The following is a 114,535-nucleotide window of genomic DNA, read 5'->3' as shown; positions in this document are numbered from 1 at the left end:
ATTCTGGCCGCGCGCAACGGCATGGGGGTTACCGGAATCAGCCATGACAGCGAGCTGTACCTGTACAACAACCGCGCGCAAGACGCCCAGGGCAATTTCCAGGCGCTCAAGGATCTGCTGCGCAATGTGGAGCCTGGGGATATTGTCGGCATCAATCGCCAGACTGCAAATATCGATGTGTTGAGCACGATGCTGCCGTCCTTGCACGACAAGGCCTGGTGGACCGTCATGCTTCAGCTGAGTCAGCGCGGTGCGGTGGTGGTCAATGCCGCAGCCAATGGCAGCAGCAAGACCCTTGCGGAACGAGGTACCCAGGCGGGGCAAGGCGTAGACCTGGCCAATTGGCGTTACTTCGATGACCATGGCGATTCAGGTACCATTCTGGTGGGCGCCAGCCACTCGTATGACGGCAAGCCCCACGCCTACTCCAACCACCATTACCCTTACCGCATGCTCAATGCCTGGGGTGACAGCGTAGTCACGCTTTCCTATGGCAGCTTGCAGGACCTGTCCGGCGATGATCGGGACTACACAGACAACTACGGCGGCACGTCCAGTGCGACGCCGATGGTGTGCGGCACACTGAGCCTGATCCAGTCCTATGCCATGGAGCACCACCACATCTACCTCAATGGCAACCAGATGCACCAGTTGGTCATGGCGTCCGGGTATCACGATGCCACGTTGCCCGGCACCGACGTGTTGCCGATGGGCGCCAGGCCCAATGTGCATGGCGCGTTGGTGCTGCTGGACCGCATTCTCGGCGGGGGCAGGTTCGAGGCCTGAGCCAGGGCCGGCAGGGCCGGCCCTGATCCAGTCACACGCGGAACTGGTCCATCAGCGCCTGCTGCTGGTTGGCCAGACTGTTCAGTGACTGGCTGACCCGTGCCGACTCGTTGGCCTGCCCGGACAGCGACTCGGTGACGTCGCGGATGGTCGCCACGTTGCTGTTGATTTCCTCGGCCACCGCGCTCTGCTCCTCGGCGGCCGAGGCGATCTGCAGGTTCATGTCGGTGATCACCGTCACGGCCTGGCCGATGCGCTGCAGCGCGGTGACGGCCTGGCCAACCTGCTGCACGCCGCCCTGGGCCTGGCGGTGGCTGTTGTCCATGGCCCCGACCACTTCGCGAGTACCGTTCTGCAAAGCCTCGATCACCTGGCGGGTTTCTTCCACCGATTCCTGGGTACGCTGGGCCAGGTTGCGCACCTCGTCCGCGACCACGGCAAAGCCCCGGCCGGCTTCACCGGCGCGGGCCGCCTCGATGGCGGCGTTGAGCGCCAGCAGGTTGGTCTGTTCGGCGATCGAACGGATCACCTCCAGTACCGAACCGATCTTCTCGCTGTTCTGCGCCAGGCCCTCGACTTCGGCCATGGCGTTGCTCATGTCGGCGGCCAGGGCATCGATGCTGTGGGTGGTGCGGTCGATCACTGCCAGGCCTTCGCGGGTGGCCTGGTCGGCGTCGCGGGCGGCCTGCGCGGCCTGGGCGGCGCTGCGGGCGACGTCCTGGGCGGTGGCACTCATCTCGTGGGAGGCAGTGGCCACCTGGTCGACCTGGCGGTACTGCTGCTCCATGCCGGCGCTGGTCTGGGTGGCAATTGCCGAAGACTGGTCGGCGGTGCCACGGGCGGCTTGCACCGAGCGTTTGACCTCGGCGATGGTCGGCTGCAGCTTGTCGAGGAAGCGGTTGAACCAGCCGGCCAGTTCACCCAGTTCGTCCTGCTTCTGGTAAGTCAGGCGGCGGGTCAGGTCACCTTCGCCGCTGGCGATGTCCTTGAGCATGCTTGCCACGCCGAGGATCGGCCGGGTAACGCCGCGGGCCATCAGCCACACCATCAGCAGGCCGGCAATCGCCGCCGCCAGGCCCAGGCCAAGTTCCAGAAGGGTGCCGCTGGTGTTCAGCGCGTCCAGTTCCTGTTTAAGCGCTTCGGCCGGGCCGGTCAGGGCGTTTTCCGGCACATCCAGCAGCACGCCCCAAGGCTGGGCATCCGGAATCGGCCGGAATGCGGCCAGCACCTTCAGGCGCTGCTGGTCATGGACGATGGTCATCTTGCCGTCGGCCAGCTTGCGCACCAGTTCGGCGCCCTTGGCGGTGTCGACCTGGTCGAAGCGCTGGGCCAGCTTGCTGGCGTCGGCGCTGTAGCCGGCCAGCAGGCCGACCGGGCTGAGGATGCCGACCGTGGTGCGGCCTTCGTACAGGCCGCGGCTGGCCTCCTGGCTCAGTGCCTGCAGGCTGTTGAGGTTGATGTCGATGGACAGGGTGGCGATCACCTTGCCGTCTACCGCCAGCGGGAAGACGATGCTGGTCATCAGCACCTGCTGGCCATCGATGTCGTAGAAGTAGGGTTCCACCACGCACACTTTGCCGGACGTGCGTGGGCACACCCACCAGGTGTTGGCTGGCTGGCCGCTGGGGCCGATCTCGGTGTTGGCCATATCCTGTTCGGGCAGGGCCATGGCCGTCAGCTGGCCGACACGCGGTTGCGACCAGTACAGGGCGAAGCGCCCGGTTTCGTTGCTGCCCAGTTCCGCCTTGCCGGCGAACAGGCTGTCCTTGTTGTCCAGGGCGTTGGGCTCGAACACCAGCGACAGGCCGAGCAGCTCAGGGTTGGCCTGCAGGGCGGCGCGCACCTGGCGGGTCATGTCCTCGCGCAGGTCGAAGGCATCGAGAAAGCGCTTTTCCGCCTGCTCGCGCAGGAACAGCACCTGGCGGGCGAAACCGGCGCCGTACTGGTAGGCGTCCATGAACTGGCGGCGGATGTTCAGCGCCTGCACCTCGCCCTGCGACTCTATGCGCGACTGCGCCGACTCGGTCAGCATCTGCATGCTGCTGGCCTTGACCAGGTCCGAGCTGTGGTCCATGCGGTACAGCGACAGGCCGACGAGCAGGGTGACGATGCCGGCCAGGCAGAGACCGGCGAGCAGGGTGATCTTCCACTGGATGGAAAGTTGGCGCAAAGGCATGGGGGCGGATCCCTTGTAATAAGAGTGTGGCTGACGATTGTGTCGGCCATCGCGGGCTTTTCTTTATTCAAACGTTCAATTTAACCGCCGGGCCGCACCAGGCATTGGTAATGCGCCGCAACATGGCGTTTTTGACATCCGCCGCCCACTGCTGCACAGTGCGCGCTTTTTTTCTGTCGCAATGAGGTAAGCCAACCATGAATGCAGTGATCGCCGCGGTCGGCATCATGCTGATACTCAGCCTGTCCCGCGTGCACGTGGTCATCGCCCTGATCATCGGGGCCCTGGCCGGTGGGCTGGTGGGTGGCCTGGGTATCGAGGGTACGCTCAAGGCCTTCAACGGCGGCCTCGGCGGCGGGGCTACGGTAGCCCTGTCCTATGCACTGCTGGGCGCCTTTGCCGTGGCCATCGCCAAGTCCGGCCTGGCCCATGCCCTGGCCGACCGCGCCCTGGCCATGATCGACCGCCAGGGCCATGCCAATGGCGGCAAGGTCAAATGGCTGCTGGTGGGCCTGATGCTGGTGGTGGCGGTGTCGTCGCAGAACATCCTGCCTATCCACATTGCCTTCATCCCCTTGCTGGTGCCGCCGCTGCTGTACGTGCTGACCCGCCTGCGCATCGACCGCCGGCTGATCGCCTGTGTGATCACCTTCGGCCTGATCACCCCGTACATGTTCCTGCCGGTGGGCTTTGGCAACATCTTCCTCAACGAAATCCTGCTGGCCAACGTTGCCCGCGCGGGTGTCGACGTAAGTGGCGTGAATGTCACCCACGCCATGGCCATCCCAGCCGCCGGCATGCTGGCTGGCCTGTTGCTGGCAGTATTCATCAGCTACCGCAAGAAGCGTGACTACGACCTGGCACGCATCGAGCAGGTGGAGCAGGTGAGCGTGCAGTACAACCCGCTGACCCTGCTGGTGGCCGGGCTGGCGATTGCCTCGGCGTTCATCGTCCAGTTGTGGCTGGACTCGATGATCATCGGCGCCATGGTCGGCTTCCTGATCTTCTCGCTGTCGGGCATCGTGCGCTGGAAGGACACTGACGACCTGTTCACCGAAGGCATGAAGATGATGGCCATGATCGGCTTCATCATGATTGCCGCCTCAGGCTTCGCCGATGTGATGAAGGCCACCGGCGAAGTGCAGAGCCTGGTGGAAACCTCGGCACAGTGGATCGACCACAGCAAGGGCATTGGTGCCTTGCTGATGTTGCTGGTGGGCCTGCTGGTGACCATGGGCATCGGCTCGTCGTTCTCCACCGTGCCGATCCTGGCCGCGATCTTCGTGCCGCTGTGCGTGCAGCTGGGCTTCGACCCGCTGGCCACGGTGTGCATCGTCGGTACCGCCGGTGCCCTGGGTGATGCGGGCTCGCCTGCCTCGGACTCGACCCTGGGCCCAACCTCGGGGTTGAACGTGGATGGCCAGCACCACCATATCTGGGACACCGTGGTGCCTACCTTCATCCACTACAACCTGCCACTGCTGGCGTTCGGCTGGTTGGCGGCGATGACGCTGTAAGACGGGGAGGGCGTCAGCCCTTGTCGGGCGGCGGCGAGATGCGGTTGAGGACGGTGCTGCCGTCCTTGCTGCGGGTCAGGTAGACCGGCAGCACCTTGGGCAGGTTGTTGACCAGGCGCCCCACCTCGCGGGTGTTGTAGATGCCGCTGATGCGGATGCGGCCGGTGCTGGCGTCGGCCAGCAGCAGCGGTGCGTCGAGGTAGCGGTTGATCACCGGCAGGGCCTCTTCCAGGCTCAGGTTGTCGAGCACCAGCTTGCCGTCGCGCCAGGCCAGGCTGTTGCCGTAGTCGTCGCTCTGCTCCAGTTGCGGCTCGAAGTCGCCCTTGTGGTAGCTGGCCTGCATCCCCGGGCCCAGGCGGTAGCCGCTGGCACTGCCGTCGCTGGATACCAGTACCGAACCTTCCACCAGGGTGACCTTGACCTGGTCCTGGTACTTCCACACGTTGAACTGGGTGCCGGTGACGCGGGTCTGGCCACGACCGGCATGCACGATGAACGGGTGGCTGCTGTCGTGCTGTACCTTGAAGAACGCCTCGCCACGCTTGAGCAAGACCTGGCGCTGGTCCTTGTAGTTGAGGTAGGTGAGCTCGGTGTTGAGGTTGAGCTGCACCGTGCTGCCATCGCTCAGCTGCACGGTCTGCATGTGCTCGTCGGCTTCGAAGTGCTGGTAGTGATTGGGCAGCCAGCCTTGTTCCCAGCCCACCCAACCGGCCAGCGGCAGCACCGCCAGGGCGATCGCGGCGGCGGATGCCAGCGGCCGCCAGTTGCCCGGGCGCGCAGCCTTTTGCACGGGCGGGTTGAAGTCGATGACAGTGGCATTGCGCGGCAGCAGGTCGGCGGTTTGCCAGATTTCCAGCATTGCCTGATATTCCTCGGCGTGCCGCGGGTCGGCCGCCAGCCAGCGGGCGAACGCCTCGCGCTCGGCCACCGTGCAATCTTCGGCGTGCAGGCGCATGCACCAGTTCGCGGCGGCGTCGGTGATGGCATCGTCTGGGCTGGGATTGAGGCGGTCGTGGTTCATTGCGGCTCCGGGTTTTGCGCATTCTACCCTTGCTGGAGGGCTCCCGAGAACCGAGGTAATGGCGAATGACTATCAGTTGTGCCGGTTTTCGTCGGATTGATGATGGTTTTCCGGCGTTTGAGAACCCTTCGCGCATGTAAGAAATTGCTGAGATCCTTGGGGCTGCCTTGCAGCCCATCGCCGGCAAGCCAGGCTCCCACAGGGACTGCACAAGGCCTTGGGCTTGCGCGATCCCTGTGGGAGCCCGGCTTGCCGGCGATGAGGCCGGAGCAGGAAGATCAGAATTGTTCGGCTGTCATCCCATAAAGGCTGCCACTTCCCGCCCGAATGCTCGCTTCCAGCCCCAACCCCCGCGGCAACACCCGCTGGAAGAAGAACTCCGCACACGCAAGCTTGGCCCCATGAAACGCAGCATCCTCGTCACGCCTGGCCAACGCCACCGCCGCCATCCGCGCCCACATGTAGGCATACGCCGTCAGCCCGAACAGCTGCAGGTATTCCACCGCCACCGCGCTGACCAGGTTGGCATCTTCGCCGGCCCGCGCCTGCAGCCAGGCGCTGGTGGCCTCCAGCCGCGCCAGGCTCGCTTGCAGGGCTTCACGGTGCAGCGGCGCATCCACGCTGAAGGCCCGCACCTCGGCGGCAAAGCTGGTCAGCGCCTGGCCACCGTCGGCCAGTACCTTGCGCCCGAGCAGGTCGAGGGCCTGGATGCCGTTGGTGCCTTCGTAGATCTGCGCGATGCGCACGTCGCGCACCCGCTGCTCCTGGCCCCATTCGCGAATGTAGCCATGGCCGCCATACACCTGCTGGCCAAGCACGCAGCTTTCCAGGCCGTTGTCGGTGAAGAACGCCTTGGCCACCGGCGTCAGCAGCGCCACCAGGCGCTGCGCATGCTCGCGCTCGGCGGCGTCTTCGGCGTAGCGTGCAAGGTCCAGTTGCTGGCCGACGTAGGCGGCAAACGCCCGGCCACCTTCGGTGAGGGTACGCATGGTCAGCAGCATGCGCCGCACATCGCCGTGGTGGATGATCGGGTCGGCAGCCTTGTCCTGTGCCTGTGGGCCGCTGGCGGCGCGGCTTTGCAGGCGTTCGTTGGCGTAGCGGGCGGCGCTCTGGTAGGACGCCTCGGCACAACCGATGCCCTGGATGCCGATGGACAGGCGCTCGTAGTTCATCATGGTGAACATCGCCGCCAGGCCCTTGTTCGGCTCGCCCACCAGGTAGCCGACGGCACCATCGAAGTTCATCACGCAGGTGGCCGAGGCCTTGATGCCCATCTTGTGTTCGATCGAGCCGCAATGGGCGGCATTGCGCGCTCCCAGGCGCCCATCTGCCTCGACCAGGTACTTGGGCACCAGAAACAGCGAGATGCCCTTGGCGCCCGCTGGCGCATCCGGCAGCTTGGCCAGCACCAGGTGGACGATGTTTTCGGTCAGGTCCTGTTCGCCGCCGGTGATGAAGATCTTGCTGCCGCTGATGCGATAGCTGCCGTCGGCCTGGGGCTCGGCGCGGCTGCGGATCAGCCCCAGGTCGGTGCCGGCATGGGGTTCGGTGAGGCACATGGTGCCGGCCCAGCGGCCTTCGTACAGGGGCGGCAGGTAGGTGGCCTTGAGCGTTTCGCTGGCATGGGCATCGATGGCCAGGCAGCTGCCGGCGCTCAATGCCGAATACAGGCTGAAGCTGCAGTCGGCGGCGTAGAGCATTTCTTCGAACAGCACACCTAGCATCTTCGGCATGCCCATGCCGCCATGTTCGGGGTTGCCGCCCAGGCCGACCCAACCGCCTTCGTGGTAGGTTTGCCAGGCCTCGCGGAAGCCGTCAGGGGTGGTGACTTCGCCTGCGGCAAAGCGCACGCCTTGCTCGTCGCCGTTGCGGCTGAGCGGGGCAATCAGCTGGCTGGTGACCTTGGCTGCTTCTTCGAGGATGGCATCGGCGGTATCGGCGTCGATGCGCTCGGCCAGGGCAGGCAGGCGGGCCCACAGGGCCGGGGCGTCGAACACGTCATGCAGGACGAAGCGCATGTCGCGCAGGGGGGCTGTGTAGGTGGTCATTGGGGGCTCTTGAAAAAGTGGGAAATCTGGGCGGGCCTCTTCGCGGGTGAACCCGCTCCCACAGGTACAGTGCAGGGTTCAGGTCTGGTGCGATCCCTGTGGGAGCGGGCATGCCCGCGAAGAGGCCGCTACGGGTTCAGAGGGCTTTGGCCCGGTCGCGCAGCACGTACTTCTGGATCTTGCCGGTAGAGGTCTTGGGCAATTCGCCGAACACCACGGTCTTCGGCACCTTGAACCCGGCCAGGTGCTCGCGGCACCAGCTGGTGAGGTCGGCTTCGCGGGTGTCTTCGCGGCCCGGCTTGAGGGCGACGAAGGCACACGGGGTTTCCCCCCATTTTTCATCCGGGCGCGCCACTACTGCGGCTTCCAGCACCGCCGGGTGCTTGTACAGGGCGTTCTCGACCTCGATGGTGGAGATGTTCTCGCCACCGGAAATGATGATGTCCTTGAGCCGGTCCTTGATCTCGACATAGCCGTCGGCATGCCACACGGCCAGGTCACCGGTGTGGAACCAGCCGCCACGGAAGGCTTCGACAGTGGCCTCGGGGTTCTTCAGGTAGCCCTTCATCACCGTGTTGCCACGCATGAAGATCTCGCCCAGGGTGTTGCCGTCGCGCGGCACCGGTTCGAGGGTTTGCGGGTCGGCAACCATCAGGCCGTCGAGTGTCGGGTAGCGCACACCCTGACGGGACTTGATCCGCGCGCGTTCTTCCAGCGACAGTTCATCCCATTCGTCATGCCAGGCGCACACGGTGACCGGGCCGTAGACTTCGGTCAGGCCGTAGGTGTGGGTAACCTGGATGCCCATCTCTTCCACGGCGCCGATGACCTTGGCAGGTGGCGCGGCGCCAGCGACCATGGCCTGCACCGGGTGCTCGATGGCCGCCTTGGCTGCCTCGGGCATGTTGACCAGGGCGTTGAGCACGATCGGCGCGCCGCACAGGTGGCTGACCCGGTGCTCGCGGATCAGGGTCAGGATCTTCTGCGGGTCGACCCGGCGCAGGAACACATGGGTGCCGGCCAGCGCGGTGATGGTCCACGGGTAGCACCAGCCGTTGCAGTGGAACATCGGCAAGGTCCACAGGTACACCGGGCGGTGGCCCATCGCCCAGACCATCTGGTTGCCCAGCGCGTTCAGGTAAGCGCCACGGTGGTGGTAGACCACACCCTTGGGGTTGCCGGTAGTGCCGGAAGTGTAGTTGAGCGAGATTGCCTGCCACTCGTCATCGGGCCATTCCCAGGCAAAGTCCGGGTCGCCTTCGGCGAGGAACGCTTCATAATCCAGTTCGCTGACCGCACGGCCTTCGCCGTACTCCGGGTCATCCACATCCACCACCAAGGGCGGGTGCTCGAGCAAGGCCAGGGCCGCTTCGATGACGGTATGGAACTCGCGGTCGGTGATCAGCACCTTGGCCTCGCCATGCTGCAGCATGAAGGCGATGGCCTCGGCGTCCAGGCGTACGTTCAGGGTATTGAGCACGGCACCGGTCATGGGCACGCCAAAATGGGCTTCGAGCATGGCCGGAATGTTGGGCAACATCACCGCCACGGTGTCGCCACGGCCGATACCCCGGCCCACCAGGGCGCTGGCCAGGCGCCGGCAGCGTTGGTAGGTCTGCTGCCAGTTGCGGCGGATGGCACCGTGGATCACCGCCGGGTAATTGCCGTATACGGCAGCGGTGCGTTCGATGAAACTGAGCGGGGTGAGAGCGACGTGGTTGACGGCAGCGGGCATCAGGCCCTGGGCATAGATCGACATGCGGTGATCCTGTAAGGGAGGCAGGCACAACCTGTGCGCTTGGCCCCCGGTGGCTGATTGTTAGCTCTGTTCAGGGTGCAGGGAGGCGGATGTTGGATCGCCCCCTTGTCGCAGTTTTACGCGAGTCGCTATGGTATTAGGAATATCGACTATAGCAATATAGTAAAACTACTATAACAACGAGCCGCCTACCGTGGACAACACAGCCTATCCCTTGCTCGCCAAGGACCCGCAACCCAGCCTGATGCTGGCCAGCGACGCCAGGCCACTGGCACTCAACCCGGCGCTGCAGGCCTGGGTCGATGAAGGCCCGGCACTGACCAGCTGGCTGCCGGGCAACTGCGCCGCCCTGGTGCGCGCATGCCTGCGCCAGCGCCGGGCGATCGCCGACGTCGAAGTGCAGGTCGGTGAACGCATCGTACTGTGGAGTTTCATCCCTGACGACCAGGGCCAGCAGGTGCTGGCGCGTTGCCGAGACGCCAGCGACGAGCGCCATGGCGCACGGGAGGCCAGCCGCGCCCGGCGGCTGTACCGGCTGATCATCGAAAACACCACCGACCTGATCTCCCGGCACAGCCCCGACGGCCGTTTCCTCGATGCCTCGCCGGCGGCATTCCGCCTGCTTGGCCTGTGGCCAGAGCAACTGCGCGGCATGGCCGTGCATACCCTGTTGCACCCGCGTGAGCGCCGCCAGGTACTGCGCCAGGCAGCCGCCGCCCTGGACCAGGACGGCTACCACACCATGACCTGCCGGGTGCGCCAGGCCACAGGCGGCTACCGCTGGTTCGAAATCGCCAGCCGGGCCATCCGCGAAACGTATACCGGCGCGGTGGTGGAGGTGGTCAGCGTGTCACGCGACATCACCCTGCGCATCGAGGCCCAGGAAAGCCTGGCGCACAGTGCCCGGTTGGCCACCCTGGGCGAGCTGGCATCGGGTATTGCCCACGAAATCAACCAGCCGTTGGCCGCAGTGGTCAACTACGCCAACGCCAGCCAGCGCTACCTGCAGGGCCTGGAGCGCGACCCGCAGGCCCGCGAGCGGGTGGGGCAGGGCTTGCAGCGCATCAGCGAACAGGCCACCCATGCCGCCGAGGTGATCCGCCGCCTGCGCGCATTCCTGCGCAAGGGGCCGCGCCGTCTGCAGGCGCTGGACATGGCCGAGGTGGCCGGCGAAGCCATGCGCCTGTGCGCATGGGAGGCCGCGCGTGACCAGGTGGTGGTCGAGTTGCGCATGAGCGCGCAACTGCCCTTGGTGTATGCCGACCGGGTACTGCTGGAGCAGGTACTGGTAAACCTGCTGCGCAACGCCATCGATGCCAACCGCGAGCAGCATGGCGAGCGGCCGTCACGTATCCTGCTCGGCGCCGCGCGCGATGGCGACGGCGTGCTGGTCGAGGTGGCCGACCAGGGCCCGGGCGTTGCGCCCGAGCGCCTGGATGAAATCTTCACGCCGTTCACCACCAGCAAGGCCGACGGCCTGGGGCTGGGCCTGAGCATGAGCCGCAGCCTGATCGAAGGCTTTGGCGGCAGCCTGTGGGCGCGAGCCGGTGACAATGGCGGTCTGGTACTGTGCTGCCGCCTGGCGGTCAGCAGGGGATAAGGGGAGAGGGCGGTGCAAGCGAAAGTGTATGTGGTCGATGACGACCAGGGCATGCGGGACTCGACGGTGTGGCTGCTGCAGTCGGTAGGTTTGCAGGCCTTGCCGTTCGCCAGCGGGCAGGCGTTTCTCGACGCCTGCGTCGACGATGGCCCGGCCTGCGTGCTGCTGGATGTGCGCATGCCAGGGTTGGGCGGGTTGGCGGTGCAGCAGGCGATGCGCGAGCGTGGCCTGGGTTTGCCGGTGATCTTCGTCAGCGGCCATGCCGATGTGCCGATCGTGGTGCGGGCTTTCAAGGCCGGCGCTTGCGACTTCATCGAAAAACCCTACAACGATCAGTTGCTGCTCGACAGCGTACAGGCCGCGCTGGAAAGCGTCGGGCGGGCACGCCGGGGCGACCAGGCGCTGGCCCGGGTGCAGGCGCGCATCGATGGCCTGACCCCGCGCGAGCGTGATGTGTTCGTGCCGTTGGCCCAGGGGTTGAGCAACCGCGAGATTGCCGAGCGGCTGGGCGTCAGCGTGAAGACGGTGGACTTGTACCGGGGGCGAGTGATGAAACGGTTGCAGGCCGATAGCCTGGCGGAGCTGGTGGGCATGGCCATTGCCTGCGGGGCGGTGGAGGCACTGGGCCTGCGCACACTGTAGCAGGGGCTGGCGCAAAGCCCTGTAGGAGCGGCCTTGTGTCGCGATGGGGCGCGAAGCGGCCCCGGCAATTTATGCTGTGGCACAGAACCTGGGGCCGCTTCGCGCCCCATCGCGACACAAGGCCGCTCCTACAGGGGCCGTGCAAGGGGGTATCATGAAATATTCCATAGCAACCTAATCAAAGCTTTGACATTCACTGCCTAGGCAGTAATATTTTCACACAATTACCCGAGCAGTTGCCGATGGCCCATTTTTCCCCCGAAAACTTCCAGACCTGTGCCATCGGCATGCTGCTTGGCCGCGCAGCGATCCTGAAGGACCGCATTCTCGACTGGCACCTCGAATCCGAAGGCGTCACCGCCGCGCAGTTCAAGGTGCTGATCATCGTCACCCAGTACCAGGTCGACACCCCGGCCGAGCTGTGCCGCTACCTGGGCCTGGACAGCGGGTCGATGACCCGCATGCTCGACCGCCTCGAGCAGAAGGAACTGATCGTGCGCAACCGTTGCGCCGACGACCGTCGCCAGGTGCGCTTGGCCCTTACCGCCGACGGCCAGCGCCTGGCTGACCGCCTGCCGGAAATCGGCGCGGCAGCCATGAACGAGTTGTGCGGCGCGCTGGCAGCCGAAGAGCTCCAGGCCCTGGAAGGCCTGTTGGCCAAGGTCCTGCTTGCTGCTGGCGACCCGTTGACGATACGCCGCTTCGGCGATCGTTGATCCCTGTCACGAATTATCCAAGGTATTGTCATGGCCACTCCCGCAGACACCCCGACTCCCTCCGCCGCGCCCGAACCGTCGCGCAAGCGCAAGGCCTGGCTGCTCGGCCTGCTGTTGCTGCTGATCGTTGCCGGCGCCGGCGCCTGGGCCTGGTACAGCCTGGTCGGGCGCTGGCACGAAAGCACCGACGACGCCTACGTCAACGGCAACGTGGTGGAGATCACGCCGCTGATCACCGGCACCGTCACCAGTATCGGTGCCGATGATGGCGACCTGGTCCACGCCGGCCAGGTATTGCTGCAATTCGACCCGGCCGACAGTCAGGTGGCCCTGCAGTCTGCCGAAGCCAGGCTGGCGCGCAGCGTGCGCCAGGTGCGCGGGTTGTACAGCAACGTCGACGCGCTCAAGGCCCAGCTGGAAACCCGCCAGGCAGAGCTGCGCAAGGCCCGGCAGGACTTCAACCGGCGCAAGGTGCTGGCCGACAGCGGCGCGATTGCAGCGGAGGAATTGTCCCACGCCCGCGATGACCTGAGCGTGGCCGAGGCCGCGGTCAACAGTGCACGCCAGCAGCTCAGCACCAGCAGCGCCCTGGTCGACGACACCGTGGTGTCCTCGCACCCCGAGGTGATGGCCGCCGCCGCCGACCTGCGCCAGGCCTACCTCGACCATGCCCGCACCACCCTGGTGGCACCGGTTACCGGCTACGTCGCCAAGCGTACCGTGCAGCTGGGCCAGCGCCTGCAACCGGGTACCGCGACCATGGCAGTGATCCCGCTGGACCAAGTGTGGATCGACGCCAACTTCAAGGAAACCCAGCTGCGCGACATGCGTATCGGCCAGCCGGTGCAGATCAGCGCCGACCTGTACGGCAGCGAGGTCAGGTACAGCGGCACGGTCGACAGCCTTGGCGCCGGCACCGGCAGCGCCTTCGCCCTGTTGCCGGCGCAGAATGCCACCGGTAACTGGATCAAGATCGTCCAGCGCGTGCCGGTGCGCATCCACCTCAGCCCCGACCAGCTCAAGGACCACCCGCTGCGTATCGGCCTGTCCACCGTGGTCGAGGTCGACCTGCACGACCAGAGCGGCCCGACCCTGGCCCAGCAGCCACCGCAGCAGGCCAGCTACACCACCCAGGTGTATGACCGCCAGTTGGTCGAAGCCGACAACCTGATCGCGCGGCTGATCCACGAAAACAGCGCAACCGGCAAGACGGCGCAGCGATGAGCAACAACGCCGCTGCCCAGTTCACGCCGCCGAGCCTGCTGCTGACCACCATCGGCCTGTCGCTGGCGACGTTCATGCAGGTGCTCGACACCACCATCGCCAACGTGGCCTTGCCGACCATTTCCGGCAACCTGGGGGTGAGTTACGAGCAGGGCACCTGGGTCATCACCTCGTTCGCGGTGAGCAATGCCATCGCGCTGCCGCTGACCGGCTGGCTCAGCCGACGGTTTGGCGAGGTGAAGCTGTTCATCTGGGCCACGCTGCTGTTTGTGCTGGCCTCGTTCCTGTGCGGTATCGCCCAGTCGATGCCGGAGCTGGTCGGTTTTCGCGTGTTGCAAGGCGTGGTAGCCGGGCCGTTGTACCCGATGACCCAGACCTTGCTGATCGCCGTCTACCCGCCGGCCAAGCGCGGCATGGCCCTGGCGCTGCTGGCGATGGTCACGGTAGTGGCGCCGATTGCCGGGCCGATTCTCGGGGGCTGGATCACCGACAGCTACAGCTGGCCGTGGATCTTCTTCATCAACGTGCCCATCGGCCTGTTCGCCGCCGCCGTGGTGCGCCAGCAGATGCGCACCCGGCCAGTGGTCACCAGTCGCCAGCCGATGGACTACATCGGCCTGCTGACGCTGATCATCGGCGTCGGCGCCTTGCAGGTGGTGCTGGACAAGGGTAATGACCTGGACTGGTTCGAGTCGTCGTTCATCATTGTCGGCAGCCTGATCTCGCTGGTGTTCCTGGCGGTGTTCGTGATCTGGGAACTGACCGACCGTCACCCGGTGGTCAACCTGCGCCTGTTCGCGCACCGCAACTTCCGCGTCGGCACCATCGTGCTGGTGGGGGGCTATGCCGGGTTCTTCGGCATCAACCTGATCCTGCCGCAGTGGCTGCAGACGCAGATGGGCTACACCGCTACCTGGGCCGGCCTGGCGGTGGCGCCGATCGGCCTGTTGCCGGTGCTCATGTCGCCGTTCGTGGGCAAGTACGCGCACCGCTTCGACCTGCGTGTGCTGGCCGGGCTGGCGTTCCTGGCGATCGGCAGCAGCTGCTACATGCGTGCCGGGTTCACCAGCGAGGTGGACTTCCAGCATGTGGCGCTGGTGCAGCTGTTCATGGGCATTGGCGTGGCGCTGTTCTTCATGCCGACCTTGAGCATCCTGCTGTCCGACCTGCCACCGCAGCAAATTGCCGATGGCTCGGGCCTGGCGACCTTCCTGCGTACCTTGGGCGGCAGTTTCGCGGCGTCGCTGACCACCTGGATCTGGATTCGCCGGGCGGACCAGCACCATGCCTACCTGAGCGAGCACATCAGCCAGTTCGACCCGGCCACGCGGCATACCCTGGAGCAGTTGGGCGGGGCCAGCCCGCAGAGCCATGCGCAGCTGGAGCAGATACTCAACGGGCAGGCGTACATGATGTCGACGGTGGACTACTTCACCCTGATGACCTGGGTGTTCGCCGGGCTGATCCTGCTGGTGTGGTTTGCCAAACCGCCCTTTACCGCCAAGGCGGGGCCGGCGTCGGCAGGGCATTGAGCCGGGCCAGAACAGGGCCCAGGCTCTGGCCCTTGGCAAATGCCATGTCAGGCACTGGCTGCTGCGTACCAGGGCCGCTGCATGCGCAGCACCAACCGGTCGATTTGTGGCACCAGCAGGTTGCCGGCCAGCACTGCGAAGCAGAGGCCATCGGCATACAGCCCGAATTCGCGAATCAGCTCGGTCAGCGTGCCGACGGTCACGCCGAAGAGGATGCGACCGGCGCGGGTATTGGGGCTGGTGACCGGATCGGTGGCGATGAAGAAGGCGGTGAAGAGGTAGCCGCCGAGGCTGAGGTTGTACACGGCTTCCTGCAGGCTGTGGCCGGCGGCCATGCACAGCAATACTGTGCTGGCGAGCATCGCCAGCGGAATCTCGATGCGGATCACCCGCAGCAAAGCCAGCAGCAAACCGCCGGCAATGTAGCCAAACCCCGACAGGTTGTGGGTGACGTGGATGAAATCGTTCTGCGCCAGTTGAGTGGCGCCGGCGAACGCATCGAGATCCAGGCGTGGCACCAACTGTAGCTGTTGGAGCAGAACCGCCTTGGCGTCCAGGGTTGCGGTCCAGGGGGCATGGTTCGATGGCGCGGGGTACAACTGCTGGTAGAAGCAGATGGCAACGATCCCCAGCCCTACCATGGCCGGGTTGAGACGGTTGCGGCCAAGGCCTCCACTGGCGTGCTTGCACAGTGCGATAGCGGCAAAGCTGGCCAGGGCGATTATCCACAACGGCACCATCAGCGGCAATGCCCGAGCCAGTATCAGGCCCAGCACCAGCCAGCTGAGGTCGCTCAAACCCTCGCGTACGTCCTGCCCGCGCAGGCGCAACAGGGCGGCTTCGAAGCCCAGGGCGAACAGCACGCACCAGAACACTTGCAACCAGACCACGACGCCAAATTGCCAGGCATACAGGGCGGTGCCCGGCAGCAGGCACAACACGACCAGCAGCATCACCGTGCGCAGTCGTTGCGGGATGGGGTGGCGTATCAGGCTCATGCGCGGACCTCCGTCTTGCTCTGGCGGAAGCGTTCGCGCAGCGGGATACTGCTTGGGCAGATGCTGCTGCAGCTGCCGCATTCGATGCAGGCATCCAGGCGCAGTTCCTGCAGGCTGGCCTTGTCCAGGCGCTCGGCGGCAGCATAGAGGTCCAGCGGCCTGAGCGACATCGGGCAGACATCCACGCAGCGCGTACAGCGAATGCAATTGCCGGCGGGGCGAGCAGCCGGCAGGTAGCGCTCGGCGCCGAATATCAGGCAACTGCTGGTCTTGCTGACGAAGGCGTTGGCGTCCGGTAGCGGCAGCCCCATCATCGGGCCGCCAACCTGGGTCAACTGCCCCGTGGCGGACGCGCCAGCAATCGCGCGCAGTTCGCTGACCGGGTAACCCACCGGCACCCGCACATTGCCCGGGCGTTCGCAGTCACCGGTCAGCGTCAGCACGCGGCTGGTCAGTGGTTCGCCCTGGAACACGGCCCGGCCCAGCGCGTAGAGCGTTGCGACATTCAGCGCCAGCACGCCGATATCGGCGGGCCGGCTCCCCGGGGCCAGGTTGCGGCCACTGAGGCTCTTGATCATCAGCGGCTGCCCACCTGCCGGGTAACGCTCCGGTAGCGGACATATCTCGACCCGGGTGCGCGCCTGGCGAGCGGCGGCACGTAACGTGGCCATTGCCTCCGGTTTGTTGGTTTCGATGCCGAAACGGGTTGTCGTTATTCCCAGCAGCGCGGCGACATGATCGGCGGCCTCGATCAACGCTTCGGCATTCTCGCGCATGAGGCGGTCATCGCAGGTAAGGAAGGGCTCGCATTCGGCACCGTTGATCAGCAGCAGATCGGGCTGCCGTGCGCCGGCCAGTTTTAGGGCCGTCGGGAAGCCCGCCCCACCAAGGCCGACTATGCCCATTTGCAATGCGCGTTCGACCAGCGCCTCTGGCGTTTGTGGCAGGCCCGGCACCGGGCGTTCGATCCACTCATCCAGGCCATCTGCGTTCAGGATGACGGCCATGACTGGCTCGGCCGAGTCGGCCGCGAAGACATGATCGATCCGTTCCACGACGCCAGAAGTACTGGCGTGCACCCAGGCGGTGGTGTTGTCGCCAATACCGATCACTTCGCCCTTGCGCACATGCTGACCCGGCTGCACGCAAGGCTGGACAAACCGCCGACCCCGCCCGAGCGGAATCGCCAGCTGGATTTTTCCGACCGCGACCGGGGCAATCGGCGTGGCGTTGGACAGTTCCTTGTATCCCCTGAGCTCGATCCCTCCGTGCCAACTACGCTGAGAAAAGGAGGCGATGGCCAGCAGGCGCTGCCAGAAAGGTTTGTGTTGCGGCAGGCGCTGGGCGCGAATGCGGCTCTGCAGGCGTTCGACGCTCTGCAACGAATGGCTAGACATGTACTGTCCTCCAATTTTTGGGCAAAGAACGCCCCTATGCGCTTATGCACATGATGGTTTTATTGCGTCCGGGACGTTAAGCGGAAAGGGAGGGGGATGATTGATCACCCGCGCAGATCAGAGTGTTCAATGATGATTTTGTTCGATTTTTGACCAGGTTTGCTGATGAACGGTAGGCCAATTGCCATCTCGCAATTCTGGTGAAATAGCCTGCGCCGCGAAAGGGCGGCCAGAGTCTGCGAGGTGTCGAATGATGCGCGCAAGCCTGCTGGTGATGCTGGTGACGGTGCTGTATGGCTGCGGCGAAAGGATCGAACGCTTTGGCGGGCCGACCATGGGCAGCACGTATTCGATCCAGTACGTACCCAATGCGCAGACGCCTGATGCGCGGCAGGTAAAGGCCGAAGTCGAGTTGATACTGGAGGCGCTCGACAAGCAGTTTTCCAACTGGCGCGCTGATTCCGTGGTTTCCCGCTTCAACGCTCTGCCGGCCGGCGCCTGTCAGGCGGTGCCGGAAGAGATGCAGCACTTGCTGGTGTACGGTGTGTCTCTGTTCCGTGAGAGTGGCGGGGCTTTCGACCTGACGGTTTTGCCACTGATGAACCTGTGGGGCTTCGGCCCGCAGTCACGCGGCAGGCAGGTGCCGGACGCCAGCACGCTGGCACGGGAGCAGGCACGGGTAGGCCTGCAGCATTTGCACCTGGATGGCGAAACGCTGTGCAAGGATGTGGCGGCGCAGCTGGATTTCGACAGCATGCTCGCCGGTCATGCGGTGGATCGGGTGGGTGACCGGCTTGCGGCCCTGGGTATCCAGGCCTATCTGGTCGAGATCACCGGCGAACTCAAGGGCGTCGGCCGCAAGCCGGATGGCTCGCCCTGGCGCATCGCCCTCGAAGTACCGAGTGGCGAGGGCGAGCAGCAAGTGGAGCGCGCCATCGCCCTGGATGGCTACGGCGTTGCCACCGCCGGCGATTACCGCAACTATTTCGAGGAAGGTGGCCAGCGTTATTCGCACACCTTCGATCCGCGTGTCGGCAGGCCGGTCAAGCACGCGCTGGCGGCAGTGTCGGTGGTCGACCCTTCGGTGCTGCGTGCCGATGCCCTGGATACACTGTTGATGGTGCTCGGCCCGGAGGAAGGCTATGCCTTCGCCGAGCGGCATGAAATCGCCGCCTATTTCATCATGCACCAGGGGCTGGGTTTCGCCGCGCGGGCCACGTCGCGGTTCGAGACGTTGTTCCCCACGCAGGGCACGCCAAGGCCGTAGCTGAAGGAAGGTCATTCCCACGCGCAGGCTTTTCCCCTATTGTCGATGCTCCCTTTCCAAACGATTGGCAGATCCATGGAGAAAGTCATCGTCATCACCGGTGCCAGCCGCGGCATCGGCGCCGCCACGGCGCTGCTGGCCGCCCGTGAGGGCTACCGCATCTGCATCAACTACCACGCCGACGACCAGGCCGCCGAGACCGTCCTCGGCCAGGTCCGCGAGCTGGGCGCCAAGGCCATCGCCGTGCGCGCCGACGCCAGTGTCGAGGATGAGGTCATCCAGCTGTTCCAGCGCGTGGACGAAGAACTCGGCCCGGTGACCGCGCTGGTCAATAATGCCGGCACCATCGGCCAGCAAAGCCGGGTCGAGGACATGTCCGAATTCCGTCTGCTCAAGATCATGAAGACCAACGTCGTCGGCCCCATGCTCTGCGCCAAGCACGCCCTGCTGCGCATGGCACGCCGGCACGGAGGGCAGGGCGGGGCCATCGTCAACGTGTCGTCGGTTGCCGCACGCCTGGGGTCGCCCAACGAATACGTGGATTATGCCGCTTCCAAGGGCGCTCTCGACACCTTCACCATTGGCCTGGCAAAGGAAGTGGCAGGCGAGGGTGTGCGTGTAAACGGCGTGCGGCCAGGCTACATCCACACCGGGTTCCATGCGCTGTCGGGCGACCCCGACCGGGTCAGCAAGCTCGAACCCGGCTTGCCGATGGGGCGCGGCGGGCACCCCGAAGAAGTGGCCGAGGCCATCCTCTGGCTGCTCTCGAACAAAGCCTCGTACTCTACCGGCAGCTTCATCGACCTGGGCGGCGGGCGCTGAACGCGCCGGTCAATCCTCCAGCAGCATGCCTACCCGTTCGGCCAGCACTTGCAGCTCGAACGGCTTGGTCAGCACCCAAGTACCTTGCAACAACTGGCCGTCACTGAGCGCCGCGCTTTCGTCGTAGCCGGTGATGAACAGCACCTTCAGGTCGGGGTGGCGCTCGCGGCAGCGTTCAGCCAACTGGCGGCCGTTCAGGCCGCCGGGCAGGCCGATATCGCTCAGCAGCAGGTCTGGCCGCTCGCCAGCTTGTAGATGGGCGAGGGCGGCCGGGCCGTTTTCGAATGCATCAACCCGATAACCCAGTTCTTCCAGCACCTCGCAGACGACCACGCGCAAGGCAGCCTGGTCTTCGACCAGCAGGATACGCTGAGTGGTTGTGCTGCTTTTTTCCGGCGATGTGCGCGGTGGCATGGGTGCCGGGGCTTCGGGGTGCTCGTGGTGGCGGGGAAGCAGCAGCTCGATGCGGGTGCCTTCGCCCAGCGTCGACAATACCCGGAGCTGCCCGCCCGACTGGCGCACGAAACCGTAGGTCATCGACAAGCCCAGGCCAGTGCCCTGGCCCATCGGTTTGGTGGTGAAGAACGGGTCGACGGCGCGCTCGGCCACCTCCGTCGACATGCCGTTGCCGTTGTCGATGATGCTCAGCCGTACGTATTCGCCAGCTGGCAGTTCCAGTGCGCGGGCTTGCTCGTCGTCGAGCAGCAGGTTGTCACCGTGGATATCGATCACGCCGCCGGCAGGCATGGCATCGCGGGCATTGATGCACACGTTGAGCAGGGCGCTTTCCAGTTGTGGCGGGTCGATGAAGGTCGGCCACAGCTGGCGGGGGAAATGGCTGGCCAGGGTGATGGCGGGGCCGATGGTGCGGCGCAGCAGCTCTTCCATGCCGCACACCAGCGCGGCCACTTGCGTGGAGCAGGGCTGCAGGGTCTGCTGACGGGAGAATGCCAGCAGCCGGTGGACCAGCGAGGAGGCCCGCTGCGCCGAACCGCTGGACAGTTCCAGCAAGGGTTCCAGGCTGTCGAAACGCGACTGGGCCAGGCGCTGGCGCATCAGCTCCTGAGCTCCCAGAATACCGCCCAGCAGGTTGTTGAAGTCGTGGGCGATGCCGCCAGTGAGCTGGCCCACGGCTTCCATCTTCTGTGCCTGGCGCAGGGCCTCCTCGGCCTTGGCCCGTTCTGCCAATGCCGCATTCACCCGTTCTTCCAACTCCTCGTTCAAGCGCTGCAGGGCAAGCTCGGCCCGCCGTCGTTCGGTGACGTCCTTGAACAGTACCGCCACCTGGCGCTTTTCGGCAGGCTCTACCCGGAAGGTGGTCACCGACAACACGCGACCGGTGGCGACCAGCTCCTGCTCGAAATGCAGTGGCTCGCCCGTGCGCAGCACCGCGCCATAACGAGCGACCCAGTCGTCGGCCTCATCGGGCACCATCTCGCGCAGTCTCTGCCCCACCACGTTGGGGATGCCGGCGTGTTTGGCATAGGCCGCATTGGCCAGCACATGTACATAGTCGCTCAGCGGGCCGTGCGGGCCGTCGAAGAACTCGATGATGCAGAAGCCTTCGTCCATGGTGTCGAACAACGAGCGATAGAAGTTTTGGTCGTGTTGCTGATGGCTTGCCAGGCGGGCCTGCAGCAACGCGTTCTGCTGCTGCAGGGCTTCGACTTGTTGGCGCAGTGAAAGCAGGTCGCGGGAGGGCATGCCGAAGTCCGACAAAGATGAAGCCCAGACTTTAGCCTGTTCGGTAACTGGCGAATAGCCAGTCAACGCGGGGGGTAGCGGATCGGGCAACGATAGTCGTTCACCGGGCGCCCGCCATCAGAACGAGCGGATGATCCGCCCCAGGGTTTCTATGGCCCGTTCGGCATCCTCATGCCAGGGGCTGCCGTAGTTCAGGCGGATGCAGTTGCCGAAGCGCCGGGTGGGCGAGAAGATCGGGCCGGGTGCGATGCTGATGCCTTGGGCCAAGGCCATGTGGAACAGCTTGAGGGCGTCCATCCGTTCGGGCAGCTCCAACCACAGGAAGTAGCCGCCGGACGGTTGGCTGACTCGCGTTTGCGCCGGAAAGTGCCGGGCGATGGCGGCCAGCATGTTGGCCTGCTGGCCTTCCAGGGCATAGCGCAGCTTGCGCAGGTGGCGGTCGTAGCCGCCGTGCTGCAGGTAATCGGCGATGGCCGCCTGGGCCGGCATCGAGGCACACAGCGAGGTCATCAGCTTGAGCCGCTCGATCTTCTGCGCAAAGCGCCCGGCCGCCACCCAGCCGATGCGGTAGCCAGGCGCCAGGCTTTTGGCGAACGAGCCGCAGTGCATCACCAGCCCCTGGGTGTCGAAGGCCTTGGCCGGTTTGGGGGCCTGTTGCGCGTAGTACAGTTCGGCGTACACGTCGTCTTCGATCAATGGCACCTGATGGCGCGCCAATAGCTCTACCAGTGCCTGCTTTTTCGCTTCCGGCATGCTGGCGCCCACTGGGTTCTGGAAATTGGTCATGCACCACACGGCCTTTACCGGGTGCTTTTCCAGCGTTTGCGCCAGCACGCCCAAGTCCATGCCTTCGCGCGGGTGCACCGGGATTTCCACGGCCTTGAGCTTGAGCCGCTCCAGTACCTGCAGGCAGGCATAGAAGGCCGGGGCTTCGATGGCCACCAGGTCACCGGGCTGGGTGACGGCCTGCAGGCACAGGTTCAGGGCTTCCAGCGCGCCGTTGGTGATCAGCAGCTCCTCCATGGGCAGCATCAACCCGCCGACCATGTAGCGCAGGGCAATCTGCCGACGCAGCTGCGGGTTGCCGGGTGACAGGTCGGTCACCACCATGCGCGGGTCCATGCTGCGGCTGGCGCTGGCCAGCGAGCGCGACAGGCGTTGCAGCGGAAACAGCTCGGGGCTGGGGAAGGCCGAGCCGAACGGCACGGTGTTGGGGTCCTTGATCGAGTCGAGGATCGAGAACACCAGCGCGCTGACGTCCACGTCGGTGGACTCGCTGACCGGTTGCAATGCCTGCGGCTCGCTGAACTGGCGCGGGGCATGGGCGTTGACGAAGTAGCCCGAGCGCGGCCTTGCACGGATCAGCCCGCGCCGCTCCAGCAAGTAGTAGGCCTGGAACACGGTGGACGGGCTGACCCCGTGGGTCTGGCTGGCATAGCGCACCGAGGGCACGCGCTGGCCGGGGCCCAGCACCCCGGAGCGGATCAGTTCGGCGATGTCGTCGGCAAAGCGTTCGTAGCGTTTCATTCTGGCCTTCTGTCGAAGCCTGGCAGGCAAGGTGGAGTCAGTGTAAGGGATCACCGGTTCATCGGTGCGACGAAGCGGCTGTGGGCCACGCTGCGGATGGCGGGGTCGTCGCGCTCGCTGATCTCGAAGCTCAGCGCCTGCGAGCTGCTGGCCGGGCGCTCGGCGAGCATCGCCACCGACACCGGCAGTTCGCTCATTTCACCGGCAGGGATCATGAATGAAGTCTTGCCCTGCAGGCTGAAGCCGTCGGCGTCGAGCAGGCGCAGCTCGTAGTGCCGGGTGCTTTCGGTCTTGTTGATGACCTTGAGCAGGTAGATGTTCTCGATCTGGCCCTGAGCGTTCTCGCGGAACAGGCCGCGGTCCTTGATCACGTCCAGCGACACCATCGGACGCAGCTGCAAGGCCACCACCAGCGCCGCGATCATCACCGCCAGCGCGGCAGCGTAGCCCAGCAGGCGCGGGCGCAGCCAATGGGTGGTGCCACCTTGCATGCTGCGTTCGGACTTGTAGCCGATCAGGCCACGTGCATAGCCCATCTTGTCCATTACCCCGTCGCAGGCATCGATGCACGCCGCACAACCGATGCAGGCCATTTGCAGGCCATCGCGAATATCGATGCCGGTCGGGCACACCTGCACGCACAAGGTGCAGTCGATGCAGTCGCCCAGGCCCTGGGCTCGGAGGTCGGTGCCTTTCTTGCGCGGGCCACGGGCTTCGCCGCGACGCGGGTCATAGGCGACCGCCAGGGTGTCCTTGTCGAACATCACGCTCTGGAAGCGTGCATAGGGGCACATGTGCAGGCACACCGCTTCGCGCAGCAGGCCGGCATTGATGTAGGTGGCGGCGGTGAAGAACAGCACCCAGAACAGCGCCACGCCGCCCAGTTGCAAGGTGAACAGTTCCGCGGCCAGTGGGCGGATCGGGGTGAAGTAGCCGACGAAGGTCAGCCCGGTGAGCACACCAATGGCCAGCCACAGGCTGTGCTTCAGCGTGCGCCGGGCCAGTTTGTTCAGGCTCCAGGGCGCGGCGGCCAGCTTGATGCGCTGGTTGCGGTCGCCCTCGGTGAGCTTTTCGCACCACATGAACAGCCAGGTCCAGGTGCTCTGCGGGCAGCTGTAGCCGCACCACACGCGGCCGGCATACACGGTGATGGCGAACAGGCCGAAGGCGCAGATGATCAGCAGCGCCGACAGCAGGATGAAGTCCTGCGGCCAGAAGGTGGCGCCGAAGATGTGGAATTTACTGTTGCCCAGGTCCCACAGTACGGCCTGGCGGCCGTTCCAGTTCAGCCAGGCGGTGCCGAAGAACAGCACGAACAGGGCGCCGGCAAAGCCGATGCGCAGGTTGCGGTACAGCCCGGTGAAGCTGCGGGTATGGATGCCATTGTCGGCGCGGTGCAGCTGGGGGCTGGCTGGGGCAGTGGCGATCTCTGTGAAAGGGATTCTATCGTTCATGGCTCGGTGCTCATCAGGCCTCGATCAGGCATGAGCACTATGGCCCTGAGGCTGTTATCAGCACAGGCTCAGATTTTGCGATAAAAACCGTATCAGATTTGCGGGCAAGCCCCGCCAGGCCTCAGATTACCGAGCCTGGCGTGCTGGCCTTCAGATGCCTGCGGCTATCCACCGCACCCGCGACGGTCAGTGCATCGGCCTCTGCTTCGGTAATGGGCACGCGCTGGCCGGCGAGCAGGGCCACTGACATGCGCAGCTGTTCGTCGGTGACGATTTCGATGTCCGGGCCATCACCCTCGATGCGCAGGTCTTCACCGATGAGGGTGCAGCGGCGGGTTGATTCGTCGATTTCAACGGGCATGGGGTGGTCCTCCTGGGAGTGGTTACAGGGTGGGACCACAGGGGGAGGGCGGTTGCTGCATCAGGAAGCTGAGCGGCACTTTGCGCTGTGTTCATAGGTCAGTCTTTGTAGATGCCAGGCACGGCCTCTTCGCGGGTAAACCCGCTCCCACAGGTGTTGCGATCCCAGTGGGAGCGGGTTTACCCGCGAAGAGGCCGGGCCTGGCAACACCAATGTCAGGCACGGGAACAACCGCAATGGACCTCATCTGGCAAGCGATCCAGGCCGAATTCGCCGATATCACCGACGCTCGCGAAGTCACGCAAATCCTCGTCCGCCTGTTGATGGCAGCCCTGCTCGGCGCCGTGTTGGGCTTCGAGCGCGAGCACAAGGGCAAGGCCGCCGGGGTGCGCACGCATATGCTGGTTTCGCTGGGCGCCGCGCTGTTCGTGCTGGCGCCGAGCATGGCTGGGGCCAATGAGCAGGCGCTGAGCCGGGTGATCCAGGGCATTGTCGCCGGTATCGGTTTTCTTGGTGCGGGCACCATTCTCAAGGGGAACGGCCAGGACGCAAGCCATGTGAAGGGCCTGACCACTGCCGCCGGGTTGTGGATGACCGCCGCCATCGGTACGGCAGCCGGCATGGGCCGCGAAGCCACGGCATTGATCAGCACGATACTGGCCCTGCTGGTGCTGGGCACGATGCCGTTGCTGGTGGACAAGCTCGAAGGGCAGGACGAGGGAAAGCAGGAGGAGGAAGAGGGCAGGAAGCACTGAGGGGAGCCGAAGCTCCCCTCAAAGCGTTGTTGCCTGCTCTTTTTTTATTATTGGGACCGGCCTGTTGTTGTTTTTGTCAGCCTGTCCTGGTGTTGCGGGCGACCCCCATGCGGGGTCAAGAGCAAACGTATTTTTTTGAGCGCTGACCTGCCTTCATCATTGCTGATCCGAACCTGGCTGCCGCTACCTTGAGGTAGTTTTATTGTTCTGTGCCAGACCGCGGGGCGTACCCCTGAAAAGCGTGTCTACTCCAAAAAAATCTGCTTGCTACGCCTCTGCCGTGTTGTTCTTGTTATGTCAGAGCCGTTACCTGTTGTTTTTATTGGGTGTCACATTCTTTTTGTTGTTGTGCCAGAGATATAGCAGGGTGCGTGCCAACTTTTTCAAGCCCTTTAAAATCAAGCACTTAGCGATTTTGGTCGAGATCGATCGGCCTGAAATTTTGCCGATTTGTTTCCCTGTTACCCGATTTTTTGCTGCAAAACGTGGGGGCGGTAACACTCCACCCACACCAATGTGACACCTGTATGACCTATTGCGCGCTGCGCGCCCGCGCTACCCGCGACCCGTTGTCGCGGCCCAGCACGCTGCTGATGCGGCGGCCGGCGGCGATCAGTCGGTCCAGGTCGATACCGGTTTCAATGCCTAGCCCCTGCAGCAGGTACACCACATCTTCACTGGCGATATTGCCGGTAGCGCCTTTGGCATAGGGGCAGCCGCCCAGCCCGGCCACGGAGCTGTCGAACACGCTGATGCCTTCGAGCAGGCTGGCATACACGTTGGCCAGGGCCTGGCCATAGGTATCGTGGAAGTGCCCGGCCAGTTGCTCGCGCGGTACCTGTGCCGCGACCACCTCGAACAGGCGCCGGGTTTCGCCGGCGGTACCGGTGCCGATGGTGTCGCCCAGCGATACTTCGTAGCAGCCCATGTCGTGCAGGGCGCGGGCCACCGGGGCGACCTGCTCGGCGCTGACCTTGCCCTCATAGGGGCAGCCGAGCACGCACGACACATAGCCGCGCACGCGCACACCGTGGTTGCGCGCGGCTTCCATGATCGGCTCGAAGCGCTTGAGGCTGTCGCTGATCGAGCAGTTGATGTTGCGTTGCGAGAAGGCTTCGGAGGCGGCCGCGAACACCGCCACTTCCTTCACGCCTGCGGCCAGGGCGTCCTCGAAGCCGCGCAGGTTGGGGGCCAGCGCCGCATAGGTGACACCTGGGCGCTGGTGGATGCCGGCGAACACTTCGGCGGAGCCGGCCATCTGCGGCACCCACTTGGGCGAGACGAAGCTGCCCACTTCGATATAGGCCAGGCCCGCTTCGGTGAGGTCGTCCACCAGGCGCACCTTGTCGGCAACGCTGATGGGTTGGGCTTCGTTCTGCAGGCCGTCGCGGGGGCCAACTTCGACCAGGCGGACGTGTTTGGGCAAGGGCATGGCGGGTTTCCTGTGGCGTTCAGCGGTTGTCTTTGTTGTTCAGGGTGGCAGCCAGGGCCTGTTCGCAGCGCTCCTGGGCGGTGTCCAGCTCCAGCTGCATCTGGTGGATGTCGAGCATCTGCTGTTCCAGCTGGGCGCGGCGCTCGGCGATTTTTGCCAGCATGCTGTTGAGCTGCTTGAGGTTGCCGCTGGAGGGGTCGTACAGCTCGATCAGCTCGCGGCATTCGGCCAGCGAAAAGCCGATGCGCTTGCCGCGCAGGATGAGCTTCAGACTGACCTTGTCACGCGCCGAATAGATACGCTCCAGGCCACGGCGCTCGGGGCTCAACAGGCCCTGTTCCTCATAGAAGCGGATGGCGCGGGTGGTGATGTCCAGCTCGCGGGACAGGTCGGAAATACTGTAGGTCTGGGTGCTCATGCTGGGGCTCGGCGTGGGGTATGCGGGTATCCTGAGGGCAGGTTGACGTATACGTCAAGCAGGGGCGCGAGATGAGTGTTGCCAGTACTGGCCTCTTCGCGGGTAAACCCGCTCCCACAGGAAGTGCACAGGTCTTGAGGATGTGGGAGCGGGTTTACCCGCGAAGAGGCCAGCACAGGCGAAAAAATTACTCAGACAACCCCCGACCTGCGATACCCATTCGGTGTCTGCCCACTCAACCGCTTGAACCACCGGGCAAAATACGTCGGGTCGGTAAACCCCAGGCTATCCGACAACTGCCCGATGCTCATCCGCGTATAGATCAGGTTGCGCCGCGCCTCCAGCAGCAACCGCTGGTGCACCACCTGCAATGCGGTCTGCCCACTCAGCGCCCGGCACAGCTGGTTCAGCTGCAAACTCGGAATATTCAACTGCGCGGCAAAATCCTCCACCGACAGGTGCTCACGGTAGTGCGCCTCGACCAGGCGCAGGTACTGCCCCAACAACTGGCGGTCCCGTTCATCGCGGTTGCGCGGCGCCTGCCCCAGTTGCTGGCGGCGGCTGATCCACACCATCAGCGCCATCACCAATGCTTCGAGCAAGGCTGCCCGCGCCGGGGCGTTGCCCTGGTACTCCTGCTGCAGGGTGTCGATCAGGCTGCGCAGGCGAACCCGGTCGCGGCCCAGCGGGTAACAGGCCGCCTTTGCCAGCACTGCCAGCGGCGCACCCAGGCGCTGCTCCAGGTTGGCCACCAGTGCCGTGCCAAAGGTCAACACATGCCCCTGAATGTCGGCGCTGAAGCGAAAGCCGTGCACGGTCATTGGCGGCACCACCTGGATCGCCGCTTCGCTGATGGCGCTGCGCCCCCCCTCGATCTCCACCTCGGCCCGGCCACGCTGCACATACAGCAACTGAAACAGCTCGGCATGCTGGTGCGGCTTGATTTCCCAGTGGTGCAAACGGCTACGCGCCGGGATCGACTCGCAGTGCAGCAGATCGGTGCCGGGCCAGGCCTGGTTTTCGCCATAGAGCTTGAACAGGGGGACGCCGGGGAGGGTGAATTTCATGCGTACAGGCCTGTCCGTTAATCGAACGTTTTTTGTAAAAGTGCAGGTTATACATGGAATAGCACACTTCCATGGCTGTTTTTGCCAGTAAAAATGCAAAGGCAAACCCTAACAGCAGATGCCGCCCCACTGCCAGTCCAGGGCCGGCATCGTCCGCACAGAGACAAAAACAATGAAAACTCAGGTCGCAATTATTGGTGCAGGTCCGTCTGGCCTGCTGCTCGGCCAACTGCTGCACAAGGCCGGTATCGATACGCTCATCGTCGAACGCCAGACGCCCGAATACGTGCTCGGTCGCATCCGTGCCGGGGTACTGGAGCAAGGCACGGTCGACCTGCTGCGTGAAGCCGGGGTGGCCGAGCGCATGGACCGTGAGGGCCTGGTACACGAGGGTGTCGAGTTGCTGGTCGGCGGGCGCCGCCAACGCCTGGACCTCAAGGCCCTGACCGGTGGCAAGACGGTAATGGTGTACGGCCAGACCGAAGTCACCCGTGACCTGATGCAGGCACGTGAAGCCAGCGGCGCGCCGATCGTCTATTCGGCAAGCAACGTCCAGCCGCACGAACTGAAGGGCGAACGGCCCTACCTGACCTATGAAAAAGACGGCCAGGTGCACCGGGTGGACTGCGACTACATCGCCGGCTGTGACGGCTTCCATGGTGTCTCCCGCCAGAGCATCCCCGAGGGCATCCTCAAGCTGTACGAGCGGGTCTACCCGTTTGGCTGGCTGGGCATGCTGTCAGACACGCCGCCGGTCAACCACGAACTGATCTATGCCCACCACGAACGGGGTTTCGTGCTGTGCAGCCAGCGTTCGCACACCCGTAGCCGCTACTATCTGCAGGTGCCGCTGGAAGAGCAGGTGGAGGCATGGTCCGACGAGCGTTTCTGGCAGGAGCTCAAGGCACGCTTGCCCGAAGACGTGGCTGCACGCCTGGTCACCGGCCCGGCCCTGGAAAAGAGCATCGCGCCGCTGCGCAGCCTGGTGGTCGAGCCGATGCAGTATGGCCACCTGTTCCTGGTCGGTGACGCCGCGCACATCGTCCCGCCGACCGGTGCCAAGGGCCTGAACCTGGCGGCATCGGACGTCAACTACCTGTACCGCATCCTGCTAAAGGTGTACCGCGAAGGGCGCACCGACCTGTTGCAGCAGTATTCGCCGCTGGCCCTGCGCCGGGTTTGGAAAGGCGAGCGCTTCAGCTGGTTCATGACCCAGCTGCTGCATGACTTCGGCAGCCACAAGGACGCCTGGGACCAGAAGATGCAGGAGGCCGACCGCGAGTATTTCCTGACCTCGCCGGCGGGGCTGGTGAACATTGCCGAGAACTATGTAGGGCTGCCGTTCGAAGAAGTGGCCTGACCTGCAGGTGAAAGCCTGGCCAACGCGCAATTCCTGTAGGAGCGGCCTTGTGTCGCGAAAGGGGGGCGAAGCGCCCCCGGGATCTTCGCATTCCTGCAAAATTGCCGGGGCCGCTTTGCGGCCCTTTCGCGACACAAGGCCGCTCCTACAAGGGCATTGCCTGGCTTGAAATCAGCGGGCGAGTAAAGCCTCCATCTCCCGATACCCCCGCTGCCGCGCATGCTCCAGCACAGTCACTCCATCCTTGTCGGCAATCTGCCGATCTGCCCCGGCCGCCAGCAGCCGGCGCACGGTCTCTACATGCCGCGGCCCACCGTCGCCGAGGATCACCGCCTCCAGCAAGCTCCTCGGTGTCCTGCCCGCATCCTAGAAAAAATACGCCAGGGCTTGAAGTCAAGTTTGTGCATGACCCACAGTGCCTTGCTGAATAGGTAATGGCAGGAAGCTTAACGATGACATTCCCCACCCCCCTGATGGGCGCCTTGTGCTTGGTAGCCGCCAGTGGCTGGGCCTGCGCCGATCAGGTGCTGCCGGCGCCACCGGAACTGGCCTCCGGCTACCGCACTGGCCTGCAACCAGTGCATGCCAGCCGGCACATGGCCGCAGCTGCCAACCCGCTGGCCAGCGAAGCGGGGCGGGCGATGCTGCTTGCCGGTGGCAGTGCCATCGACGCGGCCATCGCCATGCAGATGGTGCTGACCCTCGTCGAACCGCAATCCAGCGGCATCGGCGGCGGAGCGTTCATCCTTTACTGGGATGGCCAGCGCGTGCAGGCCTTCGATGGCCGCGAGGCAGCCCCGGCGGCGGTGACGGAAAACCTGTTCCTGCAAGCCGATGGTTCACCGATGCCATTCAGGGCTGCGCAGATCGGCGGGCGTTCGGTGGGTGTACCGGGAATTCTGCGTGCCCTGAAGCTGGCCCATGAGCAGCACGGCAAGCTGCCCTGGCGCGACCTGTTCGCCCCGGCCATTGCCCTGGCACGCAACGGTTTCGCGGTTTCCGAACGCCTTCACGCCCTGGTGGCGGGCGACCCGTTCATCGCCCGGTCACCGGCCATGGCCCGCTACTTCCTGGATGAACAGGGCAAGCCGCTGGCGGTCGGGACTACCTTGCGCAACCCCGAGCTTGCGCAAACCTTCGAGCAGATTGCCGAGCAGGGCGCTGATGCGTTCTACACCGGTGAAATCGCCGAAGCCATGGTGGCCAAGGTCCGTGGCCACGCCAATGCCGGTTATCTGTCGTTACAGGACCTGCAGCAATACCAGGCCAAGGAACGCGAGCCGGTATGCGGGCCTTACAAGGCCTGGCGCATCTGCGGCATGCCGCCACCATCATCGGGTGGGGTGACGGTGCTACAGACTCTGGGAATTCTCGAAGCCGTGCAGCGCGCCTCGCCACAACGCGATCTGTCGGCGCTGCGGCCTGTAGCGACTTCGTCCCCGGCTGGCCTGGAGGCGCCGCCGTTGGCGGTGCACCTGGTTGCCGAGGCCGAACGCCTGGCCTACGCCGACCGCGCCCAATACCTGGCTGATAGCGATTACGTGCCGGTCCCGCTCAAGGCCTTGACCGACCCTGCTTATCTGGCCAGCCGCGCAGCGCTGGTTGGCGAGTACAGCATGAAGCGCGCCCGCCCGGGCCAGCCGCAGGGCGCCGACCTGGCCTTGGCGCCCGACCGCTCGCCACTGCGCATTTCCACCTCCCACCTCAGCGCGGTGGACGATAGCGGCCAGGCCCTGGCCATGACCACTTCGGTGGAAGCGGCGTTCGGCTCGCACCTGATGGTCAAGGGTTTTTTGCTCAACAACCACCTGACCGACTTCTCGTTCATCCCCCGGGAACAAGGCAAGCCCGTGGCCAACCGGGTGCAACCGGGCAAACGACCGCTCTCGGCCATGGCGCCGACCCTGGTGTTCTCGCAAGCTTCCGGCGAGCTGGTGGCCAGCCTGGGCTCGCCTGGCGGCTCGCAGATCATCGGCTACGTGAACAAGGCGCTGATCGGCCTGCTGGATTGGCAGCTCGACCCGCAGCAGGCCGCCGGCCTGCCCAACTTCGGCAGCCGCAATGCCGGCACCGAAGTGGAGGCGGGGTTGGCCAGCCCGGCGCTGATCCGGCAGTTGGCAGCCTGGGGGCATGAGGTGACGCCGATGATCATGACCAGTGGCATGCAGATCATCCAGCGCAGTGGCCAGGGCTGGTCGGGCGGTGCCGACCCTCGGCGCGAAGGGGTAGCGGTCGGCGACTAGCGGTGCGCGTTGCGGTGCAGCAGGTGGCGTGATAGAAGTCAGTCTTGCCATTCAGAAGTTGAATATCAAGATGTCAATCAGCTTGAAATCGAATAGGGCCCTGTTCGACCTCGACCTGCTGCGCGCCATTGTCGTGGTGGCCGATTGCGGCAGCTTCACCACGGCTGCTGCCCGCCTGCACTCCACCCAATCGACCATCAGCCAGAAGGTGCGCCGCCTGGAGGATATGGTTGGCCACCGCCTGCTGGTGCGCGGCAATCGCGATGTGCTGCCGACCGATGCCGGGCAGACCCTGCTCGGCTACGCCCGGCACATGCTGGCGCTCAACGACCAGATGCTCGAAGCCCTGGCCGGGGCGATGGTTGGCGTGACTGTGCGCCTTGGCGTGCCAGAGGACTTCGTGGGCGGGCGTACCACCAATGCGCTGTCGGCCTTCAGCCGGCTGCACCCGCAGGTGAAGCTGGAAGTGACCAGCGGCCTGTGCCGCGACCTCAGCCAGGCCTATGACAACGGCGAGCTCGACCTAGTGTTGCTCAAGCAGCGGCGTAACAGCCGCGAAGGCGTGGCCTGCTGGCCCGAGCGCCTGCAGTGGATCGACAGCGCGCGCACACCGGCCTTCGAACTGGACCCGATCCCGCTGGTGACTTTCCCGCCCCGCGGCCTGTACCGCGACGACATGATCACCGCCATCGAAGGCATGGGCCGGCGATGGCGCATCAGCTTCACCAGCTCCAGCCTCAGCGGCATCCAGGCCGCGGTCGCCGATGGCATGGGCATCAGCCTGCTGCCGCCACGGGCGGCGACTGGCGAGCACCGGGTGCTGGGGGCAGGGCAAGGGCTGCCGGAGGTCGACAGCTATGAAATTGTCATCGTCCACCGGCCGACGGCGGATGTGATGGTCAAGGCGTTGGCCGAAGTGATGACGCAATTGTTGGCGGGTGGCGGCATCTGAGCGCTGCAAATGCGGTAGCGGGGTTCGGTGACGCGTCGATTGCCTTGGGACTATGACTGTTGCCTCGATCGTTCCCACAAGGCAGGGGCGGGTTTCTGATTGATTTGCGGGGACTCTGGCTAAAGCCATCCAGACTGGGCCGAGCATAGGATCTGCTCCGCCCCCCCTTTGATCTCATTTCGGAGACCCTATGAAAAAGATTGCATTCATAACCTTGCTGGCCGCCGCGGGCCTGGTTCAGGTAGCCCATGGCAACGAGCCTGAAGATGCGGATACTGCTGTCAGCGAAACGACTGCAGCGTCTACCGAGCAGCCTGAAGCCCGGCGCCGGACCATCCGCAGCATTGGCGTGCCAAGCACACCCTGCCCCGACGGCACCTACCCGACTGAAGTCGGTCATTGCAACCCGTCCTTCGAGTTTGACTGAAGCCCGGGCATTCTGGCGGGCGGCTCTCCGGCAAGCATTTGCCGGGGCGCTTGACTACCGCGAAGTGGGCCTCATGGCTGACGCTCGGCTACGGCCCTCAGGGTTCTGAGGGTTACCACCGGCGCATCCACCACGAACCGATTGGCCAGCCAACCCGGCACATCCCCTGCCGGGTCGGCTTGCAACTGGTAGATCACCTCGGTCTTGCGCTTGCCCAGCGGCTTCATGATCCATTCGCCCGACAAGTGCTGCACGCGGATCAGCCCGGGCTCTTCGGGCAAACGGCCCGGATCGGCGCTGAGGTGCCGCACCAAGGTACCGTCGTCAAGCCGCTCGGTGGTCACCTTCAGTACGATGTCGCGCGGCATCGTCGGCCACGGCAGGTTGGTGGTCAGGTATATCCAGGTGTTTTCGCCCTGTACATCCAGCAAGCGCATCTCGGCGCAGGCGTACAGCCACTTGCAGGCCACCCGCAGGTTCTCCTGCAGGTCGGTGAGTGTACGAACGCTGGCATTCATGGTGCTGATGCCACGGAATTGCTGGTAGGGCGAGTCGGGGGCGGCGCTCAGATACACGCGGATGCCTTCGCGGTCGTAGGCCAGGTTCCAGTCATCGGCGGCCGGGGCGGGCGTGCACAGCAGCAGGGCGGCGAGCAGCAGGCAGCGGTTCATGGCTGGTACCGCGCGGGGATGGGTGTTTCAGTATGCGCGGCAAACAGAAAGCCCGCCAGGTTGGCGGGCTTTCGGGCATCAGCCTGGGCTTAACGCTTAGGGTTCAGCGTCAGGTGCACATGACGGTTCACGTCCTTGTACAGCAGGTAGCTGAACTTGCCTGGGCCGCCGGCGTAGCAGGCTTGCGGGCAGAAGGCGCGCAGCCACATGAAGTCGCCGGCTTCCACTTCGACCCAGTCCTGGTTCAGGCGGTACACCGCCTTGCCTTCCAGCACGTACAGGCCGTGTTCCATCACGTGGGTCTCGGCGAACGGAATCACGCCGCCCGGCTGGAAGGTGACGATGTTCACGTGCATGTCGTGGCGCATGTCGGCCATGTCGACGAAGCGGGTGGTGACCCAGCGGCCTTCGGTGCCCGGCATTTCGATGACGGTGGCGTTGTCACGGTGGGTAACGAACGACTCGGGAACGTCCAGGCCTTCGACCTTCTGGTAGTGCTTGCGCAGCCAGTGGAAGGTGACGTTGGACTTGCTGTTGTTGCGCAGGCTCCACTCGGCGCCTGGGGCCAGGAAGGCGTAGCCGCCCGGTACCAGGGTGTGGTGCTTGCCTTCGACGGTGATGTCCAGTTCGCCTTCGACGATGAACACCACGGCTTCGGCGTTCGGGTCCAGCTCAGGGCGTTCGCTACCGCCTTCCGGGGCCACTTCGACGATGTACTGGGAGAAGGTTTCGGCAAAACCGGTCAGCGGGCGAGCGATGACCCACATGCGCATCTTGTCCCAGAACGGCAGGTGGCTGGTGACGATGTCACGCATCACGCCCTTGGGGATGACGGCATAGGCTTCGGTGAACATGGCACGGTCAGTCAGCAGCTCGGTCTGAGCCGGGTGCCCACCGTGGGGGGCGAAGTAGGAATGGTTCGACATGGACGATCTCGACTTGTTGTTCTCTCCCCATGCCGTGAACCGCACCGGCCGGTGCGGCGCAGGGGATGTGGCGACAGAATAGGGTCGAGTGTGTGCCATCCACAAATTAAATGTTGGAATACCCGGTATTTGCCGGTTGAATGCGTACTTGTCGGCCTGCGTGCTCTTCCGGCAAGCGGTCGCCTTGGCCGAAAAGCTTGTGGCGCAAGGTGCCTTCGGCATAGCTCAGCGGGTAGCGGCCACGGCGTTGCAGCTCGGGCACCAGCAACTCGACCACATGGGCCAGGTCGTCCGGTTGCACTGCGTAGGTCAGGTTGAAGCCATCGATGCCGGTCTGGTCCAGCCAGCTTTCCAGCTGGTCGGCCACCTCGCTGGCAGCACCCACCAGCACCGGCCCACGGCCACCCAGGCCAATGAATTCGGCAGCCTCGCGCACGGTCCAGCGGCGGTTCGGGTCGGCGGCGGTGAAGGCGGCCAGGGCTGCGCGGCCGGCATCGTTCTCGACGTATTCGATCGGCGCATCGGGGTCGAGGCCGGCAAAGTCGATGCCGGTCCAGCCCGACAGCAGCGCCAGGGCAGCATCCAGGTCTACATGGCTGCGGTACTCGGCGAAGCGCGCCTCGGCCTCCTCACGGGTGGGGGCAACGATCAACAGCGCCTGGGCGTAGATCAGCACCTCGTCCCGGCCACGCCCGGCCACCTCGCTGGCCTGGCGGATACCGTCGGCGTAGCGGCGCAGTACCGTGGGCGTCGGCCCGCTGATGAACACGCACTCGGCGTGCCGCGCCGCGAACTGCTGGCCGCGTGCCGAAGCACCGGCCTGGAACAGTACTGGCGTGCGTTGCGGCGAAGGTTGGCACAGGTGCATGCCTGGCACCTGGAAGTGTTCACCCACATGGTTGATGGGGTGCACTCGGGCAGGTTCGATATAGCGTCCGCTGTCACGCTCCAGCAGCACCGCGTCGTCCTCCCAGCTTTTTTCCCATAGTTTGTACAGCACCTGCAGGTATTCCTCGGCAAGGTCATAGCGCTGGTCGTGGCCCAGCTGGCGCGCCAGGCCCAGGTTGCGCGCGGCGCTGTCGAGGTAGCCGGTGACGATGTTCCAGCCGACCCGGCCATTGCTCAGGTGGTCGAGCGTGGACATGCGCCGGGCGAAGGGGTAGGGGTGTTCGTAGGTGAGCGAGAAGGTGACGCCGAAGCCCAGGTGCTCGGTAACCCCGGCCATGGCCGGCACCAGCAGCAGCGGGTCGTTGACCGGCACCTGCACGCCACCGCGCAGGGCGGCTTCGGGGCCGCCCTGGTAGACGTCGTAGATGCCCAGCACATCGGCGATGAACAGGGCGTCGAACAGGCCGCGTTCAAGCAGGCGGGCCAGGTCGGTCCAGTAGTCCAGGCGGTTGAAGGCCACGCTGGTGTTACGTGGGTGGCGCCACAGGCCGGGGGACTGGTGGCTGGCGGCATTCATGCTGAAGGCGTTGAAGCGGATCGGGCGGGGCATGGTGGGCGTGCTCCGCTCAAGGCAACACGGAAGCCGGGTAGACCGCGTCGGCTACCTGCAGCTTGCGTGGAATCAGGCCTAGGCCCTGGAAGGTATCGGCCAGCTTCTGTTGCTCGGCAACGATCTGCGGGGTAATGGCCACGGCGTTGTAGTTGCGCCGCTCGCTGGCCACTTGCAGCACGCTGGCGTTGATCCCCAGTTGCGGAGCCAGCAGCGCGGCGACTTCGGCAGGCTTGGCATTGGCCCACTGGCTGACCTTTCCCAGCTCGGCGAAGAAGGTCTTCAGCAAGGCGCGATGCTGGTCGGCGAAGCCGGCGGTGGACAGGTAGAAGGTGCGGTTGTTGGACAGACCGCTGCCATCGCGCAGGTTCTTCAGGCCCGGTTGGCTTTCTGCCGCGGCAAGGAACGGGTCCCACAGGGTCACGGCCTGGACGCTGCCCGATTGCAGGGCGGCCACGGCATCGGCGGCGTTGTTGACATAGGCCGGGGTGATGTCCTGATAGCTGAGGCCGGCCTGTTGCAGGGCAACGGCCAGCAGGTACTGGGCGTTCCAGCCGCGGCCAGTGGCCACGCGCTTGCCCTTGAGGTCTTGCACGCTGGCCAGGTGGTCCTGCTCGCGTACCACCAGGCCGATGCCGCGTGGGTAGGGTTGCTCGGCGGCCAGGTACACCACTGGCTTGCCTGCGGCCTGGGCGAACACCGAGGGTGCGTCGGCGGCATGGCCGAGGTCGATGGCGCCAGTGCTCAAGGCTTCGAGCAACTGCGGGCCGGCGGCGAACTCGTGCCAGCTGACTTTCACCCCTTGTGGCGCCAGGGCCTTCTCCAGGGCGCCGCTGCCCTTGAGGATGTTGATGCTGTTGAACTTCTGGTAACCGATGCGCAGAGTGCTGGTTTCGTCAGCCAGGGCTTGGGACCAGGGCAACAGGGTACTGGCGACACTGGCCAGCAAGCCGCCGATCAACAGGCGGCGCAGGGGGGAGAAGGCACGGGCGGGCATGGGCATTGCTCCTTGAGCTGGAAGGGAAACGATGTGCCCAGACTAAGGAGGTGGCGTTTGGCTTTCAATTTTTATATTCCTGTTGGTTAGATTGTTTTGTTATTTTTATATCCTTTTGTTTTGTAACGATTGGTCCGTTTCGACATTTTTTTCACATTCGCTTGCTAGGCTCCCCGGCATTCCCGAGGAGCCCTACATGTTGCACATCCTGCGCAAGCGCAGCACTCCTATTGCCTTGGCCGCAACCGCCGGCCTGCTCACCGCCACCCTGGGCTTCTTTGCCTGGCAGAGTTTCTACCCGGTCCAGGCTGCCTCCGGCTGGGACGTCGAGGTGCTGCACCGCGATGTGACCAAGGCCGCGTCGCTGCTGCCGCAAGTCGATGGCAGCCTGCTGGTCAGCCGTGAACTGGATGATGGCCGTGGCAGCATCCTCAGGATTACCGCTGAAGGCGACCGGGTGGTAGTCATCGACAACTTGTCCAAGCCAGACGGCATGGTGGCAGCGCAGGGTGGCTGGGTGTTCAGCCAGGAAGGCGGGCTTGCCCCGGTCAGCCTGGCCCGCGATGGCCAGGTCACGCGGCTGTTCGACGGCGAGAGCGTGCAGGGCCTGTGGAACGACGGTGAGCACCTGTACGCCATCGAGGACCGCAAGGGCAATGGCCGTTTGATGCGTTATGACTGGCGCAGCGGCCAGCTCGATGTGCTGCGCTCCGGCCTGACCGAAACCGAAGGCCTGACCCGCTGCAGCGATGGGCGTTTGCTGTATACCGAAAAGGCCTACGGCAAGGTCCGCGCGCTGTCCGACGATGGCCGGGACCCGGTGGTGGTCGATGGCCTGCGCAACCCGACGTTCCTGTTCTGCGACCAGCGCGGCCTGTGGATCAGCGAAGACAACACCCACCGAGCCCGGCTGCTGCGCATCGATGCCGACGGCTCGAGACAGACCGTGCTGTCTTTCCTCAAGGCGCCCCAGTCGATCGTCGCCGATGGCAAGGGGGGCTACCTGCTGGCCGAAGGCGGGCGCAACCGCGTGCTGCACCTGACACCGCCGCTGGAGCGCAATACCGCCCAGCGCGACTGACCCGGCGCCTGGCTGGGCAGGCGCCGTTTGCAGATGGCCAGTAGCCGTGGCTGGTGGCCACCCGACCAACAGCGCGCTTCCCTGCATGGCTGCGCTCACGGATAATCCCCCCATTCCAATAAACAGCCTGTGAGTGGGTATGAGTGATTCCGTAGTCAGCCTCGGCCAGCCTGAAACCGAAGGGGGGCGCAAGACGCGCAAGAACAACCCCGAGAAAACGCGCGAGGACATCCTCCAGGCCGCCATCAACGAGTTCGTCCAGCAAGGGCTGGCCGGTGCCCGCGTCGACGCCATTGCCGAGCGCACCGCCACTTCCAAGCGCATGATCTACTACTACTTCGGCAGCAAGGAGCAGCTGTACTGCGAGTGCCTGATCAAGCTGTACGGCGATATCCGCAAGACCGAGCAAAGCCTGGACCTGGAGTCGCTGCCGGCCGAGCAGGCGATCCGCCGGCTGGTGGAGTTCACCTTCGATCACCACGACCGCAACGTCGATTTCGTGCGGATCATCTGCACCGAAAACATCCACTACGGCGAGTACGTCAAGCAGTCGCCGGCGATTCGCGAAATGAGCAGCCTGGTGCTCGAGGCCTTGGGCAATACCTTGCGCCGTGGGGTGCAGGAAGGTGTGTTCCGCGCCGGCATCGAGGTCATCGACCTGCACATGCTGATGAGCTCGTTCTGTTTCTATCGGGTTTCGAACCGCCACACCTTTGGCGAGATCTTCCAGATCGACCTGTCCGATGAGCAGGTCAAGGCGCGTCACAAAGCGATGATTTGTGATGCGGTGTTGCGGTATATCCAAATCGAGCGCCGCCCCTGAAGGTTTTCCAGTGCCTGGGCTGGCCTCTTCGCGGGTAAACCCGCTCCCACAGGATCACCGCTGTCCCAAAGATTTGCACAGTACCTGTGGGAGCGGGTTTACCCGCGAAAGGGCCGGCCCAGGCGACACATGAATGAAGCCTTGATGCTCACTCGCCCAACCGCTGCTCACGCGACGGCGGGTAGCCAAAGTAGGCCGCATAGCACTTGCTGAAGTGCGACACCGAAACAAACCCGCAGGCCACTGCCACCTCCATCACCGACAGGTCGGAATACTGCAACAGCCGGCGGCTCTTGGTGATGCGCAGCTCCATGTAGTAACGCCGTGGCGAGGTGCCCAGCTGGGCCTGGAACAGGCGGTCGATCTGCCGGCGCGAGCGCCCGCTGTAGGCGGCCAGCTGGTCGAGGCTGAGGGTTTCCTCGAGGTTGTTCTCCATCAGTTCGACGATGGTGCGCAAGTGCAGGCTCATGGACTTCTTCGCGCCCGGGCCGACCTGGCGGTAGCGGGCACCAGAGAACGACAGGATTTCCTCGACGCCTTCGGCCAGGCCGTCGCCATACAACCGGCGCACAAGGCCAAGCATCAGCTCCATGGCACCATTGGGGCTGGCAGCGCTGAGGCGGTCGCGGTCGAGGGTGAAGCTGGCCGGGGTAATCCGCGTCTGCGGGCTGCGCTCGGACAGGCTGGCACGCTGTTCGGGGTGGATACTGCAGCCATAGTCGTCCAGCACCCCGGCGCGGCCGAGGAACCACGCGCCGTTCCACAACCCGCCCAGGGCCATGCCGTGGGCCGCGCAATCGCCCAGCAGGCGGTCGAGCTCGGGGTACTTCAATGGCGTGCGCAGGCCGCCGCAGATCACCAGCAGGTCCAGCTCCTTCAGCGCCTCGGCAGACAACTCGGTGGCCACCAGCTCCAGCCCCAGGTCGCTGAGCACGCGGTCGCCATCCAGCGACAGCGGGGTGAACCGGAAGCTGTCGGCGCGCAGCAGGTTGGCTGTGACCAGCACGTCCATGGCCACCGTGAAGCTGGCCATCGAAAAGTGTTCGAGCAATACGAAATCGACCCGATAGGGGGCTTGGGCATTGGCGCTGGTGGACTTCAGCCGCAGCATGTTGCTGGTACTGGTCTTCTTGCTGAACTGGCGTGGCGTGGGCACTCTGGACTCCGCTTGCTGGCTGGCCTCGAGAGTGTGGCGGGTGGCCGGGGGAAAGACAATCTCCCGGGTGGCCGTGTCGTGTTCCAGGTCGTGTTCAGACAACCTGTCTGGCCTGGCCCGTTGCCGCTATGCTGATGCTCCCGTCACTGAGGATGCCCTTGATGAAGTACGCCACTGCCCTGTTGCTTTGCCTGATGCCATTGCTGGCCAATGCCCTGGAACCGGGCGACAGGCTCGCGCCGTGGACGCTGCTCGACCAGCACGACCAGGCCTGCAGCCTCGACGCCGGTACGCAAATCTTGCTGGTGGCGCGCGACATGGATGGTGCCAAGCTGGTGAAGGCGGCGCTGGCCGACCAGCCCGAGGGGTATCTGGAAGCGCGCAATGCGGTGTTCGTTGCCGACATCCAGCGCATGCCGGCGCTGATCAGCAAGCTGTTCGCCATCCCCGCCATGCGCGATTACAACTACCGGGTGCTGCTCGACCGCGACGGGCGGGTGGCCAGCCGTTATCCCGGGCAGGATGGCCAGGTGCAGTGGTTGCAACTGGAACAGGGCAAGCTGGTGAGCCAGCGGGCATTTGCCGACGCGCCGGCGTTGAAGGCGGCGCTGGAGACTGCACCACGGCATTGAGAGCGGTTACTGCACCCTGAGCGGCCTTGTGTCGCGATGGGCTGCGCAGCAGCCCCCTGCGGTCCTTTGTAGGGCAAAAATCCTGGGGCTGCTGCGCAGCCCATCGCGACACAAGGCCGCTCCTACAAAGGGCCGCGGTGCCATGCCGCCAGGCAAATCAATCTGAACCCTCGGCAGCCTCTGCAACCCAACCCATTACATGCCAAATGGGAGAGCGCTCATGGAAATCGGAACGATCTGGATCATCATCGCGGCCTTTGTGATTCTGCTGGAAATCTGGGCCATCTGGCACATCATCGGCAGTGACCGGCGCGCCGAGCGCAAGATGCTGTGGATCGTCTTCGTGGTCTACGCGCCATTCCCAGGCTTGCTGTTCTGGGCCTGGCGTGGCCCCCGGGCGGTGAAGGGCAGGGCGGTGCTGGAGGAAAAATGACCGTGCGCGGCATCAGGCGCGGGGGCGCCTGATGCCGGCCCTTGCGCTAGACGATGCTGAAACGGATCGCCGACCCCAGGCCGTCGACCATCAGGCAGCCATAGAATTTTACACTCGTCAGCACACGCAGGCGCTTGAGCTCCGCGTGGATTAGATCGCGGATCCACCGTTCGGCCTCGTTGGCCCGGCCAACAGGTGTGACGCTGTCTAGCTGAACCTGCCCCAAAAGGGTGGTTTCGATGTGTTCGACGGTATCCAGCCCGATGTTCTCGCGCAAATGCTGGCGTGCCTGTGCCGCATCATATTCATCCGCATCCGGATCGCGTGGCTTGATGGTGTAGGCGAGTAGAAATTGATGTTTGCTCATGGTGTTTTCCTTGTTGCATGCAGGCCTCCATGCCGGGGCCTTGCAATCTAGCGCCTGGCGGCCACTGCGCATACAGACGCGTGGTTCAAGGAAGCCAGCGCGCTGTGCGAAACGTCTTACACCTGGCGCCTGCTTCGCGGGCAAGCCTGTTCCTGAAAGCCGCGCTTGACCTCAAGTTGACTCAAGGTTCGATACTCCGTCCCTCCTCCAACTGATCGAGGGCTTATCGTGAGCCATTCAATCGCGTTCCAGCTGAGCAATCCCGAGGGCCTGTACGACCCCAGCGGCAATGCCTATTCCCATGTCGCCGAGGTTCGTGCCGACAGCCGCCTGCTGTTCATCGCCGGCCAGGGCGGGGAGGATCGCAACGGGCGGCTGTCACCGCTGTTCGCCGAGCAGGCGCGTCAGGCGCTGGCCAACCTGGAGATTGCCCTGGCGTCGAAAGGCGCCAGCCTGGCCCAGGTGTTCAAGCTGACCCTGCTGATCGTCGAGCATTCCGAAACGCGCCTGCATGAGTGGGTAGCCGAGGCTGACAAGGCCTGGGGCCCAGGCATGAAACCGACCTGTACGCTGATACCGGTACCCCGGCTGGCGCTGGACGGCATGCTGGTGGAGATCGAGGCGTTGGCAGCGATATAGGCCCGGGCGATTCGGTGCTGGCGTCAGATAAACACTATGTTGTATATCGGTGCTCGCCCTACCAGCATGGCAACCATTGATCTCAGAGGTGACCACACCATGAGCACCGGCACCACAACGCTCACCGGCCGCAAGGCCCGGGCCTGGGTCTGGCCTGCACTTTTCAGCCTGGCGGCCTTCGCTGCCAACTCGGTGTTCTGCCGGCTCGCGCTGAAGGATGGGGCCATCGACCCGGCGTCCTTCACCGTGGTGCGGCTGGCCAGTGGTGCACTGTTCCTGCTGCTGTTGATCCGCCTGCGCAAACCCGCGCTTGCCATGGGGGGCAGCTGGCGTGGCGGCCTGGCGCTGTTCCTCTATGCATTCCTGTTTTCTGCGGCGTACCTGCAGTTGGGCGCAGGCGCGGGTGCCTTGCTGCTGTTCGGCGCGGTGCAGATCACCATGTTCGGCTTCGCCTGGTACAAAGGCGAACCTGTCACCGCGCGGATGCTGCTGGGCATGCTGATCGCCTTTGCCGGCCTGCTGGTGCTGCTGCTGCCCGGTACCGCGGCGCCCCCCTTCGCCAGCGCCTTGTTGATGGCTCTGTCCGGCGTGGCCTGGGGCGTGTACACGCTGCTGGGCAAAGGCTCACCCCGGCCGCTGGCCGACACCGCTGGCAATTTCGCCCGGAGCCTGCCGTGCCTGGTATTGCTGTCGCCGATGTTGTTAATGGGTGCCGGCTGGCACCTGAGCCCGCTTGGCTTGCTGTATGCGCTGGGTTCCGGGATGCTGGCCTCGGGTGCGGGCTATGCCGTGTGGTACAGCGTGGTCAGGCAAATCAGCGCGCAGCAGGCGGCGACCATGCAGCTTGGCGTCCCGGTGATTGCAGCGTTGGGCGGGGTTGGCCTGATCGGCGAGCCATTGTCGTTGCGCTTGCTGGTGGCGTGCGTGGTGGTGTTGGGCGGTATTGCCCTGGCGCTGGCATCGCGGCGTTAAAAGAAACTGCGTTGCGCCTTGAGCGTGACCATGCTGTCGCAATAGGTGTTGATGCCCGAATACGCATCACACCCGCCACCACTGAGGTTGGAGTTGCTGTAGATCAGGTTCAGGTCGATGCCGAGCCAGGGTCGGGAGAGCTCCAGCGACCAATCGGAAAAGGCATGCACCTGGCTGCCACCATCAATGGTGAATGGCGTACCCAGGCGGTGATGGGCTAGCTTGACGCTCAGGTCGACCTCAAACAGCGGCAGTTGGCCGAAGTCGGCGAACAGCGTGCCGGTGCGGTTATCGGGGTTGTCGCGTAGCGCCCCACCGAAACGGCTGCCCAGCACCGAAACGCCACCGTACAGGGCATAGCTGTCGGGGCCAGCGATGTTTGGCTGACTATAGTGGATCAACCCCACCTCGTAGCCCAGGCTGCTGTCGAACTGGTGCTTGTAGCCCAGATAACTGTCCAGCCTCAAGGTGGAGTCGGGCGTCACGCCCATGCTCGGGGCGTACTGGCCGAGGTACCAACCGTTGGGGTGGCTGAAGTCGAGGCCGCCGTGGAACGCACCGATGGCGCTGGGAGATATCAGCCCTTGGGCCATGCTGCGTGAGGGTGTGGTGCCGAGCGTGAAGTCGAAGCCGCCCAGTTCGCGTTTGATCTGTTGGGCCAGTAGCACGGGGCTGAACAGCAGTGCAGCACTCAGCAACAGAAGGGGCCTGGTCATGGTCTCCGTCCTGGAAGGCTTGCGATTGAGCGGTAGAGCATACCTGTGCAGGTAACGGGAGGGAACCGCTGGCTGGCCCACTCAGCCTTTGGTCGAACGGTCGGCGTCGGCAGCTTCGGTCACCACAGGCAGGTTGCCGGCACGCTGGATTACCCGCCGTTGCTGCTCGTAGTCGTCAAGCGACAGGCCACGGCGTTGCAAGGATTCCAGTTGCAGTTGACGGGTTTCTTCGGCGGTGTAGGGGCGCAGTTCGGGGTGGCTGGCACAGCCGCTGATGATGGCGATGGCAATAACGGCAAGGGTGGCGGACAGCAGGCGGGCCAAGGTGTTCATCAGGTAGCTCCAAGGGGCCGGGGTGGTGGGCGGCGAGTCGATGGAGTTAGGTTATTCGGCCATGTCGTTCGGCAGAAATTGCCATTCTCGATAGTGACTATCGATGGGTTCAACACGGGTTTGAATATTGTGGAGTACCTGTGGGAGCGGGCGTGCCCGCGAAAGGACCGGTACAGTCAATTACAGATCTCAGCCCAGCCTTGTCATGGATTCAAAGGCAGCAACCACTCCCACCCTTGGAACACGAAAATTTCGCGCACTCGCATCTGGTCAAAAGCAGCGCCATTGCTACCCTTAACCCACGCGGTCTGATCTCATGGAGAGAAGCGATGCGCATCCCATTGACAGCGGTCCTGTTGGTAATCCTGTATCTGAATGCCGCGCCTGCTCCGGTGCAGGCAGAGGATGTACCCGCCCCGGACCCGGCACCACAAGCCGACACGGTCGCGGCCAAGGACCCGGTGTTCACCCAGGAGCAACTGGACCAGATGCTTGCGCCCATCGCGCTGTACCCTGATGCGCTGCTGGCACAGGTATTGATGGCCTCCACTTATCCGGGGCAAGTGAGCGAAGCGGTGACCTGGTCCAAGGCCAACCCCAAGGCCACCGGCGACGATGCCGTCAAGAAGGTGGCGAACCAGCCATGGGACCCAAGCGTACAAGCGCTGGTGGCCTTCCCGCAGGTGCTGGCAACCCTGGGGCAGGACCCGGTCTGGGTGCAGCGCCTGGGCGACGCCTTCCTCGCGCAGCCTGACGATGTCATGGGCGGCGTGCAGCGCCTGCGTCACCAGGCCCAGGCCGCCGGCAACCTGCAAAGCAACCAGTACCAGAACGTGACCGTGCAGGCCGCCCCGGCACCGGCACCGGCCTCCAGCGGTAGCAGCGCCCAGGTGGTTACAGCCAGCAGCCCGCCCACCACCATCATCATCGAGCCGGCCGACCCCCAAGTGGTGTATGTGCCCAGCTATAACCCGACCACCACTTACGGCACCTGGGCCTACCCGGCTTCGCCGCCGGCATACTACCCGCCACCACCCATGTACTACCCCGGTTCCGCGCTGGTGGCAGGCCTGGCCTTCGGTACCGGCGTGGCGATCGTTGCCTCGCTGTGGGGTGACTGTGACTGGGGCAACAACGATATCGACATCGACGTCAACCGCTACAACAACATCAACGCCAACAACCGCATCACCAACAACCAGAACAAATGGCAACACAACGCCGCCAACCGCGACGGCGTACCGTACCGCGACTCCCGCAGCCGCCAGCAGTACGGTCGCCAACTGGACGGCGCTACCCAGCGTACTGCCTTCCGCGGTGACGACGCCCAGCGCGCCCAGGCGCGGGACAAGGCCAGGGCGTCGATGGACCGGGCTGGCATCGAACGGCCAGCCACCAGCAACCGCCAGGCACGCCAGCAGATGCGCGAGGCGCAGGCGGGCAATTCTATCGGCAACCGCATGCAGCCCCGTAGCGACAACCCGAGGGCAACCGACCGCCGGCAGGAAACCCGCAACACCCAGGCTCGGCAGCAGAGCAACCAGGTGAACCAGCGCAGGCAGGGCGAAGGCCAGGGGCGGCAGCTTGCGCAAAACCGGCCTTCCAATACCGCCGGCCGGGCGCGTAACAATGCTTTTGACGGCGTGCGTTCACCCTCACGCACCAGTGCGCAGGCCAATCGTGGTCGCACCAGCCAGTCGTTCGCCCAGCGCCCGAGCGCATCGCGTGCCGCCGGGCACCAGATTTCCCGGCCCAGTGCGCCCGCACGCCGCGGGGGAGGGGGCCGCCGATGAACCGTCAATCGATAGCGGCGCTGGTGATCGCAGCCGGCCTGGCCTGGTCAACCCAGACGGCTGCGCAAGAGGCCTTCCCGACACCGGAAAAGGCCGTGGAATCCTTTGTTGCGGCGCTGGGCGAGGAGAAACCTGATGAAGCCCGCCTGGCCCGATTGCTGGGCGATGACTGGCGTACCTACATACCGCGCGGCGGTGTGCAACGCAGTGATGTTGACACCTTCCTGGCGCAGTATCGCGCGCAGCACAGCATCGACATGTCGGGGGCAAACAAGGCCATCCTCGCGGTGGGCAGTGATCACTGGACGTTGCCCATACCTTTGACCAAAGGCGGCGAGGGTTGGCGTTTCGACCTCAAGGCCGGCAGCGCCGAAATCCGTGCCCGGCGTATTGGCCGTAATGAACTGGGTGCCATGCAATCGATGCTGGCCTACCACGATGCGCAGATGGACTACGCCACCCAGGACCACAACGGCAACGGTGCGCTGGAGTACGCGCAGAAGATATTCAGCGAGCCCGGCAAGCATGACGGGCTGTACTGGGACGACGACGGCGATGGCCAGGTCAGCCCGCTGGGCCCGCTGTTCGGCCAGGACATGGTCGGCGACGCCTGGTATGGCTACCACTTCCGCATCCTCGACGCACAAGGCCCATCCGCTCCAGGCGGTGCCTATAGCTACCTGATCGGTAACCAGATGAGCCGCGGCTTCGCCATGGTTGCCTGGCCGGCCAAGTACGACGATACCGGGGTGATGAGCTTCATGATCAGCCATGACGGCGAGGTATTCGAGAAAGATCTCGGGCCGCACGGCGACAAACTGGCCAAAGAGATGAAACGCTTCGATCCGGATGACAGCTGGAAGGTGGTAGACGTGCCGACGGGGGATTGAGCCGCTCGGATTACCCCGCCACGCTTCATGGGGCTGTTCTCGATTCCAGATCCATCTCGGACGGCCAGTTTACCTTCGGTGCCAAACGCAGGGCGAACTCACACCACAGCACATCGTTGTGGTCTTTGGGTTCGCCTGGTGGCGGCAGGGCTGAGGGGCCTTCCTGCATGTAGGTGCAGATGTAGGCCCAGGCATGCTCATTGGCGCCCATCGTGACCAGAGGAAAACGGTCGATGACATTGTTTGTGCCTGGGGCAACGATGGACAGCATGACACCCCATTTGAAAATGATCCCGCCGTTTGGCAGGGCGCCGGCTTGTGACCAGCGCTCGGCACGGACTTGGGACCAGTCGTAACTGACCGGCACGACCTGGCCTTTGTCGAGGGGGTTCCACCATTGGCGTTTGAAGTTGTAGGCGTAGATTTTCTGGCGCGCACGGTTGAACCTGATGGGTAGGTCGCGAGGGGGACATATATCAACTTGGAATCCAAAAAACGTACACCAAACGCCAAGGAGCAGCACAAAAACTCCAATAATGACTAGCTCAATGCTGCCAATACTCCAGCTTTTGAAGATCATATGAGGAACCTGCAGCGTAAATATGGCCGCAGGTAGAGAGAGCGCCGAGAGGATACCTCTAGGTGAAATAGGGTGGCGAGGCACTTCAAGGTAAATCGTATCTTGATGGTTTGGTATCTGCCTGCCCAAATTCCTGTCAACGACTGGAGGAGTGGCTGGGCCAGGCAGATCCTCCTTCCAGCCCGCGCAAGGAGGGATTAGTAATGGGGAGGCCAATTGAGGTGCTCCAAAGATCTGATGCTGTTCTCTGTCATTGTTATCTGTGCACGAGCCGACTCGTCATCAGGATCAGGCCAATAAATCAGGCTCAACTCCAGAGAGGTAACGTTGTGGTGATCTGTCAAGGGGAATGCCCCTTGGATGTTCAGGATCCTGCTTTCTGTGTCGACGCTTTTGTGTAGGCTGTTTAGTATGTCGTCTGCAAAAACACCGGCAACACTCAGTGCTGAGCTTGATGGCAATACTAATCTAGTGCTGTCTCCTGATAGGGTGATGGTTCCTTTGCTTCCCCCGGTTCGATGCAAGTCCAGCTTCCATTGATAACGTGAAGTACCCACCGTGAAATTTGGCATGCTCAAATACGCGTTCAGTACAAAGCCTGCTGCCACCGTACTGCTATCACTGGTTACTGATTCACTTCCCCCCTGTTTGAAGCCAATTTTTATCGAGGCCTCTGCTCTCATGCCAAGAGCTGCGGCATTCAAAGCGCCAATAGCCAAATCAATACTTTTTGCCTCACACCAATACCGATGTTCGGGTGGTAACCCCCATCTGCTACGTCGAGCCCATAGTTCTGTCGCGGAGGATTCTTTTTGCTTCGCCCTGGTCGCCAATGCGTATGCTGTCAAGCCCAAGATTATCGCGATCCCCAGCGGCCCTAGCAATGTGCCTGGGACAAGGGCGGCATAGCCCGCCGGGAAGATCGTGGCAAAGGCAATGGCGCTTGCATAACCATAGGTTTGGGCGGACGCAACGTCCCCCTGGTCAGCTGATCTTCGCGCAGCGAAGGCATATTGTGCTGCGTCAGATACCCCCGCGAGTGCTGCTATGACGCCACCGAACTTAGCGATGCGCTCACCTAAATTCACAGTGCTAATAGCGCTTGGCCATAGCTTTTCCGGGCGAAGTAACTGTGCGGTAAGTCCCACACTCTCTACGCTTGTTCCCAGCACACCAAGGGAAGAAGACCATATTGCGGCGATCGCTTCCGAGTCTACGTTGGAAGTTTTAAGTAGCGCCTGATAATTTTTGCGCAGGCTATCTTGATGGAACCATATTCCGCCTAGCCCAAGCATCAGGCTGGCGCTTGTCGTGTTTGTTACAGCACTCCGCAAACTATTAGTCGTATCGCTTGCCAAACTACGAGCCGCCTCTGCACTTAGCCGAAAAGTGTTTGTACCGACAGTAATTGTACGCGCCAGCATAGTGGCTCTCGATACGGCACTTGCCCGCAATTGAACTAGCCGCGCCTGCAAACTCTCGGCGCTTTCCAGCGTCCAGAGCATCACCTCGATCATCTGGCTACGGTTACCCGCTGCCGCAATATTGATCGCGCCACTCAGCACCATGGCCCGCACCTTGCGGCCCAGGGGATCACGGAACTGCTTGTCTACCTGTTGCAGAAACGCATCGGTCCGCGCTTCCAGGGCTTCATTGAGCAAACTCATGTATTCGCCCACTGTCAGCGACACTCGCAGCGGCGCTACTTGCTGCCCGGCGAACAGGGCAAACGCCGAGCGATGCACATGGCCGATCAGGGTCTTGGTCCGTTCACTCAGGTGCTGGCTGAGCGCATTCCCTGCGCTGTTGGTCGCGGCCAGTAACTGGCCAACGGCATCCTGTATCGGCTTGATCATCAGCAACTGGCCATCGGCGGTGCCGGCGATGCCCTTGATGATGTCATACACCTTGCCGAAGTCGTCCCCGGCCAGCGCGCTGGTCACCTGCTGCATCAGTTTCTGGTTCTTGGCCAGCAGCGCCTGGTAAAGCAGGCTACGGTCGTCTTCCAGCAACTGCTGCCAGATATGCTGGGTGATCCCGAGCGGCTGACCCTCCTGAGGCAGGGGTTCAGTGGGCCCGCCGGCCAGGCAGGTGGCCATCATCTGGATGAAGTACTCCACCGAAACAGGGGAGGTCGCGTCATAGTCGTGGTAGCCGATTTGCTGAAACGCCCGTTTGGCATAGTGGCGCGCATACAGATCGCCAACCTGGTCGATCATCGACTGCCAGTTTGTCAGTTCGCGGTCGTAATCGGCCTGGAACGCGGCGCGGGCGCTTTCGTCGTAACGCTCTTCCAGCCGCTCGCGCGCTTCTTGCTGTTTGCGCGCGATGTTGCGTGCGGTCTGCGCGTCGATGTCCACCGGCGGCAGATACGCCTTGGCCGCGATCGGGCTGTCGTTCCACTGCTCGACCTGCCGGGCTTCCCGCTGCGCGTCCTCGGCACCCTGCGCGGCCGCCGTGGCCGCGTGCAGTTCGCGAATGCCCAGTAGTGCTTGCGAGGTGAAGTATTCAAAGTGCCGCTGTGGCTGCGCCCGCCATTCCTGCAGGGCTTGCACCCAGCCAGTGCGTTGCGCGTTGAGCTCCATGACCATGCCGACCGGGTCGGGCAGCGCCAGCGCCAGCAGGCCATTGGGCAGTTGTTCCTGCTGGATGACATTGCGTACATGGGTGCGGGTCTCATGCCAGCGGCCCAGGCGGCTGTAAAAGCCATGAGCGCTGGTGAACCTGGCGGAGGAAAAGGTAGAGAACTCCAGCACCTGCTCCAGGCCGAAGCGGAAGCTGTCGGTCATGGCGATGCCGAGGCTGGCAGGGTCGTTGCGTGCGGTGTTCAGGTCCACTTCGACGAAGCGGGCGAGGGTGCCCGGGTCACTGTCGGCGATGCCTTGCCGATAGCGGTCGAGTACCGCACGGGGCCAGGGGTCGTTGGCGAAGGCGATCCAGGCCTTGCGGTAGAGCAGGGTATCGATGTTGATGAAGGAGGCGATCACATCGTGGCCTTCGGTGGCGCATACCTTGGGTAACGACCTGGGTGGCCCCAAGGGCATCTGCGATACCGGAAAGCGCTGCAAGGTACCTTCCGCCGCTACCTCGTAGGCCTGCCAGATTTCCTGGTCGAGCAGTACGTAGACATAACCCTGGCGCAGGAGGCGCAACTGGTCGGTGTGCATCGGGTGGAAGATGATTTCGCTATCGTCTGCCAGGCGATAGGGGCGCCCTGTATCCGGGCGTGGGGCGTAGGCCTCGCGCAGCAGCAGAATCGGCAGGCCGGAGCGTTCGCAGGCATTACAGGTGCCGTAGGTATTGGGGATCTCTTCCTGCATGGCGATGTGGATGGTTTTGCTGATGCTCATCAGGAGTTCCTTTTCCAGTGATTTGACGCAACGGCCAAAACACTAGCGAGGAACACCTTCGCGGGGGAGCGATGGGCTTCCTAAAATGTTGTAGGATTTTTCGCTTTACTGCCCTGTAGGAGCGGCCTTGCGTCGCGACGGGCTGCTCAGCAGCCCCTGGATCTTGCAGGCGACAAAGGCCTATTGCCCCAGCATCTGTCGCACCAGCCACTGCCCGGCCGGCCCGAGCGCGCGACGGCTCGACCAGGCCACATCCATGTCAACCCGTCGCGGGTACCCGGCCACCTGCAGCTCCACCAGCCCACTGCCAAACCGAGCCACCAATGCCCTGGGCAGTTCGGCCCAGCCGAACCCGCGCACGGCGAATTCCAGCAGAGTGAGGTAGTCCGGTGCCGACCAGGCCTGGCCACGCCCCTGGTGCAAGCTTGGAGCATAGGTCTTTATATACAGCTGCCTTACGTTCTCCAGGTGCTGCGACTGCACCTTAGGCAAAGCCGCCAACGGATGCCCGCTGGCCACATACACTGCAAACTCTGCCTGCTCGGGCAAGCGTGCCACGGCAACGTCAGCGGGATAGCTGGGCTGGGTGGCAAGAATGCCGATATGTGCCAGGCCCTGCTGGATCAGCTCGATCACATCGGCATCTTCCGACGGGCCGCAGCGCAGCTCGGTATGCGGGTAGTGCTGAGCGAAGCGGGCCATTACCGCGCCCTGGAAGGTAACGCTGTAGCTGTCCGACATCACTACCGAGACCAGTGCCTCGACGTTTTCCGCCAGCCTTACCGCCAGGGCATCGAGCTGGGCGCTGGCATCGAGAATCGCCTCGACATGGCTCAGCACCTGCCGCCCAGCCTCGTTCAGGGTGGGATGACGGCCGCCACGCTCGAACAACGGGCAACCTACATCGACCTCGAAATTGGCGATGGCGATGCTGATGGTGGACTGGCTTTTGCGCAACTTGCGCGCCGCAGCGGAAAACGAACCCAGCGATGCAGCTTCGACAAAGGCGACCAGAGCTTCGGGTGAATAACGCATGGTATTGATAAAACCGATGGTAGCTATGTCGCGAGTATCAGTTCTATCAAAGAAGATGGGAAGCACGACTCACGCAATGGATGGATTTTGCAATGAAAAACGTGTCTTTCAGCGAACGCCTGGTTCATGCCGTCGGTTATGAAGTGTTCGCCGTGCTGCTGTGTGCGCCACTGTTGTCCTGGATCATGGGCAAGTCGCTGGCGACGGCGGGAGCGCTGGCGGTGACCCTGTCGATGATCGCCATGCTGTGGAACATGGTCTACAACGCGCTGGTCGATCGCTACGTGCAGGTCGAGCGCATCCACTGGAAGGCCAGCGTACGCTTCGTGCACGGCCTGGGCTTCGAAGCCGGGCTGGTGGTGTGGTGCCTGCCGGTGGCGGCCTGGATGCTGGAGATTTCGTTGCTGCAGGCGTTCATGGTGGAGCTGGGCTTCTTCGTGATCATCCTGCCCTACACCGTGCTGTACAACTGGGCTTTCGACAAGGCCCGGCACCTGCTGATGCAGCGTCGCCTTGCATGAGAACTACCTGCCTGCGCCGTACCTCGATTTGTGCATTGTGCGGATATCCTGGGGCCGCTTCGCAGCCCTTTCGCGACACAAGGCCGCTCCTACAGGGACGGCGCTGGTTTCAGGCATGCGCTGTACCTGTGGGAGCGGCTTTAGCCGCGAACACCGGCGCAGCCGGTGCCATCCGAAGTTGACCGGGTCAGCCGAAAAAAAACGGGGCATGCCATCGCTGGCATGCCCCGTCCTTCAAACCGCTAAAGCGCCTCAGGCGACCTTGACGATCCAGCCAGCCGGTGCTTCCACATCACCGCTCTGGATACCGGTCAGCTCGTTGTAGAGCTTCTGGGTAACCGGGCCGACCTTTTCCAGGTCGTGGAATACATGCAGCTTGCCGTTGTACTCGATGCCGCCGATCGGTGTGATCACCGCAGCGGTACCGCAGGCGCCGGCTTCGATGAAGCGGTCCAGCTTGTTGATTTCCACATCGCCTTCGATCACGGTCAGGCCCAGGCGCGATTGCGCCAGTTCCATCAGCGACAGGCGGGTGATACCTGGCAGCACCGAAGCCGATTTCGGGGTGACGAACTCGTTGTTGGCGGTGATGCCGAAGAAGTTGGCCGAACCGACTTCCTCGATCTTGGTGTGGGTCAGCGGGTCGAGGTAGATGGCGTCGGCGAAGTTGGCCTTCTTCGCTTCTGCACCCGGTTGCAGGCTGGCGGCATAGTTGCCACCGACCTTGGCCGCGCCGGTGCCTTGCGGTGCCGCGCGGTCGAAGCTGGAGATCTGGAAGTTGTGCGGCTTCATGCCGCCCTTGAAGTACGAGCCAACCGGGATGGCGAAGATCGAGAAGATGAACTCGGGGGCGGTGCGCACGCCAATGTTGTCACCGGTGCCGATCACGAACGGACGCAGATAGAGGGCGCCTTTACCGTGCGGTGGTACGAACTTCTCGTTGGCCTTGACCACTTGCTTGCACGCCTCGATGAACACATCGGTCGGCACCTGCGGCATCAGCAGGCGGGCGCAGCTGCGCTGCATGCGGGCGGCGTTCTGGTCCGGGCGGAACAGGTTGATCGAACCGTCCTTGCAACGGTAGGCCTTGAGGCCTTCGAAGCACTGCTGGCCGTAGTGCAGGGCCGTGGAGCCTTCACTGATGTGCAGTACGTTGTCTTCGGTCAGGGTGCCTTTGTCCCACTCGCCATTGCGCCATACGGACAGGTAGCGTTTGTCGGTCTTGATGTAGTCGAAACCGAGCTTGTCCCAATTAATGCTTTCGTTGCTCATGACACCCTCATTGTCTTGCAAGTGCCCGATTGCTCGGGCTGCTGTTATATGCGCACCACGCCACCATAATACATCCGTGGCAGATCGGGAACGGCCAGTCACGAATTGATAGCCTGCAATGCATTCATTGCAGCTTCTACAGGTGCAGGTACTCGTCCAGCGCCAGCTGGTCGAGCAGTACCTGGTCGTGGGACGCCACCACCAGCGCCCCGCGAAACTGCCCGAGCATGTGTTCCAGTACGGCCAGCGACGGCAGGTCCAGGTGGTTGCCGGGTTCGTCCAGCAGCAACAGGTCGAGTGGCCGTTCGCGGTACAGCGCGGCGGCCAGTGCTGCCTTCATCCGCTCACCGCCGCTTAGCAGGCCGCTGGGCAGTTCGATGCGGGCCGCATCCAGGCCCAGTTGTGCCAGGCGGCTGCGCAAGTCGCCCTGGGCCAGTGTCGGGTTTGCCTGGCGCAGGTGATCGAGCACGCTGGTGTGGCCTGGTAGTGCGCTGCAGTTCGCGCGCCTGGCGTTGCTGCTGCTGTTTCAGCCTGGCAAGTTGCTGTTGGGCCAGCGCCGTCTGGCTGGCTTTCTGGGCCGAATAGAAGCTGTAGTTGCCGCCATAGGCCTGCAAGCCCAGGCTGGTTCCACGAGTGCGCCGCGGGCCCTGTGGGAGCGGGTTCACCCGCGAAACAGGCGACGCGGTGGATGGCACGGGCTTCGCCCGTGTTCGCGGGTGAACCCGCTCCCACATTGCCGGCGGCACCCTTAAGGTGTGCGCTGGACCTGTAGGACCGCGCATGCCCCTGGTTCAGCGCCCCATCAAGCGCTTGCTCCAGTCACCCCCGTGGCTCTGCTGGCAAGCCTCTTCACTGTCAAACCGCACATGCCAGGCCGGATGATCCAGCTGAATGCCGGCCTGCTCCAGTGCAAGGCCCGTCAGCGCCAGCATGCGCACCTTCGCGTCGCCCGCCACGGCGGCGGCCTTGTCGACCTCTCGCTCGAACACCCAGGTAATACGCAGGCTGGCCGGAAAATCCTCGGGCGCGAGACGGTGGGTAAGCCAGCTGAAACCGACGATCTCGGCCTTGGCGGTTTCGCAGGCTTCGGTCAGGCAAACCACCAGTTCACGCTCCAGGCGTGCCATATCGCGCTTGTTCAGGGGTTTCACCGGTGGGCCTCGCTGCTCAAAGCCACCACTGTAACGCAGTTGCGCCACTGGTTGTCGGCCAGTCCGACAGCAATGGTTGACCACCCGCCAGCCACTGCGTAGCCTTGCCACTTCGAGGTTCTTCGGCCAGGCCGAAGCTAAGACGGGAACGCGGTACAAGCCGCGGCTGCCCCCGCAACTGTAAGCACCGACAACGGATCGACACAGCCACTGCGCTCGCGCGCGGGAAGGCGTCATCCCGCCAGCCTGCTGCACCAGCGGGCACATGGAACGGTGCGAGCCAGGAGACCTGCCTCGTCACGTTTTCGACTTTCAACCGGGCGGGGTGATCCGGTGGCGAACAAGCCCGGCCGGCATGGCCCGCGGCTGTCGTCCTGCATGCCCGCGCCAATCTGCCAAGGGCAATGCGACATGAAAACACTGGCCAAGCTCCCCGTCACCATCGTCACCGGCTTCCTCGGCTCGGGCAAGACTACCTTGCTGCGCCACATGCTCGACAACGCCCAGGGCCGCCGCATTGCGGTGATCGTCAACGAGTTCGGCGAGTTGGGCATCGATGGCGAAATCCTCAAGCAGTGCAGCATCGGTTGCACCGAAGAAGAAGCCAGCGGCCGCGTCTACGAGCTGGCCAACGGCTGCCTGTGCTGCACCGTGCAGGAAGAGTTCTTCCCGGTGATGCGCGAGCTGGTGGCACGCCGTGGCGACCTGGACCATATCCTCATCGAAACCAGCGGTCTGGCCCTGCCCAAACCGCTGGTACAAGCCTTCCAGTGGCCGGAAATCCGCAATGCCTGCACCGTCGACGCGGTGATCACCGTGGTCGACAGCCCGGCCGTGGCCGCTGGCACCTTCGCCGCCTATCCGGACCAGGTCGATGCCCAACGCAAGCTCGACCCCAACCTGGACCACGAATCACCGCTGCACGAACTGTTCGCCGACCAGCTGGCCAGCGCCGACCTGGTGGTGCTGAACAAGGCCGACCTGATCGACGCCGAAGGCCTGGCCAAGGTCCGCGCCGAGGTGGCCGAAGAGCTGCCGCCAGCGGTCAAGGTGATCGAAGCCAGCAGCGGCAAGCTGCCGCTGGAGGTGCTGCTGGGCGTGGGCGCCGAGTCTGAGGCGCACATCGATGGCCGCCGTACCCACCATGATTCGCACCATGACGGCGATGACCATGACGATCATGACCACGACGCCTTCGACTCCATCTCCATCGACCTGCCAGAAGCCGACGAAAGCCTGCTGCTCGACGCCCTGACCCAGCTGGTGGTGGAGTTCGGCATCCTGCGCGCAAAAGGCTTCGCGGCCATCCCCGGCAAGCCGATGCGCCTGCTGGTGCAAGGCGTGGGTACCCGTTTCGACAAGCATTTCGACCGCGCCTGGCGCGCCGACGAGCCGCGTATCACCCGCCTGGTGCTGATCGGCCAGGACCTCGATGCCGCCCAGCTGGAAGCGCGCCTGCGCCAGGCCCTGGGCGCCTGACCCATGCACCTGCTGCGGACCCAGCCCGGCGGCTTCGTGCCGGATGACAGCATTGCCGACCTCGGCCAGACGCCCGCCGAGCTGGTGATTCTCTGCAGCGGCGATTCGCACCTGGCATTGCTCGCCGACACCGCCGAGCAATTGCCCGACGATTACCCCAGCCTGCGCCTGGCCAACCCGATGCAGGTACAGAACCATGCCTCGGTCGACCTGTATGTCGACCAGGTACTGCGCCATGCCAAGGTCATCCTGGTGTCGCTGCACGGTGGCGTCGGCTACTGGCGCTATGGCGTCGAGCAACTGGTCGAGCTGGCCGGCCGTGGCGTGCAGCTGATCCTGGTGCCGGGCGACGACCGTCCGGACCCGGAGCTGACCAGCCTGGGCAATGTCAGCAGCGAGCAGGCCGAACGCCTCTGGCACTACCTGCGCCAGGGCGGCAAGGCCAACGCCATCAACCTGTTCAACTGCCTGGCCAGCCAGTGGCTGGGCCGCGACTATGCCTGGGACGAGCCGCAGCCTTTGCCGCGCACCGCCGTGTATCACCCGGCCAAGGGCAGCGCCACGCTGGAGGACTGGTACCCGCAGTGGCACCCCGAACAGCCGGTGGCGCCGCTGCTGTTCTACCGCTCCCATCTGCAGGCGGCCAACACCGCGTTCATCGATGTGTTCTGCCAGCGGCTGCAGGCCGCCGGCCTCAACCCGTTGCCGATCGCCGTGGCCAGCCTCAAGGAAAGCGCCTGCCTGGAGCAGGTCGAAGCCTGGCTGGACGAGGTGGGTGCCGAAGTGCTGGTCAACACCACCGGCTTTGCCCTGTCCAGCCCCGAGCGCCCCAACCTGCGCCCGTTCCGTCGCGACATCCCGGTGCTGCAGGCCATCTGCGCGCAAGACAACCAGCCCGGCTGGGAGGCCAGCGAGCAGGGCCTGGGTGCGCGTGACCTGGCCATGCACATTGCCTTGCCCGAACTGGACGGGCGCATCATCACCCGCCCGGTCAGTTTCAAGGACATGGCGTGGCGCAGCGAGCGCAGCCAGTCTGACGTGGTCTGCTACCGCGCGCACCCCGAGCGCATGGATTTTGTCGCCGAGCTGGCTCGCCGCTGGGTCGAGCTGGCGCGCCTGCCGAATGGGCAGAAGCGCGTGGCCCTGGTGCTGGCCAACTACCCGACCCGGGATGGCCGCATTGGCAACGGCGTTGGTCTGGATACGCCAGCGGCCGCGCTGAACATCCTCGAGGCCCTGCAGGCCCAAGGCTATCCGCTGGCCGATTTGCCGGGCAGTGGCACGCAACTGATCCACCAGTTGCTCGGCGGCGTGACCAACGACCTCGACCAACTGGACCTGCGCCCCTGCGCGCAGAGCCTGAGCCTGGCCGATTACCAGGCCGCCTTCGAGCGCCTGCCAGAGGCCAACCGCCAGGCCGTGCTGGAGCGCTGGGGGCCGCCGCAGCAGGACCCGATGTACCGCAGTGGCCGGTTGATGGTGGCCGGCCTGCGCTTTGGCTTGACCTTCGTCGGCATTCAGCCGGCGCGGGGCTACCAGGTAGACCCCAGCGCGGTGTACCACGACCCCGACCTGGTGCCGCCGCACGGCTACCTGGCGTTTCACTTCTGGCTGCGCCATGCCTTTGCCGCCGACGCGGTGATCCACGTCGGCAAGCACGGCAACCTTGAATGGCTGCCCGGCAAGGGCGTCGGGTTGTCGGCGCAGTGCTGGCCGGACGCCTTGCTCGGCCCGCTGCCGAACATCTACCCGTTCATCGTCAACGACCCGGGTGAGGGGGCCCAGGCCAAGCGCCGCACCCAGGCGGTGATCATCGACCACCTGATGCCACCGCTGACCCGTGCCGAAACCTATGGCCCGTTGCGCCACCTGGAGCAACTGGCCGACGAGTTCTACGAAGCACAGCTGCTCGACCCGCGGCGCGCGCGCGAGTTGCAGCGCGACATTCTGGAGCTGGTCAAGGCCAACCACATCGACCGCGAACTGCAGCTGGAAGGTCAGCTGGACGATGCCGCCGTGTGGCTGCCGCGCCTGGACACCTACCTGTGCGATCTGAAGGAATCGCAGATTCGCGATGGCCTGCATGTGTTCGGCCAGACCCCGGAAGGCCGGCTGCGCCTGGATACCCTGCTGGCGCTGGTGCGGGTCGAGCGTGGCGACGGTCGCGGCGGCAATGCCAGCCTGCTGCGGGCTTTGGCCAAGGCGCTGGTTCCGGGTTTCGACCCGCTCGATTGCGAACTCGGGCAGCCGTGGCAGGGCGCACGCCCCGAGCTGTTGCAGGCCGTGAGTAGCGAGCCCTGGCGCACCTGTGGCGATACCCGCGAACGCCTCGAACTGTTGGCGCTGCAAGTAATCGACCAGGCGCTGGGCGGAACAATACAGTTACCAGCCCAGAGCGAATGGCAGCCGGTGCACGATGTGGTGCAGGCGCTGCGCGAAGTGGTAGCCCCCAGCCTGGACGCCTGCGGCAGCGCCGAAATGAATGGCCTGCTGGCGGCGCTGGCCGGGCGTTTCGTGCCCGCGGGCCCCAGTGGCGCGCCCAGCCGCGGGCGCCTGGACGTGCTGCCCACCGGTCGCAACTTCTATACCGTGGATGTGCGCAACCTGCCCACCACCACCGCCTGGCGCCTGGGCTTCGCCTCGGCCAACCTGATCCTGGAGCGTCATCTGCAGGACCACGGCGACCACCTGCGCCAGCTCGGCCTTTCGGTGTGGGGCACGGCAACCATGCGTACTGGCGGTGACGACATCGCCCAGGCCATGGCGCTGATGGGCGTGCGGCCGGTGTGGGCCAGCGGCAGCCAGCGGGTCGACGATTTCGAGATCCTGCCGCTCAGCCTGCTCGACCGCCCGCGGGTGGACGTGACCTTGCGCGTTTCCGGCTTTTTCCGTGATGCCTTCGGCAACCTCATCCGCCTGTTCGATGCCGCAGTGCAGGCGGTGGCGGCACTGGACGAACCCGACGATCTCAACCCCCTGGCCGCCCGCGTGCGCAGCGAGCGGGCCGCGCTGCAGGGCCAGGGCGTGGACGCCGAGCAGGCCGCCCGCCAGGCCGGCTGGCGGGTGTTCGGTGCCAAACCCGGGGCCTACGGCGCCGGGGTGCAGAACGCCATCGACGGGCGCCTGTGGCACAGCCGCGATGACCTGGCCGAGGTCTACCTCAACCACGGCGGCTATGCCTATGGCGCCAGCGACGACGGTACCCCGGCCCGCACCCAGTTCGCCCAGCGCCTGGCCAAGGTGCAGGCGGTGCTGCAGAACCAGGACAACCACGAACACGACCTGCTCGATTCCAATGACTACTACCAGTTCCAGGGTGGCATGCTGGCGGCGTCGGAAACCTTGTCCGGCGCGGCAGTCGCCAGTTACCACGGTGACCATAGCCAGGCCGACCGGCCGCGCATCCGTACCCTCAAGGAAGAACTGAACCGGGTCATCCGCGCCCGGGCGCTGAACCCGAAGTGGATCGACGGGGTCAAGCGCCATGGCTACAAAGGTGCCTTCGAGATGGCGGCGACGGTCGACAACCTGTTCGCCTTCGATGCCACCACGCAGCTGATCGACGACCATCATTACCAGGCGCTGGCCGATGCCTACGTGCTCGACCCGGCGACCCGCGATTTCATGCGCGAGCACAACCCCGAGGCCCTGCGCGACCTTACCGAGCGTTTGCTGGAGGCCCAGCAGCGCGGCCTGTGGCAGGCGCCGGGCGACTACCGCGAAGCCCTCGAGGAACAACTGCTCGACGGCGAGGAACAGGCTTGAAATGAGTGAACCCGTGCAATTTCCACTGGCAGCCGTGGTCGGTGCCGACGACCTGAAACTGGCGCTGTGCCTGACCGCCATCGACCCCAAGATTGGCGGTGTGCTGATCGAGGGGCCGCGCGGCATGGCCAAGAGTACCCTGGCCCGAGGCTTGGCCGACCTGCTCGGTGAGGGCCCGTTCGTCACCCTGCCACTGGGCGCCAGCGAAGAACGCTTGGTCGGCACCCTCGACCTGGATGCCGCACTGGGGCAGGGCAAGGCGCAGTTTTCCCCGGGGGTGCTGGCCCAGGCCGATGGCGGCGTGCTGTATGTCGATGAGGTCAACCTGCTGCCCGATACCCTGGTCGACCTGTTGCTCGACGTGGCGGCCAGTGGCACCAACCGTATCGAGCGCGACGGTATCTCGCATCGGCACAATGCCCGCTTCGTACTGATCGGCACCATGAACCCGGAGGAGGGCGAACTGCGCCCGCAGTTGCTCGACCGCTTTGGCCTCAACGTGGCCCTGGAAGGCTTGCCCGAGCCTGAGGCGCGTCAGCAGATCATTCGCCGCCGCCTGGCCTTCGACAATGACCCGCAGGCCTTCTGCGCGCAATGGGCCGAGGCCCAGGCACAATTGCGCGAGCGCTGCCAGGCGGCCCGCCACGCCCTGGCGGATATTGCCCTGGACGACCAGGCGCTGGCCTGGATCACCGAACGCTGCTACGCCGCCGGGGTCGACGGCCTGCGCGCCGACCTGGTCTGGCTGCGCGCCGCACGCGCCCACTGTGCCTGGCGTGGTGGCGAGGCCATCGAAGAGGCCGATGTCGATGCAGTGGCCGAGTTCGCCTTGCGCCATCGCCGGCGCGTTACGCCCCAGGCCAACCCGCCTTCGGCGCCGCAGCAGCCTGAGCAACCACCCGGTCGCCAAGGCGCGGGCAACCCTGGCGCACAGGGCGGGCAGGGCGACTGGGGCGCAATGCCAGCGCAGCCGGTGGCCAGCGGCGCCCGCCGCGAGGTGCCGAACTGGGCAAAAAAGCCCTGAGCATCCCCCAGCCACCTGCCAAAGGGGCGGATGCCAAAGCAGGCGCAGGCAAGCAGTACGGGGCCAGCCGAGGCCGGGCGCACAGTGCTGCGGCCGGTCGGGTGGCCTGGCTGCCGACTCTGCTCAAGGGCCGGCCACGCCAGCGCCAGGACCTGTGCTGGCAGCAACGCCAGGCCAGGCCTGCAGAACTGTGGCTGGTAATCGTCGATGCGTCGGCCTCGACCCGCCGCCACCAGGCGCTGGCACAAACCAAAGGGCTGCTGGCAGCGCTGTTCGACCAGGCCTACCGCCAACGCGCGCGGCTGGCCCTGCTTACCGCCAGCGGGCGCACGCCGCAGTGGCAGCGCCACGGCCTGAAGGCCTCGACCGCTTTGCAACCCTGGCTGCAAGCCTTGGGTGCCGGTGGCGGCACGCCGTTGATCGCTGCACTGGAACAAGCTCGGCACTGGTTGCAGGCGCGGCAACGGGCACGCCCTGAAGAAGCATTGCGCTGCCTGGTGTTTACCGACGGTCGCCTGCAGCACTGGAATGCCGTGCAACCAATGCCGTGTGCCACTTTGCTGGTGGATATGGAACTGGCGCCGGTGCGCCTGGGCCGTGCGCAGCGTCTGGCGCAACAACTTCAGGCTGATTACCAGCACCTGCAACAGTTCAGGTTGGTGGATTGAAAAAGTATCGATGCGACGCTATGTCGCAGTAAGAAAAGTTGCCAGAACAGCAACCCGGAAGTTGTACAAGTGCGTGGCGGTGCACGCACTTGGTTTGCCGGCCGATATTATTTCGGCATTGACCACGGTTGCAGGTCGTAACCTTTTTCGCACAGTTCGGCACGCACTTCCTCGATCAGGCTGGCCCACTGGGCCGGGTCGGAGTAGATGCGCGAAGACACTTGCTTGCTGCCGATGCGGGTACTGGTCCGGTCGATCACTGCCAGGCTCAGTTCACCAGTACCGTTGGGTGCATCCCAGGCTACGCACTGGAAGGGTTCGAAGGCGTGGTCGGCAATCAGCAGTGCTTCGTTGACACGGAGCGGGGCATTCATGGTTCGGTCTCTCTATGGTCCCAAACATCCAGGTGAAGTCCGCGTTGCTTCATAGTCGCCTCGGTTATCGCGAAGTGCAGCGCGGGGTTATGTGTACTGATGCTCGTTGTCCGGGTGCGAGTCACACATTGGTTGTAAAAAAATTTGCCAAGGTCGAATCCGTTCTTGCCCATGCCGCCATGTGATGTCGATAAAGTGCGAAAATTCCCGTCACGTATTGTAAAAAATTGATTCGGCAGACAGACGGTACTGGGAACCGTCAACTTCGTTGCTACTGTTAATCGGGCGCCACAACTTGCTGTTTTATTTCAAAAAACCGAAAACTGGCGCCAAGGATCGGTCATGCAGCAGCCTGCCGCCCAACGCCGTTTGCTCATCGTCGACCCCTGCGATGACTGCCACCGTTTGTTGCCTGGCTTGCGCAGCGCAGGCTGGGATGTACACAGCTGCATGCTCGGTGCCGCGCTGGATCATCCTTGCGATGTGGGCCTGCTGCGCTTGCAGGCGTCGCACCTCAGGCGCCCCGACGGGGTCAAGGACTTGATCAAGCGCAGCCACACCGAATGGATTGCAGTGCTCAGCGCCGAACAGCTGCGCATGCCGGCGGTCGGCGATTTTGTTTGTGAATGGTTCTTCGATTTCCACACCTTGCCGTTCGACGTTTCCCGCGTGCAGGTTACCCTGGGCCGCGCCTTCGGCATGGCGCGCCTGCGCGGCAAAGGGGTGGCGAGGGTGGATGAAACGAGCCACGAGCTGCTCGGCGATAGCCGCCCGATCCGCGATCTGCGCAAGCTGCTGGGCAAGCTGGCGCCTACTGAGTCGCCAGTGCTGATCTGCGGTGAGAGCGGCACCGGCAAGGAACTGGTGGCCCGTACCCTGCACCGCCAGTCGCAACGCAGCGAGCAGCCGTTCGTTGCCATCAACTGCGGGGCCATTCCCGAGCACTTGATCCAGTCGGAACTGTTTGGCCATGAGAAGGGCGCCTTCACCGGTGCTCATCAGCGCAAGGCCGGGCGCATCGAAGCGGCTCATGGTGGCACGTTGTTCCTCGACGAAATTGGTGACTTGCCGCTGGAGTTGCAGGCCAATCTGCTGCGCTTTCTGCAGGAAAAGCACATCGAGCGCGTGGGTGGCAGCCAGCCGATCCCGGTGGATGTGCGCGTTCTGGCGGCTACCCACGTGGACCTGGAAAGGGCCATCGAGCAAGGGCGCTTTCGCGAAGACCTGTATTACCGCCTGAACGTGTTGCAGGTAGTGACCGCGCCTTTGCGCGACCGGCATGGCGACCTGTCGATGCTGGCCAATCATTTTGCTCATTTCTACAGCCTGGAAACCGGGCGCAGGCCGCGCTCGTTCAGCGACCATGCCTTGGCGGCGATGGGCCGGCATGACTGGCCGGGCAATGTCCGCGAGTTGGCCAACCGGGTGCGACGCGGGCTGGTGCTGGCCGAAGGCCGGCAAATCGAGGCACAGGACCTGGGGTTGCAGACCCTCGACCAGGTACAGCAACCCCTGGGCACGCTGGAGGAGTACAAGCACCGGGCCGAGCGCCAGGCGCTGAGTGATGTGCTCAGCAGGCACAGCAACAACCTGAGCGTGGCGGCGAAGGTGCTAGGTATTTCGCGGCCGACTTTCTATCGGCTGCTGCACAAGCATCAGATGCGCTGATCCCTGTGGGAGCGGGTTCACCCGCGAACCGGGCGCCGCGGTGGATGGCACCGGCTACGCCGGTGTTCGCGGGTAAACCCGCTCCCACAGGTACTGGCGCAGTTTCTGTGGGAGCGGCTTTAGCCGCGAAAGGGCCCTTGCAAGCTAATGATCAATGCGGCCCGCGCGGAATGGTCTTCAGCAGGTCTTCCGGGCTGATATGCCCAACCACCTGGGCTACCGCGCTGCCCGGGGTCGGCAGGTCGATGATGTGGCTCTTCATCTTGCCGATCACATGCATTTCGCACGGCTTGCAGTCGAACTTCAGGGTCAACACCTCATCACCCTGGATCAGCTGCATCGGTGCCACCTTGGTGCGCACGCCGGTCACGCCCTTGGCTTGCTTGGGGCACAGGTTGAAGGAGAAGCGCAGGCAGTGCTTGGTGATCATCACCGGCACTTCGCCGTGCTCTTCATGGGCCTCGTAGGCCGCGTCGATCAGCTGCACGCCGTGGCGGTGGTAGAAGTCGCGAGCCTTCTGGTTGTACACGTTGGCCAGGAACGACAGGTGCGACTCGGGGTATACCGGCGGTGGCGTGGTCTCGGCCTTGCGCCCGCCACGCGGGTGTGCCTGAACCCGTGCAGCAGTCAATGCCTCGATGGCTTCACGGCGCAGGGCCTTGAGCTGCGAGTTGGGGACGAAGTACGCCTGCGGTGCGTCCAGCTCGATGCTGTCGGCATGGTACATGGTGGTACCCAGCTGGCCGAGCAGGTCGTGCAACTGCTCCAGCGCCTGCTGCGGCTTGTTGGCCGGGCCGAACGGGCCGTCCAGTGCCACTTGCACGCTCACGCCTTCCTCGCTGGTGACGGTCAGCGCCAGGCGTTGCTCGCGCAGTACCGCCTGCCATTGCACTCCGATGCGGCGCTCGGCCGAGGTGCGTTGCAGGGCTTGCTGCCAGTTGTGGTCGAGGTTGCGCGACAGCGGGTGGTTGGGCCGCAGCTTGTGCAGGCCTTCGGGCATTTCGTTGGGCTCGACGCGGTAACGGTAGCGCTTTTCGCCGTCTTCCTCGAACTCGCCACGCGGTTCGGCGATGTTGGCGCGGAAGCCCACCACTTCGCGTTTTACCAGCACATTGAGGCCGTCGCCGTTGGTCAGCGGTACTTCGGTGACCACCTGCATGTCACGCTTGCCGACCTTTTCCACCACGCCCACCGGCAGGCCGGTGAAGGTTGGCGAGTCGAAGGCGCCGATGTCGACCTTGCGGTCGGTGACGAAGTAGTCGGTGCTGCCGCGGTGGAAGGTCTTGTCCGGGTCGGGCACGAAGAAGTGCTCGGTGCGGCCGCTGGAGGCGCGGGCCAGCTCCGGGCGGCCTTCGAGGATGGCGTCGAGTTCCTTGCGGTAGTGGGCGGTGATGTTCTTCACATAGGCCATGTCCTTGTAGCGGCCTTCGATCTTGAACGAGCGCACGCCGGCATCGACCAGGTCAGCCAGGTTGGCGGTCTGGTTGTTGTCTTTCATCGACAGCAGGTGCTTCTCGAACGCAACCACGCGGCCCTGGTCATCCTTCAGGGTGTAGGGCAGGCGGCAGGCTTGCGAGCAGTCGCCACGGTTGGCGCTGCGGCCGGTCTGCGCATGGGAGATGTTGCACTGGCCGGAGAAGGCCACGCACAGCGCACCGTGGATGAAAAACTCGATGGCAGCGTCGGTTTCGGCGGCGATGGCGCGGATCTGCTGCAGGTTCAGCTCGCGCGCCAGCACCAGCTGGGAGAAGCCGGCCTGGTCGAGGAACCTGGCCCGTTCCAGGGTGCGGATGTCGGTCTGGGTGCTGGCGTGCAGCTCGATCGGCGGAATGTCCAGCTCCATCACCCCCAGGTCCTGCACGATCAGCGCGTCGACACCGGCGTCGTACAGCTGGTGGATCAGCTTGCGCGCGGGCTCCAGCTCGTTGTCGTGGAGAATGGTGTTGATGGTGGTGAACACGCGTGCATGGTAGCGATGGGCGAACTCGACCAGTTCGGCGATATCGCTGACTTCGTTGCAGGCGTTATGGCGCGCGCCGAAGCTCGGGCCACCGATGTAGATGGCGTCTGCGCCGTGCAGGATCGCTTCGCGGGCGATGGCCACGTCACGGGCAGGGCTGAGCAGTTCCAGGTGATTCTTTGGAAGGGACATGTCGTTATAGGTTCGGGCTGTCACGGTTTAGGCGGGCATTGTAGCGGCGAAACGGGCTGGCGGCATCATCGGGGTGCTTGTAGGAGCGGCCTTGTGTCGCGAAGGGCCGCAACGCGGCCCCGGCAATACCTGCTGCGGAGCTGAGAATCTGGGGGCGCTGCGCACCCCAATCGCGACACAAGGCCGCTCCTGCAGGATTGCGTATTGCGCGAAAATCAGCGCTTGGCAGCCATTGCGGTCACTTCCACACGCATGCCTTCGAACGCCAGTGCAGCCACACCCACGGCGGCGCGTACCGGCCATGGTTTGCTGAAGAAGCGCTGGTACACCTCGTTGAATGCCGCGCGGTCGGCCATGTCGGTGAGGTAGATGGTCAGGTGCAGCACGCGGTCCATGCCGCTGCCGGCCTTCTCCAGCGCCACTTTCAACGCCTGCAGGGTGCACTCGCTCTGCTCGACGATGCCGCCCAGTTCCAGGCTGCCATCGGCGTGGGTCGGGATCTGGGTGGTGACCAGCACGCCGTTGAATTCGGCAACGTCGGAGGAAATCGACTCGGCGTCCGGGTCAGGGGTGTAGATGATGTCTGCTTGTGCCATGGTGAGTTTTGCCTTGCTACGGAAGGAAAGCGGCAAGCCTACGCGAGCCGGCCGGCCCGGTCGAGGGTGGCTGGCCCGGGGTGGCGGGGTTTGAAATGCGCGGCGTTCACCGTCAGAATCGCGGCCGATTGCAAAGCAGGGGTTTACGTTGAACGAACAGACATTGTCCAGGCGCCTGGAGCGCGTGGCTGCACAAGTACCGCAAGGCGCGCGCCTGGCCGACATTGGCTCGGACCATGGCTACCTGCCGGTAGCCCTGATGCTGCGCGGCGTGCTGGACGCGGCGGTAGCGGGCGAGGTGGCGCAGACGCCGTTCGCCTCGGCCCAGCGCAACGTGCGCAGGAACGGCCTGGAAGGCCGGGTCAGCGTGCGCCTGGCCGATGGCCTGGCGGCGGTCGAGCCGGAAGATCGAATCTCGGTGGTCAGCATCTGCGGCATGGGTGGCGACACCATGTGCGAGATCCTCGAGGCCGGCAAGCAGCGCCTGGCTGGCGTCACCCGCCTGGTGCTGCAGCCCAATGGCGCCGAGCGCGAATTGCGCCAGTGGCTGATGGGCAATGGTTACCGGATCGTCAGCGAAGAACTGCTACGGGAAAACCGCTTCGACTACGAGATCATCGTCGCCGAGCCTGGCGGGGCGGCGTACACCGCTGAACAGCTGTACTTCGGCCCGGTGCTGGTGCAGGAGAAGAGCGAGGCGTTCCTGGTCAAGTGGCGGCGCATGCTGCGACAGAAGCAGCAGACCCTGGCCAACTTCGAGCGGGCCCGCGGTGCGGTGCCTCAGGCGAAAATCGACGACTTCAGGCAACAGGTCGGCTGGATCACCGAGGTGCTGGCCTGACTCACTGCTGCGAGCAGTTGCCCATTTCCCGGTAGTCGATTTCGTGCTTCTGGCCCTGGTGGTCGACATACACCATGTGCGCGGTGCCAACCTGGCAGTCGGCGGCGTTGCTGGCCGGGGTGATGGAGATGACCTTGGCCACATCCAGCGGCATGCCGTATTCGTAGTTGCTGCTGACCGGCTGGTTGCTGGCGCTGTCGGCAAGGGCACCGAACGACGCGAGAGCAGCGGCAACGGCAAGGACAGCGATCGAACGTTTCATGGCAGGCTCCTTTTTCAATGTATGGCTAATGATCCATTCATTGGTCATCCACAATAAATGGGCTAACCCGTGATAGATTCCTGCCTGTAACGCAAGAATAAGACCAAACAAGGAGCACACCTTCATGGACATGCTGCATGCCATGCGTACCTTTGCCCGTGTGGTGGAATGTGGCAGCTTCGCTGCGGCCGCCAATGCCCTGGACATTTCCGCGGCGCAGGTTTCGCGCATCGTTGCCGAGCTGGAAAACCAGCTGCAGACTCGCCTGCTGCACCGCACCACGCGGCGTTTGCGCATGAGCGAGGCGGGCGAGCGGTTTCTCGAGCGCTCGCGGCAGATCATGTTGCTGACCGAAGAGGCGGTGGGTGAGGCCCGTGGCGCGCACCTCACGCCCCGCGGCCGCCTGCGCCTGCATTGCCCGCACGGGCTGGGCCTGTTGCTGATGCCGCTGGTGGCGGGCTACAACGCATTGTGCCCGGAGGTGTTGATCGAGCTGACCTTGTCCCAGCGCAACCCCGACCCGCTGGCCGAAGGGCATGACGTGGTGATTACCGTGGACGGGGCGTTGCCGGATTCGCAGCTGATCGCCGTGCCGCTGGGCAACATCTTCAGTATCCCCTGCGCGGCGCCGAGCTACCTGGTGGCCCACGGCGTGCCAGAGCGCCCGGAAGACCTGCACCAGCACCGTTGCCTGCGCATGGCTTATCCGGTGTACGAAGGTGACTGGGTGTTCCCGCAAGGGGTGGACCAGTGTGTGATCACGCCGAACGACAGTTTTTCCACCAACGTCGCCGATGCCATGCTGGTAGCCAGCGAGCTGGGCATGGGCATTGGACTGCTGCCGTTCTATACCGCCAGCCAGGCGATCGAGCAAGGGCGGTTGTGCCGGTTGCTGGCGCCGTATCGCCTGCGCGAAAGCGCGCTGTATGCGATCTACCCGTCACGGCATTACCTGGATGCCAAGGTGCGCACCTGGATCGACTACCTCAAGGAGCAGCTGCCGGCGCTGTTCGAGGGGCATGCCAGGGTGGTGGATGATTCGCGGTATTGGCGTTGAAGGACTGATCTGCTTTTTTGAGGCAACTTCTTGCACTGCCTTTACTGGCCCTATCGCCGGCAAGCCAGCTCCCACAGGTTCATCAAGTGCTCTGAGAGCGGCGCAGTACCTGTGGGAGCTGGCTTGCCGGCGATGGGCCGCACAGCGGCCCCAATATTCCAGCTGATTACAACGGGTAGTGCTTCAACTCCCGCGCAATCAGCATCCGCTGGATCTCGCTCGACCCTTCATAGATCTGCGTGATCCGCGCATCGCGGTAGTAGCGCTCTACCGGGTAATCCTCCAGGTAGCCATACCCACCGTGCACCTGGATTGCCATCGAGCACACCCGCTCGGCCATTTCCGAGGCGAACAGCTTGGCCTGTGAAGCCTCCGACAGGCATGGCTTGCCGGCGCTGCGCAGGCGTGCGGCATGCAGGATCAGCAGGCGAGCGGCATTGACCTGCACCTGCATGTCGGCCAGCAGGTTGGCGATGCTCTGGTGCTCGTTGATCGGCTTGCCGAACTGCACCCGATCACGCGAGTAGGCCAACGCTGCCTCGAACGCGGCGCGAGCGATACCCAGCGCCTGGGCAGCAATGCCGATACGGCCGCCCTCGAGGTTGGACAGGGCGATGGCCAGGCCCTTGCCACGCTCACCGAGGATGTTGGCGGCCGGGATGCGGCAGTTGTCGAAGGTGACCGCGCAGGTGTCGGAGGCGCGGATGCCCATCTTGTGCTCGCTGCGATCGACCTTGAAGCCCGGGTTGTCGGTGGGCACCAGGAACGCTGACAGGCCCTTTTTGCCCAGTTCCGGGTCGGTCACCGCGAAGACAATGGCCAGGCCGGCGCGGCGAGCGTTGCTGACAAACTGCTTGGCGCCGTTGATTACCCACTGACCATCCACCAGCTCGGCGCGGGTGCGCAGGTTGTGCGCCTCGGAACCGGCCTGTGGCTCGGTCAGGCAGAAGCAGCCGATCACCTCACCGGTGGCCAGGCGTGGCAGCCACTGCTGTTGCTGTTCGGCCGTGCCGTAGGCCAGCAGCGGGCCGCAGCCCACCGAGTTGTGGATGCTCATCATGGCTCCGGTGGCGCCGCAACCGGCGGCGATCTCTTCCACCGCCAGGGCGTAGGCGACGTAGTCGGTGTAGCTGCCGCCGAAGTCTTCCGGCACCACCATGCCCAGCAGGCCCAGTTCGCCCATCTTGCGCACCACGCCATCGTCGATCCAGCCGGCCTTTTCCCAGGCCTGGGCATGCGGGGCGATCTCGCCACGGGCAAAGTCCCGTGCCATGTCGCGGATCATGATCTGTTCTTCGCTCAGTTCCAGGTCTTGCATCTGTGTACTCCCGGGCTCACAGGCCTTCGAAGAATTGGTCGACCCGCTGGCGTTGCAGTGCGGCCAGGGTCGGCGGGTTCCAGCGTGGCTGCTTGTCCTTGTCGATGATCAGCGCGCGCACGCCTTCGATGATGTCGCCGTGCTGGAACCACTGGCGGTCCAGGTGCAGCTCCATGGCAAAGCAGTCGTCAAGGCCCAGCTGGCGACCACGGCGCAGCATTTCCAGAGTAACCGCCATGGCCAGCGGCGAACGGCTTTCCAGCTGGTCGGCGGTGGCCACGGCCCAGGCGTGGCTGTCGCCAATGCTTACCGCACGCAGTTGCTCGACAATGGCGGGCACGTCGGGCAGGGCGAAGTAGTGGTCGATGACCGGGCGCAGTTTTTCCAGTGGCGCATTGTCGAGCACCTGGGTGCCGAGCCTGGCCAGCAGGTTCTGCAGGTCCTTGAGTGGGTGGTCGCCAAAGCGCAGCTGGTCCAGGCCCTGGTCGAGGGCTGCCAGCTGGTCGCTGGCCAGGTACCAGTCGGCCAGGCCGCAGTACAGCGCATCGGCGGCGTGGATCTGGGTGCCGCTGACGCCCAGGTAGATGCCCAGCTCGCCAGGGATGCGCGACAGGAAGTAGCTGCCACCCACATCCGGGAAGTAGCCGATGCCCACTTCGGGCATGCCCAGGCGGCTGCGTTCGGTAACCACGCGCAGGTCGCAGCCCTGGGCCAGGCCCATGCCGCCACCGAGGGTGAAGCCATCCATCAGCACCAGTATCGGCTTGCGGTAGCGGTGGATAGCGAGGTCAAGGGCGTACTCCTCGACGAAGAAGGTTTCATGCAGCGTTTCGCCGGCCTTGAAGCTGTCGTGCAGCGAGCGGATATCACCACCGGCGCAGAAACCCTTGGGACCCTCGCCACGCAGCACCACGGCATGTACGTGGGGGTCTTCGGCCCACAGGTCGAGGTGCTGGCGCAGGCTGCGGACCATGTCCAGAGTCAGGGCATTGAGGCCGGCGGGGCGGTTCAGGGTCAGATGGCCGATCTGGTTGCGGACCTCGGCCAGCACATTGTCGGTTGCCGAGATATGAGCGTGCGCAGTCATTGCGTTCTCCCTGCTTTGTTATTGATTTTCCAAGTGAAGTCTGGAGTTCGCTGGAGGATCGCAGGATCCTGTCATGCGAATTTGCCTTGCACAATCGACAAATCTGCAGGGGGATTCTGCATTTTTGTCTTGTGTGGCGATAACGCCACTCTAGCAAGGTTTCAGGTTGGCCGGGCTGGCCCTATCGCCGGCAAGCCAGCTCCCACAGGTACCGCACAACTTTCAAGGCCTGCGCTGTACCTGTGGGAGCTGGTTTGCCGGCGATAGGGCCATGAGCGAAAGCGCATATGCTGAATCGTTACCCTGACCGTAACGATCAGTGCCTGAGCTTGATTGATGCGCAACCACCCCAGCCCTAAGGTGACTCCACGACAGCGAACCCGTGGAGTCACCATGACAACAACCAAGAATCCACCGCCGCAATGGTCGCGGCGGCGCGCCGAAAAGCAGCGTCGCCTTGACCGGGTCCGTCACCTCGCCGACGGCGTGGTGCTGCCCACCGAGCGTATCGTCGAAGCCCTGGAACTGCTGCTGGCGCCCGGCGACCGGGTAGTGCTCGAAGGCAACAACCAGAAGCAGGCCGACTTCCTCTCGCGCGCGCTGGCCAAGGTCGACCCTGAGCGCCTGCACGACCTGCACATGATCATGCCCAGCGTCAGCCGCGCCGAGCACCTGGACCTGTTCGAACGTGGTATCGCCCGCAAGCTCGACTTCTCCTTCGCCGGCCCGCAGAGCCTGCGCATTGGCCAGCTGCTGGAAGACGGCCTGCTCGAAGTCGGTGCCATCCACACCTACATCGAGCTGTACTCGCGGCTGCTGGTCGACCTGATTCCCAACGTTACCCTGGTGGCAGGCTTCATGGCCGACCGCGATGGCAACCTCTACACCGGCCCCAGCACCGAAGACACCCCGGCGCTGGTGGAGCCGGCCGCTTTCAGCGACGGCATCGTCATCGCCCAGGTCAACCAGCTGGTGGACCGCGTTGATGACTTGCCAAGGGTCGATATCCCGGCATCCTGGGTCGATTTCGTGGTGGTTGCCGACCAGCCTTTCTATATAGAGCCGCTGTTCACCCGCGACCCGCGCCATATCAAGCCGGTGCACGTGCTGATGGCGATGATGGCCATTCGCGGCATCTACGAAAAGCACCAGGTACAGTCGCTGAACCATGGCATAGGCTTCAACACCGCCGCCATCGAGCTGATCCTGCCTACCTATGGCGAGTCCCTGGGCCTGAAGGGCAAGATCTGCCGCAACTGGACACTCAACCCGCACCCGACGCTGATCCCGGCCATAGAGACTGGCTGGGTGGAAAGCGTGCACTGCTTCGGCACCGAGCTGGGCATGGAAGACTACATCGCCCAGCGCCCAGACGTGTTCTTCACCGGCCGTGACGGTTCACTGCGTTCCAACCGCATGATGTGCCAGCTGGCCGGGCAGTACGCCGTCGACCTGTTCATCGGCGCCACCCTGCAGGTGGATGGCGATGGTCATTCCTCGACCGTGACCCGCGGCCGCCTGGCTGGCTTCGGTGGAGCGCCGAACATGGGCCACGACCCCCGTGGCCGGCGCCACGCGACCCCGGCCTGGCTGGACATGACCGTGCCGGAAACCCTGCTCGAGCGCGGTCGCAAGCTGGTGGTGCAGATGGTCGAGACCTACCAGGAAGGCGGCAAGCCCACCTTCGTGGAAACCCTCGATGCCGTGGAGGTGGCCAGGAAAGCCGGCATGCCGCTGGCGCCGGTGATGATCTATGGCGACGACGTCACTCACCTGCTGACCGAGGAGGGCATTGCCTACCTGTACAAAGCCCGCAGCCTGGAAGAGCGCCAGCAGATGATCGCCGCCGTGGCCGGGGTTACCGCCATCGGCCTGCGGCACGACCCCAGGGACACCTTGCGCCTGCGCCAGCAAGGCCTGGTCGCCTTGCCCGAGGACCTCGGCATCCGCCGCACCGACGCCAGCCGCGAATTGCTGGCTGCGCGCAGCATCGCCGACCTGGTCGAATGGTCCGGCGGCCTCTACAACCCGCCTGCACGGTTCAGGAGCTGGTGATGAAAGCACTCGACTTGCAACCGCATGAGCTTCTTCGCGGGCACGCCCGCTCCCACAGGAAAAGTGATGCACTCGACATTTGCACCATCCCTGTGGGAGCGGGCATGCCCGCGAAGAGGCCTGACGCCGAGCCCAAACCAGGCGCGGTCCCTGTGGGAGCGGGTTTACCCGCGAAGAGGTCTGACGCCGAGCCCAGACCAGACGCGGTCCCTGTGGGAGCGGGTTTACCCGCGAAGAGGCCAGCACAGGCAACCGAATTACCCCTGGCCGACCACCTGGCCGACCTAGCCGTGGAAGCGTTGATCGACGAAGCCGACCTGTCCCCCAAACCCGGCCTGGTCGACCGACGTGGCAACGGCGCCCATCCCGACATGTCTCTGGCCCTGATGCACGCCTCGGCCCTGGCCTTGTGGCCATGTCTGCGGCAGATGGCCGAAGCCGCCCAGACCATCGGCGCAATCAGCCCCCTCCTGCGTGCCACACTGGGGCAGCTCGGCCGCGAAGGCGAGGCGGCGATGCTGGCCGCCACCGGCGGGGTCAACACTCACCGTGGCGCAATCTGGGCCCTCGGCCTGCTGGTAGCATCCAAGGCCCTCGACCCCCAGGCGCAAGCCCCCACCTTGGCCGCCCGCGCCGGGCGCATCGCACTGCTTGATGACCCGGCCATGCCCCCGCAAGACAGCCACGGCCTGCAAGTATGCCGCCGCTATGGCACTGGCGGTGCCCGCGAGCAGGCGCAACAAGGTTTCCCAGCGGTTATCGCTCACGGCCTGCCGCAACTGCAGCGCAGCCGCGCCGCTGGAGCCAGCGAGCCGCACGCCCGGCTCGACGCGCTGCTGGCGATCATGGCCGTGCTCAACGATACCTGCGTGCTCTGGCGCAGCGGCCCGACCGGGCTGGCTGCCGTCCAGCACGGCGCCCGTAGCGTGCTGAGCGACGGCGGCAGCGCCACGCTGGCCGGGCGCCGGCAGCTGCGCCGGCTGGATCAGCATCTGCTGCACCTGAATGCCTCACCGGGCGGCGCCGCCGATCTGCTGGCCGCCTGCCTGTTCCTCGACAAAGCCGGGAGCCTGTGACATGGAAACCCTGACCTTTCAATTCCCCGCCGCTGCACCTGGGCGTGGCCGCACGCTGGTGGGCTGTGTCAGCTCCGGCGACCTTGAGGTGCTGATCGAGCCTGGCACCGCCGGCAGCTTGCAAATCCAGGTAGTGACTTCGGTCAACGGCAGCGCTGCCCGCTGGGCGCAGCTGTTCCAGCGCCTGTTCGAGGGCCGCAGCTGGCCGGCCATGAATATCGACATTCATGATTTCGGCGCCACCCCAGGCGTGGTGCGCCTGCGTCTGGAGCAAGGCTTCGAGGAGATCGCCCATGACTGATATCGCACGCCTGCTGCACAGCCGCAGCTTTGTCGAACTGGGTGCCCGCCAGCGCGCCCGCGCCGTGCTCGACCCGGGCAGCTTCCGTGAACTGCTGGGGCCGTTCGACCGGCTGATGTCACCCTGGCTACCGCGCCAGGGCATCGTGCCCCAGGCCGATGATGGCGTGGTCATCGCCAAGGGCCTGCTGAACGGGCGCAACGCTGTGGTTGCCGCCATCGAAGGCGGCTTCCAGGGCGGCAGCATGGGCGAGGTGGGTGGTGCCAAGATCGCCGGTGCGCTGGAACTGGCGATCGAAGACAACCGCAACGGCATCCCCACCTGCGCTGTGTTGCTGCTGGAAACCGGCGGTGTACGCCTGCAGGAAGCCAACCTGGGCCTGGCGGCAATTGCCGAAATACAGGCGGCGATTGTCGAGCTGCGCGCCTGGCAGCCGGTGGTCGGCCTGGTCGCAGGTTCGGTCGGCTGTTTCGGCGGCATGTCCATCGCCGCCGGCCTGTGCAGCCACTTGCTGGTCACCCGCGAAGCCCGCCTGGGCCTCAACGGCCCGCAGGTGATCGAGCAGGAAGCGGGCATCGGTGAATACGACGCCAAGGACCGCCCCTTCATCTGGAGCTTGACCGGCGGCGAGCAGCGCCACGCCAGCGGCCTGGTCGATGCCTATGTGGCCGATGACATCGAGGCGTTGCGCGAACGCTTGCTGCAATTGCTCGACGAGCCTTCAAGGGATCGCGCCGGTCAACACGCCTGGTTCCTCGAACGCCTGGCCCGGCTGGGCGATGGCTGCCCGCAACTGGATGCCGCTGCCGTGCGTGACCTTTACCAAGGAGAAGCCAAATGAACCGTGCCTTGAACTGGCTGCCGGGCCTGGCCGGCGGGCAAGCCTTGCCCGGCTACCCCGCGTCGTTGCGGGTAATCGATGGCGAACTGGACAACCGCCTGGCGCGTTTCATCGCCGTGGTGCCGGACGCCGACAACCCGTTCCCCCGGGCGCGCTCTGGCGAAGTCGGCCTGCTGGAAGGCTGGGGCCTGGCCAAGGCCGTGAGCGAAGCGGTCGAGGCTGACCGCCACGGTCAGAAGCGCGCCATCGTCGCGGTGATCGACGTGCCCAGCCAGGCCTATGGCCGCCGTGAGGAGGCATTGGGGATTCACCAGGCTTTGGCCGCTGCGGTGCAGGCCTATGCCCAGGCGCGGCTGGCCGGGCACCCGGTGATCGGCCTGCTGGTCGGCAAGGCCATGTCTGGTGCCTTCCTGGCCCACGGTTACCAGGCCCAGCGCCTGATCGCCCTGGACGATGCCGGGGTCATGGTGCACGCCATGGGCAAGGCGGCGGCGGCACGCATCACCCTGCGCAGCGTCGAGCAACTGGAAGCCCTGGCCGCCGAGGTGCCGCCAATGGCCTACGACCTGGCCAGCTACGCCTCGCTGGGTCTGCTGTGGCGTCGCCTGACGGTGGACAACGCCGAGATGCCGAGCAGTGCCGACATCGCCCAGGTACGTGCCTGCCTGGCTGATGCGGTGCGCGACATCGGCAGCTCGAGCGACCTGTCGTCGCGGCTGGCGGGCGAAAACCGCAGCGCCTCGCGCCAGGTGCGCGAACAGCTGCGCCGCCAGTGGCAGGGCGCTTGAGATGAACGCGCCAAGGCCGCACGACCTGCTCTGGGGCATGCCCGTATCGGGCCTGCCTGCTGATGCGCCGCGTTGGGCGCAGGATGTGCTGCTGAGCGGCCAGCCGGTGGTGGTGCGCCGTGCCACCTGTGCGGACGCCTGGGTGGCGGTGGGGCTGCGTGGCCAGGGCAGGGCGCAGCGGTCGGGTGTACTGATGCGGCTGGCCGATATCCAGTGTCAGCAAGGCCCCGAAACGCTGCGCTGGCAAGCTGAAAGCCCTTGGCCTGCATTGCAGGCCCTGGCCTCGGTCACCCCGGTACTGGATGCCAGCGGGATGGCGTGGGGGCCGACAGGTGGGGTGGGGTACCAGATCGCCACTGGCATTGAGGTGGTACACGCCGACAGCGACCTGGACTTGCTGCTGCGCACCCCACAACCGCTGGCCCGGGCGCAGGCGCGTGAGCTGCTGGATATCCTCGATTGCGCGCCTTGTCGTATCGACCTGCAGCTGGAAACCCCGGCGGGTGCGGTCGCCCTGCGTGAGTGGGCCGGCTTCGCCCGCCGCGTGCTGCTCAAGTCGGCCCATGGTCCACGCCTGGTCAGCGACCCATGGGCAGCGATGGAGCGTGCAGCATGAGCAGCTTGTTCGCCTTCCCCGGCCAGGGCGCCCAGCAGGTGGGCATGCTGCAGCGCCTGCCTGAGGGTGTCGGGCAATTGCTGGAAGAGGCCAGTGACACCCTCGGCCAGCAGGCCCTGGCACTGGACAGCCAGCAGGCCCTGCAGACGACCCGTGCCGTGCAGCTGTGCCTGCTGCTGGCTGGCGTGGCCTGGGCGCGCTGGCTGATGCAGCGCAGCCCCGCGCCGGATTACGTGGCGGGCTTGTCGATTGGCGCCTACCCGGCGGCGGTCACGGCGGGCGCCCTGGGCTTTGCTGATGCCGTGCGCCTGGTTGCCCTGCGTGGCGAACTGATGCAGCGCGCCTATCCGCAAGGCTACGGCATGACCGCACTCAGCGGCCTGGACCTGGCCTGTGTCGAACGCTTGCTGAGCGATGCGGGCGGCGAGGTGTATGTCGCCAACCTCAACAGCGACAACCAGATTGTCATCGCCGGTAGCGATGGCGCGATGGCTGCGGTTGCCGCCAGGGCACGCCGCCTTGGCCAGGGCGTGGCCCGGCGCCTGGCGATCAGCGTGCCGTCGCATTGCCCGTTGCTGGATGGCCCGGCGGCCGAACTGGCCAGTGCCTTCGCCACGGTCGAGCTGCAGCGACCGCGTATCACCTACCTCAGCGGCAGCAGCGCGCGGCCGATATTCGACCCACAGCGTCTGCGCGACGACCTGGCCGGCAACATGGCGCGGGTGGTCGACTGGCGTGCCACGTTGCGCAACGCCTATGAGCGTGGCGTGCGCCTGCACCTGGAACTGCCGCCCGGCAACGTACTCAGCGGGCTGGCCCGGCCGGTGTTCGAACAGGGCAGGGTGGTTGCTGTTGAAGGCACACGTTGGGATACCCTGGATGCGCTGCTGCGCCAGGAGGTGGCCGACGAACGATGATGGCAACACCGCGGCGGATGGTGATCCCTGTGGGAGCGGCTTTAGCCGCGAAGAACTCAACGCGGTGCATGGCACCGGCTGCGCCGGTGTTCGCGGCTAAAGCCGCTCCCACAGAGTTCAGTTCCATGGGGGCGAAAGCTGCACAAAGTGTGTTTACGAAGAACAACAACAAGCAACTTCGACACTACCTGAGGACAACAACAATGATCATCTATGGTGTGGCACTGCTGGCGGTCTGCACGCTTGCCGGCGTCATCGTCGGCGACTTCCTGGGCGTGCTGTTGGGCGTCAAATCCAATGTGGGCGGGGTCGGCATCGCCATGATCCTGCTGATCTGCGCACGCCTGTACATGCACCGCAACGGCGGCATGAGCAAGGAATGCGAGTTCGGCGTGGGCTTCTGGGGCGCCATGTACATCCCGGTGGTGGTGGCCATGGCTGCCCAGCAGAACGTGGTCACCGCCCTGCACGGCGGGCCGGTGGCGTTGCTGGCGGCGGTGGGTGCGGTACTGGTGTGCGGTGCGACCATTGCCCTGATCAGCCGCAGCCACCGCGGCGAACCCTTGCCGGCAGTGGAGGCCGGCCCCGAAAGCAATGTGCAGGCTGCCCCTGCAGGAGGGCGTTGATCATGTGGCCGATCATTGACAATGCCCTGGAACATAACGGTTTGATCACCGCCTTCGCGGTGGTGGGCGCGATCATGTGGTTGTCGGTGGTGCTGTCGAAGTACCTGACCTTCGGCCGCGTGCACGGCTCGGCCATCGCCATCGTCATCGGCCTGGTGCTGGCTTGGGTCGGTGGCACCATTACCGGTGGCCAGAAAGGCCTGGCCGACATGGCGCTGTTTTCCGGCATCGGCCTGATGGGCGGGGCCATGCTGCGCGACTTCGCCATTGTCGCCACGGCCTTCGAGGTGCAGGCCACCGAGGCGCGCAGGGCCGGGATGATCGGCGCGGTGGCGCTGCTGCTCGGCACGGTGCTGCCGTTCATTGTCGGCGCTGCGGTGGCCTACGCCTTCGGTTACCGTGATGCGGTGAGCATGACCACCATCGGTGCGGGTGCGGTGACCTATATCGTCGGGCCGGTGACCGGGGCGGCGCTGGGGGCCAGCTCGGACGTGATGGCGCTGTCGATTGCCACCGGGCTGATCAAGGCGATCCTGGTAATGGTGTTCACCCCGGTATCGGCGCGCCTGCTGGCGCTGGACAACCCACGTTCGGCGATGGTGTTCGGCGGGTTGGCGGGGACGGTGTCGGGGGTGACGGCCGGGCTGGCGGCGACCGACCGGCGGCTGGTGCCGTACGGGGCGCTGACAGCCACCTTCCATACCGGGTTGGGTTGCCTGATGGGCCCGTCGATCCTGTACTTCTGCGTACGCGCCCTGGTTGGTTGACAACAATCTGCTGGACTGCGCAGGGCCCTTGCAGGAGCGGCCTTGTGTCGCGATCGGGCCGCAACGCGGCCCCAGCGATATCCGCTCCGCAGCCAAGACCCTGGGGCCGCTGCGCGCCCCATCGCGACACAAGGCCGCTCCTACAGGTACTGCGACAACCTCGAGAACAATGCTGTACCTGTGGGAGATTGCCCAGCCCTTTGGGCTGCGCTGTCGCGTAGAAAACTGAATTCGCAAGCGGCCGCGTACCCTGTGGGAGCGGCTTTAGCCGCGAAGAATCCAACGCGGTGCATGGCACCGGCTGCGCCGGTGTTCGCGGCTGAAGCCGCTCCCACAGAGTCCCTGCTAATTCGATGAGTTATGTGCAGTTCTATGAGAGCTGGCTTGCCGGCGATGAGGCCTGTCGACTGAAGGTGGCAGCCGTACGCGGGCGTGAGAAAGCCGAGAAGAAGCTAGCAAAGACCCGGCCAGGCGAAAGACCGCCCACGTACGGCCACCATAGAGGTGCTGCTAGCTTATCTGTCGGGTTCTCATGCCCGGTCACCGGAGCGACCCGAAAACGTTATCCGTGAGGTGTTTCCCCGACAACAGCGATAGTTCGGCAGCGCGCGTAGGATAATTCCCAAGCGGGTCGTTTCTGAAGTATTTGGTTTTATGTTCAGAAATGTCTTACAGGTGATGGCTTTGTTGGCTGTGGGGTGTAGGGCGAGAGGTTGGGGTCAGGGCTGCCATGTGTCCGCCACTCCATTGTCGGTGCCAGTGAGATCGAGCGCCGCCCGCGCGGCGCTTCGCGGGGCAAGCCCGCTCCCACATTTGTTGCAACGTGGCCATGTCTGTTAGGCCATGGTTGTCAGCCTTGTTGGTCTGACTCGATTTCTCGGTTGGCGCTGCTGCCGCCTCACCAGTCTCAAGACGTGCTCCAAGGCAGGCAACCATGGCCTGACAGGTTCGGCACGTTGCAACAAATGTGGGAGCGGGCTTGTCCCGCGAAGCGCCGCGCGGGCGGCGCTCGATCTCCCAGGCAATGAAAATCTCATGACAAACACCCGCAACCCACCCCCCGTTTCGGGGAAAACCGCTGGGGAATCCTCCCCAATCTGTTTCGTTTGCCGCTGCAACCAGCTGAAAATAAAAGCAATCCGCTCCTGGCATACACCTTGCTCCAGCTCCCCGCAGAGATCCTGTGTCCCGGAGGTGCGGCATGTCTACGCCACTCAAAGGCCCCATCCTGTCATCACTCGTTCTGGCCTTGCTCGGCTGGGAGTCGACCAGCGAAGCCGCCGTGCAGTGCCAGCGCACCCTGGTCGCCAACGTGGTGGCGCTGGACCAGCCTCTGATGTTCAACCGCCTTGGCGCGCAAAACGCCAACGGCATGATGTTCGCCCTGCGCGAGGATGTGGTGGACGACAAGATGGTCCCCCTCAGCAGCGGCGGGGCGGCGGTACCGGGCAAGGTCACCCTGCGCCCGGACAAGCGCCCGCGGCCCATCGTGCTGCGGGTGGCTGCCGGTGAATGCCTTACCGTCAACCTGACCAACCTGCTCGACTACAAGGCCAACCCCAACAAGCACGGCATCGAGGCTGAAGAGCCCGAGGACGAAGAGGAGGGGCCGGAGCTCGAAAATGAAGCCGCCGAAGGCTTCGTCGCCGACGAGCAGGTGGCCGAACGCATGGTCGGCTTCCAGGTCAACGGCATGCAGGCGGTCAACAGCATCGCCGACATTTCTGCCTACACCGGGCGTAACGGCAACTTCTTCGTCAGCCCCGGCAGCACCCGCAGTTATACCTTGTACGCCGAACGCGAAGGCGCTTTCGCCGCTACCAGCAAGGCCGCCACCTTCGGCGGCGAGGGTACTGCGGGCAACGTTGCCAACGGCCTGTTCGGCCAGGTAGTGGTGGTGCCCAAGCTCGGCCGCACCTACCGCAATACCCTCACCGAAGAAGAAATGCGCCTGGCCACCACCGGCCGTACCGCCACCGGCCAGCCGGTGATCGACTACGAAGCCCGCTACCCGCAAATGCAACCCTGGATCGCCGAAGGCAAGGCCGGCAAGCCGATCATTGCCATGGTCGACGGCAACCAGATCATCAACAGCGAAACCGATGCCATCGTCATGGGCCCCAACCCCGATGGCAGCTTCCCCAAATCCACCTACCCGCTGGAAAGCCTGGGCAAGCGCAACCCGGCGTTGCCCAACCGCCTGGAGGCGTTCCGTGACTTCGCCTCGCAGTTCGCCGACGAGGTGGCCGGCACCCAGGCATTTCCTGGCTATTGGGCCGACCCGGTGATGGGCCACGTGCTGGAACCCACCCGCGACTCGTTCATGATCAACTACGGTTCCGGTGGCATGGGCGCCGAAGTGGTGGCCAACCGCCTGGGCGTGGGGCCGATGCACGACTGCCTGTCGTGCGCCTATGAGGAGTTCTTCCTCAGTGCGCACACTGTCGGTGATGTCGGGACCTTGGTGGACGTGCCGGCCAACGTCGGCCTGGAGCACATCCGCCCTGGCGAGATACCACCAGCCAGCGCCGTCGGGGTCAAGGCCAGCATGGCCCTGTTCCCGGCGGAACCGGCCAACGTGCACCACAGCTACATCGGTGACTTCACCAAGTTCCGCAACACCCACAACGGCCATGAACAGCACATCTTCCACCTGCACGGCCACCAGTGGCTGTTCAACCCCAATGACGACAATTCCGACTACATCGATGCCCAGGGTATCGGCGCGGGGGTCGGCTACACCTACGAAATCGCCAATGGCGGTGCGGGCAACCGCAACCGGGTGGCGGGCGATGCCATTTACCATTGCCACTTCTACCCGCACTTCGCCCAAGGCATGTGGGCCATGTGGCGGGTGCACGACGTGTTCGAGGAAGGCACCCGCCTTGCGGTGAGCGGGCAGGGCGAGAACGGCTTCCACGACACCCCGTTCGCCCTGCGCAGCGGCAAGCCAGCAGTTGGCGCCCGGGCGCTGCCCGATGGCGAGATCGTTGCCGGCACGCCGATCCCGGCCATCGTGCCGCTGCCCGGCAAGGCCATGGCGCCGATGCCAGGCAAGGTGGTGGTGGTACCGAAGCTGTCCGAAGAGCTGGTTGCCGCCAACGATGACGACGAGCCCGAAGAAGAGGATGACGAACCAGGCGACCAGACGCCGGTACGCAAGGCCATCGGCTCGCTGGCGCTGGTCGACCGCAGCGACGCCAACCGCAACGCCGACGGCACCTTGAAGAACCCTGGTTATCCGTTCTGGATCGGCGGCATGGAAAGCAGCGTGGGCAACCGCCCACCAACCCCACCTCTGGACATGCTCGACCCGGCCATGGCACGCCAGCTCAAGGAAAGCGGCAAGGCACTGTGGGCCAACCTCGACCCGAACCAGGTCGATGGCTGGGACGGCGGCCTGGGGCGCCACGCGCTGGACGGCGTATCGGCTGGCGGCGAAGCCGAAACCACCACCACCAAGCTCGATTTCACCAAGGTGGTACACAAGGCCAAGCCGATCTACCTGCCTGAAGAGGGCACCGATGTCGAGCAAGCGGCCATGCAGTTCCACGCCCTGGCCGAACACCCAAGCTTTGCCCTGATCCCCGGCAGCCAGCCGGTGGCCAAGGCGTTCCGCACCAACGGCGCCTTGCCGACGGCAGGCGCGCCGTTCTACGAGCCGTGCATGGATGACCGGGGCAAGCGCCTGACCCAGTCTTCCGGGGCAGGCGAGTACTTCAGCGGCGAAAGCCTGTCGGGCCTGAACTTCCGTGGCGCGTCGGCCTTCACCGCCGACCGCCCACGCATCTACAAGGGCGCCAACATCCAGTTCGACGCGGTGTACAACAAGGTCGGCTATCACTTCCCGCAGGCCCGCATCATTGCCCTGTGGGAAGACGCTTGGCCGGTGATCACCAAGCAGCGCCCGCCAGAGCCGCTGGTGATGCGCATGAACACCTTCGACTGCACCATGTACCAGCACACCAACCTGATCCCGAACATCTACGAGATGGACGACTACCAGGTGCGCACCCCGACCGACGTGATCGGCCAGCACATCCACCTGCCCAAGTGGGACCTGACCGCCGCCGACGGCTCGGCCAACGGCTGGAACTACGAAGACGGTATCCTCTCGCCCGGCAGCGTGGTCGAGCGGGTGCAAGCCATTCGCGCCTACAACGGCTGCACCCAGGGCGATAGCCGCGACGGCACCGCCGCCTGCCCGCAAGCCCGGCAGCACCCGTACTTCGGCCGCTTCGGCCGGGCCGACTGGCTGGGCGCACGCACGGCCATGCAGCGCTGGTTCGCCGACCCACTGGTGAACGTGTACAACGTGGACCGTGGCCTGGGCACCATCTTCACCCACGACCACCTTGGCCCATCGACCCACCAGCAGCTTGGGCTGTATGCCACCGTATTGGCCGAACCGGCCAACTCCACCTGGTACCACGCCGAAACCGGCGAGAAACTGTACAACCCGGCCACGCGCCAGGACGGTGGCCCGACCTCGTGGCAGGCAGTGATCCAGACCGGTGACCATGATGGCGACGGCAAGAACGACAGTTATCGCGAGTTCTTCCTGGAATACAGCGACTTCCAGCACGCCTACGAGGCCGGTGTGTACGTCGGCGCCGGGCCGGACGGCATCCCCAATGGCCAGTCGTACCCGGCCACTGCAGACAGCTTCCGCTACGCCATCAACCCGCCGGTGCGCGGCAAGGCGTCGAACCTGCTGGAGGCCATCGTCGAGGAACGCGGCGGCATCAACCCGGGTTGCCCGAGCCGACCTTGCCCGCAGGCGATCTCGGTGGATGACCCGGGCATGTTCGTCGTCAACTACCGCAACGAGCCCCTGGCCCTGCGTGTATACGACCCGAACAAGGTCGGCCCGGACGGCAAGCGTGGCATGCAGGCCGACGGCCTGGCCGGCGACCTCAGCCATGCCTTGCAAACCCGCACCGACCGCGCCATTCCGGCACTGAACCTGGCGCCCTCGGCGATCACCTCGGCGGTCGGCCCCACCGGTGGCACCACGTTGTTCCCGCCGCACATCAACGCGGCCGGCAGCGAACCGGGCGACCCGTTCACCCCGATGCTCCGCACCTACTCCGGTGACAACGTACGCCTGCGCATGCACGCCGGCGGCCATGAGGAGGAGCACAACGTCACCTTGCATGGCGTGAAGTGGCTGCAGAACGGCACCGGCTACGGCAACAGCTCCAACTCGGGCTGGAAGTCATCGCAGATGATCGGTATTTCCGAACAACTGGGCTTCATGGCGCCGGTGTCGATGATCTCCAGTTCGGCTGCCACCAACGGTGACTACCTGTATTCGCTGGATGCGGCCCTGGAGGGCTACTGGAACGGCATCTGGGGCATCATGCGCAACTACACCGCGCAACGTGCCGACCTGTTCCCGCTGCCAAACAACCCGCAGCCGGTGGCCATGCGCAACACCGTGAACTTCGACGGCATCTGCCCGAAAACCACGGCCAACCCCAACGGTATCGGCAGCCGCCCCACGGTCAAGCGCAGCTACGAAATCGTCGCGGCACTGGCCAACGACATCCTCGAGAACCGCAACGGCGTCAGCATCAACGACCCGGCTGGTGTCGGCCAGCATGTCGGCGGCCCGCTCAAGGCCAACGGCGGCACCCTGGTGTTCAACAGCCGCAAGACCGCCATCCCGCTGGTCAGTGGGGTAGACCCCGAAGATGGGGAACCCTTCACCATCGGTGGCCACAGCGCGCCGCTGCACGACCCGACCGCGATCCTGTATGTGCGCAAGGCCGACCTGGACGCCACCACCGGCAAGCTCAAGGCGGGCGTGCCCGTGGAACCGCTGGTGCTGCGTGCCAACGCCGGCGAGTGCATCAGCGTTACCCTGGAAAACCGCCTGCCGCTGGTGATGCCAGACCTGCCCAGCACTGCAGTGATGCACAACGTGGTCAAACGTGACCGCTTCGACAGCGAGGGTGCCACCGCCTTTGCCAACAACCTGATGCGGCCGTCCAGCCACGTGGGCCTGCATGCCCAGCTGCTGGCCTACGACATCACCAAGTCGGACGGTGCCAACGTCGGCCTCAACCCGGTGCAGACCGTGCCCCCGCGTGCCGGCACCAGTGGCGCCTGGCCGACCCGTACCTACCAGTACTATGCGGGCCACCTGGAGCGTGAAGGCAAGCCGGTGTCGCAACTGGGCCGCACGGTGGACAACATCAACAGCACGGCCATCGAGTTCGGCGGCCTCAACCTGACCCCGTCGGACGTCATCAAGCAGCCGCAGAAAGGCCTGGTGGGTGCCATGAGCATCCTGCCGCAAACTGCCACCTGGACCGAGGACGCCGCAACACGGGCCCAGGCCACGGTCAAGGTCAGCGGCCAGCCGGACTACCGCGACTTCGTCACGGTCTGGCAGCGTGCGCTGAACATGCGCTGGGCCGACGGCCGACCGGTGGAGGGGATCAATACCGAAGGCAACGGCGCCGCCGGCGACCCGCAGGACAACGGCAACATGGCGGTCAACTACAAGACCGAACCCCTGTGGCTGCGCTTCGGCATGGCCCCCGACTCACCCTTCGGCCGCGCCGGCGGCCTGGGCTTTGGCGATGTACCCAACGCCCACATGGCCTACGCCAACGCCCTGGTCGGTGGCGACCCGCAAACCCCGGTGCTGTACGCCAAGCCCGGCCAGCCGGTGCGCAACCATATCGTGATGCCCAGTGGTGGCAGCCGCGGCATGGTCTACCAGCTGGATGGCCACTTGTGGCCACTGCACAACTACCAGGCCGAGAAGAACGACGTGGACGGCTACCCGCTGAGCCTGCCCGGCATCGGTTCGGTGCGCTTCGGCTACAACCCGATGGCCATGTACATCGGTGCCCAGGAAAGCGTCCTGCCGGCTGCGCACTTCAGCTTCATGCTGCCCAGTGCCGGCGGCGCCAACGCGGTGGCGGGTGACTACCTGTTCCGCGACTACGCCGCCTACGGCAACCTCTCGGGGCTGTGGGGGATCTTGCGGGTGACCAATGAAGCGCCACCGGCAACGGCACCGGCGCAGTGAAAGTGGATGGGGGCGCGAAAATGAACAAGAAGACCCGCCTTGGATACATGGGGGTAGCACTGGGGGCTGTGCTGATCGGCCTGGGCGTGGCCTATGAAAGCCTCTGGTGCGATCCGCGCGAGCTGTTGCAGGAATCTGCCGACCCGCAGGCCCTGCACCGGCTCAGCCGGGACGGCGTGACCGTGGAGTTCGAGGCGCGGCCGCTGGCGGGGGGCGAGCTGCAGGAGGGCAGCTTCGCCAATATCCGTTTCAAGGTCAGCGACCAGGCCAGTGGCCAGCCGCTGTCGGGCATGGCCCCGGGGGCGTGGATCGACCCGACGCAGTCGGCCCCGGAGGGGGACCGCGACCAGAGCTGCAAGGCCCGTGTCGCGTTGTTCCTCAAAAGCAGTATCGGCGCCCGTCCGTTGCTCGACCTGAATAGCTACTTCCTGTTGATGATGAACAAGGACGCCAGCCTGACGGTGATCGACCCCACCGTTTCTGTGGGCGGCGTGACCAGTACCATGGCCCGTATCGACCTGCCTGGGCGGCCCATGGACTGGGTGGCAACCGGTGATGACAAGCAGGTGTTCGTGTCCATTCCCGAGCGCGGCAAGGTCTCGGTGATCGACACCGAAACCTTCACCCGCGTGGCCGACCTGGACGCTGGCGACCAGCCGCTGCGCGTGGCCCTGCAGCCGGACCAGCACCGGCTGTGGGTAGGCGACAACAGCAGCGACCCGGCCAAGGGCGGGGTAACGGTGATCGATGTACCGGGGCGCAACACCCTGAAAACCTTCAACACCGGCGGCGGCCACCACGAAATCGCCTTCAGTTCCGACTCGCGCTACGCCTTTGTCAGCAACCGTGACAGCGGCACCTTGAGCGTCATCGACATCCCGGAGATGCGCCTGGCCAAGACCATCAAGGTCGGCCCGCACCCGCTGTCGGTCAGTTATTCGGCATTGTCCCAGGCGGTGTACGTGGTCGATGGCAAGGAGGGCAGCGTGCGCGTGTTCGATGCCCGCAACCACCAGCTGCGCCACACCGTCCAGGCCGAGCAGGGCCTGGGGCCGATGCGCTTCAGCAGCGATGGCCGCTACGGCATCGTGCTCAATACCCTGGAGAACCAGGCGCTGGTGATCGACGCCAGCACCGACAGGCTGATCCACCGCATCCCGGTGGCGGCCGAACCGTACCAGCTGACCTTCACCAAGGGCTATGCCTACGTACGCGGCCTGGCGTCGCCGAAGGTGAGCATGATCAACCTGGCCAGCCTGGGCGAAGGGCGCTCGCCGATCATCCAGGGCTTCGAGGCCGGCCCGGCGGCGCCACGCCAGGCTGGTGACCTGCCGCTGGCCCAGGGCCTGTCGGTGTCACGTGACGACAATTCGGTGTTCGTGGTCAACCCGGTGGACAACACCACCTACTTCTACGCCGAAGGCATGAACGCACCGATGTCCGGCTACAACAACCGTGGCCACCAGGCTCGCGCCGCCATTGTCGTCGACCGCAGCCTGCGCGAGCTGGCGCCGGGCGTGTACGGCTCGACGGTGAAGATGCCCGCCGCCGGCAAGTTCGATGTGGCCTTCCTGCTCAACCAGCCGCAGATCATCCACTGCTTCAGCACCGACGTGGCCGTGGCGCCGAATACCGGCAAGCGCAAGGGCGCGCACGCCGAGTTCATCGGCCTCGACCGGCCGTTGTCGCAGCACAGCGCCATTACTGCACGGGTGCGCATCGTCGGCGACGACGGCCAGCCGCGCCTGGGCCTGAGCGACCTGAGCCTGCGCTACTTCCTGGCGCCTTCGTCGATGCCGCGCAACTTGCAGCTGGAGGAGGTGGGCGAGGGCATCTACCAGGCCGCCCTGACCCTGCCCGAAGCCGGCGCCTGGTACCTGCATGTGCAATCGCCGTCGCTGGGGCGCAGGTTCGCCGAGGAAAACTACACCAGCCTGCGCGTCCTGCCGGCCGCAACGTCCACCGTTTCCGAGAATGATGTGAGGAACCTGCGATGAACGCCAAGCATCCTTGCAAACTGCTGGCCCTGAGCCTGGCTTTTGCCGGCAACCTGGCCCTGGCCCATGGCGGCCACGATCATGATGGCCACGCCGCACAGCCGCCGGCGGCGCGCCAGGAAAAGGCCAGCGTGCGCTTTGCCGATGTCTCGCTGCTGAACCAGGACGGTATGCCGGTACGCCTGGAGAAAGACCTGGTGGGCGACCATCTGGTGGTCATGGGCTTCATCTACACCAGCTGCACCACGGTGTGCCCGGTGGTGTCGTCGATCATGGGCAAGGTCCAGCAGCAGCTGGGTGGCCGGGTAGGGCAGGACATTCATCTGGTGTCGATCAGCGTCGACCCGCAACGTGACGACGCCAAGCGCCTGCAGAGCTACGCCAAGGCCTTCCAGAAGGGGCCGGGCTGGAGCTGGCTGACCGGCACGCCGTACGCCATCAGCGAAACCCTCAAGGGCCTGGGCAGCTTCAGCGCCGACCTCAGCCAGCACCCGCCGCTGATTTTGGTGGGTGACGGGCGCACCGGGCACTGGACGCGCTACTACGGCTTCACCGACCCGGCAGTGCTGATCGATGAAGTCAACCGCCTCGGCGCCCGCCGGGTGCATGCCAAGAGCACGGCGATTGCCGACCATCACGAGGTGCAACCATGAGCCAGACAAGCTCCCGGCGCGTAGGCATGCGCGGTTTTGACTGGCTGGTGCTGGGGGGCTGCCTGTGGATCCTCGCCTCGGTGGCGTTGGCCCATGACGGCCATGCCCCGCAGGCGCCAGAACCGCAGCCGGCCCCGCAGGCGGTGACCAGTGGCGGCGGCACCCGTGATGCCCAGACCTGGTTCACCGACACTGTGCTCAAGGACCAGAACGGCCGCGAGCTGCGCTTCTACAGCGATGTGCTGAAGGACAAGGTGGTGATGCTCAACGTGATCTTCACCCACTGCACCGACGCCTGCCCGCTGATTACCCGCAAGTTGCGCGAAGTCCGCGAGGCCATGGGGCCGCAGCTGGCCAGCCAGGTGACCTTCGTGTCGATCAGCAGCGACCCGCTCAACGACAGCCCTGAGGTGCTCAAGGCGTTTGCCGGGAAGCAGGGCGTGGACGGGCCCAACTGGTTGTTCCTGACCGGTGACAAAGCCAATGTCGACCTGGTGCTCGGCCGCATCGGCCAGTTCCTGCCCAGCCCCGAGCAGCATTCGACACAGCTGATTGCCGGCGATGTGGCCGGCAAGCGCTGGAGCAAGATCCGCCCGGATGCACCGCCGGCGGCGATTGCCCAGCGCATGCAGTTGCTGGCCCTGCCTTTGGCAGGGCGGTGAGCATCATGCGCAGTACTTCGCCAATGCCGGCGCCAAATTTGGCGCGAATCCCGGCGCGAATCCCTGTAGGAGCGGCCTTGTGTCGCGATCGGGCGCGCAGCGGCCGCAGGACCGGCGAATGTGTTTCATCAGGTACTCCGGGTATGCCGGTATTACGGCCGCTGCGCGCCCGATCGCGACACAAGGCCGCTCCTACAGGGATTCGCGTCTGTATTGAGGCAGTGCTGCGCTATCTGGCATTCGCAGTAGGCATTGCCATGTGCAGCGGTGCACTCGCCCTGGACCTGACCGAACATGAACAAGCCGGCAAACACCTCTACCGCCAGGGCGTCTCCAGCAGCGACGCACAGCTGCAGGCCCGGGTCGGTGCCAGCGACATGACAGTCCCCGCCAGCGTGCTGCCCTGCGCCAGCTGCCACGGCAACGATGGCCGCGGCCGCGCCGAAGGGGGGGTGCGCCCACCCAGCCTCGACTGGCAACGCCTTGCGCTAGGCCAGGGCGAACGCGAGGTCAACGGACGACGCTATCCGGCCTACACCGACAGCAGCCTGGCCCGGGCCATTCAGCGTGGCGTCGATCCGGCAGGCAATCGCCTGGATCCGGCCATGCCGCGCTTCGAGCTGACCCTGGCCGACCAGCGCAATCTCACGGCCTACCTCAAGCGCCTGGCCGAGGAGCGCGATCCCGGGGTAGAGGAGGGCGTGTTGCGCCTGGGCACCTTGCTGCCGGCCTCCGGCCCGTTGGCCGAGGCCGGGCAGGTGGTGCGTGCGGTGCTGGAAGACGGCCTGACGCAACTCAACCAGCAAGGCGGCATCCACGCGCGACGCCTGGAACTGGTGGTGCTCGACCCGGGCGGCAACCCCGCCAGCGCCGAACGGGCGCTGCAGCAATTGCTGGAGCAGGAGCGGGTGTTTGCCCTGATCGCGCCATTGGCACCGATGCTCGACCAACGCCTGGCAACCTTGCTGGCCCCCCATAATGTACCGCTGATCGGCAGCACCCCACGCAGCGGCGGCAGCCCACAGATTTTCGACCCGTTGCCCGGCTTGCCCGCGCAATTGCTGAGCCTGGCCGGCCACGCCCGAGCGACGCTGGGCCTGAAAGCGGACGACTTGCGTGTGGTGTATGCCGGCAATGAACAAGCGGCGTTGGCCGAGCAGGTGCGCGAACGCCTGCAGCAGCAGGGCTGGGCAACACCTGCGGCCCAGGCCTTTGCTGGCCAGGCCGTGGACGGGCAGGGCATTGTCTTCCTCGGCCGTGCCCAGGCCTTTGCCGAACTGGCTTCGGCGCTGCAGTCAGCCGGCCGCCAGCCATACCTGTTTGGCGCCTCCAGCCAAGTGACCGGCGCCGTGGCGCGCTTGCCCGAGTTCTGGTCGCAACGGGTGTTCCTGGCTTATCCCTACGTGCCCGAGGACTGGACCGAACAGGGCCTGGCGACGCTGGCCGGCCTGCAGCAGCGCCACGGCCTCGACCCCCGCCAGGCGTCGCTGCAGGTCAATACCTTGTGCGCCCTGCGGCTGCTGAGCGAAGCGTTGAAGCAGACTGGCCGTGACACCAGCCGCGAGCAGCTGATTGCCGCGCTGGAAGGCCTGCATGATGTGTTCACCGGCCTGACCCCGGCCTTGGGCTTCGGCCCGGGTCGCCGCCAGGGCATGGCCGGTGCCCATGTGGTGGCGGTGGCCCTGCCCGGGCCGCGCTTTACCGCAGTCACCCCGTACCGGCCGCTGCCGGACAGCCCTTGAGCGGAGGTTGCCATGCGTGTTCTGTTGTTGTGCCTGTTGCAGGTACTGGCCAAGGCAAGCTGGGCCGATATGCCGGCGGCGCGGGTCAACGGTGTGGAGATCGGGACGATGCGCCTGGAGCGCTATTTCAGCGAATACCTGGACACCCAGGGCCGCGCGGTGGCCAGTATCCGCAACCCGAACCTGTACCAGCGCCTGCGCGACCAGGCCCTGGATGAACTGATCGACAAGGAGCTGTTGTGGCAGGAGGCCCAGCACCGCGGCATAGCCATCAGCGACGAGCAGGTGTCGGCGCATGTGGGCCAGGTCGAGGCTGCGCTTGGCAGCCCGGCAATTTTCGAACGGCGGCTGGCGGAAGCGGGTTTCGATAGGGCACAGTACAATGAGTACACCCGGCGCGAGCTGGCCGCGCAGCAGGTGTATGCCCAGCTCAGCGCGATCGCCGCGCCCAGCCAGGCCGAAGTGGAAGCATTCTATGATGCCAACCGGGAAACCCTGCAAGGAGCGCAGCAACAAAGTGACGAGCCTTCGGTCATACGCGAACAGGGCCTGGTACTGGCCAGGGCCACGCTCATCGGGCAGCGGGAGGCGCAGGCGCGCCAGTCCGTGCGCCAACGTTTGCGCGCGTCCGCTACGGTGGAGATCGCCGACTGAGGTCCCTGATGGCGTTTACCCAATGATGGGGAATAACGATCTGGCAGCGTGCCAGCAGTTTCCCCGCATGTGGGGAACGGGGCCGGCGTGCCTGCCCGTCGCGTTGCCGACGCTGGACGGTGCCCTCGGAAAATCAATGACTTACAGTGGTGCAGCATGACTATTCACGCCTGGCACGAAGCCTGCTCAAGCCTGTACAGGGGCGCACTTCGCAGACCGGGTTACCGGGCAGTTCTTGGGAGTCGACCTTGGTGAACAGAGTATTGGTAGTCGATGACGAACAGACTCTTGCGCAGAACCTGCAAGCGTACCTGCAGGCGCAAGGCCTGGAAGTTCATGTTGCCCACGACGGTGCCAGTGGTATCGAGCAGGCCGCAAGCCTGGCACCGCAAGTGATCGTGCTGGATTACCGCTTGCCCGACATGGAGGGTTTTCAGGTTCTGGAGACCGTACGCAGGAACAGGCAGTGCCACTTCGTGCTGATTACCGCCCACCCCACTGTCGAGGTGCGTGAGCGGGCCGCCGAACTGGGGGTGAGCCATGTCCTGTTCAAGCCGTTCCCATTGGTGGAACTGGCCCGTGCGATCTTCGACCTGATGGGCATCGAGCGCCGGCGCAGGGCCACGGACAACCCGGCTGAAGGGTTCGTCGAGCGACGCCAGAACAGGAACGAATCGTTCCCCCTGCAGTTGTACGATGGAAGCTGGGTTTTGGCCGACCGCCGCCGTAACGGCGCCAAGCCTCCAGGGCCCGACGACGATCAACTGCTCACAGGGGAATAGCGGCGCCCGCACCCCTGGCCGAGCCAGCCTGCGACGCGCCCCTGAGCGGAGTCGCAGGCCATGCCAGAAGCACTCGATGCATCACAGGAAGCGTTACTGCCTGCACCGGCCTCTTCGCGGGTAAACCCGCTCCCACAGGGGCACTGCAATCCTGAAGATATCGAAAATCCTGTGGGGGCGGGTTTACCCGCGAAAGGGCCGGAACAGGCAAAAGCGCATTCTGCCTACCCCCGCGACCTGCTGGCCCAGGCCCGCCTGCAAACCAGCGACGAACGCCTGCTCACTCGCCTGGAACAACTGGCCTGCGACACCCCCGACACCTTCATCCAGCGCCTGGGCCTGACCCTGCATTACCCGGTGCTGGACAGCCACACCCTGCTGGCCAGCACCCCACGCTTCGACAAGGTCAGCCTGGCGATGTGCCTGAAGCGCGAATTCGTGCTGATCGAGCAGGGCGGCCAACTGCTGGGCGTTTTCGCCGACCCCTTCGACCATGCCCGCCTGGCCTGGATCGACGATGTGCTGCAAGGCGCACCGCTTTACCTGGCCCACGCTGCAGACCTGGCTACCTTCCTGGCCCGCCACGAAGAAAGCTTCCACGCCGTGGATGCTCTTGACCACGACGCCGAAGCCAGCAGCGAAAGCGACCCGCTGCAGCGCCTGTCGCTGGCCAGTATCAGCGAAGACCAGAGCCGCGTGGTCAAGCTGGTCAACTCAACCTTGTATGACGCCCTGAAGCTGCACGCCAGCGACATCCACCTGGGCATGACCGGCCAGGGCCTGACCATCAAGTACCGTATCGACGGCGTGCTCAACGGCGCCGGCAAGGCCAGCGGCAGCGCCTTCGCCGACCAGGTGATCTCGCGCATCAAGGTGATGGCCGAGTTGGACATCGGCGAAAAACGCGTGCCCCAGGACGGCCGTTTCAAGGTTGCCGTGGGCGACCGGCAAATCGACTTCCGGGTATCGATCATGCCCAGCATCTTCGGCGAAGACGCGGTGCTGCGGGTGCTCGACAAGCAGGACCTGTCCGACCGGGTCAGCGGTGTGCAGCTGCAGGCCCTGGGCTTTGCCGAGGAAACCCTGCGCGCCCTGCGCCGGTTGGCTGCCGAACCCTACGGCATGATCCTGGTCACCGGCCCCACCGGCAGCGGCAAGACCACCACCCTGTACGCCATGATCAGCGAGATCAACCACGGCGTGGACAAGATCATCACCATCGAGGACCCGGTCGAATACCAGCTGCCCGGTGTGCTGCAGATCCCGGTCAACGAGAAGAAGGGCCTGACGTTCGCCCGTGGCCTGCGCTCGATCCTGCGCCACGACCCGGACAAGATCCTGGTCGGTGAAATCCGCGATCCCGACACCGCGCAAATCGCCGTGCAGTCGGCGCTCACCGGCCACCTGGTATTCACCACCATCCACGCCAACAACGTGTTCGATGTGATCGGCCGCTTCAGCCAGATGCAGGTCGACCCCTACAGCTTCGTCTCCGCGCTCAATGCGGTGCTGGCCCAGCGCCTGATCCGCCTGGCCTGCCCGCACTGCGCCACGCCGTGCGAAGTCGACGACGACACCCTGTACGGCGCAGGCCTGACCCGCGAGGGCGTGGCCGGCTGGAAGTTCGTCCGCGCCCAGGGCTGCGGCCAATGCCGCGGCAGTGGCTACCGCGGCCGCAGTGCCATCGCCGAACTGCTGCACCTGGACGACGACCTGCGGCAAATGATTGTCGAGCGCCGCCCTCTGTCGCAGATCAAGAACCTCGCCTGCCAGCGCGGCCTGCGCCTGCTGCGGGCCTCGGCCCTGGACCTGGTCCGGGATGGCCGTACCACTCTCGAGGAGATCAACCGTGTCACATTCATCTGATCGTGGCGCTTACAGATACAGCGCCGTGCTCGGCGCCGAAGGTGCAGGCCTGGGTAGCTGGCACGCCAATCACCACCAATGGCTGGGCAGCCGCGACTTTACCTGCGATGCCGCTCAACCGGCCTGGGAGGCCGCCGTCGACGCCCTGGCCACGCTGCTGGCCGAGCATGCCGTGCGTGGTGCCCAGTTGCGGGTGCTGCTGTCGGCCCGCTACAGCCGCTTCTGCCTGGTGCCCTGGAGTGATGCCATCAGCCACCCGCGCGAGCTGGACGCCTACGCCCGGGCCTGTTTCGAAAACCTCTACGGGCAGCCGCTGGACGACTGGCGCATCGTGTTGTCGCCCGAGCCGGCCGGTGCCGCGCGCATCGCCACGGCGTTGCCCGAAGCCCTGCTGCAGCGGCTGCAGGCGCTGGGCCGGGAAAACCACCTGAGCCTGCGCTCGGTGCAGCCGTACCTGATGGCCGCCTACAACCGCTGCTCGGCACAGCTGGAACAGGGCGACTTCCTGTTCGTCCTGGCCGAACCGCGCCGCAGCGTGCTGCTGCTGGCTGCCGGCGGGGCCTGGCAGCAAGTGCTGGCGCAAGGCTGCGCCGATAGCGACCAGGCCCTGCAAGCACTGATCGAGCGCACCTGCGAGCTGTATGGCGAGCACCTGCCACGGGTCTACCTGCATGCCCCGGGCCGGGGCGAGGTGCCGCAACTGGCGGCGGTGCAACTGTGCCAGCCGGCCAGCGATGCCGACCCGCTGTGCGCCATGTGGCGGGCGGTGGCCTGACATGCGCCGCCTGGACCTGGAGTTCCAGCCCCGGCGCAACAGCCCGTTGGCCTGGTCGCTGCTGGCCGTGGCGAGCGCCATGGTCGCCGGCCTGGTGCTGCTGCAACAAAGCTTGCAGGCCGAGCAGGTCGAGCGGGAGGCCAGCGTGCACAGCCTGGAGCAACAACTGGGCCGTCGCCCGGCCACCGTCGCGCCGCTGAGCAGCGCCGCCAGCCGTGAACAGGCTGAGCGCCTGGCCCAGATGCAAAGCGTCTCGCAGCAGTTGCAACGGCCCTGGCAGCAGCTGTTCGCCATGCTCGAAGCGCAGCCCCAGGACGACGTGGCGTTGCTCAGCCTGGCCCCCTACGCGCGCAAAGGCCAACTGCGCATCACCGCCGAGGCGCGCAACCTGGAAGCGATGCTGCAGTACCACCAGCGCCTGGAAGCCAGTGCCGAGCTCAGCGATGTGTCGCTGCTCAACCACGAGGTGCTGGCCGCGCAGCCCGAGCGCCCGGTGCGCTTCACCCTCACCGCCACCTGGGAGACCGGCCATGCGCGCCCGTGAATCGCTGAACAGCCTGATCCTCCAGGAGCGCCTGCGTCGCATCGGCCCGGTCGGCCTGGCGGCGGTTGCGGTGGGCCTGCTGGCCGTAGGCGTGCTGTGCGCCGGGGTGTTGCCGCAATGGCAGAACCTGCGCGAGCTGCGCGCCACCGAAGCGGACGCTAGCGTGCAGGTCGAGCGGGTCAGGCGTGGCGAGCTGAAGATCGCCGTCAAACCCGAGCAGCAGGCGCTCGATAGCCTGCGCCAGCAACTGCCAGGGCAGCCCCAGGCCAGCGAGCTGATCGAGCGCCTGTACCACCTGGCCAGCGCCGAGCATATCAGCCTGGCGCGTGGTGAATATGCCCTGGGCATCGACCCCAGGACGCAGCTGGCGCGCTACCAGATCGTGCTGCCGGTGCGCGGCAGCTACCCGCAGATTCGCGGTTTTCTCAAGGGCCTGCTCAAGCAGTTGCCGACCCTGGTGCTGGAAGACCTGGAGCTGCAACGCAAACGCATTGGCGACAGCGAGCTCAATGCCCGCCTGCGCATGACCCTTTACCTGTCGAGGTCGTGATGAACACACAACGTGCTGTCATCTGGGTTGGCTTCCTCGGCGTCAGCGCGGCGCTGGCCTGGGCCCCGGGCCACTGGTTCGGCCAGGAAGATAGTGTCGCCCCCTTCGCGGGCGCGCCCGCTCCCACAGAGGATTCGGCTGCGTCCCCGTCCCCTGTGGGAGCGGGTTCACCCGCGAATAGGCCGGAACAGGCCTCTGGTGATCTCTTCCCAACCCAGCAATGGACCAGACCCCAGGCCCTTGCCACCGTCACCGAACAACCCGTGAACGCCGCCCCGGTCGCCCCCTCAGCCCCGACCGCCCCGGCCCTGCCATTCCAGTTCATTGGCCGCATGGGCGAGCGCGACGACCTGCAGATCTTCCTGCAGAGCGGCGAAAAACTCTACGTCGTGCGCCAGGGCGACGTGATCGAAGACACCTACCGCCTCGAGCGGGTATCGGCCAGCGAACTGCACCTGGTCTACCTGCCTTTGCATCAGTCGCAGACTTTGTCTGTAGGGAGCGCACCATGAAGTCGTCAAAGCTGTGCAAACCGGCTCCGTTCCTGCTTGTGGCGCTGTGCGTGGCCATTGCCGGCTGCGGCTCCAGCGCGGTACGCAAGGACAGCGAACAGTTGATGAAGGAGGGCCAGTACGAAGCCGGCATTGCCAGCCTGGAGGAAGCCCTGCGCGAGGACCCGCGTGACACCGAGCTGAACATCGCCCTGGCCCACAGCCGCCAGGCCGCGGTCGAGGCGCTGCTGACCCAGGCCGACGCCGACCGCATACGCCATGACTTCGCCGGCGCCCGCATGGGCTATGGCCGGGTGCTGACCCTGGAGCCGAACAACCGCCGCGCCCAGGAAGGCATTCGCCAGCTGGAGCTGATCCGCACCCTCGACGAGCGCGTGGCACTGGGCCAGGCAGCGCTGCGCCAGGGTGATTTGTTCGGTGCCGAGCGCTACATGCGCGAAGTGCTGCGCCTGGACCCGCAGAACCAGAAGGGCATTGCCCTGCGCAGCGACATCGAGAACGTCCAGGCGCGCACCGCGCAACCGTTCCCGCAGCTGCGCAGCAAACTGGAGCGACCGGTGACCCTGGAGTTTCGCGATGCCAACCTCAAGACCATCTTCGAGGTGCTGTCCCAGGTCGCCGGCATCAACTTCATCTTCGACAAGGACATGCGCCCGGACATGAAGGCCACCATCTTCGTGCGCGAGTTGCGTATCGAGGACGCCGTGGCGCTGCTGCTGGAACAGAACCAGCTGCGGCAGAAGATCGTCAATGAAAACACCCTGATGATCTACCCCGACTCGCCGCAGAAGACCAAGGACTACCAGGAACTGGTCATGCGTACCTTCTACCTGACCAGCATCGACTCCAACACCGCGCTGAACATGGTCAAGACCATGCTCAAGACCCGCGACGTGTTCGTCGACGAACGCCTCAACACCCTGACCATGCGCGACACCCCCGATGCCGTGCGCATGGCCGAGAAGCTGCTGCAGTCGCAGGACCAGTCCAACCCCGAGGTGGTGCTGGAAGTGGAGGTGATGGAAGTGGCCACTTCGCGCATCCTCGACCTCGGCCTGCAATGGCCCAACACCTTCGGCGTGCTGAGCTCCGACGGCCAGCCGGTGAGCGTGCTCGACCAGCTCAAGGGCATCGACTCCAGCCGCATCAGCATCGCGCCGGCGCCGCAGGCCAAGATCAACGCCCAGGACAAGGACATCAACACCCTGGCCAGCCCGGTGATCCGCGTCAGCAACCGTGAGCAGGCGCGTATCCACATCGGCCAGCGGGTGCCGATCATCAGCGCCACCTCGGTGCCGTCCACCCAGGGCCCGGTAATTACCGAAAGCGTCACCTACCTGGACGTGGGCCTGAAGCTTGAAGTGCAGCCCACCGTGCACCTGAACAACGAAGTGGCGATCAAGGTAGCCCTGGAGGTGAGCAACGCCACCCCACTGGAGGCCACGCGTCAGGGCACCATTCCGGTCCAGGTCGACACCCGCAACGCCCAGACCACCCTGCGCCTGCACGATGGTGAAACCCAGGTGCTGGCCGGCCTGGTGCGCAACGACCACAACGCCAGCGGCAACAAGATCCCCGGCCTTGGCGACATCCCCGGCCTGGGCCGGCTGTTCGGCAGCAACAAGGACGACATGAGCAAGTCGGAGCTGGTACTGGCGATCACCCCGCGCATCGTGCGCAACCTGCCGTACCAGAGCCCGTCGGACATGGAGTTCGCCACCGGTACCGAGTCGGCCATGCAGGTGCGGCAGATGGCGCCGCTGCCGCCGGCAGACGTGCCTGGCAATGCCCCGGCCACCGATACACCGGTGGTGGAGAGCCAGATGGCGATCGCCCCGGCCAAAGGGAGCCCGCGGCCATGATCGCGCAGCGCCGCATGCAGGGCTTCAGCCTGATCGAGGTGGTGCTGACCCTGGCACTGCTCGGGCTGCTTGCCAGCATGGCCGCGCCGCTGACCGAAACCGTGGTGCGCCGCGGCAAGGAACAGCAACTGCGCGAGGCGCTGTACCAGATCCGCGACGCCATCGACGCCTACAAGCGGGCGTTTGATGCCGGCTACATCGAGAAGCGCCTGGACGCCAGTGGCTACCCGCCGAACCTGCAGGTGCTGGTCGACGGGGTGCGCGATGTGCGCAGCGCCAAGGGCGCCAAGTTCTACTTCCTGCGGCGCATCCCGCACGACCCGCTGGTGGCCGCCAAGGGGGAGGACGAAGGCGGGTGGGGGCTGCGCGCCTACGACAGCAGCCCTGACAACCCGCGTGAAGGCGAAGACGTGTTCGACGTGTATTCCAAGGCCCGCGGCAAAGGCCTCAACAACATCCCCTACGGGCAATGGTGACAGCCATGAAGCGCAGCCGAGGCTTCACCCTGATCGAACTGCTGGTGGTGCTGGCGATCATCGCCACGCTGATGACCATCGCCATGCCGCGCTACTTCAACAGCCTGGAGAGCTCCCGCGAAGCCACCCTGCGCCAGAGCCTGGCGGTGCTGCGCGAAGCGCTGGACCACTACTACGGCGACACCGGTCACTACCCGGACTCGCTGGAGCAACTGGTGGAACAGCGTTACCTGCGCAACACCCCGGTGGACCCGATCACCGAGCGCAGCGATGCCTGGCAGCTGGTGCCACCGCCCGAAGGCGTGGCCGGCGGCGTGGCCGATATCAAGAGCGGTGCCACAGGGAGGGCGCGCGATGGCAGCCTGTTCGCGGAATGGTAAGGCCGACGCCGGCTTCACCTACCTGGGCGTACTGCTGCTGATTGCGGTCAGCAGCGTGGCCCTGGCCGCCACCGGCACGCTCTGGGCCAGTGCTGCCCAGCGTGACCGCGAACGCCAGCTGTTGTGGGTAGGCAGCCAGTATGCCCAGGCCCTGCGCAGCTACTACCGCGCCTCGCCGGGGTTGGCCCAGTACCCGCAGGAACTGGCCGACCTGCTGCAGGACAACCGCTTCCCGCAGGCCAGGCGGCACATTCGCCGGCTGTACCCCGACCCCATCACCAACAGCGACGATTGGGGCCTGCTGCGCTCGATCGATGGCCGCATCACCGGCGTGCACAGCCGCTCGGACGCCACCCCGTTCAAGCGCAGTGGTTTCAGCGCCGAATGGAGCGGTTTCGACGGGCTGGAACACTACAGCGACTGGCAGTTCGTCGCCGAGCAGGCCTTTACCGAAAGTGCCGGTGGCGTGCAGACCCATGCCGGCCCGGGGGACACGCCATGAGCCGCCTGGCCGCGTTGTGCCTGGGCCTGCTGCTGGTGGCAGTGCTGGCCACCTCGGCCAGGGCCGGGGACGAGGACGAGATGCAAGGCTTCATCGTCGACAACACCATCTCGCACATCGGCCACGACTTTTACTACTACTTCGCCGACCGCCTGCGCGCCACCAGCCGGCTGGATTTCAACCTGGTGGTGCGCGAACGCCCGGATGCCCGCTGGGGCAGCCTGGTCACCGTGGAGTTCGAGCGTGAGGTGGTGTACCGCCGCTTCCTGCCGCCGAACACCACCGAGCTCAAGGACGAGGCCGTTGCAGCAGCCGACCTGGTCAAGCAGCAAATCATCCAGCGCAAGTTGCAACGCCTGCTGCAGGACACCACCGATCTGGAGAGGGACGAGCTATGAAGCACCACATACCCCGTTGCATCGCCGCCTGCCTGTTGGCCAGCGCGTGTGCCGCCCAGGCCACCGAGCTGGTGTACACCCCGGTCAACCCGGCCTTTGGCGGCAACCCGCTCAATGGCACCTGGTTGCTGAACAACGCGCAGGCGCAGAACGATCACGACGACCCCGACCTCAAGGACCGCTCCTCGGCCTTTGCCGGCACCACGGCCCTGGAGCGCTTCAGCAACCAGCTGGAGTCGCGGATGTTGTCGCAGTTGCTGGACAACATCAGCAACGGCAACACCGGCAGCATGGCGACCGATGCGTTTCTCATCGACGTCATCGACGATTCCGGGGCCTTGAGTATCAAGGTCACCGATCGCGCCACAGGAGAAATTTCGATCATTGAGGTCAGCGGCCTGAACCCTTGAGGGGGCAAGGCTATTTGTTGGGGAGAGAACACCATGAAACGTCTGCTGAGCACGCTGCTGATCCTCACCGCCCTGGGTCTGCATGGTTGTGGCCTGCGCGAACCGATGCCCGCCGAACAGGACTCGGAAACCCCGACCCTGACCCCCCGGGCCTCGACCTACTACGACCTGATCAACATGCCACGGCCCAAGGGCCGGTTGATGGCGGTGGTGTACGGCTTCCGCGACCAGACCGGGCAGTACAAGCCGACCCCGGCCAGCTCGTTCTCCACCAGCGTCACCCAGGGCGCGGCCAGCATGCTGATGGACGCCCTGAACGCCAGTGGCTGGTTCGTGGTACTGGAGCGTGAAGGCCTGCAGAACCTGCTGACCGAGCGCAAGATCATCCGTGCTTCGCAGAAAAAGCCTGATGTACCGGAAAACATCATGGGCGAGCTGCCGCCGCTGCAGGCCGCCAACCTGATGCTGGAGGGCGGCATCATCGCCTACGACACCAACGTGCGCAGCGGTGGGGAAGGCGCCCGGTACCTGGGTATCGACATCTCCCGCGAGTACCGGGTCGACCAGGTGACCGTGAACCTGCGCGCGGTGGACGTGCGTACCGGGCAGGTGCTGGCCAACGTGATGACCAGCAAGACCATCTACTCGGTCGGCCGCAGCGCCGGGGTGTTCAAGTTCATCGAGTTCAAGAAGCTGCTCGAGGCTGAGGTGGGGTACACCACCAATGAGCCGGCGCAGCTGTGCGTGCTGTCGGCGATAGAAGCGGCGGTGGGACATTTGCTGGCGCAGGGGATTGAACGGCGGCTGTGGCAGGTGGCGGGGGATGCGGGGGAGGGGCAGGCTACGGTGGACAAGTATTTGAGCCAGAATCAGCAGCCGTGATTGAGCTTGAGGGCCTCTTCGCGGGCTTGCCCGCTCCCACAGGTACCGCGCTGGCCTCAGGCTTGGCGCGATTCCTGTGGGAGCGGGCAAGCCCGCGAAGAGCCCGGTACAGGCGACACATTATTTTCATCACTGTTGATACCCTTGGCGGCGGGGATGACCTCATTGCTTGCTCGCCTCTGTAGCGGCCTTGCGCCGCCTGGCAGTAGCCAGGTCTGGCGCCTGTGTTTTCCGGTATTTCTTGATGAAGTCGTGAAGCAGGCTGAGCGCCAAGGGGGTGGCGCCGAGGAGAGTGGTGCCGATGCCGAACAGGATCGCAACTGCGCTGGTGTAATACTCGGCGAGCAGTCCTGCTACAGGAATGGCGATCACCATTGACACTTTGAAAAGCGCGCTGGTTATACCGGTGACCCTGCCCAACACATCGGCTGGGACGACGGTTTGGCGAAGTGTCCAAACCGCAATCACTACGTAGGACTCGAAAAAACCGACGAGAAAGCACGAGGTGAAAAACACAGCTTGGTTGGGCAGGAGCAGTGGCAGTGCGCCGGATACGGCCATTAGCAGGCAGCACAGGAGTGTAAGTTTGCGATTGCCAAAAAATGCAATTGCCCTTGATGCTGTCAGCCCCGAGATGATTGCGCCTGCGGCGAGCCACACCAAGAGATTAGGTGCGTTCTGGGCGCTGAAATGGCCGGTCCCCACTGCGTAGATGAGCACATTCAGCAAGTACACTCCGGTGAAGGCATTGTTACCCATGACCACAAGGACAAGGCGGAGCAGTGGTTTGTTGCTTGTCAGGATGCCGATGCTTTCCAAGAAAGAGCCTCTCCGTTGTCTCGGGTGAGAGGTGGGCTGGCTGCTGGGCAGTGCGAGCAGGTAGATCAGTCCAGAGATGCAGAACAGACCTGCGATCCCGAAAAAGCCTATCTTGGGACTGCTCAGTGACAGGAGTAGCGAGGCGATCAAAGGGGCGAAAATCAGTGCGATGTTTTCAGTGACCAGTAATGTGGCGTTCAGTTTGGGGAGTTGTGAAGCCTGGGCAACACTGGGCAGAACTGATGAGCGCAGATTGTTGAGGAAGTACGTGCCGATTGATACGGCGGCGAGAAAAATAACCGTCTCAGCGAGCGTTTGGTCTGGCAGTCGCACGCTGTAGCATGCCGCTGCACCACCGAGTGCTATGGCAATGGTGCAGCCGAGTCGGCGTTTCTCGAAACGGTCTACCAGAACCCCGATATAATAGCCGAATAGTACGGGGCCAATGTATGCGAGCGCCCGAAGAAATGATCCGAGCACGCTGTCACCACTATTGAAGATAAAAAAGAGCGGTGTATAGATAAAAAGCACTTGAGTGCAGAAGATTTCGATGCCGAACGCTGAGATCAGCAGGTGTGCCGCGTTAGGTTTATTCATCTTCAATGTCCATTTGTAGATTGTGCCGTAACTGTCTGGGCGACTGTTCCTAAGAGGGCTGTTGTGGTATTGCAAATAAGCTGGGCGAACATCCTCAAATATAATTTGAGGCATTGTTGGTGCGCTATAGGCTGAGATGAAGACGCTTTGAACGTATGCGCGGCGACTAATTGCTCTAGCGCAGCCGTGTTGAGTGGCTGAGGGTGCTGCTAATAAAGTATGCGTTGAGCAAATGCTAGAGTAAGTACTAGGCTTCCCGTAATCTACAGTTGAATACCATGGTGTCTTCCAAGTTGTGTCATTTGGGCTGGATCAGGGTAGGAGGGTGTTTTCCTGCTGTCAATGTTCTTGACTTTATTTGGTTTGTAAGTGTTTGTTGTGGTTCCCTATTTGTAGGAAATGTATGTAGGGATATGAGGTGCTTGTAAGAAGCTTTAGGGTTGTCGAGTGTGGAATTGCTTGGTTAGCAAGGTTTGAGATGTTAGTCAGTGTGGGCTGAGGCTGATTTCAGTGTTGCTACGGTGGAGAAATACCTGAGCCGAGATCGCCGGCCTCGAATCAGATTCATCAGCACCTGCGCTCCCACATGGTGGACAGCTGGTTATGAGTGAGAGCTGGTAAGAAGTGTTACTGAGCATGCCCTTAGCTTGAAACCCTTCCCCGACACCGGTAGTCTTTGCCCGCTGCTGTAAGTCCAGCAGTCGGGTTTGGTCACCCGCAATCATCAAGGCGCACAAGCGCCCGCTCTGCGATACAGTTGGCGCTTTTTTGTGCCCGGCTGTCTCGTTTTATGGCGGCTGTGCGTGGGGCGCCTCCGTGCGCGCCGGTTTCCTTGATTCCCGGTTGACCAACCCGCGTACAGTCGCCACCCATTCGTTTGGTCACGTTGTGTGGCGGCTCCAGTGAATCAAGGAGCAACACAATGACAAAAGGCTTACCCGATCCTCCCGTACGCGCCACCACGGCGTCCTCCAGTTTCTCCACCTGCGAATGCAGCCACCCGCCGTTGTTTGCCGTGCGTTCGGGGGTGGACTACGAAGATGCGCTGGTACACCTGTCCACGCTGCTCAAAGGGGCATTTGCGACCAATCTCAAGGCACTGGAGCTGGCCAAGGGGACCTGTCGTGATCTGTTGTTGAGCAATGATCATGGGCTGGATTCGGCCAAGGCGGTGGTGGAGGCGTTGCTAGATGGGGTTGAGAGGCAGCAGCTGGTTGGGCGGAAGACGGTGCCGGGTGTCTGACGGGCCTTGGGCGTTGTTGGACTCAAGCGGCAGCCGTGATTGACCTTGAGGGCCTCTTCGCGGGTGAACCCGCTCCCACAGGTTCAGCGTCAACTCAAAGCCAGCACAGTACCTGTGGGAGCGGGCGCGCCCGCGAAACAGACAACGCGAGCGCTGTTCAAATCGTGCAAGCCTGCGAAGAGGACGATGCATGAAACCACGTTCTTCAGGTCGTTCAGCCCTCTTTGGCATAAGGTCCCGAACAGGTAGATGAAACCTTGCACCCACAAGCAAGCTCCGCAGGCTCGAATACCAAAGAAATACCGTTGAACAAGACACTACCGTCACCGCCAGAGACCAATGCAAATGTCCCTCCATGAAGCGCGCATGGCGCACGATCTCCGAGAATGCATTGTTGCCGCCCGTTGACAAGAACTCCGCTTCCTTCCCCCATCCGACCACCCCCGCTGTGGGGATCACCTTTTCGAATCGCACCTTGTCGGGACATCGCTCAATCCTTTGCGCTGTTTTGCATGATTGCTTCGTAAAGGCCGGCCGGTACGGCATCAGGATCGTGTTTGCAGGCGGCAGCCAGGAAGCGCATCAGCAGTTCATCCGGCTCGAAGCGCATGCCTGGCGGGCAGGTCAGCCTGGCGTAGGGTGTTTTCATCAATGGGTGGTCGATGGAAGGGTTCGGCAGGCCCAGCGAACGGCGCAGGTTGAGAATGGCCAAGATCTCGGCGGGGTAGACGGCCTCGAAGGGGGAGCCGAATTCGAAATTGCCGGAGTCGAGTTCGCGGGATGTCAGGGCGATGCGTTGGACATGGGTATCGCAGGCCGCCACCAGAATAGGCGCCAGTTTATCGGGATCAGGTTCGCGCCAATGGGCGACCAATTGACCCCAGGCAGGGTCGCGAGGCAGGGCGTGCTTGTCGAGGTCAAGCGGTTTGCCGAGCCAGTCACCGATGATGGTCAGGCCGAAGGCCGCGTAGCGAAGGCTGGTGCCTATCGGCAGGTTGTGGCCATCGCTGACACCGTAACCATTGGTAAAACCCGACAACACAGCACTGTGACAAGGCGTTATTACGGCAAATTGTCCGGTAGCCAGGGCACACAGCATTACGTGAGTGATGCCATCCAGATCATCAAGGCCAAACCGTGTGGTGCCCTTTAAATTTTCGACGATTACGCTGTTGGCTACGAGTAGTTTCAATATGCCTATGGCAATTGTACGGGGCGCTTTCAAGTAAGGGTTCTCAGAGGCTTGGAGCAGACTTTTTCCTATGTCATTTATGCCGAGTCTGAATATTTCGTCGGCGGCAATAGCGATGCTGTCGTTTCCGTTTATGTAATCAATGACTCTATGTTTTTCTAGCGAAGCATCAGCTGAGGCCCATTTTTTAATACTTTTGAGGCTGCTGGTTAGCCGAGAGCTATTGGTAGATGTCATGTCGTCACCACGTGTTTATCTGAATTCCGGTTGAGCTGCCTGCGAGCGTACTTAACTGTCCATCATGTGAAAAAAACACTTGAGCGTGCAGGTGTGAGATCTTTCCACTACTCATCGCATTGCGCAGGTGTGCTGCTTTAGCGGCTATATCAGGGGTTACTGTTTTTAGGTCGTCGATATTCCAGCCGCCCTTTTTTCTCGCAATCAGTTTCTGTATTCGCTCGACATTCGCATTGCCGCCAGCCATTTGTGTCTTCAAAAAACCAGGCGTCTTGCTCTTCCCCAACGTCGTCTTCACCTCAATCACCAACAGCGTCCCAGCCTCGAACTTCAGTTCCTCCAGCGGCGCCGTCCCCTTCAGCCCATCAATGTGATGCCGCATTTCCTGTGTCGTCGGATTACGCACCGTCATCGAGGGCGGTGGTGGTACGTACACCAGCATGTCGATGCCCTGGTCGCTCTTGTTCTTCAAACCGAACTGGCTGGGCCGGGAAGGGTGGGTGCTCAGGCCGAGGATGTTCTCCGGCTTGACCTTCCAGTGGCTGACCAGGGCAGCCGCCAGGGCTTCTTCGCCGGCATCGGCGACGACCCGGGTCAGGCTGCCGCCCATGCGCACCGGCCCGATGCTGTGCTGGATCATGGCCACCAGCCGGTCGCGCAGGGTGGTGGCCATGTAGGCGTAGTCGGCCTTGCCGCCGACCACATCGAGCGCGACCAGGCTGGCATTGCGCTCCACCGAGTGCAGTTCATGCGCTGTGACCGGCAGCTCACCCTCGCGGCTGCGTCGCTGGATGCGGGTTTCCAGTACGGTGACTTCGCCGGCGCTGCGGTTGCCAAGGCGCCGGACTTCCTCTTGCGACAGCGCGGCGTTGTCGAGGCGTACGGTGGTCATGCTGCCGGGCTGCAACTTGTGCATCAGCCAACGGGCGCCGCCGATGGCGGCCGGCAGCAGCAGGGCCAGGTTGATGGCCATGAATACCTGCTTGCCACGTGCCTCGGCAGTGTCGGGGTTGGCCAGGCGCGCCAGGTCGGTGAAGAACTGCTCGCCGATACTCAGGCCTTCGCCAGTGATCATGCGGCTGCTGCCGTCGACCATGGCATCGGCGGCCAGCGCGGCTTCCAGGGCGACGAAGGCATAGCGGCCGAGGGTTGCGGCGCCTTTGATACCACGGACCACTGGCACCATCGCCAGCACCCCGAAGGCGAATTCGCCCGCGCCAATGACACCTTGCCAGAAGCGAGCACGGGCCTTGGCTTCGGCGTAGTGCCGGGCCAGCTGTCCACAGGCCTGTTCGATCGGGTACAGACCAGTGGGCGTATGCCAGGTGTAGGGCGGGCTGATGCGCTGGGTGCCGTGTTCGTCGACGTACTCTTCCCGTTGCGCTTCGGCCCACTGCACATGGGTGAAGGTGGCGAAATAGATCTTGTGGTCGGTGAAGAAGAAGTTGCTGTGCAGGGTGAAGCCATAACCGTGCTGGCTGCGCTCGCCCATGTGGTCGAGTACGGGCGGGGGGAGTTCGTCGAGGCGGATCTCGTCGTCGATGCACACCAGCTGCAGCTTTTCGCTGGCGGCAAAGGCATGAAACTCAGCCAGCCAGGCATTGCCCAGCGTGTCGCTGGCATGCTCCAGGACCTGCTGGAGGAAGGTATCGCGGTGGTTGCGTTCCTGGTCGCGAATCCAGGGGTTGTTGCGAAACCAGGCAGGGCCGACGCCGTTCTGGGAGGGGATGCCTAGCAACTGGTCGCAACCGTCGCCGCCGTCGAGGGAGAACAGCGCGCCGGGCAGGGAGCAGGGCACGCAAATGTCGACGGGGATGGGCAGTGCGCCATTGCGGGTATTTTCGAGCAGCGCCTGCAAGCCGGCCATGATCAATTGGCCGAGTTTGTTTGTAGAACGGCTTCATAAAGGCCGTCTGGCATTGCAGCCGGGTCGTGCTTACATACGGCGGCTAAGAACTGCACCAACAGCTCATCAGGTTCGAAACGCATGCCAGGCGGGCAGGTCAGCCTTGCATAGGGCGTTTGCATCAACGGGTGTTCGATGGGCGAGGGGTTGGTTAGCCCCAACGACCGACGCAGGTTGAGGATGGCCAGGATTTCGGCAGGGTAGACGGCCTCGAAGGGGGAGCCGAATTCGAAATTGCCGGAGTCGAGTTCGCGGGATGTCAGCGCGATGCGTTCGACATGGGTGTCGCAGGCGGCCACCAGGATCGGCGCCAGTTTATCGGGATCAGGTTCGCGCCAATGAGCGACCAATTGACCCCAGGCAGGGTCGCGAGGCAGGGCGTGCTTGTCGAGGTCGAGCGGTTTGCCGAGCCAGTCACCGATGATGGTCAGGCCGAAGGCGGCGTAGCGTAGGGTGGTACCTATCGGCAGGTTGTTTCCATCCTCGACGCCATACCCACCCTCCAAAGCGGAGAGTACGGTTTGATGAAAGGGGGCTACGAGTCGGAGTTGCCCTGTTGCAATTGTACATAGTATTACAAGAGTTAAACCATCTTGAATCGCCCCTGGTTTCGTAGACACCTCCAAGCCTCATAATGAGGCCCAAATAGGAGGTGCCATGAGTCGTCAGCGTTACCCCGAAGAATTCAAGATCGAAGCGGTCAAGCAAGTGACCGAGAAAGGCAAACCTGTCGCCGATGTCGCCCAGCGCCTGGGCATGTCCGTGCACAGTCTTTACGCCTGGATCAAGGTCTACAGCAAGCCCCAAGAGCAGCGTCAGCAAGACGACGATCAGCAGGCCGAACTGCGCAAGCTACGCGCTGAACTCAAGCGCGTGACGGAAGAGCGAGACATCTTAAAAAAGGCCGCCGCGTACTTTGCCAAGGAGTGCGGCTGAAGTACGCCTTCATCAAGAAGCACTCGACTGATTACCCGGTGCGGCGCCTTTGCCAAACCCTCAAGGTGCACCCCAGCGGCTATTACGCCTGGCTGGCCGAGCCTCAATCTGCCCGAGCAAAAGAAGATCAACGTCTGCTTGGCTTGATCAAACACGCTTGGCTGGAAAGCGGAGGTGTATACGGCTACCGCAAAATTCACGATGACCTGCGTGAGCTGGGAGAGGAATGCGGCCGAAATCGAGTCAGGCGCTTGATGCAGGCGGAGGGGCTGCGTTCTCAAACGGGCTATCGGCGGCGTCCAGGGTTCTATGGTGGAAAACCAACAGTGGCCTCGCCCAACCACCTCGCGCGGCAGTTCAAGGTAAGTGAGCCGAACAAGGTCTGGGTGACAGATATCACTTACATCCGCACCTATGAAGGGTGGCTCTACCTCGCGGTAGTGCTGGATCTGTTCTCACGCCAAGTAATTGGTTGGTCAATGAAGCCAAGGATGTGCAGCGACCTGGCTATCGACGCGATGTTGATGGCTGTTTGGCGACGCAAGCCTCAGCAGCAAGTTATGATTCACTCAGATCAAGGCAGTCAGTTCAGTAGCTCGGATTGGAAAAGCTTTTTGAAGGCCAACAATGTAATCAGCAGCATGAGCCGGCGGGGAAACTGCCACGACAATGCCGTAGCCGAGAGCTTTTTCCAGCTTTTGAAGCGAGAGCGAATCCGACGAAAGATCTACACAACCCGTGAAGAAGCCCGAAGTGATATTTTCGATTACATCGAGATGTTCTATAACCCTAAACGCCGACACAGCAGTGCTATGCAGCTGTCTCCAGTAGAGTATGAGAAACGCTATTTCCTGAGCTTGGAGAGTGTCTAGAAAACCAGGGGCGATTCATCTAGATCCTCAATGGCCATCTGTCGAGATTTTTCAAGATTCCTGATCAGTATTAGATCGGCGACGAGTCTCTTGGCGATTCCGGAAATGAAATCCAATGATGCGCAGTTGTAAGTGTGCTTGGTCGCATATTGTAACCCGTTGCCAATGCTGTTCATCCCAAACCGGTGTAGTTCGCCGCAAGCAAGGTCAAGTGAACCGCCATTTTCGATGTAGGAGGTTAGGGTTTCGCTCCTTACGATCAAATCGTCAGAAGCCCATAGCTGGATTTGGTTAAGGCTGACTGGTAGCCTGTTTTTCGGTTTTTTGCTCATTTCTAATTCCACAGGTTTATTTGTATTCCCGCGCTATTGCCCGTAAGAGCGCTTGGAACGCCGTTAGGGTCAAAAAATACTTGAGCGTGCAGGTAGGCTGTTTTCCCTGAACTTGTGCTTTCTTTGATGGCTTGTAGTTTTTGTGAAAAATTTGGATCTGCTGTTGATAAGATTTTTTCATTCCATCCTTGTCTCTTGTTTTCAATTAATCTTCGTATGCGTGCAAGGCTGCTTTCGCCTCCTGATTTTTGGGTGTTGATGAAACCAGGCGTCTTGCTTTTCCCTAAAGTCGTCTTCACTTCGATCACCAACAACGTACCCGCCTCGAACTTCAGCTCTTCCACGGGTGCCGTCCCCTTCAGCCCATCAATGTGGTGCCGCATTTGCTGCGTCGTCGGATTACGCACCGTCATCGAGGGCGGTGGCGGCACGTACACCAGCATGTCAATTCCCTGGTCGCTCTTGTTCTTCAAACCGAACTGGCTGGGCCGGGAAGGGTGGGTGCTCAGGCCGAGGATGTTCTCCGGCTTGACCTTCCAGTGGCTGACCAGGGCAGCCGCCAGGGCTTCTTCGCCGGCATCGGCGACGACCCGGGTCAGGCTGCCGCCCATGCGCACCGGCCCGATGCTGTGCTGGATCATGGCCACCAGCCGGTCGCGCAGGGTGGTGGCCATGTAGGCGTAGTCGGCCTTGCCGCCGACCACATCGAGCGCGACCAGGCTGGCATTGCGCTCCACCGAGTGCAGTTCATGTGCTGTGACCGGCAGCTCACCCTCGCGGGGACGTCGCTGGATGCGGGTTTCCAGTACGGTGACTTCGCCGGCGCTACGGTTGCCAAGGCGCCGGACTTCCTCTTGCGACAGCGCGGCGTTGTCGAGGCGTACGGTGGTCATGCTGCCGGGCTGCAACTTGTGCATCAGCCAACGGGCGCCGCCGATGGCGGCCGGCAGCAGCAGGGCCAGGTTGATGGCCATGAATACCTGCTTGCCACGTGCCTCGGCAGTGTCGGGGTTGGCCAGGCGCGCCAGGTCGGTGAAGAACTGCTCGCCGATACTCAGGCCTTCGCCAGTGATCATGCGGCTGCTGCCGTCGACCATGGCATCGGCGGCCAGCGCGGCTTCCAGGGCGACGAAGGCATAGCGGCCGAGGGTTGCGGCGCCTTTGATACCACGGACCACTGGCACCATCGCCAGCACCCCGAAGGCGAATTCGCCCGCGCCAATGACGCCTTGCCAGAAGCGAGCGCGGGCCTTGGCTTCGGCGTAGTGCCGGGCCAGCTGTTCACAGGCCTGTTCGATCGGGTACAGACCAGTGGGCGTATGCCAGGTGTAGGGCGGGCTGATGCGCTGGGTGCCGTGTTCGTCGACGTACTCTTCCCGTTGCGCTTCGGCCCACTGCACATGGGTGAAGGTGGCGAAATAGATCTTGTGGTCGGTGAAGAAGAAGTTGCTGTGCAGGGTGAAGCCATAACCGTGCTGGCTACGCTCGCCCATGTGGTCGAGTACGGGCGGGGGGAGTTCGCCAAGGCGGATCTCGTCGTCGATGCACACCAGCTGCAGCTTTTCGCTGGCGGCAAAGGCATGAAACTCAGCCAGCCAGGCATTGCCCAGCGTGTCGCCGGCATGCTCCAGGACCTGCTGGAGGAAGGTATCGCGGTGGTTGCGTTCCTGGTCGCGAATCCAGGGGTTGTTGCGAAACCAGGCAGGGCCGACGCCGTTCTGGGAGGGGATGCCTAGCAACTGGTCGCAACCGTCGCCGCCGTCGAGGGAGAACAGCGCGCCGGGCAGGGAGCAGGGCACGCAAATGTCGACGGGGATGGGCAGTGCGCCATTGCGGGTATTTTCGAGCAGCGCCTGCAAGCCGGCCATGATCAATTGGCCGAGTTTGTTTGTAGAACGGCTTCATAAAGGCCGTCTGGCATTGCAGCCGGGTCGTGTTTACATACGGCGGCTAAGAACTGCAACAACAGCTCATCAGGTTCGAAACGCATGCCAGGCGGGCAGGTCAGCCTTGCATAGGGCGTTTGCATCAACGGGTGTTCGATGGGCGAGGGGTTGGTTAGCCCCAACGACCGACGCAGGTTGAGGATGGCCAGGATTTCGGCAGGGTAGACGGCCTCGAAGGGGGAGCCGAATTCGAAATTGCCGGAGTCGAGTTCGCGGGATGTCAGCGCGATGCGTTCGACATGGGTGTCGCAGGCGGCCACCAGGATCGGCGCCAGTTTATCGGGATCAGGTTCGCGCCAATGAGCGACCAATTGACCCCAGGCAGGGTCGCGAGGCAGGGCGTGCTTGTCGAGGTCAAGCGGTTTGCCGAGCCAGTCGCCGATAATGGTCAGGCCGAAAGCGGCGTAGCGAAAGGTGGTACCGATTGGCAAATTGTGGCCATCGCTGACACCGTAGCCATTATGAATACCTGTGAAAATAGCTTGGTGAAAGGGCTCAACCAGTTCAAACCGGCCAGTAGCCAGTGCACACAACATTAGGTGAGTGGTCCCATCTAAATTGCTTATGCTACTTTCTTTAGTGTGCGCAAGTTTTTGTATTAAGATTGCTTCAGCGATTAACATCTGTGTAATGCCAGAGACGAAATCCAATGACGCTGGCCCGTATGGGTGCTGTGTTGCAAGCTGTAAACCTTTTCCAATATTGTTCATGCCAGCTTTGAATATCTGATTGCAAGCGATGCCTATGGTTTCGCCAGTCACGATGTAAGACGTCAGCATGTCGCACCTCACGAGTAGGTCCTCTCTCGCCCATTCGTGTATTTTTTTCAAGCTGACTTTGAGTCGATCTTTTGCCTGTCTATTCATGTTGGTTCCAGAGATTAATTTGTATTCCGCTTCGGTCACCGACAATGCTATTAGGGTGACCTTTCGAGTCAAAGAATACTTGTGCATGAAGAAATGAGACTTTTCGCGAATCCAAGCTGTCCTCTACTGCTTGGTACTTTGTAATAAAGGCGGGGTCAGTTTTTGTAAGGGCTTCTCCCCAACCTTGTCTTTTCCTACGAATCAAGTCCTGTATGCGCTGAAGGTTGGCTTTGCCTCCTGCTTTCTGGGTGTTGATAAAAGCAGGCGTCTTGCTTTTCCCTAAAGTCGTCTTCACTTCGATCACCAACAACGTACCCGCCTCGAACTTCAGCTCTTCCACGGGTGCCGTCCCCTTCAGCCCATCAATGTGGTGCCGCATTTGCTGCGTCGTCGGATTACGCACCGTCATCGAGGGCGGTGGCGGCACGTACACCAGCATGTCAATTCCCTGGTCGCTCTTGTTCTTCAAACCGAACTGGCTGGGCCGGGAAGGGTGGGTGCTCAGGCCGAGGATGTTCTCCGGCTTGACCTTCCAGTGGCTGACCAGGGCAGCCGCCAGGGCTTCTTCGCCGGCATCGGCGACGACCCGGGTCAGGCTGCCGCCCATGCGCACCGGCCCGATGCTGTGCTGGATCATGGCCACCAGCCGGTCGCGCAGGGTGGTGGCCATGTAGGCGTAGTCGGCCTTGCCGCCGACCACATCGAGCGCGACCAGGCTGGCATTGCGCTCCACCGAGTGCAGTTCATGCGCTGTGACCGGCAGCTCACCCTCGCGGCTGCGTCGCTGGATGCGGGTTTCCAGTACGGTGACTTCGCCGGCGCTGCGGTTGCCAAGGCGCCGGACTTCCTCTTGCGACAGCGCGGCGTTGTCGAGGCGTACGGTGGTCATGCTGCCGGGCTGCAACTTGTGCATCAGCCAACGGGCGCCGCCGATGGCGGCCGGCAGCAGCAGGGCCAGGTTGATGGCCATGAATACCTGCTTGCCACGTGCCTCGGCAGTGTCGGGGTTGGCCAGGCGCGCCAGGTCGGTGAAGAACTGCTCGCCGATACTCAGGCCTTCGCCAGTGATCATGCGGCTGCTGCCGTCGACCATGGCATCGGCGGCCAGCGCGGCTTCCAGGGCGACGAAGGCATAGCGGCCGAGGGTTGCGGCGCCTTTGATACCACGGACCACTGGCACCATCGCCAGCACCCCGAAGGCGAATTCGCCCGCGCCAATGACACCTTGCCAGAAGCGAGCACGGGCCTTGGCTTCGGCGTAGTGGCGGACCAGCTGTCCACAGGCCTGTTCGATCGGGTACAGACCAGTGGGCGTATGCCAGGTGTAGGGCGGGCTGATACGCTGGGTGCCGTGCTCGTCGACGTACTCTTCCCGTTGCGCCTCGGCCCACTGCACATGGGTGAAGGTGGCGAAATAGATCTTGTGGTCGGTGAAGAAGAAATTGCTGTGCAGGGCAAAGCCATAACCGTGCTGGCTGCGCTCGCCCATGTGGTCGAGTACGGGCGGGGGGAGTTCGTTGAGGCGGATCTCGTCGTCGATGCACACCAGCTGCAGCTTTTCGCTGGCGGCAAAGGCAT

Annotated in this window: 101 protein-coding genes, 3 pseudogenes and 1 riboswitch (1 of these 105 cut by a window edge); of the genes and pseudogenes, 60 read left to right on the top strand and 44 right to left on the bottom strand. The window is 64.1% G+C overall.

Annotated features, from left to right (window positions below):
• Positions 1–786, top strand: partial view of a S8 family peptidase gene (locus RIN61_RS00515; RefSeq protein WP_313855245.1) — the final stretch only. It extends 1,107 nt beyond the left edge of the window; the window shows 786 of its 1,893 coding nt (coding positions 1,108–1,893); the start codon falls outside the window, past its left edge; the stop codon is at positions 784–786.
• A gap of 31 nt (positions 787–817) precedes the next feature.
• Here RIN61_RS00515 and RIN61_RS26670 read toward each other — a convergent pair whose 3' ends face one another.
• Positions 818–1,573, bottom strand: coding sequence for a methyl-accepting chemotaxis protein (locus RIN61_RS26670; RefSeq protein WP_370290277.1), 756 nt, complete (start codon positions 1,571–1,573; stop codon positions 818–820).
• 102 nt (positions 1,574–1,675) lie between these two features.
• Positions 1,676–2,641: pseudogene (locus tag RIN61_RS26665) on the bottom strand (PDC sensor domain-containing protein); the annotation flags it as partial.
• Between the two features lie 518 nt (positions 2,642–3,159).
• On the opposite strand from RIN61_RS26665, the gene RIN61_RS00505 reads away from it, so the two are divergent.
• Complete coding sequence (locus tag RIN61_RS00505) at positions 3,160–4,479, top strand: Na+/H+ antiporter family protein (protein WP_207878897.1); 1,320 nt, start codon at positions 3,160–3,162, stop codon at positions 4,477–4,479.
• Between the two features lie 13 nt (positions 4,480–4,492).
• On the opposite strand, the gene RIN61_RS00500 is transcribed toward RIN61_RS00505, so the two are convergent.
• The 3 genes from RIN61_RS00500 to RIN61_RS00490 form a co-directional block, all read right to left on the bottom strand.
• Complete coding sequence (locus RIN61_RS00500) at positions 4,493–5,500, bottom strand: FecR family protein (RefSeq protein ID WP_313855241.1); 1,008 nt, start codon at positions 5,498–5,500, stop codon at positions 4,493–4,495.
• Between the two features lie 278 nt (positions 5,501–5,778).
• On the bottom strand, positions 5,779–7,548 hold the full coding sequence (locus tag RIN61_RS00495; protein ID WP_313855240.1) for an acyl-CoA dehydrogenase C-terminal domain-containing protein: 1,770 nt from the start codon (positions 7,546–7,548) through the stop codon (positions 5,779–5,781).
• A 136-nt stretch (positions 7,549–7,684) separates the two neighbouring features.
• The gene (locus tag RIN61_RS00490) at positions 7,685–9,307 is read right to left on the bottom strand and encodes an acyl-CoA synthetase (RefSeq protein WP_112252552.1); all 1,623 of its coding nucleotides are present in this window, start codon (positions 9,305–9,307) and stop codon (positions 7,685–7,687) included.
• Positions 9,308–9,500: 193 nt separating this feature from the next.
• Between RIN61_RS00490 and RIN61_RS00485 the strand changes: the two genes are divergently transcribed.
• The 5 genes from RIN61_RS00485 (at position 9,501) to RIN61_RS00465 (ending at position 15,021) form a co-directional block, all read left to right on the top strand.
• Positions 9,501–10,907 (top strand): sensor histidine kinase, encoded by a 1,407-nt coding sequence (locus RIN61_RS00485; RefSeq protein WP_313855239.1) that lies wholly within the window; start codon positions 9,501–9,503, stop codon positions 10,905–10,907.
• Between the two features lie 12 nt (positions 10,908–10,919).
• Entirely contained in the window at positions 10,920–11,549 is a 630-nt protein-coding gene (locus RIN61_RS00480; RefSeq protein WP_313855237.1) for a response regulator transcription factor, read from the top strand.
• Positions 11,550–11,791: 242 nt separating this feature from the next.
• On the top strand, positions 11,792–12,265 hold the full coding sequence (locus RIN61_RS00475) for a MarR family winged helix-turn-helix transcriptional regulator (protein ID WP_112252549.1): 474 nt from the start codon (positions 11,792–11,794) through the stop codon (positions 12,263–12,265).
• Positions 12,266–12,295: 30 nt separating this feature from the next.
• On the top strand, positions 12,296–13,489 hold the full coding sequence (locus tag RIN61_RS00470) for an HlyD/EmrA/EmrK family protein (RefSeq protein ID WP_112252548.1): 1,194 nt from the start codon (positions 12,296–12,298) through the stop codon (positions 13,487–13,489).
• A complete protein-coding gene (locus tag RIN61_RS00465; protein WP_112252547.1) occupies positions 13,486–15,021 on the top strand; it encodes a DHA2 family efflux MFS transporter permease subunit in 1,536 nt (511 codons plus the stop codon). The genes RIN61_RS00470 and RIN61_RS00465 overlap by 4 nt, the downstream gene beginning before the upstream one ends.
• 47 nt (positions 15,022–15,068) lie before the next feature.
• Here RIN61_RS00465 and RIN61_RS00460 read toward each other — a convergent pair whose 3' ends face one another.
• Positions 15,069–16,019, bottom strand: coding sequence for an RnfABCDGE type electron transport complex subunit D (locus tag RIN61_RS00460; protein WP_313855236.1), 951 nt, complete (start codon positions 16,017–16,019; stop codon positions 15,069–15,071).
• Positions 16,016–17,416: an electron transport complex subunit RsxC gene (gene rsxC, locus RIN61_RS00455; RefSeq protein ID WP_112252545.1), complete on the bottom strand. Its 1,401-nt coding sequence runs from the start codon at positions 17,414–17,416 to the stop codon at positions 16,016–16,018. The genes RIN61_RS00460 and rsxC overlap by 4 nt, the downstream gene beginning before the upstream one ends.
• 250 nt (positions 17,417–17,666) lie before the next feature.
• Between rsxC and RIN61_RS00450 the strand changes: the two genes are divergently transcribed.
• Both RIN61_RS00450 and RIN61_RS00445 read left to right on the top strand, forming a co-directional pair.
• Positions 17,667–18,683 (top strand): FAD:protein FMN transferase, encoded by a 1,017-nt coding sequence (locus tag RIN61_RS00450; RefSeq protein ID WP_112252544.1) that lies wholly within the window; start codon positions 17,667–17,669, stop codon positions 18,681–18,683.
• Between the two features lie 75 nt (positions 18,684–18,758).
• Entirely contained in the window at positions 18,759–19,505 is a 747-nt protein-coding gene (locus tag RIN61_RS00445; RefSeq protein ID WP_112252543.1) for an SDR family oxidoreductase, read from the top strand.
• A gap of 9 nt (positions 19,506–19,514) precedes the next feature.
• Here RIN61_RS00445 and RIN61_RS00440 read toward each other — a convergent pair whose 3' ends face one another.
• The 4 genes from RIN61_RS00440 to RIN61_RS00425 form a co-directional block, all read right to left on the bottom strand.
• Positions 19,515–21,209 carry a response regulator gene (locus RIN61_RS00440; protein WP_112252542.1) on the bottom strand — a complete coding sequence of 565 codons (1,695 nt, stop codon included), beginning with the start codon at positions 21,207–21,209 and terminating at the stop codon, positions 19,515–19,517.
• 117 nt (positions 21,210–21,326) lie between these two features.
• Positions 21,327–22,736 carry a GntR family transcriptional regulator MpaR gene (mapR, locus tag RIN61_RS00435; RefSeq protein ID WP_313855235.1) on the bottom strand — a complete coding sequence of 470 codons (1,410 nt, stop codon included), beginning with the start codon at positions 22,734–22,736 and terminating at the stop codon, positions 21,327–21,329.
• Between the two features lie 50 nt (positions 22,737–22,786).
• Positions 22,787–24,190 carry a cytochrome c oxidase accessory protein CcoG gene (ccoG, locus tag RIN61_RS00430; RefSeq protein WP_313855234.1) on the bottom strand — a complete coding sequence of 468 codons (1,404 nt, stop codon included), beginning with the start codon at positions 24,188–24,190 and terminating at the stop codon, positions 22,787–22,789.
• 121 nt (positions 24,191–24,311) lie between these two features.
• On the bottom strand, positions 24,312–24,551 hold the full coding sequence (locus RIN61_RS00425; protein WP_112252539.1) for a DUF3203 family protein: 240 nt from the start codon (positions 24,549–24,551) through the stop codon (positions 24,312–24,314).
• A gap of 236 nt (positions 24,552–24,787) precedes the next feature.
• Here RIN61_RS00425 and RIN61_RS00420 point away from each other — a divergent pair, with 236 nt between their 5' ends.
• Positions 24,788–25,306, top strand: a complete 519-nt coding sequence (locus tag RIN61_RS00420) for an MgtC/SapB family protein (RefSeq protein WP_112252537.1) — start codon at positions 24,788–24,790, stop codon at positions 25,304–25,306.
• 532 nt (positions 25,307–25,838) lie between these two features.
• On the opposite strand, the gene RIN61_RS00415 is transcribed toward RIN61_RS00420, so the two are convergent.
• The 3 genes from RIN61_RS00415 to RIN61_RS00405 form a co-directional block, all read right to left on the bottom strand.
• On the bottom strand, positions 25,839–26,738 hold the full coding sequence (locus tag RIN61_RS00415) for a hydroxymethylglutaryl-CoA lyase (RefSeq protein ID WP_112252536.1): 900 nt from the start codon (positions 26,736–26,738) through the stop codon (positions 25,839–25,841).
• A 19-nt stretch (positions 26,739–26,757) separates the two neighbouring features.
• A complete protein-coding gene (locus tag RIN61_RS00410; protein ID WP_013972930.1) occupies positions 26,758–27,156 on the bottom strand; it encodes a MerR family transcriptional regulator in 399 nt (132 codons plus the stop codon).
• A gap of 191 nt (positions 27,157–27,347) precedes the next feature.
• Complete coding sequence (locus RIN61_RS00405) at positions 27,348–28,223, bottom strand: helix-turn-helix domain-containing protein (RefSeq protein ID WP_313855230.1); 876 nt, start codon at positions 28,221–28,223, stop codon at positions 27,348–27,350.
• 172 nt (positions 28,224–28,395) lie between these two features.
• Between RIN61_RS00405 and pobA the strand changes: the two genes are divergently transcribed.
• A complete protein-coding gene (pobA, locus tag RIN61_RS00400; protein WP_112252533.1) occupies positions 28,396–29,583 on the top strand; it encodes a 4-hydroxybenzoate 3-monooxygenase in 1,188 nt (395 codons plus the stop codon).
• A 171-nt stretch (positions 29,584–29,754) separates the two neighbouring features.
• Here the strand turns inward: pobA and RIN61_RS00395 are convergent.
• A pseudogene (locus tag RIN61_RS00395) lies at positions 29,755–29,928 on the bottom strand (ankyrin repeat domain-containing protein); the annotation flags it as partial.
• 107 nt (positions 29,929–30,035) lie between these two features.
• Here RIN61_RS00395 and ggt point away from each other — a divergent pair.
• The 3 genes from ggt (at position 30,036) to RIN61_RS00380 (ending at position 33,205) form a co-directional block, all read left to right on the top strand.
• On the top strand, positions 30,036–31,826 hold the full coding sequence (gene ggt, locus RIN61_RS00390) for a gamma-glutamyltransferase (RefSeq protein WP_313855228.1): 1,791 nt from the start codon (positions 30,036–30,038) through the stop codon (positions 31,824–31,826).
• Between the two features lie 70 nt (positions 31,827–31,896).
• Positions 31,897–32,778 (top strand): LysR substrate-binding domain-containing protein, encoded by an 882-nt coding sequence (locus RIN61_RS00385; RefSeq protein WP_112252531.1) that lies wholly within the window; start codon positions 31,897–31,899, stop codon positions 32,776–32,778.
• Between the two features lie 190 nt (positions 32,779–32,968).
• The gene (locus RIN61_RS00380; RefSeq protein ID WP_112252530.1) at positions 32,969–33,205 is read left to right on the top strand and encodes a hypothetical protein; all 237 of its coding nucleotides are present in this window, start codon (positions 32,969–32,971) and stop codon (positions 33,203–33,205) included.
• Between the two features lie 71 nt (positions 33,206–33,276).
• Here the strand turns inward: RIN61_RS00380 and RIN61_RS00375 are convergent, their stop codons facing one another.
• The 4 genes from RIN61_RS00375 to RIN61_RS00360 all read right to left on the bottom strand — a co-directional run bounded on the left by RIN61_RS00375 (position 33,277) and on the right by RIN61_RS00360 (position 37,297).
• Positions 33,277–33,876, bottom strand: coding sequence for an START domain-containing protein (locus tag RIN61_RS00375; protein WP_112252529.1), 600 nt, complete (start codon positions 33,874–33,876; stop codon positions 33,277–33,279).
• Between the two features lie 89 nt (positions 33,877–33,965).
• Positions 33,966–34,802 carry a bifunctional allantoicase/(S)-ureidoglycine aminohydrolase gene (locus tag RIN61_RS00370; RefSeq protein WP_013972924.1) on the bottom strand — a complete coding sequence of 279 codons (837 nt, stop codon included), beginning with the start codon at positions 34,800–34,802 and terminating at the stop codon, positions 33,966–33,968.
• Between the two features lie 106 nt (positions 34,803–34,908).
• Complete coding sequence (locus RIN61_RS00365) at positions 34,909–36,300, bottom strand: LLM class flavin-dependent oxidoreductase (RefSeq protein ID WP_313855225.1); 1,392 nt, start codon at positions 36,298–36,300, stop codon at positions 34,909–34,911.
• A 16-nt stretch (positions 36,301–36,316) separates the two neighbouring features.
• Positions 36,317–37,297, bottom strand: coding sequence for an aliphatic sulfonate ABC transporter substrate-binding protein (locus RIN61_RS00360; RefSeq protein WP_207879931.1), 981 nt, complete (start codon positions 37,295–37,297; stop codon positions 36,317–36,319).
• 196 nt (positions 37,298–37,493) lie between these two features.
• On the opposite strand from RIN61_RS00360, the gene RIN61_RS00355 reads away from it, so the two are divergent.
• Positions 37,494–38,378, top strand: a complete 885-nt coding sequence (locus RIN61_RS00355) for an NHL repeat-containing protein (RefSeq protein WP_313855224.1) — start codon at positions 37,494–37,496, stop codon at positions 38,376–38,378.
• Positions 38,379–38,517: 139 nt separating this feature from the next.
• Positions 38,518–39,201, top strand: coding sequence for a TetR/AcrR family transcriptional regulator (locus RIN61_RS00350; protein ID WP_133972030.1), 684 nt, complete (start codon positions 38,518–38,520; stop codon positions 39,199–39,201).
• Positions 39,202–39,349: 148 nt separating this feature from the next.
• Here the strand turns inward: RIN61_RS00350 and RIN61_RS00345 are convergent, their stop codons facing one another.
• Positions 39,350–40,357 (bottom strand): GlxA family transcriptional regulator, encoded by a 1,008-nt coding sequence (locus RIN61_RS00345; protein WP_112252524.1) that lies wholly within the window; start codon positions 40,355–40,357, stop codon positions 39,350–39,352.
• A 161-nt stretch (positions 40,358–40,518) separates the two neighbouring features.
• Between RIN61_RS00345 and RIN61_RS00340 the strand changes: the two genes are divergently transcribed.
• Positions 40,519–40,989, top strand: a complete 471-nt coding sequence (locus RIN61_RS00340) for an FAD/FMN-containing dehydrogenase (protein WP_215521277.1) — start codon at positions 40,519–40,521, stop codon at positions 40,987–40,989.
• A gap of 220 nt (positions 40,990–41,209) precedes the next feature.
• Positions 41,210–41,422, top strand: coding sequence for a PLDc N-terminal domain-containing protein (locus tag RIN61_RS00335; RefSeq protein ID WP_112252961.1), 213 nt, complete (start codon positions 41,210–41,212; stop codon positions 41,420–41,422).
• A 46-nt stretch (positions 41,423–41,468) separates the two neighbouring features.
• Here RIN61_RS00335 and RIN61_RS00330 read toward each other — a convergent pair whose 3' ends face one another.
• The gene (locus RIN61_RS00330) at positions 41,469–41,789 is read right to left on the bottom strand and encodes a hypothetical protein (RefSeq protein WP_112252960.1); all 321 of its coding nucleotides are present in this window, start codon (positions 41,787–41,789) and stop codon (positions 41,469–41,471) included.
• Positions 41,790–42,017: 228 nt separating this feature from the next.
• Here RIN61_RS00330 and RIN61_RS00325 point away from each other — a divergent pair, with 228 nt between their 5' ends.
• Positions 42,018–42,428, top strand: coding sequence for a RidA family protein (locus RIN61_RS00325; protein WP_313855217.1), 411 nt, complete (start codon positions 42,018–42,020; stop codon positions 42,426–42,428).
• Between the two features lie 99 nt (positions 42,429–42,527).
• Positions 42,528–43,400 carry a DMT family transporter gene (locus tag RIN61_RS00320; RefSeq protein ID WP_112252958.1) on the top strand — a complete coding sequence of 291 codons (873 nt, stop codon included), beginning with the start codon at positions 42,528–42,530 and terminating at the stop codon, positions 43,398–43,400.
• Here RIN61_RS00320 and RIN61_RS00315 read toward each other — a convergent pair.
• Positions 43,397–44,116, bottom strand: a complete 720-nt coding sequence (locus tag RIN61_RS00315; protein ID WP_112252957.1) for a TorF family putative porin — start codon at positions 44,114–44,116, stop codon at positions 43,397–43,399. The genes RIN61_RS00320 and RIN61_RS00315 overlap by 4 nt on opposite strands.
• Positions 44,117–44,197: 81 nt before the next feature.
• Positions 44,198–44,449, bottom strand: a complete 252-nt coding sequence (locus RIN61_RS00310; protein ID WP_112252956.1) for a hypothetical protein — start codon at positions 44,447–44,449, stop codon at positions 44,198–44,200.
• A 329-nt stretch (positions 44,450–44,778) separates the two neighbouring features.
• Here RIN61_RS00310 and RIN61_RS00305 point away from each other — a divergent pair, with 329 nt between their 5' ends.
• The gene (locus RIN61_RS00305; protein ID WP_112252955.1) at positions 44,779–46,242 is read left to right on the top strand and encodes a DUF3300 domain-containing protein; all 1,464 of its coding nucleotides are present in this window, start codon (positions 44,779–44,781) and stop codon (positions 46,240–46,242) included.
• Positions 46,239–47,132, top strand: coding sequence for a DUF2950 domain-containing protein (locus RIN61_RS00300; protein ID WP_112252954.1), 894 nt, complete (start codon positions 46,239–46,241; stop codon positions 47,130–47,132). Before RIN61_RS00305 ends, RIN61_RS00300 begins: the two co-directional genes overlap by 4 nt.
• A 25-nt stretch (positions 47,133–47,157) precedes the next feature.
• Here RIN61_RS00300 and RIN61_RS00295 read toward each other — a convergent pair whose 3' ends face one another.
• The 3 genes from RIN61_RS00295 to RIN61_RS00285 form a co-directional block, all read right to left on the bottom strand.
• The gene (locus RIN61_RS00295) at positions 47,158–47,712 is read right to left on the bottom strand and encodes a DUF6708 domain-containing protein (RefSeq protein WP_252192209.1); all 555 of its coding nucleotides are present in this window, start codon (positions 47,710–47,712) and stop codon (positions 47,158–47,160) included.
• A gap of 197 nt (positions 47,713–47,909) precedes the next feature.
• Positions 47,910–51,062, bottom strand: a complete 3,153-nt coding sequence (locus RIN61_RS00290) for a T6SS effector BTH_I2691 family protein (protein WP_313855207.1) — start codon at positions 51,060–51,062, stop codon at positions 47,910–47,912.
• 180 nt (positions 51,063–51,242) lie between these two features.
• The gene (locus RIN61_RS00285) at positions 51,243–52,097 is read right to left on the bottom strand and encodes a LysR family transcriptional regulator (protein WP_112249498.1); all 855 of its coding nucleotides are present in this window, start codon (positions 52,095–52,097) and stop codon (positions 51,243–51,245) included.
• Between the two features lie 92 nt (positions 52,098–52,189).
• Here RIN61_RS00285 and RIN61_RS00280 point away from each other — a divergent pair, with 92 nt between their 5' ends.
• Positions 52,190–52,618 carry a multidrug/biocide efflux PACE transporter gene (locus RIN61_RS00280; protein ID WP_215521324.1) on the top strand — a complete coding sequence of 143 codons (429 nt, stop codon included), beginning with the start codon at positions 52,190–52,192 and terminating at the stop codon, positions 52,616–52,618.
• A gap of 252 nt (positions 52,619–52,870) precedes the next feature.
• Here the strand turns inward: RIN61_RS00280 and RIN61_RS00275 are convergent, their stop codons facing one another.
• The 3 genes and pseudogenes from RIN61_RS00275 to RIN61_RS00265 form a co-directional block, all read right to left on the bottom strand.
• Complete coding sequence (locus RIN61_RS00275; protein ID WP_013972500.1) at positions 52,871–53,890, bottom strand: branched-chain amino acid aminotransferase; 1,020 nt, start codon at positions 53,888–53,890, stop codon at positions 52,871–52,873.
• Between the two features lie 136 nt (positions 53,891–54,026).
• Positions 54,027–54,516: pseudogene (locus tag RIN61_RS00270) on the bottom strand (AAA family ATPase); the annotation flags it as partial.
• 165 nt (positions 54,517–54,681) lie between these two features.
• On the bottom strand, positions 54,682–55,041 hold the full coding sequence (locus tag RIN61_RS00265; protein ID WP_313855202.1) for a hypothetical protein: 360 nt from the start codon (positions 55,039–55,041) through the stop codon (positions 54,682–54,684).
• A 98-nt stretch (positions 55,042–55,139) separates the two neighbouring features.
• Positions 55,140–55,352, top strand: a riboswitch (cobalamin riboswitch).
• A 100-nt stretch (positions 55,353–55,452) separates the two neighbouring features.
• On the opposite strand from RIN61_RS00265, the gene cobW reads away from it, so the two are divergent.
• The 4 genes from cobW to RIN61_RS00245 all read left to right on the top strand — a co-directional run bounded on the left by cobW (position 55,453) and on the right by RIN61_RS00245 (position 61,977).
• Positions 55,453–56,520 carry a cobalamin biosynthesis protein CobW gene (gene cobW / locus RIN61_RS00260; RefSeq protein ID WP_003247913.1) on the top strand — a complete coding sequence of 356 codons (1,068 nt, stop codon included), beginning with the start codon at positions 55,453–55,455 and terminating at the stop codon, positions 56,518–56,520.
• A gap of 3 nt (positions 56,521–56,523) precedes the next feature.
• On the top strand, positions 56,524–60,285 hold the full coding sequence (cobN, locus tag RIN61_RS00255) for a cobaltochelatase subunit CobN (RefSeq protein ID WP_313855199.1): 3,762 nt from the start codon (positions 56,524–56,526) through the stop codon (positions 60,283–60,285).
• Between the two features lies 1 nt (position 60,286).
• Positions 60,287–61,309, top strand: a complete 1,023-nt coding sequence (locus tag RIN61_RS00250; RefSeq protein ID WP_313855197.1) for a magnesium chelatase ATPase subunit I — start codon at positions 60,287–60,289, stop codon at positions 61,307–61,309.
• Positions 61,310–61,410: 101 nt separating this feature from the next.
• Complete coding sequence (locus tag RIN61_RS00245) at positions 61,411–61,977, top strand: vWA domain-containing protein (RefSeq protein ID WP_112254058.1); 567 nt, start codon at positions 61,411–61,413, stop codon at positions 61,975–61,977.
• Positions 61,978–62,084: 107 nt separating this feature from the next.
• On the opposite strand, the gene RIN61_RS00240 is transcribed toward RIN61_RS00245, so the two are convergent.
• Positions 62,085–62,351 (bottom strand): hypothetical protein, encoded by a 267-nt coding sequence (locus RIN61_RS00240; RefSeq protein WP_013972506.1) that lies wholly within the window; start codon positions 62,349–62,351, stop codon positions 62,085–62,087.
• 342 nt (positions 62,352–62,693) lie between these two features.
• On the opposite strand from RIN61_RS00240, the gene RIN61_RS00235 reads away from it, so the two are divergent.
• Complete coding sequence (locus RIN61_RS00235) at positions 62,694–64,019, top strand: sigma-54 dependent transcriptional regulator (protein ID WP_112254057.1); 1,326 nt, start codon at positions 62,694–62,696, stop codon at positions 64,017–64,019.
• Positions 64,020–64,170: 151 nt separating this feature from the next.
• Here RIN61_RS00235 and RIN61_RS00230 read toward each other — a convergent pair whose 3' ends face one another.
• Positions 64,171–66,171 (bottom strand): peptidase U32 family protein, encoded by a 2,001-nt coding sequence (locus RIN61_RS00230; protein ID WP_112254056.1) that lies wholly within the window; start codon positions 66,169–66,171, stop codon positions 64,171–64,173.
• A gap of 215 nt (positions 66,172–66,386) precedes the next feature.
• The gene (locus tag RIN61_RS00225) at positions 66,387–66,767 is read right to left on the bottom strand and encodes a RidA family protein (protein WP_112254055.1); all 381 of its coding nucleotides are present in this window, start codon (positions 66,765–66,767) and stop codon (positions 66,387–66,389) included.
• Between the two features lie 148 nt (positions 66,768–66,915).
• Here RIN61_RS00225 and RIN61_RS00220 point away from each other — a divergent pair, with 148 nt between their 5' ends.
• Positions 66,916–67,608 (top strand): tRNA (adenine(22)-N(1))-methyltransferase, encoded by a 693-nt coding sequence (locus RIN61_RS00220; RefSeq protein WP_313855192.1) that lies wholly within the window; start codon positions 66,916–66,918, stop codon positions 67,606–67,608.
• 1 nt (position 67,609) lies between these two features.
• On the opposite strand, the gene RIN61_RS00215 is transcribed toward RIN61_RS00220, so the two are convergent.
• A complete protein-coding gene (locus RIN61_RS00215) occupies positions 67,610–67,870 on the bottom strand; it encodes a DUF2790 domain-containing protein (protein WP_112254053.1) in 261 nt (86 codons plus the stop codon).
• A 124-nt stretch (positions 67,871–67,994) separates the two neighbouring features.
• Here RIN61_RS00215 and RIN61_RS00210 point away from each other — a divergent pair, with 124 nt between their 5' ends.
• Positions 67,995–68,927: a LysR family transcriptional regulator gene (locus RIN61_RS00210; RefSeq protein WP_112254052.1), complete on the top strand. Its 933-nt coding sequence runs from the start codon at positions 67,995–67,997 to the stop codon at positions 68,925–68,927.
• Between the two features lie 166 nt (positions 68,928–69,093).
• On the opposite strand, the gene RIN61_RS00205 is transcribed toward RIN61_RS00210, so the two are convergent.
• A complete protein-coding gene (locus RIN61_RS00205; protein WP_003258582.1) occupies positions 69,094–70,245 on the bottom strand; it encodes an acyl-CoA dehydrogenase family protein in 1,152 nt (383 codons plus the stop codon).
• A gap of 16 nt (positions 70,246–70,261) precedes the next feature.
• Positions 70,262–71,332 carry an enoyl-CoA hydratase/isomerase family protein gene (locus tag RIN61_RS00200; protein WP_313855189.1) on the bottom strand — a complete coding sequence of 357 codons (1,071 nt, stop codon included), beginning with the start codon at positions 71,330–71,332 and terminating at the stop codon, positions 70,262–70,264.
• A gap of 393 nt (positions 71,333–71,725) precedes the next feature.
• Here RIN61_RS00200 and mdcA point away from each other — a divergent pair, with 393 nt between their 5' ends.
• From mdcA to RIN61_RS00060, 28 genes are all read left to right on the top strand, one after another.
• Positions 71,726–73,387, top strand: a complete 1,662-nt coding sequence (gene mdcA, locus RIN61_RS00195; RefSeq protein ID WP_313855187.1) for a malonate decarboxylase subunit alpha — start codon at positions 71,726–71,728, stop codon at positions 73,385–73,387.
• 212 nt (positions 73,388–73,599) lie between these two features.
• Positions 73,600–74,463: a triphosphoribosyl-dephospho-CoA synthase gene (locus RIN61_RS00190; protein ID WP_313855186.1), complete on the top strand. Its 864-nt coding sequence runs from the start codon at positions 73,600–73,602 to the stop codon at positions 74,461–74,463.
• Between the two features lies 1 nt (position 74,464).
• Positions 74,465–74,764, top strand: coding sequence for a malonate decarboxylase subunit delta (locus tag RIN61_RS00185; RefSeq protein ID WP_112254048.1), 300 nt, complete (start codon positions 74,465–74,467; stop codon positions 74,762–74,764).
• Positions 74,757–75,605 carry a biotin-independent malonate decarboxylase subunit beta gene (locus RIN61_RS00180; protein ID WP_025339385.1) on the top strand — a complete coding sequence of 283 codons (849 nt, stop codon included), beginning with the start codon at positions 74,757–74,759 and terminating at the stop codon, positions 75,603–75,605. The genes RIN61_RS00185 and RIN61_RS00180 overlap by 8 nt, the downstream gene beginning before the upstream one ends.
• Complete coding sequence (gene mdcE / locus RIN61_RS00175; protein ID WP_207879563.1) at positions 75,602–76,393, top strand: biotin-independent malonate decarboxylase subunit gamma; 792 nt, start codon at positions 75,602–75,604, stop codon at positions 76,391–76,393. Before RIN61_RS00180 ends, mdcE begins: the two co-directional genes overlap by 4 nt.
• A gap of 1 nt (position 76,394) precedes the next feature.
• Positions 76,395–77,009 (top strand): malonate decarboxylase holo-ACP synthase, encoded by a 615-nt coding sequence (locus tag RIN61_RS00170; protein ID WP_313855179.1) that lies wholly within the window; start codon positions 76,395–76,397, stop codon positions 77,007–77,009.
• Entirely contained in the window at positions 77,006–77,926 is a 921-nt protein-coding gene (mdcH, locus tag RIN61_RS00165) for a malonate decarboxylase subunit epsilon (RefSeq protein WP_313855177.1), read from the top strand. The genes RIN61_RS00170 and mdcH overlap by 4 nt, the downstream gene beginning before the upstream one ends.
• A gap of 203 nt (positions 77,927–78,129) precedes the next feature.
• Entirely contained in the window at positions 78,130–78,552 is a 423-nt protein-coding gene (gene madL / locus RIN61_RS00160) for a malonate transporter subunit MadL (protein ID WP_003258591.1), read from the top strand.
• Positions 78,553–78,554: 2 nt separating this feature from the next.
• Positions 78,555–79,319: a malonate transporter subunit MadM gene (madM, locus tag RIN61_RS00155; protein WP_024087229.1), complete on the top strand. Its 765-nt coding sequence runs from the start codon at positions 78,555–78,557 to the stop codon at positions 79,317–79,319.
• Between the two features lie 1,201 nt (positions 79,320–80,520).
• Entirely contained in the window at positions 80,521–86,364 is a 5,844-nt protein-coding gene (gene mnxG, locus RIN61_RS00150; protein WP_313855174.1) for a manganese-oxidizing multicopper oxidase MnxG, read from the top strand.
• Between the two features lie 20 nt (positions 86,365–86,384).
• Positions 86,385–88,361 carry a cytochrome D1 domain-containing protein gene (locus RIN61_RS00145; RefSeq protein WP_313855172.1) on the top strand — a complete coding sequence of 659 codons (1,977 nt, stop codon included), beginning with the start codon at positions 86,385–86,387 and terminating at the stop codon, positions 88,359–88,361.
• Positions 88,358–89,014 (top strand): SCO family protein, encoded by a 657-nt coding sequence (locus RIN61_RS00140; protein WP_112254039.1) that lies wholly within the window; start codon positions 88,358–88,360, stop codon positions 89,012–89,014. Before RIN61_RS00145 ends, RIN61_RS00140 begins: the two co-directional genes overlap by 4 nt.
• On the top strand, positions 89,011–89,676 hold the full coding sequence (locus RIN61_RS00135; RefSeq protein ID WP_112254038.1) for an SCO family protein: 666 nt from the start codon (positions 89,011–89,013) through the stop codon (positions 89,674–89,676). The genes RIN61_RS00140 and RIN61_RS00135 overlap by 4 nt, the downstream gene beginning before the upstream one ends.
• A gap of 257 nt (positions 89,677–89,933) precedes the next feature.
• Positions 89,934–91,418, top strand: coding sequence for a cytochrome c/ABC transporter substrate-binding protein (locus tag RIN61_RS00130; protein ID WP_390899115.1), 1,485 nt, complete (start codon positions 89,934–89,936; stop codon positions 91,416–91,418).
• A 12-nt stretch (positions 91,419–91,430) separates the two neighbouring features.
• Positions 91,431–92,072 (top strand): SurA N-terminal domain-containing protein, encoded by a 642-nt coding sequence (locus RIN61_RS00125; protein WP_112254037.1) that lies wholly within the window; start codon positions 91,431–91,433, stop codon positions 92,070–92,072.
• 248 nt (positions 92,073–92,320) lie between these two features.
• Positions 92,321–92,854: a response regulator gene (locus tag RIN61_RS00120; protein ID WP_046614351.1), complete on the top strand. Its 534-nt coding sequence runs from the start codon at positions 92,321–92,323 to the stop codon at positions 92,852–92,854.
• Between the two features lie 60 nt (positions 92,855–92,914).
• Positions 92,915–94,720: a GspE/PulE family protein gene (locus RIN61_RS00115; protein WP_252379200.1), complete on the top strand. Its 1,806-nt coding sequence runs from the start codon at positions 92,915–92,917 to the stop codon at positions 94,718–94,720.
• Positions 94,704–95,495: a hypothetical protein gene (locus tag RIN61_RS00110; RefSeq protein WP_112254035.1), complete on the top strand. Its 792-nt coding sequence runs from the start codon at positions 94,704–94,706 to the stop codon at positions 95,493–95,495. The genes RIN61_RS00115 and RIN61_RS00110 overlap by 17 nt, the downstream gene beginning before the upstream one ends.
• Position 95,496: 1 nt before the next feature.
• Positions 95,497–96,039 (top strand): PilN domain-containing protein, encoded by a 543-nt coding sequence (locus RIN61_RS00105; RefSeq protein ID WP_313855164.1) that lies wholly within the window; start codon positions 95,497–95,499, stop codon positions 96,037–96,039.
• Positions 96,026–96,589, top strand: a complete 564-nt coding sequence (gene pilO / locus RIN61_RS00100) for a GspMb/PilO family protein (RefSeq protein ID WP_112254033.1) — start codon at positions 96,026–96,028, stop codon at positions 96,587–96,589. Before RIN61_RS00105 ends, pilO begins: the two co-directional genes overlap by 14 nt.
• Positions 96,589–97,101, top strand: a complete 513-nt coding sequence (locus RIN61_RS00095) for a hypothetical protein (protein ID WP_112254032.1) — start codon at positions 96,589–96,591, stop codon at positions 97,099–97,101. Before pilO ends, RIN61_RS00095 begins: the two co-directional genes overlap by 1 nt.
• Entirely contained in the window at positions 97,098–98,963 is a 1,866-nt protein-coding gene (locus RIN61_RS00090; RefSeq protein WP_252379199.1) for a secretin GspD/PilQ domain-containing protein, read from the top strand. The genes RIN61_RS00095 and RIN61_RS00090 overlap by 4 nt, the downstream gene beginning before the upstream one ends.
• Complete coding sequence (locus RIN61_RS00085) at positions 98,960–99,439, top strand: type II secretion system protein (RefSeq protein WP_015270589.1); 480 nt, start codon at positions 98,960–98,962, stop codon at positions 99,437–99,439. The genes RIN61_RS00090 and RIN61_RS00085 overlap by 4 nt, the downstream gene beginning before the upstream one ends.
• Before the next feature lie 5 nt (positions 99,440–99,444).
• Positions 99,445–99,819, top strand: coding sequence for a type II secretion system protein (locus tag RIN61_RS00080; protein WP_133972116.1), 375 nt, complete (start codon positions 99,445–99,447; stop codon positions 99,817–99,819).
• On the top strand, positions 99,794–100,321 hold the full coding sequence (locus RIN61_RS00075) for a type II secretion system protein (protein WP_013972856.1): 528 nt from the start codon (positions 99,794–99,796) through the stop codon (positions 100,319–100,321). Before RIN61_RS00080 ends, RIN61_RS00075 begins: the two co-directional genes overlap by 26 nt.
• Positions 100,318–100,719, top strand: a complete 402-nt coding sequence (csgE, locus tag RIN61_RS00070) for a curli production assembly/transport protein CsgE (RefSeq protein WP_013972855.1) — start codon at positions 100,318–100,320, stop codon at positions 100,717–100,719. Before RIN61_RS00075 ends, csgE begins: the two co-directional genes overlap by 4 nt.
• Positions 100,716–101,129 carry a curli assembly protein CsgF gene (locus RIN61_RS00065; RefSeq protein WP_038409720.1) on the top strand — a complete coding sequence of 138 codons (414 nt, stop codon included), beginning with the start codon at positions 100,716–100,718 and terminating at the stop codon, positions 101,127–101,129. Before csgE ends, RIN61_RS00065 begins: the two co-directional genes overlap by 4 nt.
• A gap of 33 nt (positions 101,130–101,162) precedes the next feature.
• Entirely contained in the window at positions 101,163–102,011 is an 849-nt protein-coding gene (locus RIN61_RS00060) for a CsgG/HfaB family protein (protein ID WP_015270587.1), read from the top strand.
• Positions 102,012–102,173: 162 nt separating this feature from the next.
• Here the strand turns inward: RIN61_RS00060 and RIN61_RS00055 are convergent, their stop codons facing one another.
• Positions 102,174–103,427, bottom strand: a complete 1,254-nt coding sequence (locus tag RIN61_RS00055; RefSeq protein ID WP_181457411.1) for an MFS transporter — start codon at positions 103,425–103,427, stop codon at positions 102,174–102,176.
• Between the two features lie 1,006 nt (positions 103,428–104,433).
• Here RIN61_RS00055 and RIN61_RS00050 point away from each other — a divergent pair.
• Positions 104,434–104,670 (top strand): hypothetical protein, encoded by a 237-nt coding sequence (locus RIN61_RS00050; protein WP_015270586.1) that lies wholly within the window; start codon positions 104,434–104,436, stop codon positions 104,668–104,670.
• Between the two features lie 214 nt (positions 104,671–104,884).
• Here RIN61_RS00050 and RIN61_RS00045 read toward each other — a convergent pair whose 3' ends face one another.
• The 4 genes from RIN61_RS00045 to RIN61_RS00030 are packed head-to-tail and all read right to left on the bottom strand — an operon-like array spanning position 104,885 to position 108,625.
• A complete protein-coding gene (locus tag RIN61_RS00045) occupies positions 104,885–105,157 on the bottom strand; it encodes a PAAR domain-containing protein (RefSeq protein ID WP_112254026.1) in 273 nt (90 codons plus the stop codon).
• A gap of 3 nt (positions 105,158–105,160) precedes the next feature.
• The gene (locus tag RIN61_RS00040; RefSeq protein WP_258392862.1) at positions 105,161–106,099 is read right to left on the bottom strand and encodes a hypothetical protein; all 939 of its coding nucleotides are present in this window, start codon (positions 106,097–106,099) and stop codon (positions 105,161–105,163) included.
• 4 nt (positions 106,100–106,103) lie between these two features.
• Complete coding sequence (locus tag RIN61_RS00035) at positions 106,104–107,966, bottom strand: hypothetical protein (RefSeq protein ID WP_313855138.1); 1,863 nt, start codon at positions 107,964–107,966, stop codon at positions 106,104–106,106.
• A gap of 2 nt (positions 107,967–107,968) precedes the next feature.
• A complete protein-coding gene (locus RIN61_RS00030; RefSeq protein ID WP_313855136.1) occupies positions 107,969–108,625 on the bottom strand; it encodes a hypothetical protein in 657 nt (218 codons plus the stop codon).
• Positions 108,626–108,662: 37 nt separating this feature from the next.
• Between RIN61_RS00030 and RIN61_RS00025 the strand changes: the two genes are divergently transcribed.
• Positions 108,663–109,813, top strand: a protein-coding gene (locus tag RIN61_RS00025) for an IS3 family transposase (protein ID WP_087535084.1) whose coding sequence is annotated in 2 segments (ribosomal slippage) — positions 108,663–108,897 and positions 108,897–109,813 — 1,152 coding nt in all. Because the reading frame shifts where the segments join, the coding sequence is not laid out codon by codon here.
• On the opposite strand, the gene RIN61_RS00020 is transcribed toward RIN61_RS00025, so the two are convergent.
• The 4 genes from RIN61_RS00020 to RIN61_RS00005 all read right to left on the bottom strand — a co-directional run.
• Entirely contained in the window at positions 109,810–110,145 is a 336-nt protein-coding gene (locus tag RIN61_RS00020) for a hypothetical protein (protein WP_313855134.1), read from the bottom strand. The genes RIN61_RS00025 and RIN61_RS00020 overlap by 4 nt on opposite strands.
• Positions 110,146–110,147: 2 nt before the next feature.
• Positions 110,148–112,013 carry a hypothetical protein gene (locus RIN61_RS00015; RefSeq protein WP_313855132.1) on the bottom strand — a complete coding sequence of 622 codons (1,866 nt, stop codon included), beginning with the start codon at positions 112,011–112,013 and terminating at the stop codon, positions 110,148–110,150.
• A gap of 2 nt (positions 112,014–112,015) precedes the next feature.
• Positions 112,016–112,870 (bottom strand): hypothetical protein, encoded by an 855-nt coding sequence (locus tag RIN61_RS00010; protein ID WP_313855130.1) that lies wholly within the window; start codon positions 112,868–112,870, stop codon positions 112,016–112,018.
• A 79-nt stretch (positions 112,871–112,949) separates the two neighbouring features.
• On the bottom strand, positions 112,950–114,535 hold a 1,586-nt coding region (locus RIN61_RS00005), incomplete at its 5' end, for a hypothetical protein (RefSeq protein ID WP_313855143.1).

It is taken from the genome of Pseudomonas inefficax (assembly GCF_032164165.1).
In the GTDB taxonomy this organism is placed as follows: Bacteria; Pseudomonadota; Gammaproteobacteria; order Pseudomonadales; family Pseudomonadaceae; genus Aquipseudomonas; species Aquipseudomonas inefficax.
Note: the sequence above shows the minus strand (reverse complement) of the source record. Positions and strands in the feature narration are given on the sequence as shown.

Coding starts and splice junctions, on each gene's coding strand:
- RIN61_RS00365 (WP_313855225.1), bottom strand. CDS start 36,300: ATGCCCCGCCCGATCCGCTTCAACGCCTTCAGCATGAATGCCGCCAGC.
- RIN61_RS00085 (WP_015270589.1), top strand. CDS start 98,960: ATGATCGCGCAGCGCCGCATGCAGGGCTTCAGCCTGATCGAGGTGGTG.
- RIN61_RS00135 (WP_112254038.1), top strand. CDS start 89,011: ATGAGCCAGACAAGCTCCCGGCGCGTAGGCATGCGCGGTTTTGACTGG.
- RIN61_RS00310 (WP_112252956.1), bottom strand. CDS start 44,449: ATGAACACCTTGGCCCGCCTGCTGTCCGCCACCCTTGCCGTTATTGCC.
- RIN61_RS00280 (WP_215521324.1), top strand. CDS start 52,190: ATGAAAAACGTGTCTTTCAGCGAACGCCTGGTTCATGCCGTCGGTTAT.
- RIN61_RS00335 (WP_112252961.1), top strand. CDS start 41,210: ATGGAAATCGGAACGATCTGGATCATCATCGCGGCCTTTGTGATTCTG.
- RIN61_RS00505 (WP_207878897.1), top strand. CDS start 3,160: ATGAATGCAGTGATCGCCGCGGTCGGCATCATGCTGATACTCAGCCTG.
- mapR (WP_313855235.1), bottom strand. CDS start 22,736: ATGAAACGCTACGAACGCTTTGCCGACGACATCGCCGAACTGATCCGC.
- RIN61_RS00420 (WP_112252537.1), top strand. CDS start 24,788: ATGGACCTCATCTGGCAAGCGATCCAGGCCGAATTCGCCGATATCACC.
- RIN61_RS00020 (WP_313855134.1), bottom strand. CDS start 110,145: ATGAGCAAAAAACCGAAAAACAGGCTACCAGTCAGCCTTAACCAAATC.
- RIN61_RS00075 (WP_013972856.1), top strand. CDS start 99,794: ATGGCAGCCTGTTCGCGGAATGGTAAGGCCGACGCCGGCTTCACCTAC.
- RIN61_RS00115 (WP_252379200.1), top strand. CDS start 92,915: ATGCCAGAAGCACTCGATGCATCACAGGAAGCGTTACTGCCTGCACCG.
- madL (WP_003258591.1), top strand. CDS start 78,130: ATGATCATCTATGGTGTGGCACTGCTGGCGGTCTGCACGCTTGCCGGC.
- RIN61_RS00235 (WP_112254057.1), top strand. CDS start 62,694: ATGCAGCAGCCTGCCGCCCAACGCCGTTTGCTCATCGTCGACCCCTGC.
- pilO (WP_112254033.1), top strand. CDS start 96,026: ATGCGCGCCCGTGAATCGCTGAACAGCCTGATCCTCCAGGAGCGCCTG.
- RIN61_RS00060 (WP_015270587.1), top strand. CDS start 101,163: ATGAAACGTCTGCTGAGCACGCTGCTGATCCTCACCGCCCTGGGTCTG.
- RIN61_RS00490 (WP_112252552.1), bottom strand. CDS start 9,307: ATGTCGATCTATGCCCAGGGCCTGATGCCCGCTGCCGTCAACCACGTC.
- RIN61_RS00440 (WP_112252542.1), bottom strand. CDS start 21,209: ATGCCCTCCCGCGACCTGCTTTCACTGCGCCAACAAGTCGAAGCCCTG.
- RIN61_RS00015 (WP_313855132.1), bottom strand. CDS start 112,013: ATGGCCGGCTTGCAGGCGCTGCTCGAAAATACCCGCAATGGCGCACTG.
- RIN61_RS00425 (WP_112252539.1), bottom strand. CDS start 24,551: ATGCCCGTTGAAATCGACGAATCAACCCGCCGCTGCACCCTCATCGGT.
- RIN61_RS00010 (WP_313855130.1), bottom strand. CDS start 112,870: ATGCTGACGTCTTACATCGTGACTGGCGAAACCATAGGCATCGCTTGC.
- RIN61_RS00215 (WP_112254053.1), bottom strand. CDS start 67,870: ATGAAACGTTCGATCGCTGTCCTTGCCGTTGCCGCTGCTCTCGCGTCG.
- RIN61_RS00065 (WP_038409720.1), top strand. CDS start 100,716: ATGAAGCACCACATACCCCGTTGCATCGCCGCCTGCCTGTTGGCCAGC.
- RIN61_RS00380 (WP_112252530.1), top strand. CDS start 32,969: ATGAAAAAGATTGCATTCATAACCTTGCTGGCCGCCGCGGGCCTGGTT.
- RIN61_RS00495 (WP_313855240.1), bottom strand. CDS start 7,548: ATGACCACCTACACAGCCCCCCTGCGCGACATGCGCTTCGTCCTGCAT.
- RIN61_RS00210 (WP_112254052.1), top strand. CDS start 67,995: ATGGACATGCTGCATGCCATGCGTACCTTTGCCCGTGTGGTGGAATGT.
- RIN61_RS00230 (WP_112254056.1), bottom strand. CDS start 66,171: ATGTCCCTTCCAAAGAATCACCTGGAACTGCTCAGCCCTGCCCGTGAC.
- RIN61_RS00465 (WP_112252547.1), top strand. CDS start 13,486: ATGAGCAACAACGCCGCTGCCCAGTTCACGCCGCCGAGCCTGCTGCTG.
- RIN61_RS00035 (WP_313855138.1), bottom strand. CDS start 107,966: ATGGCCGGCTTGCAGGCGCTGCTCGAAAATACCCGCAATGGCGCACTG.
- mnxG (WP_313855174.1), top strand. CDS start 80,521: ATGTCTACGCCACTCAAAGGCCCCATCCTGTCATCACTCGTTCTGGCC.
- RIN61_RS00225 (WP_112254055.1), bottom strand. CDS start 66,767: ATGGCACAAGCAGACATCATCTACACCCCTGACCCGGACGCCGAGTCG.
- RIN61_RS00130 (WP_390899115.1), top strand. CDS start 89,934: ATGTGCAGCGGTGCACTCGCCCTGGACCTGACCGAACATGAACAAGCC.
- RIN61_RS00315 (WP_112252957.1), bottom strand. CDS start 44,116: ATGACCAGGCCCCTTCTGTTGCTGAGTGCTGCACTGCTGTTCAGCCCC.
- pobA (WP_112252533.1), top strand. CDS start 28,396: ATGAAAACTCAGGTCGCAATTATTGGTGCAGGTCCGTCTGGCCTGCTG.
- RIN61_RS00305 (WP_112252955.1), top strand. CDS start 44,779: ATGCGCATCCCATTGACAGCGGTCCTGTTGGTAATCCTGTATCTGAAT.
- RIN61_RS00450 (WP_112252544.1), top strand. CDS start 17,667: ATGATGCGCGCAAGCCTGCTGGTGATGCTGGTGACGGTGCTGTATGGC.
- ggt (WP_313855228.1), top strand. CDS start 30,036: ATGACATTCCCCACCCCCCTGATGGGCGCCTTGTGCTTGGTAGCCGCC.
- RIN61_RS00185 (WP_112254048.1), top strand. CDS start 74,465: ATGGAAACCCTGACCTTTCAATTCCCCGCCGCTGCACCTGGGCGTGGC.
- rsxC (WP_112252545.1), bottom strand. CDS start 17,416: ATGTCTAGCCATTCGTTGCAGAGCGTCGAACGCCTGCAGAGCCGCATT.
- csgE (WP_013972855.1), top strand. CDS start 100,318: ATGAGCCGCCTGGCCGCGTTGTGCCTGGGCCTGCTGCTGGTGGCAGTG.
- madM (WP_024087229.1), top strand. CDS start 78,555: ATGTGGCCGATCATTGACAATGCCCTGGAACATAACGGTTTGATCACC.
- RIN61_RS00090 (WP_252379199.1), top strand. CDS start 97,098: ATGAAGTCGTCAAAGCTGTGCAAACCGGCTCCGTTCCTGCTTGTGGCG.
- RIN61_RS00470 (WP_112252548.1), top strand. CDS start 12,296: ATGGCCACTCCCGCAGACACCCCGACTCCCTCCGCCGCGCCCGAACCG.
- RIN61_RS00355 (WP_313855224.1), top strand. CDS start 37,494: ATGTTGCACATCCTGCGCAAGCGCAGCACTCCTATTGCCTTGGCCGCA.
- RIN61_RS00180 (WP_025339385.1), top strand. CDS start 74,757: ATGACTGATATCGCACGCCTGCTGCACAGCCGCAGCTTTGTCGAACTG.
- RIN61_RS00500 (WP_313855241.1), bottom strand. CDS start 5,500: ATGAACCACGACCGCCTCAATCCCAGCCCAGACGATGCCATCACCGAC.
- RIN61_RS00205 (WP_003258582.1), bottom strand. CDS start 70,245: ATGCAAGACCTGGAACTGAGCGAAGAACAGATCATGATCCGCGACATG.
- RIN61_RS00410 (WP_013972930.1), bottom strand. CDS start 27,156: ATGAGCACCCAGACCTACAGTATTTCCGACCTGTCCCGCGAGCTGGAC.
- mdcH (WP_313855177.1), top strand. CDS start 77,006: ATGAGCAGCTTGTTCGCCTTCCCCGGCCAGGGCGCCCAGCAGGTGGGC.
- RIN61_RS00105 (WP_313855164.1), top strand. CDS start 95,497: ATGCGCCGCCTGGACCTGGAGTTCCAGCCCCGGCGCAACAGCCCGTTG.
- RIN61_RS00300 (WP_112252954.1), top strand. CDS start 46,239: ATGAACCGTCAATCGATAGCGGCGCTGGTGATCGCAGCCGGCCTGGCC.
- mdcA (WP_313855187.1), top strand. CDS start 71,726: ATGACAACAACCAAGAATCCACCGCCGCAATGGTCGCGGCGGCGCGCC.
- RIN61_RS00460 (WP_313855236.1), bottom strand. CDS start 16,019: ATGAGCCTGATACGCCACCCCATCCCGCAACGACTGCGCACGGTGATG.
- RIN61_RS00375 (WP_112252529.1), bottom strand. CDS start 33,876: ATGAACCGCTGCCTGCTGCTCGCCGCCCTGCTGCTGTGCACGCCCGCC.
- cobW (WP_003247913.1), top strand. CDS start 55,453: ATGAAAACACTGGCCAAGCTCCCCGTCACCATCGTCACCGGCTTCCTC.
- RIN61_RS00040 (WP_258392862.1), bottom strand. CDS start 106,099: ATGACATCTACCAATAGCTCTCGGCTAACCAGCAGCCTCAAAAGTATT.
- RIN61_RS00405 (WP_313855230.1), bottom strand. CDS start 28,223: ATGAAATTCACCCTCCCCGGCGTCCCCCTGTTCAAGCTCTATGGCGAA.
- RIN61_RS00250 (WP_313855197.1), top strand. CDS start 60,287: ATGAGTGAACCCGTGCAATTTCCACTGGCAGCCGTGGTCGGTGCCGAC.
- RIN61_RS00290 (WP_313855207.1), bottom strand. CDS start 51,062: ATGAGCATCAGCAAAACCATCCACATCGCCATGCAGGAAGAGATCCCC.
- RIN61_RS00140 (WP_112254039.1), top strand. CDS start 88,358: ATGAACGCCAAGCATCCTTGCAAACTGCTGGCCCTGAGCCTGGCTTTT.
- RIN61_RS00275 (WP_013972500.1), bottom strand. CDS start 53,890: ATGAGCAACGAAAGCATTAATTGGGACAAGCTCGGTTTCGACTACATC.
- RIN61_RS00370 (WP_013972924.1), bottom strand. CDS start 34,802: ATGTCGAACCATTCCTACTTCGCCCCCCACGGTGGGCACCCGGCTCAG.
- RIN61_RS00045 (WP_112254026.1), bottom strand. CDS start 105,157: ATGTCCCGACAAGGTGCGATTCGAAAAGGTGATCCCCACAGCGGGGGT.
- RIN61_RS00295 (WP_252192209.1), bottom strand. CDS start 47,712: ATGATCTTCAAAAGCTGGAGTATTGGCAGCATTGAGCTAGTCATTATT.
- RIN61_RS00170 (WP_313855179.1), top strand. CDS start 76,395: ATGAACGCGCCAAGGCCGCACGACCTGCTCTGGGGCATGCCCGTATCG.
- RIN61_RS00320 (WP_112252958.1), top strand. CDS start 42,528: ATGAGCACCGGCACCACAACGCTCACCGGCCGCAAGGCCCGGGCCTGG.
- RIN61_RS00445 (WP_112252543.1), top strand. CDS start 18,759: ATGGAGAAAGTCATCGTCATCACCGGTGCCAGCCGCGGCATCGGCGCC.
- RIN61_RS00415 (WP_112252536.1), bottom strand. CDS start 26,738: ATGCCCTTGCCCAAACACGTCCGCCTGGTCGAAGTTGGCCCCCGCGAC.
- RIN61_RS00080 (WP_133972116.1), top strand. CDS start 99,445: ATGAAGCGCAGCCGAGGCTTCACCCTGATCGAACTGCTGGTGGTGCTG.
- RIN61_RS00330 (WP_112252960.1), bottom strand. CDS start 41,789: ATGAGCAAACATCAATTTCTACTCGCCTACACCATCAAGCCACGCGAT.
- ccoG (WP_313855234.1), bottom strand. CDS start 24,190: ATGAACGATAGAATCCCTTTCACAGAGATCGCCACTGCCCCAGCCAGC.
- RIN61_RS00200 (WP_313855189.1), bottom strand. CDS start 71,332: ATGACTGCGCACGCTCATATCTCGGCAACCGACAATGTGCTGGCCGAG.
- RIN61_RS00125 (WP_112254037.1), top strand. CDS start 91,431: ATGCGTGTTCTGTTGTTGTGCCTGTTGCAGGTACTGGCCAAGGCAAGC.
- RIN61_RS00145 (WP_313855172.1), top strand. CDS start 86,385: ATGAACAAGAAGACCCGCCTTGGATACATGGGGGTAGCACTGGGGGCT.
- RIN61_RS00360 (WP_207879931.1), bottom strand. CDS start 37,297: ATGCCCGCCCGTGCCTTCTCCCCCCTGCGCCGCCTGTTGATCGGCGGC.
- mdcE (WP_207879563.1), top strand. CDS start 75,602: ATGAACCGTGCCTTGAACTGGCTGCCGGGCCTGGCCGGCGGGCAAGCC.
- cobN (WP_313855199.1), top strand. CDS start 56,524: ATGCACCTGCTGCGGACCCAGCCCGGCGGCTTCGTGCCGGATGACAGC.
- RIN61_RS00340 (WP_215521277.1), top strand. CDS start 40,519: ATGAAGTACGCCACTGCCCTGTTGCTTTGCCTGATGCCATTGCTGGCC.
- RIN61_RS00055 (WP_181457411.1), bottom strand. CDS start 103,427: ATGAATAAACCTAACGCGGCACACCTGCTGATCTCAGCGTTCGGCATC.
- RIN61_RS00475 (WP_112252549.1), top strand. CDS start 11,792: ATGGCCCATTTTTCCCCCGAAAACTTCCAGACCTGTGCCATCGGCATG.
- RIN61_RS00240 (WP_013972506.1), bottom strand. CDS start 62,351: ATGAATGCCCCGCTCCGTGTCAACGAAGCACTGCTGATTGCCGACCAC.
- RIN61_RS00385 (WP_112252531.1), top strand. CDS start 31,897: ATGTCAATCAGCTTGAAATCGAATAGGGCCCTGTTCGACCTCGACCTG.
- RIN61_RS26670 (WP_370290277.1), bottom strand. CDS start 1,573: ATGGAGCAGCAGTACCGCCAGGTCGACCAGGTGGCCACTGCCTCCCAC.
- RIN61_RS00350 (WP_133972030.1), top strand. CDS start 38,518: ATGAGTGATTCCGTAGTCAGCCTCGGCCAGCCTGAAACCGAAGGGGGG.
- RIN61_RS00285 (WP_112249498.1), bottom strand. CDS start 52,097: ATGCGTTATTCACCCGAAGCTCTGGTCGCCTTTGTCGAAGCTGCATCG.
- RIN61_RS00095 (WP_112254032.1), top strand. CDS start 96,589: ATGAACACACAACGTGCTGTCATCTGGGTTGGCTTCCTCGGCGTCAGC.